Origin of the sequence: Labrenzia sp. C1B70, assembly GCF_000475395.1 — a bacterium.
Taxonomy (GTDB): domain Bacteria; phylum Pseudomonadota; class Alphaproteobacteria; order Rhizobiales; family Stappiaceae; genus Roseibium; species Roseibium algicola.
The window spans coordinates 337,466-450,797 of sequence record NZ_AXCE01000004.1; the positions used below are offsets into that span (position 1 = coordinate 337,466).

Consider the following 113,332-nt stretch of genomic DNA (forward strand, 5'->3'; position numbering starts at 1 on the left):
CTTGTACCAGTCGTCGGAGCTTTCCTCGACGGTTCCGGCAAAGTCGATGCCGGGCACATGCGGATAGTTTCGAACCAGTCCCCCTCCCGGGCCAAGGCACAGGCCGTCCTTGTAGTTGAGTGTGGAATATTCGACGGCAACGGTGACATCGGCTTCCGGCAACCGGCTCACGTCGATGTTCTCAATCGAGGCGTGGGTTTTGCCGTCTTCGTCCTTGTCGACAATCAGTGCCTTGAAGGTCATGAGCTGTTCCCTTTTCTCTTCGGTTTCAGGCGGCGGCTTCCGCCGCCGGGCCGGACCAGTCGATCTGGCAGATTTCAGCACTTCTGCCGTCAAAATCCCAGACCCTGCCGTAAGCGCGCACGCGGCCTTGCGTGGCGGTGGCGACCGTAATGTCCGAACCCATCCAGTATTCGGTGTTCTTGACGACAATATCCTCGTCCGGATTGGCGCCGCGCACAGGCTCCACTTCGCCCTTGATCGCCTTGCCGACGATCAGGCGGCGTTTCTTGCCTTCGTTGGTGTAGGAGACAGGAGCGCGTTCGGCGCCCAGAAACTCGCTGACCAGAACCCGGAACAGGCCGGTGGTGCCCTTGGCCTGTCCGGAGAAGATCTTGATCAATCCGTCATAGGCCGCTTCGCTGGCGCGCTCGTCGATATAGGCAGCGGCCTTCCAGTTGCCGCGGGCCATCAGGCCCGGAATTTCCAGAACGAGGCCGACGTTGAGGCCGGAGAGGTCCTCGCCCTCATAGTGGCCTTCGTCGATGCGCACCCCGGCCCAGGCCTGGCAGTAACCCTCTGTGGGCGGGTGTTTGCCGAGCGACACCACGCAGGGGCAGAAGACGGTGCAATTGCAGTTGAGGATCAGTTCTCCTCTGATGGCCCAGCCGGACATGATTTTCTCCCTATATGGTTATTGGTAATAACGGCAGAACCAGAACGACCAGTCCGGCCAGAATGAGGAAAACGCCGACCGGCGCGGTAAGTTTCGCACCGATGTCGGGAAGTTTTTCCAGTGTCATCAGCACCATGGCGCCTCCCATGAAGGCGAGATTCATGGTGCCGGCGACAAACGCGAGCAGCATCAAGGCCCAGCAGCAGCCAAGGCAGACGGCGCCAAGTCTGAGGCCAAGCATCAGCCCGCCCCGGGCCCCCGGCTGCCAATGGCTGAAGAAAAAGGTCAGCGGGTTCCGGCAGGAGCTGAGGCAGGCCTGCTTGAGGCGGCTGAACTGATAAGCCCCCGCCAGCAGCAACAGGGCTGCGTTCAACGGGTTGGAAATGGATTTGCCGAATGTATCGAGCAGGTTCTGTCCTGCCAGCCAGACCTGAAGAGAGCCGGCCAGAAGCGAAAATCCGAGCCAGACAGCAAGATACCCACCCACAAGCGCGGCCAGCGGCAAGATGCCTGCGGCGGCAGTCTGTGTCAGCTGCGCATAGGTGCGAAAAGCGGGAAAGGCTGTTGGTGCCATCATCGCCAGGGCCATCAGGGCCCACATGAGGACGGCGACCCCGAAGCCGGCATTGGCGGCTGTAGCCGAGCACAGGGACAGGAATGCCTCCAGCGGCTGCCCCATGGGTAGCCCGGTAAGCTGCCAGTCCGAGGTTTCCCTCAGGCCGTCTGCCTGCATGGCGAACAGGACGGCCCAGGCAGCCAGAATGGCGGCATAAAAGGTCAGCCAGAACGCTCTGTGGCCAGGCATGAGCCGCGCAACGGTGTCCACCCGATCCTCCCGATAAATTTTCTCCTAGGCTGCGGGGGCAGTCTCTAAAAGTCAAACATTTAATTGTCAGACATTTAAACAATTTGTTTGACCGTGTCGGGTCGTCTCTTTAGGTTTGCTGGGGTTCAGGCGAAAATTCGGAGGTTCTTTTGGCGATTGAATTCAACACGATTCAAAAAGAGGGCCTTTCGGTCCAGATCGCCAATGCCATCCGCAATGCCATTCTCGAAGGCCGCCTTGCCGGTGAGGAACGCCTGCCGAGCGAAGCCGATCTGGCGGAGCGCTTCGGTGTGTCGCGGTCGACTGTACGCGAGGCCTTGAAACGGCTTGCCGCCCAGAACCTTATCCGCAGCGAGCGGGGTTCTTCCGGTGGGGCTTTCGTCAATCGCATGACCTGGGCCGAAGCTCAGGACAATCTGATGACGACCACGCGGCTCCTGATTGGCATGAACGACATTCCGCTGGAAGACGCCATCGAGGCCCGCTTTGCGCTGGAAGCTGCCGCGCTGCCCCTGGCGGCGGAAAAACGCACCGACGAACAGTTGTCCGAACTTGCACGCGAAATTTCCCGGCAGAGAAACCGTGACACAAGCGACGAGGACTTTTGCGCGTCGGACGTCGCCTTTCATTCGGCCGTGGCGCGGGCAACGGACAACCCGATCCTAGTTTTCCAGTTGTCGGCCGCCTTCGAGGCGATGCAGCCACTCATGAACATGCTGGTCTACCGCCTGCGCGACCGCGAACGGATCGCCGATCTGCATCAGGCCCTGGCCGATGCGCTGGCCGCGCGCGACAGCGTCGCTGCCGCGCAGCATCTGGACGCCCTGTCGGCCTATACGCGGGAACTGGCGGCGCAAAGGCGCAAGCCGCGCAGCGCATAACGCCCCTTTTCAGGGATGGCTGTCCTTATCCATGCGAAGCTGGAAGGCGATTTCCGCCGCGCCCAAGCCTGAAAGCCAAGTCATGTCAGAGACTTGCCACATAAGTAACTCTACGGCATTGTTCAATCTCATCCTAAAGTCTAATATAGACGAAAGTCGAAGTTCGAATCGTGGCGAATTTGCCTCCCACGTCTGCCGAGACGGTCACCGGATGCGCCATCTGTTTGAAAAGGTCGGCTTTTGTACGCCCGGTCACCCCTGGCCGGGCGTACAGGTCTGAACAGAGCTTGCGCCTGCGCGGCAGGAGCGCTCTTCACCATAGGGAGCAGTGCCATGAAATTCTGGAGCATCGCCGTCGTCGCTATGATCCTCGCCGGTGTCGCCGCCACCAAGGCCGCCAACCCCAGCCATGCCCTGACCGATGGCTCCGTCGCCACCGGCATCCCGGTCACGACGCTGCACACGCCAGTCACGCCGTAAGGCAACCAACAAACGTCCGGCGCAGGCGCCCTTTGCCTGCGCGCTCAGACTTGTTTTATGAAACCTGCTTCGGCTGCATACCCTGCGCGTAGCTTTTTATCCGGCCTTGAGCGAGCGTTGTTCGGCCGTGTCACATTTGCCAGCCTGCAATCCCGCCATTGTCATGAAAAAGTCAGGCCATGCCTGCTTTCAGAATGGAACGATTGCCCTCAGGTAACCGCCATTGCTCCGGCTCACGCTTCCGAAACTGCCGGTGTACGCGAGCTTGAAGGAAGTGCCGGAGGCCTTCTGCAGTTCGAGTGCGGCGGAAAGGTTCATGACCGTAGTATCGAGTTTGGTCGTGGTTACGAAACTAGGAACACCCGAAGGGGCTTCAGTGAAGCGTGAATGGATGCGGTAGTCATTGTTGGAAAAGAAGCTGACACCCGTCTTCATGGAGCCATTTATCCTGTAACCGGGGCTTTCATGTAACGTGCCCATGACACCAACAGCAGGTGTTGCTGTCAGAATCCAGTCGTTGCTCCCAGATATGGTGAGGTTGGCGGATCCGGCTCCCGTTTCCCGAACATCGCCGAAGCCTACCCGGGTCGCAGCGACGTCGACCATCGGCACGACGCGGAATGTACCGGTATCGAACGCATAGGACAGCCGGGAGACGATCCCGGCAAACGAGATGGTCTGATCACTGCTGGCGGTACCAAAGCCGAGACCGACCTGGCGATCGGTGTCGTATTGCGCCAGGCCGCCATAGCCACCCAGACTTGCCTCCAGCGCGCCCCAGGTCTTTTCAAACTTCGCGCCGATTGTGTAGCGCATGCCGTCGGATGTGCCTGAATTGTTGGTGGAAAGCTCGCTGGTTTCTACCGTGCCGGCGACACCGACCCGCATGCCGTCGCCGAGTGGCACCTCGAGGCCGCCGGAAAAGCCGTAACTCGTCTCTCCGCCGCCGATCGTTGACGTGGTTTGGCGGATATCGACCCTATGGCCCTGGACCCGGCCCCAAAGACAATAGTCGTCGGCGGCTGCAACCGCGACGCCATCGAGCCGGGAAGGGCATGACAACAGGGATTCACGGAAATTGTGAAGGCTGCCAATCGCCGCCCCGACCTGAACCAGATAATGTTCGCCGTGCAGCCGGTCCAAGGCTTTCTGGTAGGCCTCGATGCTCTCGATCTTCATCAGTTCCAACTGCAGGTCGTGCATGGCGCCGCCGCCGTCAGAGTAGATTGCGTTCATGTTGGCGCCAACATTGCGCTCGTTTTGGGTCCTGAGCTGCGATGTGCCGTCGGGAGCAACGGGTGTGAAGTCGATATACTGGTTGCCGATTGCCACGTCTGTCGCATTGGGAAAAACGAGCGTGTAGTCCACCACAACGGTGTCTCTGGCGGTCAACCCGTTGTTGGTGACACCGCCTGCCGCTGACAGGATAGTCAGGGTCTTGGTGGGATCGACCAGGTTCAGCGGGTTAACCTTCACGTTGCCTGAGAGCGTCGCCGTTCCGGAAATGTTGATCCGGTCGACCGTCGAGGCTTCCGAGTTCATGTCTACGGAAAAAGTCCCGCTGCTGGTCTGGACGAAATTGCCGGTCAGTGCCGTTGTCTGGATCGTTCCGGTGCCGCCGGGTGAGAGGTCGCCTTCGTTGGTCAGCGTGTTGCCGGCGCCAAGATTGACGGTCGAAGCACTCTTGAAGAGGCCACCTGATCTGTTGTCGAAGGAATTGGTGCCACCGCCCAGGTCGACGTCGCCGGTGACCGTTCCATAGTTGACAACAGTGTCGTCGCTGACAGGCGTATTCACCGTCGTGTTGATTGCTTTGTCGCCGCCGCTGAGAGCTCCGGTCCCGGTGATGGTGATCGTGTTGAGGCCGGCCACGCCCAGGCCGACGCCATTCCGTCCGCCATAGACCGAACCGGTAATGGTGATGTCGGCGCTTGTGCTTGCGCCGAGTACATAGATACCGTCGTTATTTGTTCCGAAGACGTCATGTGCAGTGACGGAGGTGGTTCCCGTGCCGTCGTTTTGGGCCCTGATGCCGTTGGTGGCTCCGGAGATTCGGCCGGTCGAGGTTACGGTCAGGTCCGTGCCGGTAAAACTGTTGAGGGCATAGATACCCTCGGTGGTGCCTCCGGTGGCGTTCACCGCGCTGATCGTTGCGGAACCGGTTCCCATGTTCCTGGCGGCAATACCGCTCCTGGTGCCGCTCACGGTACCCGAGCTGGTGATGGTAAGGCCCGTACCATGGGCCTCTGCATTGATGCCGTTGGCCGTGTTTTTTGGGTGATCACCGTCGAAACCTTCAACGTCATAGGTCGTGATCCTGAGCGCGCCGGTGCCGAAGTTTCTGGCATAGAGACCTGATGAGGCACCGGAAACCGCACCTGTTGCAGTGATCGTCAGGTCCCCAGCGGAATTGAAGTTCTTGGCCAGAATGCCGGAATTCTTCACCCCAGCAGCAGTGGTGACCGTGAGAGTTGTATTTCCGGTACCGTCGTTGCGGACGTAGATGCCTCTTTCCTCGCCAGTAACGGGACCATTCGCGGTGATCGTAATATCCGTCCCGCTGGCCGAATTTCGAACGTATATGCCGTCCTTTGCCCCGCCCGTCACCGTTGCGGTGGTCACTGTCACCACGCCGCTGCCTTCGTTCTTGGCGAATACTCCGTATCGCCCGCCCGACACTCCACCGGTGGCGGTGATCCACAGGTTGGTGCCAGTGCTCTCAATCAGGCCATAGATGCCATCGTTTTTGCTGCCCCGGACATCTGCGGCGGTAATGGAGAGGCTGCCGCTCCCTCGGTTCGTCGCAGTAATACCGTTGTTTTCAGCAGTGACGGCTCCCGTGGCGGTGATGGACAGGTCCGTGCCAAACGCGTTGTCAGCGAAGATGCCATCGACTTCGCTGCCGCCGCTTGCCGAGACATCGACAGTTTCGATTGTCAGGGATCCGGAACCGTAATTGCGAGCAACGACTCCTGCTCTTGTGTCGTGCCCTGAGCCGGTACCTGTGACGGTAACTGTGCCTGTCGCACGCACGCTGAGGTCTGTCCCTTCGTTCCATGCCAAAATGCCACTTCCCGACCCGCCGGCAACGTCGGCGGTTGTGACGGTCAGTCGGCCAGTGCCGTCGTTTCGTGCATTAATGCCGTTCTTTTTGCCGGAGACCGTACCGGTCGTCGTGATCGTCAAGTCGCGGCCAGCCGTTGTACGGTTGCGCGCATAAATGCCGTCTTTTGTCGCGCTGGTGACGCCGGCTGCGGTGACGGTGATCGACCCGCTCGACCCTGACTCGTTGAGAGCATTGATGCCGTAACCTTTCACGGCACTGACGTCCCCGGTGACATTGATGGTCACCGCCCCCCTGATTGCGCCATCGTCACCTGTCGACCTGACATCGATGGCGTTTTCTTCGCCCTGGATGAGGCCTCCGGTCGTATTGATGAAGCTGAGGGCGCCGTTTCCGGTCACGGTGATGGCGTTACCGGTGCCGCCGGTTGTGTCGATGGAGGCACCTGATGCCATGGTGACGTCGGCATTGTCTGCGTTGATGGTTTGCGTGGTCCTCAGCGTGCCCGAGCACAGATAGGTGCCACCGCCTAGTGCGCTGCAGGCGGCATAGGCCTGGCGCCCCGCATAGCCGAAGACGACAGGGACGGCGAGCGCCGAGGTCAGCATAAGCTGCCTTTGTACTGCGGACTTGGGGAAGGAACGCATGCAACGGGTCTTTCCGGTGACTGCCGACCTTTGCCGGTCGACAAATCGCGAGTAATCGAAACAGGACAAAACGAATTACTGCTATTCTTGCTCCCGGATTGGTTAATGCTTTGATTCGACATATTCAAAAACAGATGCCTTCAGACAAAAACTGTGCTGCGAAAAGAGCATGATAGATGGTTAATGCTATGCCTGTGGCGAGCTCGGCCCGAATGGAAGCGGGATGCTGATGCCGACTGAAGACAGGAACCTGCCGGTCGGTATTCGCGAGACCCGGGCTGATGAACCAGCAAGCGTCACCTATTCGATGTCAGGCGGCCTCGTTGGCCTTCTCGCCTCGCTCAAGATCTCGGTTGCCTTTTCGTCCTACCAATCCGGCAAGTTCTATCTGCTTGGCCGCAATCCGGAAGGTGGACTGATGGTCAACGAGCAGTTCTTCAGCAAAGCCATGGGAATTCATGTCAGCGGCGGAACCATTCACCTGGCCACGTTGTCGGAAATCGTGCGGCTGGAAAACGTGCTTGAACCGAACCAGCGGATCAACGACACATTCGATGCCTGCTTCGTGCCGCGCGCTGCTCATGTCACCGGTGCCCTCGATGCACATGATCTGGGCATCGACCGTGACGGACGCATCCTGTTCGTAAATACGAGGTTCAACTGTCTGTCGACAATATCCGAGCGACACAGCTTCAGACCGGTCTGGACGCCGCCCTTCGTAAGCCGGATCGTCGACGAAGACCGCTGCCATCTGAACGGTATGGCGATGAGGGACGGGAGGCCGGCCTTTGTCACGGCGGTGAGCCGGTCCGACACGATTGACGGCTGGCGAGACCGGCGCGCCGACGGCGGCGTTGTGGTGGACGTGGAAACCGGCCGGATCGTTTGCCAGGGACTTTCCATGCCGCATTCCCCACGCTGGTACCGCGGCCGGTTGTGGCTCTTGAATTCAGGCACCGGTGAGCTCGGGTCAATAGTCCCCGCTGACGGCGACAGCGAGGGACGGTTCGAACCGCTCACCTTCTGCCCCGGTTTCCTGCGCGGCCTATCCTTCCACGGTCGTTATGCGTTCGTGGGGCTCTCCAAACCACGTTACCAGCGTTTCGAGGGCCTGGCGCTCGATGAACGGCTGAGGGTTGCCGATTCGGAGCCCTGGTGCGGTGTTCAGGTCATCGACCTCGACACCGGCGCCTGTGTGGAATGGTTCCGTATCGACGGTGCCGTCGCCGAGCTTTATGATATCGGCGTCCTCCCCGGTGTCACTTGCCCCATGTCACTTGGGTTCGGAAGCGAGGAATTGATGAACCTTGTTACCGTCGATGTCGAAGACAATGAGAGGCCAGTCAGCCCTTAGCTGAACTTTCGCATCAGAGCGCGATCGGTTGGGGGATGCAGCACGAGCGTATCATGGTGCGGCAACCTCAAAACTTATTCGCTAGATCAGGAAAACTGGTGACCCCGGCGCGATTCGAACGCGCGACCCTCAGATTAGGAATCTGATGCTCTATCCTGCTGAGCTACGGGGCCTTTATGCGGTCGATTAGCATGATTTGACGTCCGTGGCGACCCCTGGCTGCAACAGACTGTAGCTGCCGATGGGGATTGTTTGTCGAGAAAGCCGGTGCGCGGCGAGGGGGATGCTGACGCGCCTTGGGCTGCTCCCGCGTTGTCCTGATTTTTACTGCCGTTTTACTGGCGTGTCTTGGACTTGCCTTATTCGCTGCTTAGCAGTTTGGATCATCGTGACCGCTTTCTCAGCCTTGCCCGATGCCATGCATGTTGTCGGGTGACGTGTGCCTTGCGCTGCCTGCCTGCAGGAAGCGTTCCGGAAAAGGGTCGCGTAACAAGGTGAAGGAAGCGGACGTGCCACAGCGGCGACAGAAAACGGGATGGAGAAAAGCCGGGCGGGTGACAACCCTGCGCACGGCTGCCGCGCCGTTGCTTGCCGGCTGTGCTGCCGTTCTGCTGACCCAGGCCGTTGCCGCTGACGAGCGCGCGCCGGTGGCGCGCCCGGAAACGTCCGTGGCTGCCGATGTTTGCGCCGGGGTGCGGGAACAACCCGTTCAGGTGACCTTCGACAGCACCGAGGCCTTGTTCGTGTCCGCCGCCGGAGACCGCTTCCTTGCGAGCGATATCCAGATGCCGGTGCAGGCGTCAGGACAGGCGGGCGGCGAAGATGCCGGCCGGAACACCTTGCAAGCCTATCTGGAAAGTCGGCCTGATCTGGAGCTGGCCGCAGCCGCGGCTGGACCGGAAAACCGCTGGGGGCTAACGCCCGGCTGGGTGTTCGCGTCGGATGATGGCAATTCCGCGCTTCTGCAGGAACAGCTTTTGAAGGCAGGCATTGCCATTTTTGCTCCGGGTCATGCCGGAGCTGAGTGTGCAGACGCCTTGCGGGCCGCGGAAACGCAGGCAAGCCTGGCACGAGCGGGCCTTTGGGGCGAGACATCGCCGCGTCTTGTCTATTCCGCAGCCGCGCCAAAGTCTTTCAGCGACGCTTCCGGGCACTATGTTATTGCAAGAGGACGTATTGTTTCCCTTGGAAAAACGCGCAGCACCCGTTATCTGAACTTCGGAAAATACTGGAAAACAGATTTCACGGTCACGCTGAAGGCTTCAGCTGAGGACGACGTCAACACGGCCCTCGGGCGGTCCGGCTGGACGCTGGATGCCCTGGAAGGGCAGGTTGTCGAAATACGCGGCTCCGTTCAGGAAAGGGACGGACCGTCTATGGTGCTCCGCCATCCGGAGCAACTGGTGGTACTGAATGACAAAAGGGCAGGACGTGACGGCCAAAGCAGCAACTGATTTCCGTCAGCCGGCATGTTTGCCCGCACGGCGCGGCCTGCGCCGCACCTGGCTGCGCAACCTTGTTGCAGGCGGTTCCGCGCTTCTGGTGGCCTCCTGCCAGTTGCTTGGCGACGGACCGACCGTCGGCACGGTAACGCCCGGTACACTGCGCCCCAACCTTGCGGCCGATATCGGTGAGCGCGAGCACCCGCGCGTGGTGGCCACCTATGGCGGTGTCTACAAGGACGCCGGCGCGGAGCGGGCTGTTGCGAGCGTTGTCGGCCGGCTGGTGGCGGCATCGGAAGACCCGTCGCAGAGCTACAAGATCACCATTTTGAATTCGCCGGCCATCAACGCCTTCGCCTTGCCGGGCGGCTATCTTTATGTCACGCGCGGCCTCTTGGCCCTTGCCAACGACACGTCGGAAGTTGCCGCCGTGCTGGCGCACGAGATGGCGCATGTGACGGCGAACCACGCAATCAAGCGGCAGCAACGCGCTGAAGCCAAGCAGCTTGCCAACAAGATCCTGACCGACGTGGTGCAGGACAGCGAGGAAGCCCGCAAGGCGATCATCTCGTCGCAGCTTTCCTTTGCCCGCTTCAGCCAGGTGCAGGAGCTTGAAGCCGACGATATCGGTGTGAAGACCCTCGCAAGGGCCGGTTTCGACCCCTATGCCGCTGCACGGTTCCTGCGGTCCATGGCAGCCTTCGCCCGCTACCAGTCCGCCGACAAGTCGGGCTCGACCGCGCCAGACTTCCTGTCTTCCCACCCCTCCACGCCGGAGCGCTTGCAGATTGCCATCCGCGCGGCCCGTCAGATCGGTGCACCGGGCATCGGCGAGCGTGACCGCACCCGCTATCTCAGCCAGATCGACGGCATGCTGTTCGGCGACGACCCGCTTGAAGGCTTCGTCCGTGGACGTTCCTTCCTGCACAAGGCGCTCGGCATCAGCTACACCGTGCCTTCCGGCTACATTCTGGAAAACACGCCCGAAGCGGTTCTGGCCAGCAATGGCGACGGCACGGCGATCCGGTTCGACGGCGCAGATGTCAGCAGCTATTCCGGCCTGCGTGATTACATGAACTCCGGCTGGATCAACGGCCTGCTGCCCGAAAGCGTCCGCGAAACGACGATCAACGGTCTGCCGGCGGTCACCGGGGCGGCCATCACCCAGGGCTGGTCCTTCCGCATTGCAGTGATCCGGATCGGCAAGACAGGGTATCGCTTCATCTTTGCCAGCCGCTCGCCCAATGAAACGTTCGACCGGGATTTCCACCAGACGGTGGAAAGCTTCCAGCAGCTGTCGCCGACCGAGCGTGCCCGCCTGCGCTCGCTCCGGATCAAGGTCGTCACCTCCAAGCCTGGCGACACACCGCGGAAACTGGCGATCGGCATGAGCGGTGTCGAGCCTTCACGGCGGCTGGAATTCTTCTCCATCCTGAACGATCTGAACGCCGATCAGGCGATCCCGACAGGCACGGCGATCAAGCTGATCGTCGACTGACGGTTTTTCTCCCGGTTCGGCTCCGGCATTTGTCTGGCTGAAAACTGACGCAGCTCAAAAAAAGGCGGACCGGAAGGTCCGCCCGTCAGAGTTACTTGGAGGAGATAGAGGTCAGGTGCTGTAGGCGGCCCTGTCCGGCTGTGCTGCCAACAGGGCGGATTTCAGTTTTTCCATGGCCCGGCTTTCAATCTGCCGCACGCGTTCCTTGGAAATGCCGAGTTTCACGCCAAGCGATTCCAGCGTGGCGCCCTCTTCCGACAGGCGTCTTTCACGCACGATCTTCAATTCGCGCTCGCTGAGAACCTCCAGGGCGGAGGACAGCCAGCGACGCCGGCGTTCGGCATCGATGTTGACGGTCACGATCTCGTCCGGCAACGGGGCATCGGACACAAGGAAGTCCTGACGGTCCGCGCTGGAGCCTTCGCTGTCGGTCACAGGGGCGTTCAGGGAGGTATCAGGGCCGGACAGCCGCGCATTCATGAGGGCGACATCGGATTGCTTGACGCCGATTGCGTCGGCGATCTTCTGGTGAAGCTCGCTGTCGGTCAGAGGAGTCTGATTGCCGGAGAGCTTGGCACGCAGGCGCCGAAGATTGAAGAACAGGGCTTTCTGGGAGGAAGAGGTGCCACCACGAACGATCGACCAGTTGCGCAGGATATAGTCCTGGATGGAAGCGCGGATCCACCACGTGGCATAGGTGGAAAAGCGCACTTCCCGTTCCGGTTCGAACCGGGCGGCAGCCTCCAGAAGACCGACATGGCCTTCCTGGATCAGATCGCCAAGCGACAGCCCGAAGTTGCGGAAGCGTGAGGCAACGGCAATGACCAGGCGCATGTGCGAGAGCGACAATTTCTCAAGCGCTTTCTCATCCCGGTAATGTCGCCAGCGGATCGCAAGCTCCAGTTCCTCTTCGCGCGTGAGGTAGGGGGCTTTCATCGCGGCCCTTACCAGTTGACGTTTCTCGCTCTGGGACATGATCGACGCTCCGATATGTTATCGGGGGAAATACGTACCGAAGCGTAGGTTAGATCACTTATCGCTACCGTTGGGGCAGTTTTTGTGCACTTTCGCGTGAACAGCGCGCGAGGTGATGGTGCCAAAACGAATAAGGGCCCGGATTTCTCCAGGCCCTCGTCGATTTTCGCGTTCGGAAAATCCGCTTGGATCAAGCGGCTTCTTCCTTGTCCTCGTCGTCTTCCGCTGCAGCTTCCTCAGCGGCTTTGATGCGGCTCGGAGATTTTGCCAGGTTCTGTTCGATCTGCTTGACCGCTTCGGTTTCGGAACATTTGTTCACTGCCGCGATTTCGCGGGCCATACGGTCGAGCGCAGCTTCGTAGAGCTGGCGTTCAGAGTAGGACTGTTCCGGCTGGTTTTCAGAGCGGAAAAGATCGCGAACCACTTCAGAGATCGCGATCAGGTCGCCGGAGTTGATCTTGGCTTCATATTCCTGAGCGCGGCGGCTCCACATCGTCCGCTTAACGCGCGGGCGGCCACGAACGGTCTCGAGAGCCTTCTTGACGGCCGCAGGGTCGCCAAGCTTGCGCATGCCGACGGAGGCAATCTTTGCCACCGGGACACGAAGGGTCATCTTGTCCTGTTCAAAAACGATAACGAGCAACTCCAAAGAGTGACCTGCAACGTTCTGCTCTTCAATGGCGGTAATCTGGCCGACGCCATGCGCCGGATAAACAATGTACTCGCCCGTCTTGAAACCTTGGCGCTGCGCGGTCTTTTTGGTGTTCGTTGCCATACTCGTATTCTCTCCTGCGCAGTTGGCGGTCCGGGTTCGGACCGATGACGGACCGCGGTGCGGTCCCCTGTTCTTGTGCGACACGAACCCCGCAGAGCGATCCGTAATGGAACGCCTGTTGATATGCGGCGTGTCAGGGCTGGTCAGTCGACGTTTTCCACTTTAGAACCTTGATCAGTCATATGAGCTGCCGGGAGCTTGATCTGTCCGGTTGTTGATACCCGGGACAGTTTTCAAAGACTCCGTTTTGGGGGTTGTTCTCGTGGTTGGCGACTATCTTCCATGTGTACCACACTTTTGTGGAAAATTAAAGTACTGAGCTTTAATGGTGCCAAAACACCACAAGGGCCCCGCCCGGTCGCCACGGGCAGGTACCTGAAAAAGATGGAAGAATCGCCGTTTTAAGCAGTTCTTGTTTGTCTTGCGGCAGTCTGCCGCACAAGCAGTTTTCGCGAATCAGGACGCAGGATTCGGCGAAAAATACTTTTCGAACTTGTTTTCCTTGCCGTCAAACTCTTCAGCGTCCGGCAACGGTTCTTTTTTCTCAGTGATGTTCGGCCACTTCTCAGAGTATTCGGCATTGACCTCGATCCATTTCTCGAGGCCGGGCTCCGTGTCAGGCAAAATCGCCTCCGCCGGGCATTCCGGCTCGCAGACGCCGCAGTCGATACATTCGTCCGGATTGATGACGAGGAAATTCTCACCCTCGTAGAAACAGTCCACCGGGCAGACTTCAACACAGTCGGTGTATTTGCATTTGATGCAATTGTCCGTGACGACGTAGGTCATCGCTATCCTCATTCGGCGCCGGGCAGCCTGCAGCCGATTTGCGCAAGGCCCTGGCGGTCAGTTTCGTGCCGCTCTCGCAAAGAAGGCGCACGTATAACGTCTGGTGCAGATGTTGGGTATCGTTTTTGTCAAACGGGCGCAAGCGCTCTGGATGACGCAGTCCGGGCCTGAAAGAGAAAGTTTTTCTGTTTTCCGGGCTTTGGCAGGAAACAGCGTCAATCGCCGCCGCGGAACGCGTCGATTTTCCGCCGCTCGCGCTTGGTCGGGCGACCGGCACCGGCTTCGCGCTGTGCAGGCGCAGGTGGCAGCGGGGCATCCTTCGGCGGGGGCGGGGGCGACAGATCTTCGTAAAGCTTGCGGGCCTCTTCATAGGGACCGCGCCTGGTGCCGAGAGCAAGGATCTTGAGGACGAGGATACGGCGATCCAATCCGATGGTCAGAACGTCGCCGGTTCGGACAGTCTTGCTGGCGGAATCGATCTTGTCCTTGTTCACCCGGACATGACCGGATGTCGCCAGCTTCTGGGCAAGAGAGCGGGATTTGGTGACCCTGGCGTACCAGAGCCACTTGTCGATGCGCAGGCTGCCGGCGGCAGCATTGTTTTCAGGCGCAGGAATTACTTCTTGTCCTTGCTGTCCATATTCGCCTTCAAGGCCATCAGGGCCGCGAAGGGCGAGTTCGGATCGATCGGCTTGTCCCTTGGGGCCTTGTCGCGGCGGTTGCCACCGTCAAAGCCCTTCTGGCCGCCATGACCACCACGGCCGCGGCCTTCGCCTTTCGGTCCGCCCTTGCCGTGACGCTTCTCGCCCTGACCACCTTTGGCGCCCTGACCTTGGCCCTGGCCCCGGCGGTTGTCGCCGCCACGGCGCTGGTCCTGACGGCCGCGTGGACGGCGGTCGTGCCGGCCCGGACGCCAGATCTCGATGGTCACCGTTTCCAGTTCGGTTTCACCCGCAGTGGCCTCAGCAGCAGCGGTTTCGCCTTCCGGCTGTGCATCCGGCGTTGCGTCCACAGCGGCGGTTTCAGCGGCTGCGCCTTCGGCAGATGCTTCAGCTTCGGTGGGGGCTTCCGCCGGTTCGGACACCGCTTCAGCTTCGGCAGTGGCCGGTTCAGAAGCGGCTTCGGCGGACACGGCTTCGGCCGTCTCTTCCGTAGCCGTTTCTTCCGTAGCGGTTGCTTCGGCGGGAGTGTCCGCTTCGGTCGCAGCAGTTTCCGCCACCGGCGTTTCTGCTGGTGCTTCCGTTGCCGGCTTGGCCGCAACAGGGCGCTGCACTTCCTTGGTCTCGGACCGGTAGCCGAGGGATTTCAGCACGGCGGAGAAGTCCTCGCCGGCGCAGCCGAGCAGCGATGTCATGGCAACAGTGACGGTGAAGCCGCCTCCGGTTGCGACCGCGCCTTCCGGCGGGCTGACTTCCGCATCAAGCGGCTTCCAGGCGATCAGCGGACGGATCAGGTCAGCCAGACGTTCCAGAATGTCGACGCGAACGGCACGCGGGCCACAGACGCGGAAACCGACAACCTTGTAAAGTGCCTTGTCGATTGTTTCATCAACCGGGATGGACGTGCGGCCGGATGCGGACAGCTGTGGCAGCTCGGCCATGCCGTTCATGTCCAGCGAACCGTGCTTCAAGGCCCAGAGCTGTGCCAGCAGCTGGCTCGGCGCAGGCTTCAGCAGGGCGGGCACGAACACGGTATAGGCACCAAAGCGGATGCCGTGCTTGCGCAGGCTGGCGCGCATGTCCTGGTCGAGCTGGCGGATCTCGTCGGCCGCTTCCTGGCGTTCCAGAATGCCGAGGCCTTCAACGATGCGGAACGCGATGCCGCGGGCAAGACCTTCCAGGCCTTCGCCGGCCTTCAGGTCGACAAGCGGTTTCAGCAGGGTGTCGATCTGTGCCTTGACCCACAGATCAAGCCGCGCCTGTACATTGTCGCGTGCCGGGCCGGTCAGATGTTCATCGGCCAGCAGCAGCACGACGGGCGTCAGCACCTCTTCTCCGGCGACGAGCTTGGCCACGGGTTCCCCGCGCCAGCGGATCACGGCTTCGGACGTCAGCACGAAATCGGAGTTCTCGGACTTGCCGAGCTTGTCCGCACGGGATTCGATTTCGGTGGTCAGGGCCTTTTGGGCTGCGGCACGCACGGTCTTGCCGTCCGGTCCTTCAGCTGCCGCGTCAGGGGCAAACCGGAAGCCAAGCAGATTCCCGATGTGCTGACCTTCCACGAGCACATCGCCGCTCGATGTAATTTCCGCTTCCAGCATTGCGTTCTCTCTCAAACGTCGCATCAATACACTTGTACGCCGATCCACGAACCGCTGCGTCAGCCGCTCGTGAAGGGCGTCAGATAGTTTGTCTTCTATGTCGCGCGTCTCGCCCTGCCAGTGGGCCGGATCGGCCAGCCAGTCGGGACGGTTGGCGACATAGGTCCAGGTCCGGATATGTGCAATCCGGTTTGCGAGAGTGTCGATATCACCATCTGTCCGGTCTGCGAAGGCCAATTGACGCGAGAACCAGTCATCGGCAATCGCATTGTCCTGCATCAGGTGGGTGTAAATGGTGTTGAGCAACTCTGCGTGGTTCGCCGGGGCGATCTTACGATAGTCGGGGACCTGACACACGTCCCATAACAATTCGACCGCATTTCCGCCCTTTGCCATGCCGGATATTGCGGGATCGCGCAATAAATGTTCAAGGGCGGTGATGTCGTCGCCAATGGGTGCCCTTGCGAGACCCTCTTCACGCGGCACCATGTCGAGGCTTGAGCGCAAGGCGTTTGCCGACGAAAAATCCAGCGCACTGTTGCGCCATTGCAGCACTTTCAGGCTGTCGAAGTGGTGGCTTTCGATCTGTTCGACCAGGTCGTCGTCCAACGGATCGACCCGTCCGGTCACGCCAAAGGTGCCATCCTTGGTGTGGCGGCCAGCCCGTCCGGCGATCTGACCCATCTCCGAGGCGGTCAGCTGGCGGTACTGGTAGCCGTCATATTTGCGGTTACCTGCAAAGGCGATGTGATGGACATCAAGGTTCAGCCCCATGCCGATGGCGTCGGTCGCAACCAGGTGATCGACATCACCGTTCTGGAACAGTTCCACTTGCGCGTTGCGCGTGCGCGGGCTCAGCGAGCCGAGCACCACGGCCGCCCCGCCGCGTTGGCGACGGATGAGTTCTGCAATGGAATAGACTTCGTCTGACGAGAAGGCGACGATGGCCGAACGAGCTGGCAGGCGCGAAACCTTCTTGGAGCCTGCATATTCCAGCACGGACATGCGGGGCCGCGTGACCACATTGATGCCCGGCAGCAGTTTTTCCAGCAGCGGACGTGCGGTCGCCGCACCCAGCAGGAGCGTTTCGGATTGACCGCGAACATTCAGGATGCGGTCGGTGAAGACATGACCGCGATCGAGGTTGCCCGCCAGCTGCACTTCGTCGATGGCGACGAATTCCGTCTTCAGGTCCAGCGGCATGGCCTCAACCGTCGAGACCCAGAACCGCGGGTTCTTCGGGACGATCTTTTCTTCGCCGGTGACCAGCGCCACCGCTTCCGGACCCGCGCGGTCGGCAACGCGGTTATAGACTTCACGCGCGAGCAGGCGCAGCGGCAGCCCTATCAGCCCTGAAGGCTGGGCCAGCATGCGTTCAATGGCGAGATGGGTCTTGCCGGTATTGGTCGGTCCGAGCACGGCCGTCACAGTGCGGGACCGGGCAGACGGCGGCAGCGGCAGGGTCTGGGGACGGGGCATGGGGAGGCTTGTGATCGGCTTTCTTCGGATCGGCGCAAACGGATGGCGCCTATATCTGGTGTCGCGTGTCTAGCACAGCCGGGGCGGGCATGTCCTTATTCTTTTGGCCAGCCGGTCAGGTTTTTGACGGTTGAAATATGTTGTGGAGAACGACTCTGGAACAAACCGAAACCGAATCAGCGACTCCGGACGATTCAGGATTTGTTCCCTACGACATGTGGTTTGCGGGGTGGGTAGAGCCACAAAATCCTGAATCTGGTCAAGAGCTTGAGTCGTTTTGCGCGGTTGTGGCTGATTTGCTCCGAATCTCTGTCAATGATTAATTTTCCATAAACGCGTATCATCGCCGGAGGGAGAATGCCGTTTACCCAGGGACACAGGGTGAACGAATCTTGGACGAATCGCTGATTCCTAAAGGTTGCGGATTTGTTCTCACAAGATCTAGTGGGTTTCCGGCAGAGCGGTGTCTACGCAGTTGGGCCGTCCGGAGGATGATTTTGTCTTGCCGACAGGAATGTGTCCCGAAATGGTCAGCAGCCACGCAAGCCGGTTTTTGCGGTTTCGGTGCCTGTCCAGATCTGAAAATTGCTGCGCTGCACCTTTTTCAAAAAGTCCGGGAGGATCTGGGGTTCAATCGAATTAGTGTTCGTTTTCCTACAGTTACGGGCGCAGACGCAAAATTATTTTCCAAGTTAAAAAAAGGACATAGCTTCTGCCCCTTTTCAAGCGCCTCCGACCAAAGTAGAAATCTTGCCGAAACTGGCTTTTCGTTTTGCGTAAAATTAGGGGGAGAAGGCGTTTGGCGATAACAAAAATTCTCGTTGCTAACCGATCTGAAATCGCGATCCGGGTGTTCCGTGCCGCCAACGAGCTGGGCATGAAGACCGTTGCGATCTATGCCGAGCAGGACAAACTGGCATTGCACCGGTTCAAGTCCGACGAGGCGTATCAGGTCGGCAAGGGGCTCGGGCCGATCGAGGCGTACCTCTCCATCGACGAGATTATCCGCGTTGCCAAACTCTCCGGTGCAGACGCCATTCACCCCGGTTACGGCCTTCTGTCCGAAAGCCCGGAATTCGTGGATGCCTGCGAACAAGCCGGCATCACCTTCATTGGACCGAAGTCCGAAACCATGCGCCGCCTGGGCAACAAGGTGGCCGCGCGCAATCTGGCCATCGAGGCGGGTGTGCCGGTGATGCCGGCAACGGACCCGCTGCCGGACGACATGGACGAAATCAAGCGCCAGGCCGCCGAGATCGGCTACCCGGTCATGCTGAAGGCCTCCTGGGGCGGTGGTGGCCGCGGCATGCGCGTCATTCCGGACGAAGCAACCCTGGCCAAGGAAGTTCTGGCGGCCAAGCGCGAAGCCATGGCGGCATTCGGCAAGGACGAGATCTATCTGGAGAAACTGGTCCAGCGGGCGCGCCACGTCGAAGTTCAGATCCTGGGTGACGGCGAGAACGTGGTTCATCTGTTCGAGCGCGACTGTTCCATCCAGCGCCGCCACCAGAAGGTGGTCGAGCGCGCTCCGGCGCCGTATCTTTCGGCCGAAAAGCGGGCCGAACTCTGTGAATATGGTCTGAAGATCGGCCGGGCGGTGAATTACCGCGGCGCCGGCACGGTCGAGTTCCTGATGGATGCCGACACCGGTGCCATCTACTTCATTGAAGTGAACCCGCGCGTTCAGGTGGAACACACGGTGACGGAAGAGGTCACCGGTATCGACATCGTCCAGGCACAGATCAAGATCTGCGAAGGCGAGAAGATCGGCACGCCGGAAAGCGGCGTTCCCTCCCAGGACAAAATCCGTCTCAACGGCCACGCCCTGCAGTGCCGCATCACGACGGAAGATCCGGAGCAGAACTTCATTCCGGATTACGGGCGCATCACCGCCTATCGCGGAGCGACGGGCTTCGGCATCCGTCTGGACGGCGGCACGGCTTATTCCGGTGCGGTGATCACCCGTTTCTACGATCCGCTTCTTGAAAAGGTCACGGCGTGGGCCCCGACGGCGGAAGACGCCCGCAAGCGCATGGACCGCGCCCTGCGCGAATTCCGTATCCGCGGTGTGGCGACAAACCTGGTGTTCCTGGAGAACATCATCAGCCATGCCGACTTCAAGGCCAACAACTACACGACCCGGTTCATCGACGAGACGCCGGCCCTTTTCGAGCAGACCAAGCGTCAGGACCGCGCAACCAAGCTCCTGACCTATATCGCCGACGTTTCGGTGAACGGTCATCCGGAAACCAAGAGCCGCGCACGTCCGCCGAAGGATGTGGCCGCGCCCGTCATCCCGAACTTCGGCGATGCCAAGCCCTCCGGCACACGCCAGTTGCTGGACGAATTGGGTCCGAAGGGTTTTGCCGACTGGATGAAGGACCAGAAGCGGACGCTCGTGACCGACACGACCATGCGCGATGCGCACCAGTCGCTGCTGGCAACCCGCATGCGGACCCACGATATCGTCAACATCGCGGATGCCTATGCAGCCGGTCTGCCGAGCCTGTTCTCGCTGGAATGCTGGGGTGGCGCGACCTTCGACGTTGCCATGCGCTTCCTGACCGAAAGCCCGTGGGAACGCCTGCACAAGATCCGCGAAAAGGCGCCGAATATCCTGTTGCAGATGCTGCTGCGCGGCTCCAACGGTGTCGGCTACACCAACTATCCGGACAATGTGGTCAAGTATTTCGTGGCGGAAGCCGCTGAAAACGGCATTGACCTCTTCCGCGTGTTCGACTGCCTCAACTGGGTGGAGAACATGCGTGTGTCCATGGACGCGGTCCAGGAAGCAGGCAAGCTGTGCGAAGGCGTGCTCTGCTATACCGGCGACATGCTGGACAGTGCCCGGCCAAAATACGACCTGAAATACTATGTCGGCCTTGCCAAGGAACTGGAAGCAGCCGGCGCACACATCCTGGGTCTCAAGGACATGGCCGGCCTGTTGAAGCCGGAAGCAGCCAAGGTCCTGATCCGGACGCTGAAACAGGAAGTCGGCCTGCCGATCCATTTCCACACGCACGACACGTCCGGCATCGCCGCGGCCACTGTTCTGGCAGCGGTCGAAGCGGGCGCCGACGCGGTGGACGCAGCCATGGACGCGCTGTCCGGCCTGACCTCCCAGCCTTGCCTTGGCTCCATCGTGGAAGCCCTGCGCGGTTCCGACCGTGATACCGGCCTCGACGCCAAGACGATCCGCCAGATCTCGTTCTACTGGGAAGCGGTGCGGACCCAATATCGTGCCTTCGAAAGCGACCTGCGCTTCGGGGCATCGGAAGTCTACCTGCACGAAATGCCGGGCGGGCAGTTCACCAACCTTAAGGAACAGGCCCGTTCGCTTGGCCTGGAAACCCGCTGGCACGAAGTGGCGCAGGCCTACGCCGACGTCAACATGATGTTTGGTGACATCGTCAAGGTGACCCCGTCTTCCAAGGTCGTCGGCGACATGGCGCTGATGATGGTCAGCCAGGGGCTGAGCGTGGCGGAGGTCGAGGATCCGGCGAAGGATGTCGCGTTCCCGGACAGCGTCGTCAAGATGCTGCACGGTGACCTCGGCCAGTCTCCGGGCGGATGGCCGGAAGCGCTTCAGAAGAAGGTTCTGAAGGGCGAAACCCCGATCACCGTGCGGCCGGGGTCGCTCCTGAAGGATGCCGATCTGGATGCGGAGCGAAAGACTGTTTCCGATAAGACCGGCCACGGCATCAGCAACACCGAGCTTGCCTCCTATCTGATGTACCCGAAGGTGTTCACCGACTTCGACAAGGCCCAGCAGCAATATGGTCCGACGTCCGTCCTGCCGACCCCGGTCTATTTCTACGGCCTGGAACCGGGTGACGAGATCTCCGTCGATCTGGAAGCCGGCAAGACGCTGGTGATCCGCTGCCAGGCGATCGGCGAGACCGACGAGAAGGGCGAGAAGAAGGTCTTCTTCGAGCTCAACGGCCAGCCGCGCAACGTCAAGGTTCCGGACCGCGCCCATGGCGCCACCGGAGCTGCCGCAATGCGCAAGGCCGAGGACGGTAATGCAGCACATGTCGGAGCACCGATGCCGGGCGTCATTTCCACGGTGGCGATCACCGCCGGCCAGGATGTCACCGCCGGTGATGTGCTGGTCTCCATCGAAGCCATGAAAATGGAAACCGCGCTCCACGCCGAACGCGACGGCAAGGTCAAGGAAGTCCTGGTCTCACCGGGTTCGCAGATCGACGCCAAGGACCTTCTGGTGGTCTTCGAAAGCTAAGATGCTGGCGACAGCACCAATCAAAGGCCGTCCGGATCCATTCCGGGCGGCCTTTTTGTGTCCGCCTCACCCGTCATTCCGGACCAGCGCGGCGGAGCCGCGTGCAGATCCGGAAGCCGGATATCATTCGCCTTCAAGCGCGTCTTTCTTCCAGCTTGAGGGTTCGCTGTGCTCACGCAGATGCGCTGGATTCCGGATCTGCGTGCAGCTTCGCTGCACTTGTCCGGAATGACGGTGGATGTGCCTCTCGATTGTCATCCCGGGCGAAGCGTAGCGCAGACCCGGGATCCAGTATTCCCGGGCAGATGCAAATTGCGTCGAGCCCTGTCTTTTTCTGGGGCACCGCCCGCGTCTCCTGTGGAAACGTGTGTGGGGTAACAAGAGACGATAGTCGAGTTTCTTCGAATGTAGTCCTAGGAGCTGCTCCGATTTTCGCTTGGCCAAGGGCTAGAGCTGTTTCGATAGTCCAACTTTTTCCATCTCTACCTTCAGGATCGGATCGAAGCTCATCTGCCGCCATTCTTCCCGATATCCTAGATGGCGGTACAGGCTAAAGGCGCGGCTGTTGAGCGCGGCAACCTGGATGTAGGCAACAGGGTGACCACGGTTGAGGATCTCTGTTTCAAGTGATCTGACCAAGGCTGTCCCAACACCGAGCCCCTCGAACGCAGGAGCGACCCAGATGTCGGAGATAGTGTCCTCGGCGTGTTCGCAGGCGCCGATGCCTGCAGGTTCGCCGTTGATTGTTCCGACGATCACCGCAGGCCCGAATGTTTTAAGAAAGGGAATAAATGGATTGTCAGCAAGGATCTCCTGACGGACTTTGTCCGGGACAAGAGGGGCAATGCCCTTCAGCCAGGCCTCCAGGCCAATACGAGCCAGGGTTTCTGTTTCTTCGGGCCTGGCGTTGTGAAGGTGAATTGCTGGACGGTCCAAAGCGTGTGTCACTCCCACTCCTGAATGATTGCCAGAAGCTTGCGGTTTCTGTTTCGCCGCATAGACAGCCTTATTCGCAAGAGTTGCGCAATCGGCGTCATTAAAAGATTGGGTGCTTGCGACACTCATTTCAAAAGCCGTTCGGGATTATTTGGGGCGACTTTTGTTTTTCTTTCGTCTGTCACCGGAGGTGAGACGCGCAAGGGGAGGCCGGTGACAATTGTTGCAGAATTCGAGGCGCCTGAGCCCCCGCCACTGTCGTTCCGGATCTGCGCACGGCTTCGCCTTGCTTGTCCGGAATGACGGTGGAGGCAGTTCAGGGCCACGTTAAAGCAATGGCTTGCCGGGGTATCGGGTCTGATACGCCGGTTATTCCGCTGCCTTCAACATGCCGTGACAAACCGGGGCGGCGGCCGTGCCGATCCAGAGGTCCAGAAAACGGTCGAGCCATTTCCGAACAGCGGGATCGTAAACGAAGCGTCCGGCAAAATGGTCACGGCGTTGCTGGGCGCCGGGCAGCTCCATGCGTGGGGCGCCCTTGGTCGTCCAGCGGACCATCATCTGGTGGGTCAGTTCCGGGTGAAACTGGATGCCGTAGCCGCAAGATCCGACGCGGATCGCCTGGTTCGGATAAGTCGGTCCGGAGGCCAGCAGATCGGCGCCGCGGGGCAGGTCGAACCCTTCCCGATGCCATTGATAGACCTTTTTCGGCCAGTCCATCAGGGATTTGCCTGCCTCGGTCGGCTGCAGCGGATAATAGCCGATCTCAACCAGGCTCTCATGATGGCCCGTAACTGTGCCGCCCATATGCTTGACCATCATCTGCGCACCAAGGCAGATGCCGAGAAAGGGTTTTTCCTCGGCAAGCGGAACACCGATCCAGTCGATTTCCTTTTGAATGAAGGCATCGGGATCGTTGGCGCTCATCGGGCCGCCGAAAATAACGGCGCCGGCATGGTTTTCCATGGTGTCGGGGAGAAGGTCGCCGAACCGAGGCTTGCGGATGTCCAGCGCGAAGCCGCGCTTTACAAGCTCAAGGCCCACTCGTCCGGGCGAGGAATGCTCCTGATGCAGGACAATCAGGACTTTCGGTCGGTTCTTCACGGGATCGGACTGAAAAAGCATGGACTTAATATGAGGGAGGTCGGCACGAAAATCGAGTCCCGTTGCCACTTCATCCTGCATAAATACGCGTCCCGGCTGATTATCGCGTGGGCGATCAGTCCAGTTCGTCGGTCTCCGGGGCAGTTTGGGCAACCTTGTGGCGCAGGGTCATGCGATCACGTGTGGAGACACCGAGAAGCTCGGCAACCCGCCAGATTGTGTTGTCCTCAAACTCGTGCACGTGGCCGTCGGCATAGACGATTTCCCACATCATCTCGACGATCGCGAGGCGCTCTTCCTCGTCGGTTGTGCGCTTCAGCACCGATGTGAAGCCGTACAGATCGACCGCTTCCTCGTCGCGCTGCTTGGCGGCGGCGATCAGTTCGGTCGTTTCCTTGTCCGTCAGGTCATAGTGCTTGCGCAGGATTTCCCGCAGCTTCGAGCTTTCGCTTTCCTCGATCACGCCGTCGATATCGATCAGGTGAAACAAGAGAGCCGCCGCAGCCAGGCGCTTGTCGTCTTCGGCGAAGGTCTTTTCTCCGCTGTCACCAAAGGTCAGCTCCCGAACAAAACTTTTCAGCGCATTGAGCATGTCTGTCGTTCCTGTTGCCTGGCCCCCCAAACAGGCCGGCTTTTATTGCTATACCATTCCCTCTTTACCATCAAAGGGTTGATGTCGGCTTTAAGACTTTGAGATGGGAATCAAATCCGGCATTTATAAGTCAACTTTTTGGAACTGTTCTAAACTATTGATTTTTTTGGAATTATAACTTGACTTCCTGCCTCATGAAATGGTTTCCCTCTCCCTGCGGCGCGTGTTTCCGCGCCACAAAATCATTCAGGTTTCGCCCAGAGACGGTCCACGCGCACTGCGGGCGACACATATTACGGGATGGATCAATGAATACTTTCAAGCTTGGCCTTCTGGCCGCTTCTGCCCTTTTCGTCACACCGACCCTGGCTGCAGCACCTTCCGACGTTCTGTCGACCTACGGCGACATCGCCCAGGCGAAATATGCGGACTCGCTCGCAACGGCCAAGACGCTCAAGACCGCGATCGACAAGCTCGTAGCTGAGCCGACCGAAGCAAACCTGGAAGCCGCGCGCGCCGCCTGGAAGGAAGCACGCGACCCTTACCAGCAGACAGAGGCGTACCGTTTCGGCAACGCCATTGTCGACGATTGGGAAGGCAAGGTGAATGCCTGGCCGCTCGACGAAGGCCTGATCGACTATGTCGACGCGTCCTACGGTGATGAATCGGAAGAAAACGATCTCTACGTCGCCAACGTGATTGCAAATCCGACACTCAAGGTCGGTGGTGAAACCATCGATGCCACCGAAATCACGCCGACCCTGCTTGCAGACTCCCTTCAGGAAGCCGGCGAAGTGGAAACGAACGTTGCGACCGGCTACCACGCCATCGAATTCCTGCTGTGGGGTCAGGACCTCAACGGCACCGAAGCTGGTGCCGGCAACCGCCCAGCCACCGACTTTGATCCGGCCAACTGCACCGGTGGCAATTGCGAGCGCCGCATTCAGTATCTGCAGGCCGCAACCGATCTTCTGATTTCGGATCTTGAAGAAATGGCCAATGCCTGGGCTCCTGACGGGGCTGCGCGCGAAGAGCTGGCCGGCAAGGGCGAGGCCGGTGGTCTTGCTACCATCCTGACCGGCATGGGATCTCTTTCCTATGGCGAACTGGCCGGTGAGCGCATCAAGCTTGGCCTTATGCTGCATGATCCGGAAGAAGAGCATGACTGCTTCTCCGACAACACCCACATGTCGCACTACAACGACGTGGTCGGCATCCGGAACGTCTATTTCGGGTCGTACAAGAGCCCGGTCGGCAACGATGTTTCCGGTGCGTCCCTGGCCGATCTGGTGGCGGAAAAGGATCCGGCGCTGGCGGAAGAAATGAAGACGAAGCTCGACGCCACGCTGGCGGCTTTCGAAGCCATGAAGGCCCGGGCCGAAGGCGGCGAAGCCTATGACCAGATGATCGGCGAAGGCAATGACGAGGGCAACGCCGTCGTGCAGGCCGCTGTCGATGCGCTGGTTGACCAGACGGCCTCCATCGAGCGGGTCGTCAAGGTGCTTGAACTCGACGATATCGCGTTTGAAGGTTCCGACAGCCTGGACAACCCGGGCGCCGTTTTCGAATAATCGAACAGATCGTCAGGCGGCATCGGCCGCCTGACGGCTTGTCCGCGAATTGGGGCTCGCGGATTACAGTCAGGATGCGAATATGAGACTGGTCCCCAGACCGGGCGCCATGACGGGCGTCTTTTTGTGTTTCTGCCTGGCGGCAGGAACCGCTCTTTCAGATGATACGCTGTCTCACCGGGATGATCTTTCGGCCAAGGACAGGATCAAGGCCGCGAAGGTTCTGCAGCCGCCGGCCGATTTCGAAGCCGCTGAAGCCTTTGAAATCATGCAGGGCGGGGCCGGTACGTCCCGAAAGCGGATCAACCGGGATGCCTATTCCCACTCCAATGCCAATCTGACCTTCGAAGAACAGGCCACCTTCAAGGTGGGCAACGGGCTGTTCAAGAAGCTCTGGGCGTCTTCTCCCTCGTCGACACAGGCATCGGATGGCCTGGGACCGCTCTATAACGCGCGCTCCTGCCAGGGGTGTCACTTGAAGGATGGCCGGGGCCGACCGCCGCGGGCGGGTGAAGACGCCGTTTCCATGTTCCTTCGCCTGTCCATCCCGCCTCAGTCCGAGGCGCAGCGCCAGGCACTTGCCGACAAGGATATCCTGCTGGTGCCGGAGCCGACCTACGGCGGTCAGTTCCAGACCTTTGCGGTGCCGGGCCTGCACGGAGAAGGACGCTTCGATATTGACGTGGAGGAGATCGAGGTTCCGCTGGCCGGTGGGGAAAAGGCTGTGTTGCAGAAGCCCGTCTACAAGATCCGGGATCTTGGATATGGCGACATGCACCCCGACACCATGATTTCGGCTCGCGCGGCCCCGCCCATGATCGGCCTCGGTCTGGTGCAGGCCATTCATGCCGGCGACATTGAAGCGCTTGCGGACCCCGACGACATCGACAGTGATGGAATTTCCGGCAAGGTCAGCCGGGTTCGTGACCCCGCGACGGGTGCGTTAACGCTTGGCCGTTTCGGCTGGAAGGCTTCCAAATCCTCGATCCGTGCCCAGTCCGCGGCAGCGTTTGCCGGTGATATCGGCATTTCGACGCCCGAGATGCCGGACAATTACGGCGACTGCACCAAGGCGCAGACAGCTTGCCGCGCCTTGCCTCATGGCGAACAGGCAAACCTCGGTGTCTCGGAAGCTCCGGACCCGGTCATGGATCTCGTCACTTTCTATTCGGAAAACCTGGCGGTGCCGATGCGCCGCGACGTGGATGATCCCGAGGTGCTGAAAGGCAAGCAGGTTTTCTACCAGTCAGGCTGTCCGGCCTGCCACCAACCGAAATTCGTGACCAGTCGAAAGGCGGAAAATCCGGCGCACAGGTTCCAGTTGATCTGGCCTTATTCGGATTTCCTGTTACATGACATGGGCGAAGGCCTCGCCGACAATCGCCCGGTGGGTGACGCCAGTGGACAGGAGTGGCGTACGCCGCCGCTATGGGGCATCGGCCTGACCGAGACTGTCAACAATCACACCCGGTTCCTGCACGACGGCCGCGCACGTAATCTGCTGGAAGCGGTCCTGTGGCACGACGGCGAAGCCCGACAGGCGCGCGACGCTGTGGTTGCGCTTCCGCCCGCCGACCGACAATCGCTTATACGTTTTCTGGAGTCCCTTTGATGCGCTGTTTGCTATTTGCCGCTCTCGTTTCCGGAGCCGTTATCGCCCAGCCCGCGTTCGCCACGGACTACGAGCCGAAACTCGACAATCTGATCGAGGCCTATATCCAACCGGCAACCGGTGCGTTTGCCGAAACCTCTGCAAATCTGCCGGACGCTGTTCGAGCGGTCTGCGCAAATGCGGACGAAGCATCGGTCGAGGGGTTCAGGACGGCCTTTTCAGACACTGTGCGGGATTTCTCCCATGTGCATTTCTTGCGGTTTGGCCCGTTGATCGACAACGATCGCCTCAGTCGGCTGGCTTTCCTGCCCGACCCGCGTGGCATCACGCAACGCCAGATCCGCAAGCTTCTCGCTTCTGAAGACAAGGACGCGGTGTCTGCGGCGACGCTCAAGGACAAGAGCGTCGCGGTTCAGGGACTGACGGCACTGGAATTGCTCGCTTTCGACAAGGACAGTGCGGTTCGGCTGGGGCAGGCAGACGACGGCAAGGACTTCAGCTGCGGTTATGCTCTGGCGATTTCGGAAAACCTTGCGGCCATGGCCAGCGAAATCGCTACCGGCTGGCAGGATCCCGACGGATACAGCGAGGTGCTCTTGACAGCCGAAGGTGGCAACGAGCGGTTCCATACGTCGAAGGAAGCGCTGGAAAGCGTGTTCAACGCGCTGGTCACGGGGCTGATCATCGCGCGGGATCAGGATGTGCTTCCGGCATTGGGAACCGACAAGGACAAGGCCAGGGCGACGCGCTTTCCGTTCTCGCGCTCCGGCAACAGCGTGGTCTATCTCAACGGCGAGCTGCTCGGCATTCAGAAGGCCATTGCTTCCCTGGACCTGAAAGACCTGACGCCGGACGATTTCACCTGGATTTACGACACGCTCGACTTCGAGTTTGGCAATGCTGTCACTCTTCTGGGGACCCTAGATCCGCCCTTGCGCCAGTCCTTTGAAGAAGGCGATGCCTACGACAAGATGGTTGTCCTGGCGATCACGCTGAAATCGCTTCGCGACACGATTGCCCTTGAACTTGCAGGTGCCCTGGAACTTGCTGGAGGTTTCAATGCGCTCGATGGTGACTAAGCCCCTTTCCCGGCGTGGTTTTCTGGCAGCACTCGGCGGCCTTGCCGCCTTGCCGGCATTTTCCGGCTCGACGCTGGCGGCAAGCCTTCTGAACCGGGAAGCATCCGACGGCGTGCCGCTGTTCGTGAGCGCCTACAAGCTTGAAAACGGCGATTATGGGGTTGGTGTTGTCGACGATCTTGGACAGGTTCTGGCCAGGATCGGTCTGCCGGGACGGGGCCACGGCGTCGCGGTTTCTCCTGACAAGTCCAGGTTTGTGGCCTTTGCCCGCCGGCCCGGCACATTCGCGGTCGTGGTTCGGCCATATCAGGATGTGGAGCCGGAGGTTCTCACGGCGGAACCTGGTCGCCATTACTATGGACATGGCTGTTTTTCCGCTGATGGCAGACTGCTCTATGCGGTCGAAAACGACTATGCCGCTGCCCGTGGCGTGATTGGCGTTTACGACATGAGTGGCCGTCAGGTTCAGCGGATCGGCGAGATCGAGACCCATGGCATCGGTCCGCACGACCTCCTGCTCGCGCCGGACGGGCGCACGCTTGTCGTTGCCAATGGCGGCATCATGACCCATCCGGACAAGGGGCGTGAAAAGCTCAATCTCGACACCATGGCGCCGACCGTGGTGTTCCTGGATCGCGAAACCGGTGATCTTCATGCCAGCCACGCACTGGACGCTTCCCTGCACCAGCTGTCGCTCCGGCATATGGCGCTGGACGGACAAGGGCGGGCTTGGGTCGGCGGTCAGTTCGAAGGGCCGGAAACAGACCTGCCGCCTCTGGTTGGCGTGTTTTCGCGGGACGAAGCACCCATCCTGACGGAAATTCCGACAGGTATCGCGTCAGGCCTTCAGAACTACATCGGCTCGGTGACCGCGAACGCAAGCGGTGAGGTCATTGCAACGTCCGCTCCAAGGGGTGGGCAGACGTTGTTCTGGAAGGCCGATAACGGCGCATTCCTGGGTGCCGAGGCCATTGCCGACGGATGCGGCGTTGCGCCGATCGATCAGGGCAGCTTTCTGATATCTGACGGCAACGGGGCATTGTCTCTTGTTGAGGATCCTGCCCAGCCGGCGGAAATTCTGGCTCGCCCACCGGGCATTTCCTGGGACAATCACATGTTTGCCCTGTCCTGAGACAGAGCAGCAGACGGCCGAATCCTGCACCACTCAGGCTGTTTTCAGCCTGAATGGTGCCAACCTGGGGCAAATTCGGCAGACTTCCTGCTTTTGTCAAAATCGACTGGCACAGTGATCGTGATCGTATGCCGGTCCCAGGGGCGGTATGCGGTGTTGTAGACCGATGTGCCGGTATTTGATCGTTCTGTCTCCTTTCCTGCGCAAGCGTTTGCTTCTGCTTGGGGACGTTCCGGCCCGATTGGTCTACATTGGGGACCGATTCGCGACGGGGAGACACTAAATGCGTCGGCTTTTGATCGGACTGGGCAGTCTGCTGTTCATGCTGGTAACCATCATTCTGGTGGTGCCGCTGTTCCTGCCCAAGGACGAAATCAAGCGTCAGGTAGTTGAGCAGGTGGACAAGCGCTTTGGCTGGCGCGTGCGCCTGGACGGACCTGTGTCCTTGTCGCTGTTTCCCGGATTTTCGCTGGTTGCGGAAGATATCGGCCTTGCCGGCGAGGCCGGTGCCGACGGGATCGAGTTTGCCAAGGCCGAGCGTGTCGAATTTGGGCTCGCCTGGGGTGGTCTGGTTTCCGGCAATATCCAGGTGACCGGAATTGCCCTGGACAAGCCGGACATCTATCTGGAAATCGGCCCGAACGGCACCACGAGCTGGGAGCCCCGCCGCGACATCAGCGACATTGGCGACTTGATCGAGGCTGAAACCGGCGACGCTGAAACCGATGCGGTGGCGGAAGCCACGCCAGCGCCTGCGCCTGCGTCTGAAGCAGGACCGGCAGACACAGCCGCAGCTCCCGAGGGCTATCTCAAGAGCATTGGTGTCGACAGCCTGCAGATCACCGGCGGCACGGTGACCTACAAGGCGCCGGATGCTGCCGAGCCGGTTCGTATCTCCAACCTTGATCTCAGCCTGCAGGCGCCCAGCCTGTCGGGTGAGGTGGATCTGACATCCAGCTTCACGTTCCGCGAAATGCCGGTCGCCGTCGCAGGATCCCTGACCAACCCGCTCGCTCTCATGGGCGGGGAGCAGGTTCCGGTAGATCTGAAAATTTCCAGCGGTGAAAACAGCATCTCGGTCACCGGTCAATCCGGCCTGGATCCGATGCGCGCTGAGCTGGCTCTCACAGCCGCCGGGCCATCCCTGAAGGCTCTCGCAGCGTTGGCCGGGCAGGACCTTGCCGCCGATCCGGGTGCTTTTGCCGTGTCGGCCAAGGTTGCAGGCACCGAGGCCATGCTGTCGCTGGCTGATCTCGACATCACGCTTGGCCAACTGTCTCTTGGCGGTGCGGCGGACGCGGATCTGTCTGGGAGCGTTCCTGAAGTCTCCGGCCGGCTGGTGCTGAAAGACGGTTCGATTGCCGATCTCCTGCAGCTGGCGGGCAGGGATTTGCCTGCAAGCGGCAAACTCAGCCTCGACCTTGCCTTTGCAACCGTGGGGCAGACAGGGGAGGAACTGCTTGCCGGTCTTGATATCACGGGGTCCGTACGTATCGCCGAGGGCGAGATTGGCGGACTTGGGCTTGCTTCGGCGGTCGGCGGCGATCCGGAAGCGGACCGGCTGACGAACCTTGCCATGGATATCGATCTGCAGGGACTGGAAAACCCGATATCGCTCAGCGGTGCCTTGTCCTGGCGCGGCGAAGCGTTCAGCCTGACCGGCGAAGGCGACACCGCTCGCCTGCTGGCGGGGGGAGCTGCGCCGGTTTCCGTGAGCGTGAAAGGCAATCGCGTGAGCGCCGGCTTCAATGGTCGGGCTTCGCGCGACGGTGCGCTTGATGGTGCGGTCAGCGTCGATACTGCCGACCTGCGCGGGCTCATGGCGTGGCTCGGTAAACCGCTTGGCAGCGGTGGCGGTCTGAAGCGTTTCAAGGCTTCGGGCATCTTCGGCGTTGCAGGCGAGACGATTTCATTCGAGGAAACACGGTTTACGCTGGACGATACGTCGGGTGAAGCCAACGGACGGATCGTCCTTGGTGGCAAGCCAAGCGTTACCGCGCGGCTGGATCTGCGGGAGCTTGTGCTCGACCCCTATCTCGGCGGCACATCGTCTTCGGGCGCAGGCAGCGGCGGTGGCGGCGGTTCTGGCCAGGCGTCCGGAAAATCCTCGGCTGGCGGCGGCAAACGCGGTGGGGCAGGTGGTTGGAGTACAGAGCCGATAGATTTCTCCGGTCTCAACGCGATCGACGCGGACTTCAAGCTGACCACCAGCGAAATCCGCTGGGACAAGATCAAGATCGACCAGAGCGCCCTGTCGACCACCATCAAGAACGGTGTGCTGACTGCGAACCTGGAAAAGCTGGCACTTTACGGCGGCTCCGGCACCGGTACGGTTACGCTCAACGGGGCGTCCGCAACACCTCAAGTTGCCGCGAAATTTGCTCTCGCCAACCTCAATGCCTATCCGTTGCTGCGCGATGCAGCCGATTTCAGCTGGATCGAAGGCAAGGCCAACATCAACCTGGATGTTACCTCCAAAGGCGGCAGCGAACAGGCATTGGTGCAGGCCCTGAACGGGACAGCCAACTACACATTCGCCGACGGCGCGATCAAGGGCATCAACGTGCCGCAGATGGTGCGTGGCCTGTCGGTGGAGACGTTGCTCGGATGGCAGGCCAATCCGTCGGCCAAGACCGATTTCAGCTCGCTCGGGTCAACGTTCCAGATCCAGAACGGCATTGCCAAGACCGACGATCTGTCGCTGATCGGGCCGCTGGTTCGCATGACCGGCAAGGGCACGACGGACATGCCGGCGCAGCGACTTTCCTGGCGTGTGGAGCCGAAGATCGTGCCGACGCTGGAAGGCCAGGCCCCGCAGCCTCGGCGGAAGGGCGAAGACAAGAAGTTGGCCGGCCTAGGTGTGCCCATCGTGATCGAAGGTCCGTGGAACGATCCGCGGATCTATCCGGATATCAAGGGTATTCTGGAAAACCCGGAGGCAGCCTACAAGCAACTGCAGCAGACCGGCGGTGAGCTGATCTCCATTCTTCAGGGAAAGAAGGAACCGTCCCAGGAGCTGGTTGACCAGGCCAACAAGGTCATCAACCAGGCGACCGGCGGCAAGACCCAGATCGACGTTCAGAAGGTTCTGGACGGCGAGGTCGATGACGAGGAAGTTCTGAAAGCGGTAGAAGAAGGCTTCGGCCTGCCTTCCGGCCTTTTGGGCAACGTTTTCGGGAACAAGAAGAAAAACAAGAACTGACGGCACATTGGCGCAAAGGTGCTGCATTTGGGGGCCGCACCTTTGCTTTTGCCGTGGGACTGACCGGGCGGGTTTCGTTCGGGTGTGCGAGTGGTCTGGCAGCGGACCTGTTGTCCGGTCAGAACTGGCGCGCCCGATGGGCCAGTTCGACACCGGGGCTGACTCGCATCAGCCGCATTTCTCCAAAGCTGCGGATCTCGCGTTTGCCAAGGTCTTCCAGGTGAAACTCGTCCACCAGGAATTCCTTCATGGCATCCGGTGCAACGACGCACATGGGATTGGCGAATTCCTGCAGTCGTGCGGCAAGGTTCACTGCCGAGCCGAAGATGTCATAAACGTACTTCTGGATTCCGACGACGGAACCGACTGCCGATCCTGTACCCAGTCCGACACGCGCCCGCCACTTGTGTTGATGGCTCTGGTTCCGACGCTCCAGGTAACGAATGAAGCGCACGGCGCAGTTGGCAACAGCGCGCATGTGATCCGGCGAGGGCTCGGGCATGCCTGAAACGGCAAGATAGGCATCGCCGATAGTCTTGATGCGCTCACAGCCGAATTGCTCGGCGATACGGTCGAATGCGGTGAAGATGTCGTTCAGTTCTCCAAGCGTCACCGTCGGGTCGTGCTCTGCGGAGAATTTCGTGAAGTCCACGAAGTCGAGCATGACCACGGAAACGCTCTCGTAAAGCTGCGGCGTGACGACACCGAAGGTCTTGAACTCCTCGTAGACCGAACGCGGCATCAGGTTGAGCAGCAGACGCTCGACACGTTCCTTCTCGCGTTCCAGTTCGCGCGTATTCCGCTCTACCATGGAGGAGTAACTGTCGATCATCGACTCCAGTTCGCGGATCCGCGTGATGTTCTGGCACTCAACGACGAGGAACTCCTGCTCTTCAGCTGGCGAAACGGTCAGGGCGATGACCAGGGTCCGGCGCTTGAGCTTGACGGAGACTTCTCCGGAAAAGCGTCCCTGGTCTTTGATTGCTTCACGAAGCTGTTCGATGTCGATATCCGGCAGCAGATCGGCAAGCGTGGTGACGGCTTCCGGCTTGCCGAACCAATCGGAAAACGGAGCGTTCTGGAACAGGAACTGGAGGTCCTTGCTGTTGACGACGGCAATGCCGACCCCGATCGCGCGCAAGAGCTGCTGGTTGATGGCGGTGATGCTCATGTCGCACCGGTCGAAAGAATGGCGGAACGTCGCGCTTCGATTGCCGACATCACGGACTTGATGTCTGCAGGGTCGAACCTGTGTTCCACCAGCGTCTCGCGCAGGAGACGTGCAACTTCGTCAAAGTCCTCGTTTTTCAGGTCAAGGGTGGCATGGGTTCGTCTCAGCCGCTCTTCCGAATAGCTGACCGGCCCGCCCAACAGGTAGGAGATAAACTTGGTCTGATGATCGATCAGGCGGGTCATATCGACGTCGTCGAAAAAGTCACCGATCTCGTCGGAATCGAGAACCTTGTCGTAAAAGGTCATTACGATGCGGCTCACCGACCCGAAGCCGCCGTACTTTTCAAACAATGTCGCAGGCATGCCGCAGAACTCGATTTTCAGAATGAGATCAAGAATAAGAGAGTAGTCGACTATTCTGGCAATGCAAAGATTTTGTGTCGACTATTCCTTTGCGTCATTCTCCTGCTTCCTCTGGGAAGCATGATGTATTTCTGTCGCCTGCTGCCTGTCAGATCGTAAATTCGTGCCTTGGATGTTTGCGAAAACCCGCTGCAGACAGTATCCGGTCGGTCGCCCGACCGGATGTGCCGAGGTTCTCCGGGGGCTCCTGTTCCTTGTGAGCTGCCTATTTGGACAGGTCCTGAGCAAGCATGAGCGCGTTGCCATCGGGATCGTAGAAGGTTGCGGTGCTGACCATGCCTTCGATGGTCTCCGTCGCTCCGTCGAATTTGACACCGGCCCCTTCCAGCGCACTGCGGGCACCTGCGATATCGGCCACGCCGAAGACGGGAACCGTGTTTCCGGGCGTGGGTTCGGATTGTTCGCCCAGTCCCAGGGTCACGCCTTCGGTTCGGGTTGCCAGCTCGCTCCAGCCAGCGTCGTCCATATGATAGAGCAACTCGAATCCGAGTTTTTGCGCGTACCAGTCGGCACTTGCATGCCTGTCGCGAACGGAGAGGGCGAGAGTGATCGTATTATCCAGAGAAACGAGAGGCATGAGACTTTCCTATGTATCAAAAGTATAGTAGCTATAAAATATGAATATGCAGCTTCTTGTCAACCTCACATCCAAAGCCTGGTCGCTGAAAATTCTGGCTCAGTTGCATGCAGGTGTTTCCGGTCGGCAAGCCCCGCTGATCACGGCGACAGGGGCAAGCCGCAGTTCTTTTGCAGCAAGCCTTGAACATCTGTTCCAGCTTGGGCTGCTCGAGCGGAACCCCGGCCATGGCCATCCCCTGCGGCCCGAGTTTCGGCTGACGGACAAAGGCAAGGTTGTTGCTGCCATGGCGAGCCGGATCGAGGAGATCGTTCCGAACGAGGATGCCTTTTCGGTACTGCGACGCAGCTGGACGGTGCCTATCCTGGCAGTAACCGGGGCGCCAAGCCGGTTTTCGGCGATCAAGTCAGACCTCGGACCGGTGACGGACCGGGCCCTGTCGAAGTCCCTCGGTGTTCTGGAAGAGCAGAAGTGGCTGAGGCGGGACATCGACCTGTCACAGCGCACACCTTTCCCGATCTATCACGCCGTGAATGCGGGTTTGAAAATCAATCAGGCGATCGCTGCGGGCGCCCGTTGACCCGGATGTGAACCAAAGTTCTACCCTATGGTTGTATTTTCTGGCCTCAAAATGAAAGTTTTCCGGCCGCAGTCCACCGCACAAGGCTTTGTCCAAAAACAATAATTTCGAAATCAATGAATCTGGGCGTGTAATGACGCATCATGACTCTTCTGGTTCATTGCAGTTTCCGGGTGTAGCGCTACGCTTGAGTGGTCGAGGCGAATCTTGCGAGGCAAGCATGTCCCGGTCAGACGAAGAGAAATGCGGTCGCCTGATGCGCACCGCTTGCAGGAATGTCATCGGATTCTGGCAGCTTTTGCAGGAACCGGATGTTCACAGGCTCGATCATGTCAAACGCCTGCAGTATCGGGCCTACATGATCGGTTCCGCCCTCCATCTGGCAGACCTTGTGGTCAGGCACGAACACGCCCTGATCCATCTCCGCCGGGCGGTCGGGGAGCCCGAACTGGGCGAAGAAGCAAAACAGTTCCGTACCATGGTTCACGCGTTCGACGGTGATCATCAGGACGCACTGGATGCCAGGGCCCTGATTTTCAGTCAGGCCGTTCAGAGCGCGTTTGCGGATTAGAGACGGGTACGGTTGAGGTCAAAGGCCGAGTGCGGCGACCATCCTGTCGACCGCATCCTCCACCGTGCCGGTGTTTTCAATGCGGATCAGATTGGCGACGTTTTCCGGTTCAAGGTCGGCACGGCGCAGCCGTTCCTCTATTTCCTGTCTGCTTTCGCGGCCACGTGCGGCGAGGCGTTCGGCAAGGACTTCGACTGGCGCGGTGATCAGCAGAACGCTGGCGTTTCGGTACTTGTCCTCTGCGTGCTTCAACACCTTGCGCGAGCCATTGGCAATCACGGTTGCGCCCGCTTCGATAGCCCGGTCGTAGCTTTGCGGGATGACGTAGCCGAGCCCGTGGGCCTCCCAGCACAGGGCAACCTTTCCGGCAGCTCTCAGCTGATCGAATTCGGCGCGCGAAAGCGTGTCGTGATCCTCGGCCTCGACATCGGCCTGCCGGGTGATCGCTCTCCGGGCGAAGCTGACGTCCGTCCGGCCCGCCAGACGGGCCTTGAGCGCGGCCATCAATGTGTCCTTGCCGGCTCCGCTCGGGCCGACCACGAGCACCATGCGGCCGGGGCCGAGTTTTTCTGTCATGTCTGACGCAGCCTCAGGCAACCCGTTTGCCCTCGCGCCAGACACCGCGCACGATCGGGATGTCACCAACCATTTTCACCTGGATGAGATCGGCCCTGAGGCCGGGTTCCAGGGTGCCGCGGTCTTGCAGGCCAATGGCCTTCGCGGGCGTCGCCGTGACCATGGCGACTGCCTGTGGCAGGGCAATCGCCTCGACCTCCGCAGCGAGCTGGAACGCAGCCTGCAGCAGCGAAATCGGCACATAGTCCGAGGAGAGCACATCCAGAACGCCCGCTTCGGCAAGCGCCTTCGCCGAGATATTGCCGGAATGGGATCCGCCGCGCACGACGTTCGGCGCCCCCATCAGAACAGCCATACCGGCTTCGTGCGAAGCCTTGGCGGCTTCCAGCGTGGTTGGAAACTCGGCGATTTTCGTCTGCAGTGAAATCGCCTCTTCCACATGGGCGGTGGTGGCGTCGTCGTGGCTGGCGATGGCGATGCCGCGTGATTGGGCGATGGCCGAGAGATACTTGCGGTTTTCAGGAGCAAGACTGCTGGCGCGCGCCTGGCGCTTGCGGATGAAGTCGTCCATCTGGGCGTCGGTGAAGCCCTTCTTGCCCTGATAATAGATCTTGTAGGCATCCATCGACACGAACTGGCGCTGACCGGGGGTGTGGTCCATCAGCGAGATCAGGCGGATGCTGTCGTCGTCCTCGAACACCTTGAAGGCGCTGAGCACGTCGGGTGCAGATACCTCGCAGCGCAGGTGGATGAAATGGTCGGCACGCAGACGGTTTTCCCGCTGGCCGGTTTCAATGGCATCTGCAAGCGCGCGCATATCCGAATAACCAAGGTCCGCGTCTTCATCCATGCCGACGCGCAGCGCGTCGAACACGGTGGTGATGCCGGAACACGCGATCTGGGCGTCGTGAGCCTGCACGGCGGAAACCGGGCTCCAGCGCACCTTGGGACGTGGCGCATAGTGGGTTTCCAGGTGGTCGGTGTGCAGTTCGACCAGGCCTGGCAGCAGGTAGTCGCCTTCGCAATCATGCCCGTCGACCTCGGTCGGTGACCCGATGCCGGAAATCAGACCGGCATCATCGACCGTCAGGGAACCGTCGAACACTTCGCCTGCGAGAACCAGACTGGCATTCTTGAAGACTTTGGGATGCTTGCTCATGCAGATTCCTCTTGGGAAAGACGCTCGGCCTGGCTGAGCGCGTCGGCGGGAGCGACGCTGCCGGTCAGCTGAAAGACGGTATGGACCTGGAAAGGCGCGCCGCGTTCGGCTTCGGTGTAGAGCGCAACGTGGCGGCACAGCCGCTTCTTGCCGATGACATCCGCAAAGTGGTCCTGGGCGGCATTTGCCATCCGCTCCATATCGGTGTCGTCTTCCAGTTTGTTGGAAAGGGTCAGGTGGAAGCGGAATTCATCGAAGATATAGGGATAGCCCCACCTGACGAGATAGGTGTCATGCCTTTCCGACAGTCCGCTCTTGCGGCGGCGCTCAAGATCCGCCTCGGACAGTGGTGCGCGGAACGGCTCGAAGCGACGCACGCACAGGCCGGCGAAGGCGCGCAGAGCCGGCTCTTCTGCCTCAGGGGTCAGTGCCAGAAAACGGCCAAGCCTGTTCACGCCGAGCGCTTCTATCTCGTAAGGGGCGATTTCTGCCGCAAAGGCTGCGCAGGCGTCCAGCAGGTCTGCCTCGGTCTGATCGGCTGCGAGGGAAAACGGGGCTTTCAAAGTCCCGTGAAATCCATAGCGCCGGGGGTCGGTCGTCAACTCCTGGAAGCGTGCCGATGTCATGCCGGGCAACTCCGGTTGCGGAAGGGCCGTGCCGGAAAAGGGATCGCGCCCGAGCCAGGAATTTCCGAGCTGCATCAGGCGGTCGTCGGCATCGGCGGCGAAATAGAGGGCGTAGCGCATGAAGAAAATCGCGATTTTGAAATGTGGTTTGGCCGGATGTGGCAGGGCCACATCCTTCAACTTTCTGAGGGAGTGACCTAAAGGCGGGCGGTGACTTTTCTGTGACAGTTTCCGCCCGTCTTCAAGCCTTTCCTCATCTCGTGGTTCAGGCGGCTGCCTCCGCGCTGAAACCGGTCACGTCGATGATGCGGTCGGCGATCTGCTCCCGGACGTCCTGGTCGTGAAGAATGCCCACCATGGCAACGCCCTGGGTTTTCTTTTCTTCCACCAGACGGACGACCACGGCCCGGTTGGCAGCGTCGAGAGAGGCGGTTGGCTCGTCCAGCAGCAGGATCGGATAATGGGCAATGAACCCCCTGGCGATGTTCACGCGCTGCTGCTCGCCTCCGGAGAACGTGGCGGGCGGCAGGGTCCAGAGGCGCTCGGGCACATTCAGCCGCGACAGCAGGGAGCGGGCCTTGTCGACGCCCTCTGCCTCGCTGGTGCCCTGGGCGATAAGCGGCTCGGCGACGACGTCTTCGGCCGAAACACGCGGGATGGTGCGCAGGAACTGGCTGACATAGCCGATCGTGTCTTCACGCAGTCGCAGGACCTTGCGCGGCTCGGCCCCGGCAATGTTGACGATTTCATCGCCGACGGTCACCAGGATCTGACCCTCGTCACAGCGGTAGTTGCCGTAGATCATCTTGAGGATCGAACTCTTGCCGGCACCGGAGGGGCCGCCAAGGACGACACATTCGCCGGAATTCACTGAGAATTCGACCTTCTCGACCACGGGAATGACGGTTCCGCCCTGCAGGTGCATGGTGAAGGACTTGCCGACGTTGTTGAGATAGAGGCGTACGGGCATTTCGGTCCTCATACCTGGAGAATGGAAGAAACAAGCAGCTGGGTATAGGGCTCGCGCGGATCGTCGAGCACCTGGTCCGTCAGGCCGCTTTCGATGACGTTGCCGTGGCGCATCACCATGATCCGGTGCGACAGCAGCCGGGCGACCGCAAGGTCGTGGGTGACGATGACCACGGAAAGTCCGAGATCGGCCACCAGGCGGCGCAAGAGGTCGAGAAGACGTGCCTGCACGGAAACGTCCAGACCGCCTGTCGGCTCGTCCATGAAGACCAGCCTTGGTCTCGTGACGAGGTTGCGGGCGATCTGCAGGCGCTGGCGCATGCCGCCGGAGAACGAGCGCGGATCGTCATCGATCCGGTCGCTGTCGATTTCCACCCGTCCCAGCCAGTCGTCGGCGGTGGAGCGGATGTTGCCGTAGTGGCGCTCGCCAACTGCCATCAGCCTTTCGCCGACGTTGGCACCTGCGGAAACGTTCATGCGCAGGCCGTCCGCAGCATTCTGGTGCACGAATCCCCAGTCGGTGCGCATCAGCAGGCGGCGCTCGGCCTCGGTCAGCTGATAGAGGTTGCGCATGGTGCCGTCGCGCATGCGGTATTCGATGGCTCCCGCCGTCGGCGCGAGACGTGTCGACAGGCAGTTGAGCAACGTGGTCTTGCCGGAGCCGCTTTCGCCGACGATGGCAAGCACCTCACCGGGCCAGAGATCGAAGGAGACATCGGCGCAGCCGATGCGGTCGCCATAATAGCGGGTGACGTTATGAACCTGCAGCAGCGGGTCCGCGGAGGGAAAGGTGTTCATCGGGCGGTCTCCTCTGCCTGGGTGGCGCCGAACTGGTGTGCCGCCGGATCGGCCGCCATCGGGCCGAGATGGCCGTCCGAGCGCCGTTCCTCGCAATAGTCGCTGTCGGAGCAGACGAACATGCGCCCGCCCTTGTCATCCAGGATCACCTCGTCGAGATAGACATTCTCCGCGCCGCACAGGCCGCAGGGTTTGTCGAACTTCTGCACCTCGAAAGGATAGTCCTCGAAGTCGAGGCTCTTCACCTTGGTGTAGGGCGGAATGGCGTAGATGCGTTTCTCACGTCCGGCACCGTAAAGCTGAAGCGCCGCCATCTGGTCGATCTTCGGGTTGTCGAACTTCGGCGTCGGCGACGGATCCATCACGTAGCGGTCGTTGACCTTCACCGGATAGGCGTAGGTGGTGGCGATATGGCCGTTCTTGGCGATGTCCTCGTAAAGCTTCACATGCATGAGGCCGTAATCCTCGAGCGCATGCATCTTCCGAGTCTCGGTTTCGCGTGGCTCCAGGAAACGCAGGGGCTCGGGAATCGGCACCTGGAAGACAATGATCTGGTCTTCGCGCAGGGCCTTTTCCGGAATCCGGTGGCGGGTCTGGATGACGCTTGCCTCCGACGTCTCGTAGGTGGTGCGCACGCCGGCGGTCTTTTCAAAGAAACCGCGCAGGGAAACCGCATTGGTGGTGTCGTCGGAGCCCTGGTCGATCATCTTCAGGCAATCGTCCTTGCCCAGAATTGCCGCCGTGACCTGCACCCCGCCGGTGCCCCAGCCATAAGGCATCGGCATTTCACGCGAGGCGAAAGGCACCTGGTAACCCGGTATCGCGATGCCCTTCAGGATTGCCCGGCGGATCATGCGCTTGGTCTGCTCGTCCAGATAGGCGAAGTTGTATTCGCCCTGTTCGAAAATCTGAGCTGTGTCGTTCATTGCGCAGCACTCCGTTCCCTGAGTATCCGGCGATAGTGGTCGAGGCGCATGTCCAGCGTTCCGGTGTGCAGCTCGAACAGGTGATTGTCGTTGTCGTAGAAGTAGATGGACCTGCCTTCACCTTCGACGCGGGCGCGCGGTGGTTTGACTTCCAGGCCAAGGCGCTCGACGGCTGCCAGCTTCGTGTCGAAGTCTTCCTCTTCGATCTTGAAAGCCACGTGATTGTAGGTGCGTTCGTTCAGGGCATCGCCCTGCATGATCGCGATCCAGACGTCGCCGACCAGAAAGAACTTTTCCTGGGAGAGGGAAAAGGTAGCCTCTTCACTGGAGTAGACTTCCCGAGCTTCGAGCACCGTCGTCAGCAGGTTCGTCATCCTGTCGAGATCACTGACGATGAACGTCATATGACTGAGTCCGCTGCTCATTCCGCCGCCTCCTGGGCGGTGTTGCCCTCTTCTTCTTCCTGGCGTCGTTTCTCGAACCATTCGCCGCGCATCCGGCGCACCAGATCGAGTTCGGCCTGGAAATCGACGTAATGCGGCAGCTTCAGGTGTTCGACGAAACCGGTCGCCTGGATGTTGTCTGAATGGGACAGGACGAATTCGACATCCTGAGCCGGGGCGGACTGTTCCTCGCCCAGTTCCTGCCACCGCATGGAACGGTCGACCATGGCCATGGACATGGCCTTTCTCTCCACTTGCCCGAACACGAGGCCGTACCCCCGGGTGAAGGTCGGGGCGGTCTTTGCCGAACCCTTGAACTGGTTGACCATCTGGCACTCGGTTACCTTGATGGCGCCGAGCGTCACGGCAAAGCCGAGTTCCTCGGCGAAGAATTCCACCTCGACCTCGCCGTAGCGGATTTCGCCGGCGAAAGGGTGTGTGCGGCCATAGCCGCGCTGGGTGGAATAGGCCAATGCCAGCAGGAAGCCTTCGTCGCCACGGGCAAGGTTCTGCAGGCGCAAGTCCCGGTCGGCCGGGAAGGACAGGGGCTCGCGGGTCAGGTCGCCGACGGGCGCGTCCTCGTCGGTTACCGGGTCCGGCTCCATCAGGCCTTCGTCGCCAAGCAGGTCGGTGACGCGCGGCATGCTGCCTTCTTCAGCGGTAGCTGTTTCGACAGGCTTTTCGAGACCGTCCTCTTCGGCGGCCAACGCGAAATCCAGAAGGCGGTGGCTGTAGTCGAAGGTCGGGCCCAGCACCTGGCCGCCCGGCAGGTCCTTGTAAGTGGCTGAAACGCGCCGTTCCACCAGCATCTTCGCGGTGTCAATCGGCTGGCTGTAGCCGAACCGTGGCAGGGTCGTGCGGTAGGCACGCATCAGAAACGCGGCTTCGATCAGGTCTCCGCGCGCCTGCTTGATGGCAAGTGCGGCCAGCATCTCGTCGTAGAGCGAGCCTTCGCCCATGACACGGGCGACAGCATGGGACAGCTGCTGGGCGATCTGCTCCAGCGTCAGCGAGGGAATGGAGGTGTCGCCCCGGCGGCGCTTGGCCATGAGCTTGTGGGCGTTGCGGATGGCCTTTTCACCACCCTTTACGGCTACATACATGGATCAGACCTCCGCTTTGAGGATGCGGGTGGAACGGGGCAGGGCAGACAGTGCTTCCTGTCCGGCAAAAACCAGATCGATACCCCGTGGAAACTGGCGGTTGTTGGCAATCACCTGGTCCCAGAACACTGGTGGAACCGGACCGGTGCCAAAGGAAACGGTGTCCTTGATGCCCGGACCGCTAAAGGAGACGGCTGAATGGGACCCGAAGTCCTGACCGGTCAGGATCACCGTTGTCGACCGGTCCGGATATTCGGCCGATCCCTGGTTGAAACTTGCCAGGGGGATCATGCTCACCGGTGCGCTGACCAGCGCAAAGGCCGCTTCCACCGGTTCGGTGACGATCGGGCAGCCGGTGTGGAAGCGCAGAAAGGTCTTCACGGCGTCCGACGTCATCAGAGGCTTGTCGAGCCAGATCGGCGTGTCGTAGTCGAACAGGGTCAGGGCAATGGCGGCGGCCACCTGCGTCAGCGGTGCGGGCGGCTTCAGATTGCCGGCGGAAATCGCCTGCCGCGTACCCGGCCGGGCCATGGCATTCATGATCGCGCGAAAGCAGCCCTGCGCATCGTGAACCGGGTCCTGAAATCCTGCGGCCAGCGGGGCAGCGGCGGTCTGTTGTGCTGCGTTCATCAGTTGTCTCCCCGCACCATGGTGAAGAAGTTGACCTTGGTGGCCTCGGTTTCCTCGCGAACGGTTTCCTGCGTTCCTGCCTGGGCTTCGGCCAGCGGCGCGATGATGTCCGTCTCGATGCGCTCCTGCATTGCAGGGCGTTGCCACAGGGCGTCGATCACGGCGGACTGCAGCGCTTTCTGCTTATTGCGGCCAAGGCTGTAGGCATTGCCGGTTTCACCGGTTTCCAGGCGAACCACGCAGCGGGTGACGGTGACCTCGCCCAGGTTGAACGGACTGCCGGTGCCGCCCATGCGGCCGCGCACCATCACCAGTCCGGTTTCGGGCTGGCGCACCAGCTCGTAGCTTTGCGGCGGAAGTGCGCTGAATTTTTCCGCGACGGCCTCGGCGGAGGCTGCGGCCAGTGTCGCGATGACCTTCTGGCGGGCGCCGACTGCCGCGCCGGCTTCGGTGTCCGGGGAGGATGTGGAGGGTATGTCTGTCATGAAGCGCGCCTTTTGGGTTGGGCGGTTCTTCGGAAAGCGTTTGAAAACGCCCTTGTCCTAGACTTGATTTGTCTATTTGTCTAGACAAATAATCCGGTTGACTCTTTGGTACCGAAATTTGATGACGGGCTCATGACGACGAACAGCACTCTCGACCGCAGCGCCGGAATTGCGGTGTGGCGCCAGATCATGGAAACGCTGAAGGCGGAAATCGTGAGCGGAGCCTTTGAAAAAGGCAGCCGCCTGCCTCCGGAATCCGAGCTTGCAAGCCGGTTCGGCGTCAACCGCCACACGGTCCGCCGGGCGATCGCCGCGCTGACGTCGGATGGTATTCTGCGGGCCGACCAGGGCCGTGGCACCTTTGTTGCCTCAGCCCCACTCAGCTATCCCATCGGGCCACGCACGCGCTTTTCGGAAATCGTTTCCGGCCAACTTCGGGCACCGTCCGGACGGTTGATCGGCTCGGCTGTCGAGGAAGCCGACGCCCTTCTGGCGCATCAGCTTGGCGTGCCGCTCGGAACGCTGCTCATTCGCGTGGAAACCCTGCGCGTTGCCGATGGTGTGCCGATGATCGCGGCCACAAGCTGGTTCGAACAGTCCCGCGTGCCCAATTTCGTCGCTGATTATGCCGACACCGGATCAATCACGGCGGCTTTGCAACGCGCCGGAATTTCCGATTACCGCCGCAAGGAAACGCGCATCACGGCCGAGCTGGTCGAAAACCGCGATGCCCAGCAGCTTGGTCTGGCACTGGGCCAGCCGGTGATGGTGATGGAAAGCGTCAACCTGGACATGACCGGCAAGCCCCTGCAATACACCCGCGCCCGCGTGGCGGCCGACCGCATGCAGCTGGTGGTCAGCGGCGAGGTTTAGACGCTCGCTTTGATGCGAGGTTGGTTCGCCTTATTCGCCCGGTGAGCCATGTCCGCAGGATCAGCCAATCCGCCGCCAGGCGCCGGGTGACATGCCCGCCATCTTCTTGAATGCGCGGGAAAACGCCGCTTCCGACCGGTAGCCCACGCTCCAGGCGATTTCCGCAATTGAAGACCTGCTGTCCCGCAATTGGCGCGCCGCGAGCTGCAGGCGCCACGACGTCACATATTGCATCGGTCCCTGACCCATTTTTCCGGCAAACCGTTCGGTCAGCACCGTACGGGAGGTGTTGATCTGCCGGGCAAGGCGTTCAAGCGTCCAGTCCGTTGCCGGGTCGGCGTGTATGGCGGTGATCGCGGCACCGGCGACTGGGTCGGTGAGGGCGCCGAGCCAACCTTCGCTCGCCGGGGCCTGCGACAGCACATGGCGACGAAGCGTTTCGATGAAGATCAGTTCGCACAGGTGCAGGCGTACGCTGCGGCTGCCGGGCTGGTCTGACTGTATTTCTGTCCGGGTTATGTCGATCAGCCTTTGCAGGCTGTCATCAGTCCTTTCGGATGGCGAGACAAGAAGCCGGCGTTCGAGCCTTGCAAGCAGCGGGTTGAAGGGTCTTGCGTCGCAGGCGAGGAACCCGCACAGGAACAAGGCCCGCGGGTCTCCGCCACCGCCTTCCGGAACGATGCTCGGCAAGCGTCCGGCGGCAAGGTTTTCGAAAAAGTCGACGACCTCGTCCGCACTGAACTCGGGAGGCGTTCCAGCTGCGCTTTCCATCCGGTACCCATCGCCCTGCGGGAAGACGAGAACGTCACCCCGGTTGAACCGGATGGGCGCCTCGCCCGGTATGGAGGCCAGGCCTGAGCCTTCCAGGACGACATGATAGGACAGCACGTGCTGCCCGGGATCTGCGAGGATCGCGCGGTAGGTATTCGTGTGGGGAATATCGACGCACCAGGGGTCGCTGGCATCCACAAGGAACATCAGCGCACCGGTCAGGCGCACGAGGTTCAGAACGTCGGCGAGTGGATCCTGTGCCGGTCCAGACCCGGCAGGGGTTGCCGTTCCCCGCGCGGATGCGGGGGCAGAACTTGCGGACGGTGGAGCATGGAGCCGGGACATGTCCGAGTTTAGCATTTCCAGCCGCAGGTAAGAAATCAACGGAAGGACACTTCGCCATGGCTGCATTCGTGTTTTTCGACGTCAGGGAAATCCACGATCCGGAACGGCTTGGTGCCTATCGCGCCAAGGTCTTTGAAACCGTGGAACACTTTGGCGGGCGCTACCGTGTTCTCGGCGACATGGATAGCGTTCTGGAAGGTGACTGGACGCCCAATATCCCGGTGCTGATCGAGTTTCCCGACAGCCAGACTGCCCGAGCCTGGTATGAGTCCGATCTTTATGCCCCGCTGAAGAAAGACAGGATTGCCGCAGCCCGGTGTGACGGCGTTCTGTTGGGCGGGTTCGAGCATGGTCCGGGCACTTGAGGAAACAAGCGCCCGTGACGGGTGCGTGGCCGACGCTTGATCAGGATTCCGGCAAATTGGCCGGGTCGAAGTCGCACATCTCGGCAGCCTTGGCGAGGCTCTCGCTGAAGCCGGCCGGCGAGAAGCGGCCGTAGAGCCATGTTTCGCCCAGGCTTTCGCGCTCGACTGAAATGTCGATCGTTGTCTGCGCATCTGCCACCGCGGCGGCCATGTCCTTCACGAAGCCGGACGTCATCGAGATCTGGTAAGGGTCCTGCATGCCGACGGGAAACATTTCTCCTCCCAGCCAGGAATCTTCTCCGTCGATGGTGATTTCAACCAGGTCGGTTTCGGCCCAGGGGTCTTCTTCGTTTTCGGTGTAGGGCGCATATTCGTATGTGAAATCCGCATTATAGCCTTTGACGTCGAAGCTGAACTGCAACGAGCCGGAGGTGTCGCGCGCCGGGGCGTTGTTATAGACAAGGCAGGTGCTGCCGATCCTGGCGGCTTCCCAATCGCCGCTGCTGAACGGCGCGGCAGCCGCACCTGTTGCCGGCAGCAAGGCCAGTACCGAGACAAAAGCTCTGAAATTCATTCCAAAATACCTCAAATGCATATTGATATGCGGACACCGGCCCCTCGCGCGGCGGTAAGCTCTGCGCACGCTCGAACCTTTGCCGTTTCCGGCAACGCGGCGCATGCGCATTGCTGACTAGACGCGAATTTGCTTAAGGACAGGTTCAGTAAACTGCATGTCCGGCTTCTGAGCACGCGGGAGGCGGTAATCGGCTTGCTGTCTCTTGCGGGCGTGGGGAAAGGCTCCTCCGGTATTGCCTGCCTGTCGTTTCGAGGCGATGTGTCGGAACGCCTGTTGACCCGCAAATCCAGGCGGCCCAAGCTTGCGGTTGCAAACATTTCTCCCGGGCGAGGTACCTTTGTGACAGCCCCACACCGCCTTGCGTGCGACACGATCGTATTTGCGTCCACCCAGAGAACGGGCAGCACGGCGCTGGCAACGACGCTGAGTGCGTCGAAGGTGACCCGGCAAAGCTACGAGTGGTTCGGGCAGGGGCATTTCGACAAGAAGATCCGGCACTTCCTGCCGGAGTTTCACGATTTGCCCGCAACGGCAGAAGAGCTGAAGCGCTATGTGCGGGCGATCCGGGATTTTGACGCCGGTTCAGGTCTGCCGGTCTCGCTGATGCTGCACAATTATCAGTTCGACCTGTTGCGGGAGCTCGGCGTGAGGAGGCTGGAGGAGCTCTTCGGCGACTGCCTCTACGTCTACAATCTCCGGGGCGACATCTACTATCAGGCCGTATCGCTTCACATTGCCATCCAGACCCAGCAATGGGTTTCCGCGCAGGAGCGCATCGCCGAGCCCAGCTACGATTTTGAAAGCATCGACAGGCTTGTGAACTGGATTTCGCAGGACTGCGAAAGCTGGCTGGCCTATTTCAGACAGAACGGCATCGTGCCGTTCCATGCCGCCTATGAGCGCTTCGCCCAGGATCCCCGCGCGGCAACACAGCTCCTGCTGGACTGGCTGGGCATGCCCGGCCAGGCTGTCGAAACGACTACACTGCAACGCCAGGCGAGCGGCCTGAACACGGATTTCTATCATCGATATCTTGCCGAATGCGGCACCCGCAGAGCTTTGCAGGATCCTTGAGCGAACTTGCGTTGGCGTGGTTCCGGCGGTCGATTTGCCCCTCGCACCGCCTCGTAGGCGGGTTGGCTGGCAATGCTTCAGTCAACAGCCACTTGCTTGAAGTGCGGTGCCCCTCAGGCGCTTGCACTGTGTTTCGGGCGGATGCTCCAGGAGATCCCAAGCACACTCAGGAGCAGGAAGACCGGGAGGATCGCCAGCGGGCTTGCCGCCGCGACGAGGGCCGTCCCGGCCGCGCAGGCAATGGATGCGGCGGCCTCCGCAAGCGTGGAGGCCTTGGAAGCGACCTGACGGCGCCGGAAGGTTGTGCGCTTGGCCTGTGCCCGGAACCAGAGTTGAACAAGCACTGCGCTTGCTGCCGCGGTCATGGCGCCGGCGGCGGTGATGGCAGCGCCCCAGAGCGATATGAGCGCCAGACCCAGGGAGATCGGCAGCACGATTGCTGCGATAATCGTCAGCACCGACAGCACTTTCGCCCACAGGCGTGTGAATGCAGAGATGGGGGCTGTCGCAATCAGGTCGGGTGCGTCCTCACCGGAGATGGTCAGCCAGGCGAGGCCGCCGGCAAGCTGTCCAACCGCCATGACGACAACCGGCGCGACGATCACGGAAATCTCGGTTTTCTCGCCAAAGCTGACCCAGAGCATGACCGCAGGCGGAATGAGATAGAGAACCTGCATCAGCGTCTGGGATATCAGCCAGGGATCCCGGGCGATGAGCTTGAGTTCCTTCAAGACGAGCGCGCCGAGCGGCGAATAACTGCGAAAGGTCCGCTCGGAAGCGCGGCTGCGCGGGGTCTTTTCCGTAACGCCAAGTGCGAGCACGATAATGCTGCGGAACTGGACCGCGCCGCGCCAGGCCCCGACCGCAAAAAACGCGACGGAAACCGCCAGGAACAGGAACACGGCATTGGTCTGTCCGGCCACCGTGTGGGCGAGGAACCACCACGGCGAGCCCTCACCCGGCGCATGGCTTGCCAGGAAGGCAGGATCGAACAGCGTGAACCGCGACATCGACCCGAAGGACAGGATCGCCACCACCTGCATCCCGATGAGGAAGGCCGCGCCAACGACCGCTGCGAGAATTTGCGCGTAAAAGCGCGTGCGCTGCGCGCCAACCGTTCGGAACAGCGCGAGCGTGATCAAAACGCCTGCCCCGGTCGCGTTCAGCGATACCGCCAGAAGAACCACATATCCCGCCAGCCAGTGCTCCCCGCCAAGCACCACCGCAACGTTGAGGAACGGTGAGATGACCAGCGCCGACATGGCCCAGCTCGTCAAGGCCATCATGACGATGCGCACGAGAAACAGGTCACGCGAGGGGGCGGGGGAAGACAGGATCAGGTCCAGGTCATCCCTTGCGTAGAACGCACGGGTTACCGACTCCATCGCCTGTGACAGCATCATGGTGAAGCTGAGCAGCACCGTGACCGAAAGCGCTGCCTGTGCTGTCTGGTCAAGAACAAACCCTGTGGCAAAGCGGGGCGAAAGCACCGCGTAGGCGATCAGGTGCATGACCGCGTAGAAGAGGATCATGCCGATCAGGGCGCGCCGCAGGCTCGTGCTGCGCCAGCCTGAAAACATCCAGGCCCAGTCGCGCCATGCCAGCCGCAATTCATGGCGGGAAAAACGTATCAGGGCGGAAGGGGCCGCCAACGCTCTCATGCCACCTTCTCATCAAGGAGTTCGGCCGTGTTCGCATGTGCGCCGGCATCGCCGCCCACGATTTCCAGGAAAATATCCTCCAGGGAATGGCCGCCGGCGCTTGCCCGTTGGCGCAGCTCTTCCAGCGTTCCTTCGGCAACAAGCTGTCCACGGGCGATAATGCCGATTCGGTCGGCCATGCGCTCCGCCACCTCCAGGATATGGGTCGTCATGATGATCGACACGCCCTGCGCGACAAGCCCGGTCAGCACCTTCTTCACCTGGCGGGCAGAGCCTGCATCAAGGCCGGTGAGCGGTTCGTCGAGAATGATCAGGCGCGGTTCGTGGATCAGGGCACCGGCAAGCGCCACCTTCTGGCGCATGCCTTTCGAGAACCCGCCGCAGCGCTCATTGGCATGGGGGGCAAGCCCGAAGGCGTCCAGAAGGCTGTCGGCCTTGAACCTTGCAAGGTCCGGCTGCATGCTCCAGAGGCCTGCCACGAACTCGAGATATTCAAGCGGCGTCAGCTTGTCGTAGACCATGGGTTCGTCCGGAACCCAGGCCAGAACCTGCTTGGCGGCAATCGGATCCGCAAACGCATCGATGCCGCAGACCCTGACCGCCCCCGCATCGGCCTGAAGCAGGCCGGCGACCATGCGCAGCGTGGTGGTTTTGCCCGCACCGTTGGGGCCCAGCAAGGCGTAGAATTCGCCTTCCCGCACCTTCAACGAGAGATCGTTGACTGCGGGTTCGCTGAAACGCTTGTGAAGATTGAGAATTTCGAGAGCGGCGTTACTGGAAGACGGCATCACTTTCTCGTCTCTGGAAGGTTTTCTCCAGTTTACCGATGGGACCTTTCGTTAATGTAAAATCCGGCCAATTGTCCTGGGCTGAAGTATCAGGGGCGAAAAAGAGAGTTGGAAGACGGGTTCGCCTAGTTCGGGATGGAGCCCGTGATGAGCCTTTCAACTTCGGCCCGTTGGTCTGCCGTGTAAATAGCGCCCGGCGTCATCTTGAAGCCGGGGCTGAGGCTCAGGCGCGTGACAAACGACTCGACCGCGACGTCGGCCACCTCCCGGGCGGGTTCCGCTCCGCTTGGCAGACCGTCCGCGACGGGGGCTTTGGAGGAAAGGGTGGTTGCGGCCAGGGCATGCAGAACCTCGGGCGCATCAATCAGGGGCAAGGCTTTCAGCATGAAGACGAGACTGTCCGGCTCGGCCTCGGGGATTTGCCTCAGGAGGCTGGTTCGCGCTTCATCGTCCCCCAAGGCCGAAAGCGCCAGCCGGGCTGCCAGGGCTGCGGAGACCGTGGGCTCCTGTGGTTGTGCCTTGACCAGCCGCGTGCCGGAAAGGTGAGCTTCAAGCGCGTCTTCCGCTCCGGGTGCCAGTGCCCCCAGCAGCAACACGCCGCCTTCCGCGTCCGGCGCTTCCAGCGCGGCTGTTACTTCGGTCTGAAGCTGCTCGGCGACGGGGCCTGACGGTGGGCCATTGGCCAGCACGACTTTCAGCGCTGCGGCGCTGGCGCGCGCGCGCAGGTCCGGGTCGGCATCACCGATGTAGGGCAAGACGGGCGCCAGGGCGTCGGCACCACCAACTGCTGACAGCAGATCCACCAGGGCCGATTTTTCACCGGTGGTCTTCGCCGCGGCCAGGCGCGCGGCCAGGGGAGCGACGGCAGCCGGGCCTGCCTCCACCACAGCCTCCGGCGAGCCTCCGGCCAGCGCGGTATCGATCTCTGCCTCAAGGTTCATGTCGTCTGCCATAGTGCTTCCTGCAAGCCAGGTGAACAGAAACGCCCCTGCGATGCATCCGGCCAGGTTGCGGTGTCGAACCATCATGTGCCCGACGGATTGATGATGTTGGCCTGGGCGCGCGAAATCAGCTGCCCCGTCCGCACCGCGCCACTGGCGATCAGGTGTGTTGCGGTTCCGCTGTGCGGGCCGATGCCGCGCAGGTGAATGGTCTCGTGTGCCAGGGTTTCGGCATGGGTCGAGCCGGTGATCGTATCTTGCATCAGGCAGTTCTTCTCGGCGGCCAGAGTTCCGGCCCGGGTGTTGTTGACCGCAGGCGTCGCATCCTGCTCATACTGCCACACGAAGAAGACATTGAAATCCGCGGCAGCATCGGCAAAGGCCGTGACATCGTCCCATTCATGTTCGGCGGCCGCAACGCCCGCCAGGTGGCTGGAAAACCGTACCGTGGCGCCCAGGTTCTGTGGAACCGTTATCGTGCGTGCGCTCTTTCTGTACATCCGCACGTTGGCCTGGGTGTCCAGCAGCCGGTTGACGCCCCGTATCAGGGCGTTGAGGTCGCCCATGTTGCGGTTGGTCTTGTGGCCGGCGTTGTCCTTCACATAGTGAAACGCCGTGTTGATCTTGACCTCGGTCTTGACCGAGATTTCCAGAATGTCGCTGTTGGGAACAGGCCCCGCAAACCCGGCGTTCGGCACAAAGCGGACAAACCCCTTGCCGGCCTTGAGGCCCTTGAGCGTCAGATGATGTTCGGCGCCGACACGGCGATAGGTGACCCTGGCAATGTCGTTGGGGGTCAGTTCGGGAATAAGGGCACCTGCCCCCCGCACCACAATCGTGCGCTCCCACCCCCTCGGTACCATTTGCCACTTGGGCGAGGCCGTGGCGTCAAAGCCGAACATGGCGATACGAGGTGCGAAGGTAATTGGCATACGTCAGGTTCCAGATCGACTGTCGCGCCATGAATGCCTTCCGCAGGCACATCTTTCTTTTGCTTTGAAACGCACAAGAAATGGCGCGTCACAGGGCTTTGTATGACAAGTAACTGCTCTGGATAGTGAGCCGATGTGTGCGGCAATGCAAGAATTAACGTAAGGGAAGATGGGGAAATTTTATTGTTTGGTTCCAGTGAAACGGTAAGCCGAGGGGCCTTTGCCGACTGGCAGATTTTGGGGGAGGGAGCGGACGGTCGGCTCTTGGAAAATCGATTACCTAAGCCGACATCCGTTAGGTCAATTTCTGCGGTAGCTATCGGCCCAAAGCGGTCATTCACGTGCCCGCCAGCCAATGGTCGCTATGCGTCCCCATTTCGGTCGTTCAGCAGTTTGAACTCGGCTCCCGAAAGCCGACACTCGTTCATGGCGTCGTGAAGTGAAAATAGTCGCGTGCTGCTATTTCAGTTTTATGCAGCGCTGGGATGCGAAACACGGTTTAGTTTCAAACAGTGTCCATGATGACAAAGTCCGTGCCGGACCGACGATCAGGATGCAAAGACACGTCTGTGATGATCAGAACCATTCCCGGATGAAGACGTTTCTTCATCTCGAGCAGGAAGGCGTCGTCGGCACTGACGCGGTTAATAATGTTCTCTTCCTTGTTGTGCGGATAGGCTGGATCCTCGTGATGGCTGACGCCTTGCCACATCATGCCACGTGTCCCTTCGTGGGCCTGGTTTAGCACAAGCACATGCTCACCCAGGGTTTCTGGGCCATCGATGATCAGTTGCCCTTTCGCGAGTTCGTCGCCGTTTTCAAGCAGCAGGATCTGACGGTCTTGGGAAGAGGCAATTAACGTAGTGATCGGCTGCCCTCCTGCGTCCGGCCAATCAGAGGGGTGAGATTTTCCATTTAGGCTCGCCACGACTTCTTCAAATTCGTTTTCAGCATACCCGCTCAAGACCATGCCGGGATGTGTCAGCTCCCAGGGATCGGAATGAGAACCAGCAATAATCACCGGGGTACCGATGTGCGTGATCCCAAAAAGCCGGCGTGAAAACTCCAAGGGTAACCGTACACAGCCATGCGATGCCGGATAGCCGGGCAAGTTTCCGGCGTGAAGAGCAATACCGCTCCAGGTCAGCCGGTTCATGTTCGGCATGGGAGCATTGTTGTAGGTCGAGGACCTGTGATCCGCGTCCTTCTGAAGAATGCTGAACACACCGGTCGGTGTGCCGTGGCCGGGCTTTCCGGTCGAGCAAGTCGATACTGCTATCCTGATCCCGTTCCGATAGACATGTACGAGTTGCTGGGGCAAGGACACCACAATGGCAACAGGGCCTTCCGGCTCGCGCTCCGGTGTCCAGGTGAATTGTCCCGGGAGGAGTTCGGAAACCTCCTTGTAAACCAGCTGAGCGTTGCTTGAGAACGAAAACGCTGCAAGCCCCACACCTGTGCCGCACAGCAACAGTGTACGTCTCGAAATCTTCATGCGTCCCTCCCGTACTTCACGCCGCCCCGCGTCACTCATTGATATCAGGCTTCCGGTCTCCCGGGGCTGTTTCCTTATGAATATTCCGCAATAGCCAGAGACCGTAGAAGAAACCCGGCAGGACCATACCCAAGGGGAGCAGCACTTGGGCAAGCATGCCCGGAGGTGTTGCGACAGCTGCTTCGGCAAAGTCGGGAGACGGATGGACTTTCGCTCCAACAACAACCAAGAACGTCGCCCAGTCCCATAATGCGTGGAAGATGATGGCGGCCCAGAGCGAACCGGTCCGCAGCAGGATCGCGATCAGCAGCAGCCCGGAAGCGCCGGCGGTGATGGCCTGGAGAAACGCCGCACCAAAATCACCAGTACCAAATCCGTTGAGGATGTGGACGGAGCCGAAAGCGACAGTGGTCACAAGGATCGCCGACCAGATGCCAAGACGGCCGTGCAGGGCCCGGAACAAGATGCCGCGAAACATCGTTTCTTCTGAAAAGCCGACCAGAAGCGTGTTGATGCCAAGAAGGACCATGACGCTCGAGGATGGCAATCCTGACAATACGGCCAAGGCCAAAAGCAACAGAAGCAGGAAACCGGGAAACAAAAGCAGTTTAAGGGTGCCTGGATCCGGCGCACGGAAGCGGAGATCTGTCCAGTGTTGCCAAAGAACAACGGCGACCAACAAGAGACAGGCGAACAGGATCGGCCAGCTGATACCGGTCGTCACGAGCTCGTCGAGAGCGGTTTCAGGCGGATAGAACACCTTCGTGCCGAAAACGTTTATGATCGTCCAGGCAACCAGTGTCGCCAAAGAGACTGCTAAGCGGCTGCTTGACCCGGCCATGTGCTAGTCCAATTGCTTAAGCAAGGTTTTGACCGAGGCTTCCAGCTGAGGGTCTCGTCCCTCTGCGATCAGGTTCGGATCGTTGTGAACGAGAACGTCGGGAACGATCTCCGTGTTTTCGAACCATGTGCCGTCAAGCAACTGGAACCCCATTTCGGGAACCCTGTAGCGCATGCCGGTTTGCAGTTGGGGTACATCGCTCACCGCGGTTCCGGTTCCCGGTGTGCGGTCGCCGACAATCCGGCCGATACTCTTCTTCTGGTAGAGCATGGGGAAGACGGAGGCATCGGAATAGCTTCCTGCATTTTGTAGAAGAATGCTTGGCTTGGTCCAGCGGCCCACTGGCAGACGCGTCACGATGTGGCCGTCCCGGGCGCGATTAAAGGCATCTGTGGAGCCCGTAAGCATGATGACCAGCTCATCATGCAGGTTGCCGCCGCCATTGTTGCGGATATCCACGACCACGGCCTCTGCATCTTGATGCAGGCCAAACAGGTCTCCGTAGGCGGTACGGTATGGATCGGTCTTCATCGCCGAAAGGTGAATATAACCCAGGCGTCCCTCGGAGAGCTCTGTGACGATGGCCCTGCGCTTTTCCACCCACCGTTGGTAGGCGAGAGTGATTTCCTGCGCGGTGCTGATAGGCGTAATGATTGTGTCAACCGGATCGCCACCGCCGGAAGGAATGACGCTCAGGCGAACTTCCTGTCCCGCCATGCGGTTGAGCAGTCGGTCAATCCCGATATCCGGCCCGATCTGTGTGTCGTTGACGGCAAGGATGACCGCACCGGGCAGCAAGGGGCTATCCTTGCGGTCCGCGGGACCGCCGGCAATGACGTCCGTGATCTTCATCCCCTTACCCGTGTGATCTGGGTCGTAATAGAGGCCAAGAACGCCTGTGGCATCGGCGAGAGGATCCGCTTCATGGTAGCTCGGGTTCTGGTGAGACGCATTCAGCTCTCCGTCCATCTCTCCGAGGAGCTCTGCCAGATCTTCCCAGTAGAAGATGTGAGGCGCGAAGCGCAGGTAATGATCGCGAACGCCGGCCCAATCGACCCCTTGCATGTCTTCGCGATAGAAGGTTTCGGCCGTTGCACGCCAGTTGGATCGGATAATGTAATCGACCTCGTCACGAACGCTGCGATTGATCTCGGCCTGATAGGCGATGGCCTGTGCCTGACCCGTGGCAACTTCATAGCGTGTGATTTTTCCGGGCGAGAGGACAAAGAGTGCCTTGCCCTCCGGATCACTCTCGGCGCCCAGCAACGAGGCTCCGGGAAGATTAAAGATTTGTCGCTCCGCTCCGCTTGTCAGGTCTATAGCGCTGGCTTGAACCATGCCGGTGTTTGTGACCGACACAGAGAGGAAGGACGTGTTCCCGGCGAGAAGCCGATACAGGATATAACTTCCGGAGCGCGGTGTCAGGCGGGTGACCCGCCTGCGGAAACCCTCTGGTTCAACAACGAGCTCGGCGTTTTCCGCTTCTGTTTGCTCTGCGGTTTCTTGGGTCAATGCTCGCGCCCGCTCGGCAGCGGTCGTCTGTGCCTTTTCCCAGGCATCGCGGTTCAGATACGCCGCGATAACGTCTACTTGCTCGGGCTTGCCTTCAGTCGAGCGAAGGCCATAGCGGTCAGATTGCCAGAGAACTGCCGTGCCGTCCTGACTGAAAGTTGGTTTTAGGTCGACGAAGCCATTCCGGCTGACATTGTGGCGAACAGAACCATCAGTCGAGACCAGTGCGATCTCGGAGGAGCTGAAGTAACCTGTCCGGATGAGCAGCCATTCACCGTCCGGGCTCCATTCGTAATTGAGATCGCCATCGGTATAGGAGTAGGTCTGGTCTCCAGGGAGGGCCTGAACGGATGTGCCGGCTTCAAGGTCATGAACTCTTAGCTCAGCGCGGTTTCGAAGATAGGCCAAGTGTGTTCCGTCAGGTGCGTATCGCGGTCTGAAGAGATCAGCATCCTCATCAATAAGGAGTTTTTCCTCCAGAGCGACCGGGGCGGAAAAGTCATCGCCACTGCCGTCAGGAATGACGGTCTCGTAGATATCCCAATCACCGCTGCGTTCGCTTGCGTATGCCAGGCGCCGTCCGTCCGAGGAGAAGGCCAGATCCCGCTCTTGCGCGGTCGTGTCGGTGAGGCGCCGCGTCACCTTGCTATTCCATCCGGTCACGAAGACCTCGCCGCGGGCAATAAAGGCGATATGCTTGCCCCCTGGCGCGACCGCAACCTCGGAGACTTCGGCAGTGACCTGTCGGGTCGCGTTTGTGTTGATCAGGCTGCCCTGACCAAGCGTTACACCCAGCCGGACTGGCTCCGAGGCGTCAGGATCGAGGCGCCATAATCCACCATCCCAAGCATAGGCGAGCGTGCCGTCATTGGCGGAGGACAGAAAGCGGACAGGCCAACGAGCATGATGGGTCACCTGAACAGGGGCACCCGATGCCAGCTCCTGCTTCCAGACGTTGAAATTTCCACCCCTTTCGCTGAGCCAGTAAGCGGTTTTACCGTCGTTGCTCCAGCTTGGGTTTCGGTCCTCGCCTCTGTAATCGGTCAGTTGTTCATGAAGACCGCTGTCCGGATCATAGCGCCAGATGTCCCGTGTGGCGTCGGAGACGTGGTGCTTGCGCCACTGGTTCTCGACGATTGTAGGACTGTCCTCATAGAGCATCTGGCCGTGTGGACCATAGTCGATGTTGAAGGCAGTCGTCGGCAGCAGTGGTCTGGTTCGGCCGCCTGTCGCGGAGACGCGGTAGGGCCTCTCGTAGAGTCCCGCCAGACCATAGACCGCATTCGTGGCGTCAGCCTTCGGATCGCCCAGACGGGCGGACGTGAAGACCACATCCGTGCCGTCTGGTGTGAAGCTCATCGGAAGGTCGTTTGCCGAATGATAGGTCAGACGGGTAATCGCTCCGCCCGATGCGGGCATCACGAACACATCATTCTGACCATGCCGGTCCGCCGCGAAGGCGATCGATTGACCATCCGGGGACCACACCGGATGGGTTGCGTGCCACGGCCCACCGGTCAACGATCGGGCTGCGCCGCCGTCGCTGCTTACGGTCCAGATCTGACCCGCATAGGAAAACGCAATCTGCTGTCCATCCGGTGAAATCGCAGGATAGCGCAGCCATTCGACCTCTGGAGGCGCCGCATCGGCAGCGAAGGACGGAGCAAGGAAAAGCAAAAACGCAACAGTGAGCGGAACGGGCGATCCAGCGGGCATATTCAGTTTCTCCTGCTGCGGATTTCTTGTCTGGTGTCTGGCGACTAGCCAGCGACGTCGTTTCAGGCCCTGCACCGCCGATGCGACGGCGGTGCAGGCAGACTTGACAGTGTCTCGCAGCCCAGTGCGTACAGTTTCAGCACAAACAGGCTTTAGAACAGGACGTACCCACCTTCGCCGTCATTGAGCGTGAAGGACATGGTCAGACCGTTGCCAGACCGGTTTCTCGCCAGAACGGCGGTGCCGGCGGCACCGTTCGTGCAATGAACCGCCGCCGCTTCGCTCTTCACGGTTCCGGGAACATGCTTGATCAGGGCAGTACACAAGAGCGAGCCCTGCGTCGACTGGAAGGCAAGAGCGTAAGCTCCTTCCCTGTGCCCCGTGATCGTACCGCGCAGGGCGTCGCCGCCATAAAAGGTTCCGGTTCCGGACAGGTTCACGTTCTGCGAGGTCCGGTCCGGTCCGTGAGTCGCCGCCGGGGAGTTTTCCCGCATGTAGCTTTCAACAGCGCTGTGGGCGCGGTTGAGCTGCCCGCGTGCGCAGGAGGCCCCGGCGGTGATCCGCCGCCCGACAGGATTGAAAAGCACCGTGCATCCGCTTCGGAAGCGCACCTCAATCTCCCCGCTCCCGCGGACATGCAGTTCCGGAATGTCGTCCTGCGGCTGGGGGGCAGCGACCGGCGTTCCTGCCTCCCGGAGAAAGCGGCCGGATACCCAACCCGAGGTTCTTCCGTCGGGCGTTTCCACGTGACACCAGCGGCTGTTGCCGCTGCCCTGGCAACCGAGATTTCTAAACTTGAAACCGTTCGGAGCGGTGGCAACGATCGGGTTCCGGGCACCCGGGCCACTTCGCACATTCAGATGGTCGTTGGCCGCAACGCCCGTGACCTGCCAATAGTCAGGCCCCATTTGGGCGAGGGCATGAGGTGCATTTATGATTGCCAGAACTGGCAATAGGCAGACCAGGGCTAACGTCATTTTCAAACGTTTGGAAAAAAAAGAAAAAGGCTCTCCGGCGGTTTGCTTACTCAATATCAGGCCCTCCGTAACGAACAAATGCAATGTGGTGCGGTATCAGGAATATTAGATCATATGTATATTCACTTATAAATGTCACGGGGATGAATTTGTCTACTCTTGCGTGTTTCAGGATCGCATAGGCTGCGCGTTTTCCGGCCATGAGGATGTTACGAAGCCCGATCTATTCACCCAGCAGGCTAGTGGTTTGATGTCCACCGAGGAGTATTCCAGTTGAGGCAGGTATTTTGCGTTTCTGCTTTGTTTTTCGTCGTGTTTCCGTTGAGTGCCCTGGCTCAAGGAACAGCCACATATGACTGCACAAAGGCAGAGAACTCTGCGGAAAAACTCATTTGCAACGATCTGGAACTCGGCCTGCTTAATCAACGCCTAGCGAAGAGGTTCAGCGCGGCACTTGCAGTCGCCCGGTCGCAGGATGAGGAAGGCACAGAAGCTGAAAACTTTCTGCGCGCCACGCAAAGAGGCTGGATTTCGGGTCGCGATGAATGTTGGAAAGAGCCGGATCTCGAAGCCTGCGTGCACCAGTCCTATTTGCACCGGGAAGCGGAGCTGGTTGCAAGATATCTGCTTCAAGAGCCTGTCAGTGTGCAAACCTATTTCTGCGAAGGATCTCGTGCAGATGAGTTCGTCGCCTATCTGTTCGACACGGAACTGACCGCAATCCGCCTTGAACGAGGGGATACGGTTGCCTCCGGTGCGTTACTGTCACACGACAAGCCCCAGGAATTCTATTTGGCGAATGCGGGGAACGTCTCTTTCACGGGGGGCCAGGCTATCTTTCCGGACCCTTATGGCGCCGAAAAATCCTGTCAGCTAGCAAAGTGAAGAGCCAAGCCCGTGGAGATGACGATCTTTCGTATCTTGTCACTGATCTGTTGCCTTGCCTGCCTCGGGCTGGCTGGTTTGATTTCTGGAAGCCTGTATCTTGCCCCCGCGTCCAACACGATGACCATAGCCGTCTCGCTGACGGTCAGCTTGATCTTCGCGCTCGGGGCGGCGTGGTTGTTTGGGATCTACCGACATGTGGAACGGGCCGGGGCACTTCTTGACCTCTCAGTCGATTCGACAAGTGATCCCTTCCGACCATGGTTGACTTCGTTGCGCGCCTACCTGAGTTGGGCCTTCCTGGGTTTGAGCCTTTTTCTGGCGGCGCTTCTGGTAGGCGTCCTTGGCAGGATTGCAGGCGGGGATGCCGTTTTCGGTTAGGGCCGGATCCGGGTTCCGGAACCTGTTCAAGTCCAACAGCGGACGCAGGAATAGCAACAGACCGCCGCTCACTGAGAATTTTATCTTTTTGAAGAATTTGGCCTTGAGTCGGTGGGATCTTTTCTCACTGTGGCCCAGAACCGTCCATCAGCCTCTTGAGGCTTGAAGGCCAGAATGTCCGCTTCGTTCGGGCGGTAAGCCGAAACCCGCCAGTCCGCTCCCGGCCTCGGTCCGGTTGTTCCGACCGCAGCGAACGTCCGCTCCCCGCCCTCTATGAACCTTCTTGCGTAGCGCAACGAACGCCGGCTTTGCAGATCGGACCGAAAAACCCGTTATAGTCCGCCTTGGCGACGCAAAGCAGCCCTTCCCGCCTCCTACCGCCCCAGAAACCGGAACGGTTCTGCTTCCTGGAAGTGCGCGTTGGCCATGCCGGAGTAGATGTTGGTCTGGTTGGGGCCGAGGTCGAGTTTCATGACCTTGCCGGTTTCCAGCGAAAAGTCGGCCTGGCTGAAATCGATCCAGAAGATGTTCGGGGTCACCACGGATTCGAAGAAATAGAGCTTGCGCTTCTGGTCGGCGACGGTGCGCCAGCGGGTGGAGGAGATGTTCGGCTGGTCGGGCGTGGTGATGCCGAGCGGCACGGAGACATTGCGGATGACGCCGAAGACGCTGGCAATCGTCTCGACCGGGCTTTCGGTTCTCGGGATGGCGTCGACATAGAACGATGCGCGGGCAAAGCGGTCCGCCGCACGGTTGGTGCCCGGCAGCATGACGGTGCCGCCGATTTCCTTCCAGTACTGGTTCAGGGCCAGCTGCTCTTCGAAGGTCGGCGAGTTGGTCATCACCTGGTAGGCGCAGCTGTGGTGGATCACCTGCTTGCCGCCGATATATTCCACGATGGCGCTGTCGCCACTTGCATCCGACAGGGACAGGTGCAGGGTGGCGAGGCGTTCTTCGCCTGGAACATTGTCGCTGAAGAGCGTGAAGGGTTCGGCCTCCAGCGCGCGGACGGCCTCTTCAACGGTCGCGAAATTGTCGAGCACATATTGCGCCCAGGCGGCGATCGTCAGGCCGGGTTTGGAGCTGTCGTAGTCTGGATACTCGGATTCCACCAGCCACAGCACATTGGCGACAAGCCCGGCTTCGTTCATGCCGTCGGTCGTTGAAATGTCGTAACCGGAGGCAATCACGCTGCCGTATTTCGAGGTCCATTCCAGGGAGTTTTCACCGGCCTCGCCATTGCGCTTCATGCCGCGCGGGAACAGCCAGAGGTTCGTGCCGACATCGGTTTTCCAGTCCATCGAGCGGGCGGTGATCACCTGCTCGCTGGCACCGAGATAGACCACCCGGGTGCAGGCATCAGCAAGGCGTGGCGCCAGCAGGCCAAACGAGGCGATGGCCAATGCGCAGGCTGCCGTTACCGTGGTCTTGCCGATCTTCATGCGCCGTCTCCTTGCGTTTGCCGATGGGGTGCCGAGTCGCCCCCGGCACAACTGGTGATATAGGGACGGCCAGGTGTGACGCTGTCAAGACAGGCCGGCGATTGTGTGCCGGTTCGAGCGGCAAACGGAAATGGGCCCGCAGTGTTGCCACTGCGGGCCCCGGACACGGAGCATGGGCGAGTTGGGTGAAACCCGTCCGGTCAAAGTGTCCGGAACAGGTTGACCGTGAAAAAGGCAAGCCCGGCGGTGACCGCGATCGCACCAACCGCGATGACGGGTTCCATCGCCGTATGGCCAAGCGCATAGGCGGCCAGCGCCGCCATCATCACCGGCAGACCAAGCGCATGAAGCCAGAAGTGCAGGCGGGCAAACCTGTTGTCCGCCATGGCCGGGATTACCGTGTAGAGGAGCCCGGTCAGGGCCAGGGTTGCCCAGCCGAGAAGGTTGGCGTGCACATGAACCGGCGAGAGCGCGTGGTCATGGCTTGCCGCCATGACGATGCCGAGCACCAGTCCGATCAGCATCCAGAGAGCGGCAAGCCGGAACAGCCAGGCGGCCAGGGATGGGATGCGGGTGGTCAAGTCTTTCGTCCTTTCGAGGAAGGCTGTGCCTTTGGGCACAAGCGGGGTGATGAAACCGGTGCGGACCGGCGGTAGAACGTGAGGGAGGAAGAAAGCCCGGGCAGGGCTTTCCTGAGGTGTCGAGGCTGGGGAGGTGCCGTCAGACCTGCCAGGCGAGGCGCAACCGCTCGCGGATATCGCCGAGCCTTTCTGCCGGCTCGTTGGCAAAGACGAAACGCAGGTAGCGTCCGGCGACGTCCTCGCTGCCCCAGCCGGTCATCGGTGTTGCCGCGATCCGCCCCTTTTCGAACAGCAACCGGGAGGCTTCCACCGGGGAGTAGCCGAGCTCGGCGGTGTCGATCAGCAGAGACCAGCCGCCATCCGGGCGCACGACGGGCAGGTCCGACAGTGCCTGCAGGATGATGTCCCGGCGGGCTTTCCAGGTTGCCGTTGCAGCGGCGATGCCGTCGTCTTTCGCGGTGATGGCGGCCGCGGCGCCCGGCATTGCGATGCCGACCTGGCAGACGACGTTGGTGAGGCTGACAAGGCCGATGTCCGCCATGATCGGGGCTGGGCCGACCGTCCAGCCGACACGCCAGCCGATCATCCGGTATTCCTTGGAAACGCAGCCCACCGTTATCGTACGCTCCGCCATGCCATCCCGGCTGGCCGGGTGGAGCACTGCGCTGCCGGTGTAGAGAATCCGCTCCATGGCGGCGTCGTGCAGCAGGAAGGCGCCGGTGTGCATCACGACTTCCGCAATGGCGTTCCATTCCTCGGCCGTGTGGAGGATGCCAGTCGGCATGGACGGGCTCATGGTCAAAACGGCCCGGGTTCTGGCGCTGGCTGCGCGGCGCAGTTCTTCCAGATCAAGACGCCAGCCGCCGTCGACCACCCTTAGCGGAACCAGCTTCGGAACGCCGCCGGCCAGGCGGATGCGGTTGAGCAGGCCCGCGTAGGCGGGATCGGTGATGATGACCTCGTCGCCCGGCTCCAGAATTGCCAGCAGGGCATTGAGGATGCCGGACAGGCCGCCCGCCGAAATGACGCATTGGGTATTCCAGTCGTAAGGCTGGCCGGTGGTGGCCGATATCCGGCTGGTTGCGGCCCTGCGGATGTCATTCGTGCCCAGGAACGGCAGATAGCTGTTGGCGTCATCCCGGCCGATGGCAGCCAGCGTTGCTTCCAGCGCCTCCTCTGGCGGGCGAAGGTCCGTATCCAGGTTCTCCAGCCGAAGCATGTCGGAATTTCCGACGTCATCGGCGGCCTGTCCCATCTTGTCCACGCCAATTCCCGGAATGTCCTTCAATCGCGAGACGGTCATCTGCAATATCCTTTTTTGTATCCAAATTTAAAAACTGGATACATATTTGCCGGATTGCAGTCAAGTCGCTGATTGTCTACGAAGGCGGAAGGACCCAGCCGGACGGACAGATGACAGAGCGGACAAGCGCAAAAAGAACCGGAGATCAGGCCATTCGGGTGGCTGATGCCCTGCGGGAAAAGATCGTCTCGGGCGAGCTGAAACCGGGCGAGGCGCTGCGTCAGGAACGGCTGGCGGTATTGTTCGAGACCAGCCGGATGCCTGTTCGCGATGCGCTGCGCCTGCTGGAGGCCGAAGGACTGGTGCAGATGCCGCCGAACAAGGGCGCCATCGTTGCCCCGCTTGATCCGGAGGAATTCAGGGAAGTTTTTGAAATGCGGGCGGCGCTGGAGACACTGGCCTTGCGCCTTGCCATTCCGGAGCTGACCAACAGCCAGATCGACCGGGCCGCAGCCATTCAGGACAAGGCCGAGGCGTCGGACCTGGAAAACTTCGGAGCCTTGAACAAGGCGTTTCATTTCGCGCTGTATGAACCCTGCGCAAGGCCGCGGCTGCTGGCACAGATAGCCGCGCTCAATGAGGCCGGCGACCGGTACTTGAGGCTTGCGGCGGCGCAGCTCGACTACACCCGGCGCTCTCATCAGGAACACCGGGACCTGCTTGAAGCCTGCAGCCGCAGGGACGGCGCGGAAGCCTGCGACATCCTGAGGCGACATATCGAGGCTGCCGGAGAGGCGCTGGTCGAGCGCCTGTCTGCAAGATTGCCCGCGCCGTGAAGGTGATCAGATACGGCAGGTGTCGTCTGTCTCCCGCTGGCGAGGAAACGAATGTCTCGAAAAATCTACCGGATTGAAGCGGCAGCCGAGGCCGATGCGGAAAGGCTTGCCGACATTCGCGTCGAGGCAATGCGGCCGAGCCTCGAAGCCGTCGGGCGGTTTGACCCTCTCCGGGCCAGGGACCGATTCCTGGGCAGCTTTGTTGCCACAGACACAAGGATCATCCTGGTGGAAGAAGACATTGCCGGCTTTTTTGTCGTGCGCAGGCGCGTCGACCATTTCTATCTCGACCATCTCTATGTCAGCCCGGCCTATCAGGGGCTTGGGCTTGGCCGAGATAGCGTCGAGGGCCTGAAGGCTGAGGCAGAAGCGGCGGGACTGCCGATCCGGCTGATGGCCCTCAACGGTAGTCCCGCCAATGATTTTTACCTCGCTTGCGGGTTCCGGTTCGTCTCGCAGGACGCATTGGACACCGTCTACGTCTGGATGCCCGGCACTTGATCCCCGCCGGCCTGGCATCCGGACGTTGATGACAATCGGTCGGAGCTGCCGAAACGCTATTTTTTCAGGTCCACGACAACCTCTTCAAGCTCTCCCCGAAAATCGAATGGCGCCTGATAGTCGGTCGTGACCGCCGTTCCGGTGTCTGTTCCCACATCCTGGTTTTCCGACAGCGAGTATTTGAACGGAGTGGTCTGTGCGATCTGACCCGTGCCGACAGGGCTACCGTCGACGGAAAGGGTCAAGGTGCCGCTCTTGCCCATTTCTTCGCCGCCCTCATAGGTGAAGTCCATCTTCAGCTCGCGCTCGCCGGCCGGAACCGTGCCATCGCTTTCAACGGAATAGACGGCAACATCGATATAGTTGTGGGCCGCCTTCAGTTTGCCGTCCTTGAGATAAAACGCCCAGCCTCCGGTGTTCCCGCCCTGGGTGAAGATCATGCCGTTGGCGTTGTCCTCGATGTTGACGCGGGCGGTTACAGAAAAGGATTTGTTCTTCAGGTCTGGCGCCGAGGATTCCGGCAGTCCTGCAAGAACGCCCGCGTAGGTGAAGCTCGTACGATCGCCGGCAAGGTTCGGCTTGCCGGTTTCCTCCGCGCTGAAACGTTCAGCCCCGCGCCAGTCCAGCGGCAGAGCCTTGTTGGCGGAAGCTTCCGCCCACCAGAGGGCTTTCAGCTCTTCAAGCTTGTCCGGGTTGTCCGCAGCAATGTCTCGTGCCTGGCTGAAATCTTCATCGAGATTGTAAAGCTCCCATTTGGCCTTGAAGGGATCGAACGCGCCGCGCACAGGATCCCAGGGTTCAAACGCCAGGGAAGCGGCCCACCAGCCATCCTTGTAGATGCCCCGGTTCACGAACATCTCGAAATACTGGCTGGTTCGGACTTCTTCGGCCCCGGCATCGTCCAGCGTGCTCAGGAAGCTCTTGCCCTGGATCGGCGTCTGGGTTGTTCCGTTGACGCTGCGCGGCTCTGGAATGCCGGCCGCTTCGAGGATGGTCGGGGCAATGTCGATGACATGCAGGAACTGCGTCCGCGTTTCGCCTTGTCTGGAGAAGCGGGCAGGCCATTTCACGATCATCGGGTTACGTACGCCGCCCAGGTGGCTTGCTACCTGCTTCGTCCACTGGAAGGGCGCATCCACCGCCCAGGCCCAGCCGGCCGGGAAGTGGTTGAAATGAAGTTGCGTGCCGATCTCGTCCATCCGGCTCAGCATGTCGTCGGTGGTCATCAGATAGGCGTTGAAGAAGGCATTCTCGTTCAAGGTGCCGTCAAAGCCGCCTTCCGCGGACGCCCCGTTGTCGCCGACGATGTAGATGATCATCGTGTTTTCGGCATCCGGCAAAGTGGCCACATAGTCGAGTACGCGTCCGACTTCCTGGTCGACTTGCTGGCCGTAGGCGGCAAAGACCTCCATCATCCGCGTATAGAGCTTCTTCTGGTCGTCGTTCAGGCTGTCCCAGGCGGGCAGGCTGCCCGGGCGGGAGGTCAGCTCGGTGTTTTCGGGAATGATCCCCATGTCCTTCTGGCGCTGAAAGGTCTGCTCGCGATAGGCGTCCCAACCCATGTCGAACTTGCCCTTGAAGGTGTCGATCAGCTCCTTGGGGGCCTGGTGCGGGGCATGGGTTGCAGCCGGTGCCAGATAGGCGAACCAGGGTTTGCCTGGTTGAATGGCTTCCAGCGTCTTCAGCCAGTTGATCGTCTGGTCGGCGAGATCGGTGCTGAGGTAATAGTCGTCCCCTTCCGGCGTTCCGATCGGCGTCTGGTTCTCGAAAAGATAAGGACGGACCTGATTGGTGTCGCCAGCCATGAACCCGTAGAAATAGTCGAAGCCAAGGCCGTTCGGCCAACGGTCGAACGGGCCTGCCGCGCTTGTCTCGTAGATCGGCGTGTTGTGGTTCTTGCCGATCCAGGCTGTCGCATAGCCGTTCTGGCGCAGGATCTCGGCAACCGAGGCGGTGTCTTTCGGAATGATGCCGGTATAGCCATCATAGCCTGTGGCAAGCTCGGTGATGACACCGGTGCCGGCAACGTTGTGGTTTCGCCCGGTCAAAAGTGCTGCCCGGGTGGGGGAGCAGAGCGCCGTTGTGTGAAAGCGGGTGAAGGTCAGGCCTTCCTCGGCGAGCTTGTCCATCGCCGGTGACGGCACACCGCCGCCGGTGACAGTGAACTGCCCGAAACCGACATCATCCAGCAGGATCAGGAGCACATTGGGAGCGCCTTCGGGAGCTGAAACGGCTGCAGGAAACTCGGCCGGTGCTGCGTTCAGATAGGTCGTGCCCACATCACCGCGAAACTTCTGCTCCGCATAGGGAAGGGTAACCTGTCCATCCTCTGTTCCAATGGGGCCGTCGGCTGCCAGGGCGTTGCCGATTGCAAGACAACCTGCGGCCATCGCGGGAAGCATCAAGAAAGTTGAAAAAATGCCGGGTTTCTTCATCAGACCACTCCATGGGTTCAAGGCCGGTCAATGCAGTGAAATGGCGGGGTACGGACCGCTGCGTAGAGGTTTCGCGACAACGGGCGACCGCAAGGCAATAAGGAACGAAACGGAATGCAATTCCACTCTAGGAAGTATATCTGAAAACCGCACGCCTTTCAGGTGGAATTGGTAAATGCGGGCGACCCGGGCCAAGAGGCCGGCCGAATGGGCCGGCTATTGCCCGGTCCGGTGTTGTGATGTCAGCTCGTCGCCGGGCTGCGCAGCTTGTCCGCCACGAATTCTCCGAATGCCTGCGTTGCAGCCGAGGGATTTGGCGACGCATAAGCCAGCGTGACGCCGATGCCGGGAAGTGGCGGCAGGCCGGCCTCCACGATGTGGAGATCATGCGGCACCGCGGAGCGGGTCACCACACTGATGGCCTGGCCGGACCGGGCAATCGCCAACAGGCCCGCGAGGCCATTGCTGGCAAACGCGATGCGATAGGGCTTGCCTGCCTGATCCATGGCGGTGCGGGCGGCGCGATGGTCCAATGTGTCCGGCGCCGAAAGTGCAAGCGGCACAACATCCTTTTGCAGGACCTCCGGATCGGGACGATTGGCCACCCAGACAAAGCTTTCCGGCCTCAGGATGCGGGCGGAGGCGTCTTCGCCGGGAACGGAAATCAGGGCAAGATCGATCCGCCTGCGCTGCAGCTGAAGGTGCAATTCCGTTGTCGGAGCACAGACCACCTCGATCTCGACATCGCCATGCCGCGCGCCAAACCCTTTCAGAAGATCGGGAAAGAAGGCGGTCAGATAGTCTTCCGGGCAGCCGAAACTGATGAGGCCATGCAGGCCTGCCCCCGGCAGGGTGGTAAGTGCTTCGTCGTGGACGGCAAGAATGCGTTCCGCCTGGACCAGAAACCTGTCCCCTGCTGCCGTCAGTTCCACACCCCCGCGTGTGCGGCGCAGGATCTGCTGGCCGACAATCGCCTCCAGCCGGTTCATCTGCATGCTGACGGCGGATTGTGTCCGCCCCACTTGCCGCGCTGCGGTGCTGATCGAGCCGCTGCGGGCGACTTCCATGAAACTGCGCAGCAAGGCGATTTCCAGAACAGGCATGAGATATCAATCCAATTGAATATCATAATCTAAATTATGAATTTTATTGAATGCAAGGCTTCTCCTAAACTTGCTGCAGTCAATTCAGCCGGCCGGATCAGGAGACGCATCATGGCATTGGAAAGCGCCAGCAACAGCACGGATACCGGGTTCTGGTCCGACGTGTCGGATCACGTCCTGCGGTATGGCCCTGTGTTCGAACAACGTGTCATCGAACGTGCCGAAGGCAGTTATGTCTATGACAGCTCAGGCGCGCCAATCCTCGATTTCACGTCCGGTCAGATGAGTTCCATCCTGGGGCATTCCCATCCGGATATCGTGCGCACCGTGCGCGAGCAGATCGGCCAGCTCGACCACCTGTTCAGCGGAATGCTGTCCCGCCCGGTCGTCGACCTGTCGAAGCGCCTCGGATCTCTCGTGCCCGGTCTGGAAAAGGTGCTGCTCCTGTCCACCGGGGCGGAATCCAACGAGGCCGCCATCCGTCTGGCAAAGCTGGTTACCGGCAAGCACGAGATCGTGGCCTTTACCAAGAGCTGGCACGGCATGACCGGGGCAGCCGCTTCCGCCACCTACAGTCACAACCGGCGGGGCTACGGGCCGGTCAATCCGGGGTCGTTTGCAATTCCCGCCCCCAATGCCTACCGGCCGCGGTTTACGGATTCGAACGGCAATCTGGACTGGAAGACCGAGCTGGACGATGCCTTCGCGCTGGTCGACAGCCAGTCCACCGGCAATCTTGCTGCCTTCATTGCCGAGCCGATCCTGTCGTCAGGCGGCATCATCGAATTGCCGGTGGGTTATCTCGCGGCACTGCGCCAGAAGTGCGACGAGCGCGGGATGCTGCTGATCCTGGACGAGGCCCAGACCGGTATCGGCCGGACGGGGCATATGTTCGCCTTTCAGCGCGACGGGGTGACACCGGACATCCTGACCTTGTCCAAGACCCTGGGTGCCGGATTGCCGCTTTCCGCCGTGCTGACGAGCCGTGCCATCGAGGAAGAAGCGCACCGGAAAGGGTTCGTGTTCCTGACCACCCACGTGTCCGATCCTCTGCCCGCTGCTGTCGGACTGGCGGTGATGGATGTGGTGGAACGGGATGGACTGATCGGCCGTGCTGTTTCGGCGGGTCAGCGCCTGCAAGCCGGACTGGAAGGCTTGAAGCAGCGTTTTGAGAGTGTTGGCGATGTGCGCGGCCGTGGGCTGCTGCTCGGGCTGGAGATCGTGACCGATCGGGCCAGCCGCCAGCCGGATCTCGCGATGGCAGACCGGATCGGCGCCGAGGCAATGGCACGCGGGCTCAGCATGAACATCGTCAAACTGCCGGCCATGGGCGCGGTCTTCCGCATCGCCCCGCCATTGACGATCTCCGATGACGAGATCGATCAGGGGCTGGACATCATGGCGTCGGCGATTGAAGCGGCACGGGTCTGAAACGGCCGCTTAGGGTATGAGGCGATGCAGGGGAGCGTCAGCGCTCCTCTGCGGTCTGTCTCCTGCCGGTGAAATCGCTGCGCGGGATCCGCTCAATAAAGCGTTTTCCGGTAGGTCTCCTCCAGCGCAGCATCCAGCTTCTGCATTTCCGCGTCATCCGGCGCGCCGGTCGTCTGGTCCAGAATGATCTTGGAAAGCGACGGCATTTCGCTGCGGTCCTGCTGGTGTTCGGGATCCCAGAGGTGTGAGCGCCGGAACGCCTTGGCGCAGTGCAGGAAGACCTCGCTCACCTTCACGACAATGGCGAGCTTGGGCGCTCGGTCCTTCACGCTCATGGTTTGAAGAAGATCCGGATCGGTTACAAGCGTTGCCCTGCCGTTGACGCGCAAGGTTTCGTCATATCCGGGAACCAGGAACAGGAGCCCGACATTCGGGTTGGCGACAATATTGGCCAGACTGTCGAGGCGGTTATTTCCCGGACGGTCCGGAATGGCAAGCGTTTGCGGATCGAGAACCTTGACGAAGCCGACCGGATCGCCACGCGGGCTGACATCCGCCTTGCCGTCCTTGTTCTGCGTGCCGAGGCACAGAAATGGCGAGCGGGCAATGAAGTCCCGAGCATGTTTGTCCAGCGCGCTCAGGCACTTTTTTGCTGCCAGCGGCGATAGCTCGGAATAGTGGCTCCGGAGCGTTTCCTCATCCGAAATGACGAACTCCGGGTTGATCTTGTAGGCTTCCATCACGCTATCCCTCGACCTTGATCCCTGTATGACCCAGCTTTGGCGGTCTTCGCCCGGCGGCTGATCCAGCGTTCGACCTGCCGAACACTGGGTCAATCTGCGTGGAAGGTAGCATAAATTGAGGTGCGTACATCAGGAATTGATGGGCCGCTCGTCGTAAGGTAGCAAGGGGCGGGTGGGGCACGTGATGCCCAACCCGTTTTTGCCGTCTGACCCGTGCGATGAAGCGTTTGCAGGGTCTGGTGCTAGTCCAGTCTGACTGCCTCGATCCTGCCTTCCAGCATATGCGGCAGGTAAAGGACGTCATCGTGGGTGGAAATATCGGCAAGGCCGGCGGGTTCGCTCATGATCTCGTTCGGTGTACCGTCAGAACCAATCTCGAAGACCTTGCCGTTGATCCAGTCGTTGAGGACAAGCTTGCCGTTCAGCCGTGCGATGCCGTCGATGTTGCCGATGTCCCGTGCGACGACGCTGATAGCCTTGGTGGCAGGATCAATGGCAAGCAGGCTGCCGGGAGCTTCAGTGGTGAAATCGGTCTTCAGGCCCTTGCCCCAGGCCCCGACAAGCAGGCGGCCGTTGTCCCAGTAAAGGCCGTTGGGGTGATTGAGCTCAGGGCTTTCCAGCCATTTTTCAAAAGTGCCATCTGCGTAACGCCAGATGGTGTTCGTCATCATGTCGGAAACGAAGATCTCGTTGCCGCTGGTGGTCACATCGTTCAGGAAAACCGAGCCTTCTGCAGGCAATGACTGCAGCAATTTGCCAGTCTGGGCGTCGACAACGCGCAAACTGGTGAGATCGGCCGCGAAGACCTTGCCGTTCATCAGCGCCAGTCCCTTGGGAGCGTCCATTCCGGTTGCCCATTTGGCATCTATGATTTTCCCGTCCGTGGACAGAAGCGCCAGATGGCCGTTGCCGTCGACCGTATTCGGCGCGCCTTCCATGACACTGACGATGAGCCGGTTGCCGGCAGCGTCAAAGGCTACGGATTCAGGCATGTCGAAGCCGTCCGTTGACCAGAGTGAACCGGCTGATGAGGGGAGCGTTGAAAGGCCGAGCAGCAGCGCTGCGGCCAGGGGTTTGATGGTCTGCATGGGAAGTCCTTTCGCAAAGTTGAACTGGACCTCTCCTGCAGAAGACGAACTTTTCTTGCAATTGATGATGATTTGGTATCAAAAAACGATACTCAAACTGTCGAATTCGGGATCAGGAATATGCGCGGTGATACCTTCAAGATCTTGCAGGGTGTGCTGAAGGCACGTGGCATGACCTATGCGGATCTCGCAAGCCGGATGGAAATATCGGAGCCGACGGTCAAGCGGATCTTCGCCGGGCACGATTGCAAGCTAAGCCGGTTGCTGGAGATCTGCGAAATTCTGGAGGTGCCGCTGGCGGACGTATTGCACCGGGCAGAGCGGAATTCAGAAGAGGCAAGCGTCCTGCCGGTGGCAACGGAAGCACGGCTCGCTGCGGATCCGTCGCTGTTCTATCTCTTCATCCTGCTGCGTGAGCCGATCCCGCAACAGGAAATCGAGCGCCGTTTTGATCTCTCGGGAGAGGACATGTTCCGACTGGGCCGGGTGCTGGAGGCGCTGGGGCTGGCCGAAGTGCATCCAGGCAACCGCATCAAGATCACACGCAAGGAGCCCTTCAGGTTCCGTCCGGACGGGCCGTTGATCCCGCTGCTGAAAGAAATCAACATGCGCTTTCTGGGGCAGGTGATTGCCAATCCGGGTGGAAATCAGTCCCTGTTCTTCACGCTCTCCCGCCGCATGCTGCCGGACACGGGGGCGTTCATCCTGCGTGAGATCGAAACCCTGAAGGAGACCATCGCCGAGTTGGCCCGTCAGGACCAGCTGGTCTCGCGCGAGGAAGACCTGACCACCTTCAAGCTGACCGGAGCCTTCGCCCCCGTTTCCTTTCCGGACATTCTGACGATCGAACCGGGCCGGTGATAAGCGTCAGGTCCAGAATTTCGGTGTTTCCCGGGTTGCTTCCCAATATCCCTTGGCGTGCTGCCACATGGCCTGGCATTGGGCCTCGTGCCAGCCGATGACAAAACCGATGGCCTGGTTGGTTGCCAGGGTATTTGCCCCGCTGACCTTGCATTTCACCGGCAGTTGTTCGGCCATGGCGACATCATTGAGATAGCCGAAGATATCCTGCAGCTTCTTCATCCGCTTCAGGAAGGGCTTCACGGTGTCTTTCGGATAGAGGCAGCCGAAAAATTCGATGCCGTAGCGCATCTTCTTCATCGCCTTGCGCATTTCGTGGCGTTCGGGAACGGTAAGTTCTTCCAGTCGCTTGCCGTATTTCAGAACCTTCTTCCACTGCTTGGCAAGAGCTTCGCCGGCGTGAGTCTCGACAGGTTGGGCCAGAAGCTGCGTCTGGCCGAAGTTTTCCGGGTCCAGCCAGCCGCGCCCTTCCGTGTAGGCTGCAAGGTCGAGCAGGAAACCGTTGACCTCTTCCGATTTCAGGTGATCCGTCAGCGTGGTGCGGGTGCTTTCGTCCCGGAGGGCGTTGAGATTTTCCAGAAGAGCGTCAAAGGACAGGGTTCCGGGCGCCCTGTCGACCAGGGGCATAACGATCTCGTCGACCAGGACGTCGAGGTCCCGCAGGGAACCGGCTTCGGTGGCAATGACCTTCGCCGTCCTGTCGAGCGGTGCCATGGTCGCCGGGTTCAGGATTGGCCGGAACAGGCGAAATGCACTGCGCAGGCGGCGCAGGCCCACCCGTAGCTGATGCGGGCCTTCCGGATCGTCCGACGACAGAACTGCAAGCCGGTTTTCGGAAATCTGGGTCAGGCAAGAACGCAGCACTTCGCGAAAGGCGTGCTCGGTGGTGATGCCGCTGTCGAAGGAAACATTCTCGGCAAAATAGGGTGCCCGTTCCGCAGGCGCGGTACCCTCGGCAAAACGGTACCCGCGCTCGGCCTTGCTATAGGGCGAAAAGCGGAAGGGGATGTCTTTCAAAAGAGCCTTGGCGGCCTCGAAAAGGGCAAGGCTGGGACCGGACTTCAGTTCCATTTCGAGTTCTGTCAGCGGCTGGCTGCCGCTGCCGGCCAGAATATTGCCGCTGTCGAAGGCAAGTTCGATGAAGGTGCCGTCACTGTCCCGGGTCAGATTGCGCACGGTGCGTTTCATCACCGTTTCAAAGCACTCCGACAGGGGGGCATCGCCGATGATTTCCAGAAGACGGTCGTGGACGGCGGGGTCTTCGATGACGGAAAAGTCGAGCGCACGGCCCTTGACCGGATGTTCGGCTTCCACCGGCGAGGACAGGCCGCCCATGACGCCCGTGCCGAGCTTGACGGTCTGAACCCAGCTGTTTCCGGACTTGCGTACGCGAAGGGAAATCCTGGCCTTGCGAAGCGCCTGGTCCGGCGTGTCGAAATAGATCGACTGCAACGTCTTGTTCACGGCGCGGCTGGCAGTGAATCCGTCTATGGAACCGGCGCGTTTCAAAGCGTCCTGTGCCGTCGTTTCCAGCTCGAGCTTAAGCTCAATTTCGCGTCCTGATTTGCTCATGCTGAATTTCTAGCCAAGCCATTTCTGCTTGTCCAGAAAAAGCGCACAATTTGCGCTTTTGTTTGCAGGCTAACAAATTCGCCCGCCAAAAGGCGCAGGGCGCCTTTCTTTCAAGACCTCATTCGGGAACGCGAGCCCGATATTTTAGCCGAAAAGTTTCTTCCCGACGCCTTTCAATCTCTCAAGGATGCGGGACTGATAATGCAGATACCAGGGAACCGGCTTCTGATTGAACGCGAGCTTGCGGATGTAGGTCGGCACTTCCCAAACGGCGGAGGTGCCTGCCGGGAAGAACAGGGTCACGCCGGGCTTGCCTTCATAGACATGGCCGGCCTCGTCGGTGATCCGGACTCCGCCTTCCAGGAACATGACCGACTCATCCCAGCCGTAGTGCCAGCGGAACTTGCCGGCAGTGCACGACCAGTGGCAGGCATCGCCCCAGCCGAACTTGTGCCTGGCCAGCACGGCGCACATGGCTTTCGGGTCGCCTTCAAGCACCCATTCGGGTCGGATCGGCGCTGGCATCAACTGTGATTTGTCAACGAAGGACTGTGTGAAAGCCTGCCCGTGCCGAGCGGCTTCATTTACAGCAGAAGTTTTTGTGCGTTTCGCCTCTTGAAGGCCGCCAGCCAGTGTCATCCGTTTCTCCCAAACTTGTCTGACTGTCCACTTGCGCGAGCAGCAGTTGCAAACAGCTTAAATATGCGCCGGATTTCACCCTCTGAGGCTGTGTGGCAGGCGAATTTGCAGCTCAGGGTTAAGGGAGCGTGAAGGGAGAAGCTCAAATTCGATCAAATACGGCGCCCGCTGCACTTGCTGGCGGAAAGCCGCGGCGCGCTGGAACCGCTTGCATCGGACAAGGCCCCATGATAGGCACCCAATCCGATACCGGATTGCCCCCCTGGCGGAACTGGTAGACGCGCCGGATTCAAAATCCGGTTCCTTCGGGAGTGCCGGTTCGATTCCGGCGGGGGGCACCATCTTCAGCGGTTTGAATTGCCGCAGGAATGCGCCGGAGTGGTTCGAGGCTTGCCTCCCACCCGCACAGGTAACCAGCTACTTCAGCGTCACCGTGTCGAAGGCCAGGGAAGCGCTGGTCTGGTAGATGTCTTCCACTTTCTTGATGCGGCCCTGACGCGGGTGGCCGATTGCAATGCCGACGATGCCTCTCTGGCTGTCGGGCTTTGCCAGCGCGACCAGCCGCACGAGGAGCTGGTCGCCTTCCTTGTTGATGAAGTTGCCGACGATTTCGGATGCAGGCAGATCGCCCAGTGTAATCTGGCGGCGGATATTCAGGCGTGTATCGTCTGTGGTGCCGAGCTGTTTCAAGAGCTCGATGGCAACATAGTCGCCCACCTCGAGGCGCTTTTGCGGATCATCGGTCTTCATGGTGTAGGTGACGATCTGAAGGGACGAATAGATGCGCTTGGTTTCGTCGTCGGTGGTGAAGAAGATCTTGATCGGACCGCCGCCGGCCGGTTTCGCCTGGGCCAGAATTTGCTGTGCCTCGCGCCGGGGTGCGGCAAGGCTGAACGGGACGGGAACCTCCACATCGTGTTTTGCGCCGAACGCCGCATCCACCGTGTAGATCGTCGACAGGGTTACGCCCTGTGCTTCAAAAGGCGTCAGCTTGACCGATCCTTCCAGCTCGACCTGCTGGGCAACTGCCGCAGCTGGCGCGCCCATCGCGAGAACCAATGCCAGTCTGGCGATGCGTGAGGCCGTTCCGTTCATGTCCCCCTCCCAACGTCGTGTGAAACCTGGCGAGGTTTCAATGCTACCAGATACGGGCGAAAAGTCTGCCTAGTGTCTTGATGCGCGTTTTTGAGGTGGCTTCACATCAGGCTGGGATCGTTTGTGCCGGTGGCTACGCGACAACGTGCTGCTGGCGGTGCGCATTTCCCTAGGTGACTTTTTGCAGCGCAGCGGCTAAGGGAAGCGCCATGATCAGACGCCTCTACGACTGGACCTTGTCCCTTGCCGCCGGACCGCGTGCGCCTGCCGCACTCGGCACCGTATCCTTTGTCGAAAGCTCGGTGTTTCCGATCCCGCCGGATATCCTGCTGATCCCCATGGTGATTGCCCGGCGCGAGAAAGCCTGGTGGTACGCGCTGCTGTGCACGCTGACGTCGGTCGCCGGCGGTATCCTGGGATATCTGATCGGTCTCTTCCTGTTCGAACAGGTGGCGGTGCCGATCCTGACTTTCTACGGCAAGATGGGGTTCGTCGACGAGTTCAAGGACATTTATCATCAGTACGGCTGGTGGTTCGTCTTTATCGCCGGGCTGACGCCGTTTCCCTACAAGGTGATCACCATTGCCTCCGGTGCGCTGGGGCTCAGCCTGCCGGTGTTCATTGCCGCGAGTATCGTTTCTCGGGGGATCCGGTTCTTTGTCGTCGCCGGATTGCTCTATCTGTTCGGCCCGCCGATCCGCGATTTCATCGAAAAGCGGCTTGGTCTCATGTTCACCATATTTGTGGTGCTGCTGGTCGGCGGATTTGTTGTGCTTAGGTATATCTGACAATAAGAGGGTGAGATGACAGCCGACCGGATTTCGCGCAATCTGACGGGGCTCTTGCTGGTGGGCGGTCTGGCGGCAATTGCGACCGCCTGGGGCTTTCAGCTGATTGGCGGCTATGTGCCCTGCAAGCTGTGCCTCGAGCAACGCATTCCCTATTACGTCGGCCTTCCCCTGGCGTTGCTAGCGCTTTTCCTGATGCAGGCCAGGCGGACCGGGTTGGCGTTGGCTCTGCTTCTGGTCGTTGCGGCCGTGTTTGCCTATGGTTCTGGCCTCGGTATCTATCAGTCCGGCGCCGAGTGGCAGTTCTGGGACGGCCCGAGCGATTGCGGTGGCGGCACCTCGACACCAACGTCTGCGGCCAACATGCTGCAGGCGTTGAAATCGACGCGCGTCGTCAGCTGCACCGAGGCTAGCTGGCGCATGTTCGGCCTGTCCTTTGCCGGCTGGAACGCGGTTGCATCCGGCGGGCTTGCCCTTCTGGCGCTTTTGGCCGCTTTCGGGTTGAAACGCCGTGGCAACACGGCCAGTGTAGGTGCATGAGCGAGAACAAGCACCCGAAGGAAAAACTGCGCGATGAAGCGCTCCGCACACTCGACCGGGTGAATGCGGAGAGCGAGACCGTTGCCGGGTCAACCTTCGTCCGCATGGCCGACCGGGCAAAGGATCACCTGAGCGCCGCCGACAAGGACGAAGACGACCGGATCGAGGTTTGGGGCAGCCGGATCGGCCGAGGTCTCGGGCTTGTGTTCGCAATCGGACTGGCGATTTATCTACTGGTCACCTACGTACTGCCCAACACCTGAATGAACCGATCCGTCAAAGGAACCGATATGGCATCCGTCCGGCCGGTCAGCCACAGCAGCTGGACCGAACGCAAAGCACCTGACCTGGAAGACTTCGAGGCGATGGCGAGCGAGATCCTCTCCGGGCTTCCGGATGATCTTCTGCTGCGCTGTGGTCATCTGCAGATCAGCCTTGCGGACTATGCGCCCGACGACGTTCTGGATGAACTTCGCATCGAGGATCCGCACGACCTTCTGGGCCTGTTCGAAGGCCAGGGGCTGAGCGAAGGCGAAGAGACCGTGATGACCGGCCAGATGCCCAACCGCATCTGGCTCTTCCGCCGGCCGATCCTCGACTACTGGGCCGCGATGGACGAGACTCTGGGCGATGTGGTTGCCCATGTGCTGATCCACGAGATCGGGCATCATTTCGGCCTGTCCGACCAGGATATGGAGCGCATCGAGGCGGCAGCGGAACGCTAATTCTGACCCTTGCAATGAAAAAGGCCTCCCGCGTCTTGCGACACTCGGGAGGCCTTTTTGATTTCGTCCGTTCGGAAGCGCTTATTCAGCGGCTTCCTTCTGGGCGCGTGCGATCGATTCGACGATCAGCCGCTTTGCGGATTCGACACCTTCAACACCGGTGATCTTCACCCACTTGCCCGGCTCCAGATCCTTGTAGTGTTCAAAGAAATGCTTCACCTGGGCAACGGTGATTTCAGGAAGGTCGGTCACGTCGTTGATGTTGTCGTAGCGCTTGCTGAGCTTGTGGGACGGAACCGCGAGGATCTTTTCATCCTGGCCGGATTCGTCTTCCATCAGCAGAACACCGATCGGACGGCAGCTCATGATGGCGCCCGGAACGATCGGGCGCTGGTTGACCACGATCACGTCGATCGGGTCGCCATCGCCACACAGGGTGTGGGGAACGAAGCCGTAGTTGCCCGGGTACCGCATCGGAGTGTACAGGAAGCGGTCGACGTACATCGCACCGGCTTCTTTATCCATCTCGTATTTGATCGGCTCGCCGCCAACGGAGACCTCGATAATGACGTTGATGTCTTCCGGCGGATTCTTGCCAATCGGCACAGCGTCGATACGCATTTAGGAAACTCCTGTTATTCGTTGCTGCGTCTATCGCAATCCCGCCGAAGAAGTTCAAGTCCTTTATTTTTGCATTGCACCTAATTGATTAACATGCGTCTATTCGCGCGGCAGGCTCTGGAGGAGATAGATTTATGAAACGGCTTACTGTTTCCCTTTTGATGCTCGGCGGATTGCTTGTGTCTCTGCAGGCTGCAGGGGCAGCGTCGGTCGACAGTGCCTATACCAAGATCCTGCTGGACAGCTGCCGGCTGATCGAGGCCGGGGACGAGGAAGAAGGCACCTTCGGCGGTGCCTGGCAGTGCCCCGGCTACAAGGGAGAGGGTGTCTATGTTGCCGAGGGCGACCTGCGCATGTTCGTCTCCTTCGGTCCCGACGCCGCCAACGAGCCCGCGGCAGGCCAGACCCTGCCCAATTTCAACACGGTCAACGAAACGCTGGAATGGCGCCTCAGGGGCGGTGTTCCGTTTGCGACCATCCTGCGCTGGTTTCCGAGCCTCGATGAGGGGTCCAAGACCGGCAGCGTGCTGATCGTGACCCAATTGCAGCCCGGTGGCGGCACCTGTCAGATTGCCCGGATCGATGCCCAGGCCAACAAGAACGCCAACGATTTGGCGCGCCAGGCCGCTGATACCATGGCCGGTTCTTTCGACTGCACGCAGCCCCCGCAGATCATCGGCAATCCCGGAATTCTCTATTAGGCAAGTGCCCTGTGGCTCAGGTGCTGATTTGCGGCCAGGCGTAGATGCTGAGCTCCAGCCTGCGGCCGCCGATCCTGTACCAGGACTTTGCCGCAAGTTTGCCACCGACGGCCTTGTAGAATGAGCGCGCGGGCTCGTTGGCGCTCAATACCTGCACGGCGACACCGGGCATGCTCTTCGCCGACAGCGTTTCCCGCACATTTTGGAAAAGGGCCCGGCCGAAACCGAGGCCCTGATATTCCGGCTTCAGGTAAAGCTCGTAGATTTCGCCATCCATGCCGGTATCCCGCAGTCGGCACGGCCCATAGGTCGCGTAACCGGCGGGAATTTCGGCGATGCTGAGGATCTTGATGTCGACACCCCTGGCAAGGGCACCGCGCCACCAGCTGCTGCCTCGGCGCGAAATCATCTTCTGAAGATCGACACCGTGCAAGACGCCGCGATAGGCGCCCAGCCAGGCTTCGCTATGGATGCCGGCGAGTGCCTCACAATCGGCGGTCCGGGCCGCGCGCAGATCTATCAGGTCGGTTGTCATGCTTTTAGAAAGATACAACAAGCAATCCGACGGAAAAGAGGCAATCGCGTCGTAGAAACGCCAATTATGCCGATTTCATTGCGTTCGGCATCCGGGAGTTGATCGGCCGGAGGGGCAACACGGTAATAGTGCTGAGCCCCCTCCGGTCGAACCTTGTCAAAAGGCCTCAGGCGTTGGCGCCCTGCCGCAGCCGGGCGAGAATTTCCTCGGCCAGATCCTGCCGAACCTTGCCAAGCGATTTCAGCTCGTTGGCCACCAGGTCGATTTCCTCGCCGGTCGCGCCCACCATCAGGGCAACGTTCTGGGCGTGCAGGGCCATGTGGCCTTTCTGGATGCCGGTGGTGGCAAGCGCGCGCAATGCACCGAAATTCTGCGCCAGGCCGACGGCAACGATGATCCGGGCCAGTTCGTCTGCCGTGGTCACGCCGAGAATTTTCAGGTTGGCCTGCGCGGTGGGGTGGATCTTGGTTGCGCCACCGACCAGTCCGACAGCCATCGGCAGTTCCAGGATGCCCACAAGATTGCCGTCGCCGTCCTTTTCCCAGCGGGACATCGAGCGGTAGCGGCCGTCTTTCGACGCGAAGGCATGAGCACCTGCCTCCACGGCTCTGGTATCGTTGCCGGTTGCCAGAACCACCGCGCTGATGCCGTTCATGATGCCCTTGTTATGGGTGGCTGCCCGATAAGGGTCGGCATCGGCAAAGTGATAGGCCGACAGCATGTCGTCCCGAACCTTTTCGCCTCCGATTTCCTCCAGCGGCCAGACAGCCCGCACGCGTGCGACGCGGCGGTCGGCGAGGTTGGTCAGGATCCGCAGGAGACTGCGGGCGCCGGTCCATTCCTCCAGCTTGGGTGCAAGGGCCTCGGCCATACTGTTGACGGCGTTGGCGCCCATCGCGTCGCGCGTGTCGACGATGATGTGAACGATGGTCATCGGTCCTTCGGCAGTGTCGATGACCCTTATGTCGAGGTCACGGAAGCCGCCGCCAAGCTTCACCAGAAGCGGATCGATCTCTTCGCAGATGGTGCGGATGTCGTCGATGCGTTCAAAAACCTGCAGGCGGACGTTTTCAGGGTCGCTGGCGCCCAGAAGCTGGATCTGGGCTGCCATCAGCGGGCCGCTTGTGGAGGTCTTGAAGCCACCGGTCGGCCGGCAGCGCTTGGCCGAGTTGCACACGGCGGCGATGACGGAGGATTCCTCGCTGGCCATCGGCACCAGAACGTCCCGTCCGTCCACGGTCATGTTGGTCGCGATACCGACAGGAATGGACATGGAAGAAATGGCGTTTTCGACAAGGCGGTCGGCCAGTTCGATGTTTCCGGATGCCGCTTCCACAAGGTCGGAGACGGACTTGTTGTCGAGATTCGCCTGGCGCTGGACTGCCTGGAGCCGGCCGGCCGGGTCCAGCTTGTGAAAACCTTCAATACGGGACGAAGTGACGTCACTCATCGGGGGAAACCTGTCTGTCAATTGATCATGGATTGCGGCAGCCACAACACCAGCTCCGGAAACAGGGCGCAGATGAAGATACCGATGGCTTGCAGCAGGATGAAGGGAACGATGGCACGGTAGACCGTGCCCATGCCGATGCCGGCGGGCAGGACGCCCTTCATGTAGAAGAGCGTGTAGCCGAAGGGCGGGGAGATGTAGGCCATCTGCGCCGAAACGAGGAACAGGATGCCGAACCAGAGCCGGTCGAACTCGAGGAAGTCGATCACCGGCAGGAAGACGGGCACGCACAAGAGGATGATGCCCATTTCGTCCAGGAACATGCCGAGGAAGAATAGAATGCCCAGCATGATGGCGAGAACGATCCAGCGGTTGGCATCGAGATCCTGAATGAAGGACAGGAGGAAGTCCGCGCCGCCGGTGCCGGTGAAGATCGCGACGAAGGCCCGCGCACCGATGGTGATCCAGAGGATCATGGCCGTCACCTTAACCACGTCGAGGGCAACACCGGATATGAGCTCCCAGCCGAACCGGCGCTCGATGAGCGAAGACAGGAACGCCAGGAAGACGCCGACGGCGGCTGCTTCCGTGGGTGTTGCGATACCCATGTAGATCGTGCCCAGGACGCCGACGATGATCAGCAGCGGCAGGATGAGGGATTTCAGCGAGGCAATGCGCTCTTCCCAGGTGGCCGGGGCGTCGTTGTCCGGACGCGGGGCGATGGACGGGTTGAGCGCGGACCGCAGAACGATATAGCCGATATAGAGCGAGGCGAGCAGCAGGCCCGGCACCACGCCGGCGATGAACATCTGGCCGATAGAGGCCTGTGCGGTCACGGCATAGACGATGGTGATCACCGAGGGCGGGATCAGGATGCCGAGCGTTCCGCCGGCGCAGATCGTCCCGATCGCGAGCTCCGGACTATATTTGCGCTTCAGCATGGAGGGCAGGGCCAGCATGCCCATGGCGGCAACCGCGGCACCGACGATGCCCGTCATGGCGGCGATGATCGTGCAGATGGCGATGGTGCCCACCGCAAGGCCACCCGGTAACCGCCGCGACCAGAGCTCCATGGCCCGGTAAAGGCTTTCGATGACGCCGGAACGCTGAAGGATACTGGCCATCATCACATAAAGCGGGATCGCGAGGAGCGATTCCGACGTCATGGTGGAGTAGAGGTTGAGGACGGTAACGGAGAGGGCGGCGGGGCCCCACAGCGTTAGCGTGAAAACGAGTGCAAGTGCGCCGAGCGTGAAAGCAAGCGGCAGGCCGGTGAGCAGCAGACCCACCAGGCTGGCGAACATGATGGCAAGAACGAATTCGGAGCTCATGCGCTTGCTCCCGTCTGTTCCTGCGCCGGGCGCGTTGCGCTGTAGGCTTCAACAAGGGCTTGCAAAAACAGGAGCGCAAAGGACAGCGGCACGACGAATTTCAGCCACCAGACGGGTGGGTTCCAGGCGGAAAAGCTGGTTTCGCCGAGGGAGTAGGCGTTGATTGCAAGCGGCCAGCTGACCCAGGCAAAAACGCCTGCAAACACAGCAATGACGGCATAGGAGAACACGTCGAGAACCACTTTTGGCAATCCCGTCAGTTTTTCGCTGAAGATGTCGACGGCGACGTGGCCCTTCAGGTGCAGAAGGTAAGGTCCGGCCAGCATGAAATGCGGGCCGAAGATCAACGTGCTGGCTTCCATGGCCCACACCGTCGGCGCATCGAACAGGTATCTTGCGACCACTTCGAAAAGCAGGATCGGCACCACCGCGAAGATGAGCGCCGCCGCAAGGAGGAAGAACAACCGGTTGACGCCGGTGACGATGTAACTGACGGATTTCATGAAGCTGAGCATTTGCCGATCGAAAGGACGACCGGACGGCAGACGGCAGGGAGGTGCCGTCTGCCGTCCGGTGGGAGGAAGGGTCAGATCAGCCCGAGGGCTGTCATGAACTCAATCTGGCTCGCGAGCACGCGATTCGCCAGATCGTCTTCCTTGGTAGCCTTTTTCCAGGACTCGACGGCTTTGGACCGGTTGGCCGCGACATCGGCCGGGTCGAGCTGGATGATCTCGACGCCTTGTTCGCCGTATTTCTTCAGGACATCGACATTCTGCACCATGATGTGCTGGCGCAGCGATCCGGAGATCTCCCGAGCCGCAACAGCAAGCGCTGCCTTGTAGTCGTCCGGCAGCGCGTCATAGGCGCCCTGGTTGGCGACATAGCTGGTGGCGGTGGTCGGCTGGTGCACGCCCGGCAGGATGATGAACTTGGCGACTTCGCCAAGGCCTGCTTCGTAGTTGGCGGTGAGATCGCCGCGGTCAGCAAAATCGATCAGGCCTTTTTCTAGCGCCGTATAGACTTCCGCCGTCGGCAGCGGGGTCACGGAAACGCCCTGGTCGGCCATGACCGCGGAAGCGAGCCCGACAAAGCGGCCCTTCTTGCCGGCCATGTCGGCGATGGTTTCCATCTTGACGGTCGAGTGGATCGGCTCTTCGCCATAGACGGTGGGGGCAATGTAGAAGAGACCGGCCCTTGCATAGGCTTCGCGGGCGAGATCCAGACCACCCTTTTCGTAGAACCAGGCTTCATACTGGTCGGACTCGGGGAAGCCGAACGGGATGGTGGACGTGAAGGCAAATGCCGGGATCTTGCCGGCTTCGTAGCCGTCGAAGGTCTTCATCAGCTGGAAGGCGCCGGCGCGAACGGCATCGAATGCCTGGTTGGCAGGCACGAGCTGGCCGGCGGAAAACAGCGTGATCTTGAAGTTGCCGTCGGTCAGTTCGCTGACGCGCTCGACAAATTTCTTCTCGAATTCGAAAGGTGTGGTGCCGGCGTCCCAGAGAGCCTGCATGCGCCACTCAACCGCATCCTGTGCCTTGGCCGCAATCGGTGCTGCGAGGGCGGTGCCGCCAACGGCTGCACCTGCAAGAAGGCTGCGTCTACTTACTTTGGTCATTTTTCCCTCCCAAGGAAATTGCCATTTGCTGGCGTAATGGGGCAAACTGTCATAAAAATGATTGGGACAATCAAGGGACAGTTGTTGGATTTATGGGTAGCACTGTCCCAGTAAATTTTGAGGGACAATGAGGGTTACGGGTAGCGGTCGGAAACTGTCTCGCGTCGATCAGATCGTCGAGAAAGTCGCGCTGATGCTGGAGGCAGGGGCGTACAAGACGTTTGAGCGGTTGCCTTCCATTCGTCAGGCCGCGCGGGAGAACGGCGTTTCGAAAAACACGATGGCGGAAGCTTACGACCGGCTGGTCGCCCGAGGGCTACTGGAAGCGCGGGCCGGCTCCGGATACTACATGTCACAGGTCGGACCGGCTTCCAAGACCCCGCCAGCGCCACATGTCACGGCTGCGGTTGACGGCATGTCGTTGCTGCGGGAGCAGCTGGAACAGCATTATGAAGTGCGTCCGGGAGATGGGCGCCCGCCGCCGTCGTGGATGGAAGGAGCGGAGCTGCGCCGCCATTTCGCCAACGCCAAGACGCCCTTTCCCGAAGCGATCGAATTCGGCTACGGCAGTTCGTGGGGATATGGTCCGTTGAGGGACCGGCTGCGGATGCAGTTGCTGGAGCGGTCGATCCCGGCCGATCCGCAAGGGCTTCTTTTGACCCATGGCGTCAACCATGGCCTGGATCTGATCATCCGGCATCTGACGGAGCCTGGCGATACGGTTTTTGTCGATGAGCCGGGCTATTATCCGCTCTTTTCCAAGCTGACCTTCGCCAAGGTGCAGATTGTCGGTATCCGGCGTGACAGGGACGGTCCGGACCTGGAAGACCTGACCGCCAAACTCGCTCTTTACCGGCCGAAGATGTTTGTCACCCAGTCCCATGGCCACAATCCGACCGGCGGTTCCCTGTCACCTTCGCGGTCATTCGGGTTGATGCAGCTTGCCGAGCGCTGGGGGTTTCTCCTGGTTGAAAACGATGCGCTTGCCGATATTCTTCCGGCCACGCTGCCAAGGCTGGCGGCGCTGGACCAGCTGGAGCGGGTGCTTTATCTCGGTACTTTTTCCAAGACACTGTCGGCCAGTCTCAGATGCGGTTACGTGGCTGGAAATCCGGACATCATCCGCCAGCTTGCCGATATCAAGATGCTGACGGTGGTCAATTCATCCGACCACGTCGAACGCTTCGTGTTCAATCTGATGCAGGCCGGCCATTATCTGAGACATCTGCGACGTCTCAGGAGCCGGGTGGAAGATGCCTACAAGGCATCCTTCGGGACACTGGAGGCGATCGGGTTGTCCGTGCGGGAGTGCTCCATACCCGGGTTCTATCTCTGGGTGGAGTTTCCCGATGATGTGGATGAAAGGGAACTGTGCGCCGCAGCCAGCAAGCAAAGCATTTTCATTGCACCGGGCGCCGTCTTCTATCCGAACCGGGAGACCCGGCAGAAGCCGGCAATGCGGGTCAACGTCGCCTATGGAACCGATGCGCGGTTCCTGTCGTTCCTCAGGGATTTTCTGAAGTAGTTTGAAAGCAGAAAAACAGGCAGGGCCACAAATGAAAAGGGCCGGCATAATGCCGGCCCTTCAGTTGCCCTGATGTTTGACTCACTAAATCTGGTTGGCCAGTAAAAACCCCGGGGGGCTGGGGGGCTAATGCATTCCGCGGCTTCTACGGGCCATACCCATCAGGGTATGATCCTAATATGGGTGTCTAAAATGGCTGGCCAAGGGCTGGAATGCGGCAAAATCATGGAAATTTATGCATTCTTTCTTGGCAAAGTGCCGTTGCGTTCGTTTTTGCACTTCTTCCCGTAAAACTTATTGGCAAAATTACTCTGGTTTCGGACCTCTGTCTGTCAATATGACGTTGCGGGCTTGCCAGAATGGCTAAAGAAGACGCATCATGACAGCCAGGTGACAGGCGTCTCCCGACGATTCTCTTGTCGGTTACCTGTCAGCAGCGAAACCGCGAACGGAATGGAGGCGGAATGAGCGAAGCCGACGACAGCGCGTTTCAGCGTGGTGCGGGTGCAAGCCCGTCGCCACAACATCAACCGGCTCCCCCTCCCAAACCCATTGTTGCATTCAACAGGCGCGAACTCGATGTCATTCTGAGGCTCTACGGGCGCATGGTCGCCGACGGCGAGTGGCGGGACTATGCCATCGACCTCCTGAAGGACCGGGCAATCTTCTCCGTGTTTCGCAGATCTTCCGAAATGCCGCTTTACAGGATCGAGAAGGACCCGAAGCTGGCCCGCCGCCAGGGCGCTTATTCGGTCGTGGCGACCGGGGGCATGATCCTGAAGCGTGGCCACGATCTGGCGCAGGTGCTGAGGGTTCTGGAGAAGAAAAAACATCTTCGGGTGGTCGACGCCTGACCAGGCATCCGGTCAATCAGCTGATGCCCGGGTGAGGTTCATTCCCCCTGCGTTTATCCGGTCACAGGTATTTCCTTGATGGTGGCGTCAATGACCGGCCAATGCTGGTCGGTTACCGGCTGGCCGCGGACCAGACGGTTGGTTCGGCCAAACCTGGCAGCGCAGTGTTCTGCCGCTTCATTCCATTGATTTGCGCAAGGCTGGCGTTGACGCCCATTGACGCAAGTGTAAGCAAGCGATGTGTCGGATAGTCGTGCGGCCACAAAAAAGCCCGGCACAAGGCCGGGCTTTTCCGTTTGTTCAGTTTGGCTGCGCTTAGTCGCGGTTGCCGAACAGCTGCAGCAGCATGATGAACAGGTTGATGAAGTCGAGGTACAGACGCAGCGCGCCCATGACGGACTTCTTCGTAGCGACTTCACCGCTGTCGCCTTCGTAGTACATTTCCTTGATCTGCTGGGTGTCGTAGGCGGTCAGGCCGGCGAACACCAGAACACCGATCACGGAGATGGCGAACTGCAGGGCGGAAGATGCCATGAAGATGTTGACCAGCGACGCGATCACGATACCGATCAGGCCGATGAACAGGAACGAGCCCCAGCCGGACAGGTCCTTCTTCGTGGTGTAGCCGAACAGGCTCAGCGCGCCGAAGGTACCGGCGGTGATGAAGAAGACCTGAGCGATCGAACCCGGGGTGTAAACCAGGAAGATCGAGGACAGGGAGATACCCATTACGGATGCGTAGACCAGGAAAAGGGTCCGCGCTGCGCCGGCACTCATGGACTGAATGCGGAAGGACAGCCAGAACACCATTCCGAGCGGTGCGAGCATGACAACCCATTTCAGCGGGCTGCCGTAGATGGCAACACCCAGCTGGGTGAGCATGCGGCCGTTGCCAAGGCTGGCGACAGCAGAGTTCGGATCGGTGGTCGTTGCAAGCATGACCGTTGCCAGCGCAAGAAAGCCGGTCAGCGCAAGGCCGATGGTCATGTAATTATAGACGCCCAGCATGTAGGAGCGCAGGCCCTGATCGATGCCGGCCTCGGCGCGTGCGCCGGCGACGGTATACGCGCCTTGAGATTGACGGTCATAGGTCGACATGGTCGTAAAAATCCCCTTCTAGATAGACGTGCGCATGCAATCGCGCATGCAACACAACTCCCTCAACATATGGGAAAAGCCTATCCCGAGCACAAGTCGAATTCGATGAAAAATTCGTAATCTTTGCGCTCAGGACGTATTATTTGAACCTATCCTTAAAAACAGGCTCAGATTCAGTCGTATTATTTCATGGCTTTCAGTCGGGATTCGATCTGCCGGTCGCAGGTGCCGCCGGGGTTGCGAACGATTTCTTCCGACGCGAAATCGAGGATTTCCTTTTCCGGATCCTGCATCTGCTCGACAGTCACACCGGGTTTGAACCACTGCAGAACCGCATAGTCGCCGCCGGCATCGGTGAGGAAAGCGATCGGCTTGCCATTTTCGGTAATGCCCATGCGGCCGACGCGGACTTCCGCAATCGATACCTTGCGCGCTTCGCCGTCGATGGTCAGCCGGTTTTTCGACACGTTCAGTTTCTTCAGCTTGGAGCCTTCAGTGCCGACCCAGTTACCGTAGAAGCGCTTGCCTTTTTTCTCGACGGAAAGGCAGGAGTTCTCGAAATTCGGGATGGAAAGACGGACGGCGGAAACCTCGATCGGATCCTCGCCCTTGGGCGCCAGCGTGTATTTCATCGCATTGTCGCCGGTCCGGTACACCCGGATGCCGACCGGCGTATAGCCGGAATCATTCATCGAACGGGTGAAGAAATCGAACTGGTTGGCGTCGTTGGTGCCGGCCCGGCGATAGAGCCAGCGCTTCGGCAAACCGTTTTCGAAGACCAGCCAGTCACTGACGACGAGACCGCGCGGGCCTTCCGGCGTGTTCAACTGCCAGACCCCGGTATGAAACGGGCTTTCCGCCGACGCGGCAGGGGCGAAAGCCATAGCGGCAACTGCGGACAGGGCTGCAGCCCCGGCAATGGTCTTCAAACGAATTTTCGGGAGAAACTTGAACATGGAATGGCCCCTTCTTAACAAACTGCCCGGAGCTGAACCGGATAGCCAAGATCAATTCAGTATGCAAGTTGTGTGGAGCTGAAGTTTGTCGCGATTTGGTTGTATTTCAGGATTTTTTCCTGAACGAAGTTTGCCAAGAGCTGTGGGCGCCGGATCGAAATAGATCAGCGCCTGCCAAGAATTCGTTCGATCTTGTTTTCGGAAGTCTACCGGTTCACCGGAAATAGCCTTGCTGATCAAAGGAGGCACGACCGAAGCCGGCAAACGTCCTTTGATCAGCTTTTTTCCTGTGCGCACGTTGGCCGCTACAGCAGCTGACCGCATTTTGCGCTAGAGATTTCGCAGGACAGGTGCGGGCTTTTCACCCAGCACTCGCCATGTGCCGATGAGGCCGAAACCCACCGTCAGCACCAGCGCGATCAGCGCGGCACCTGCTGCGGTCACCGGCATCATCACGAACGACCCGTCCATGATCTGCGTTATCACGTACCAGGCGGCGACCCCTCCGGCCAGCAGGGCGAACACCGCCGTTGCAAGGCCCAGAATGGCGTATTCGAGTGCATAGGCGAAGATCAGGCGAGCCCGTGTCGCACCAATGGTTTTCAGAATGACTGCATCGTAGATCCGGCTGCGATGACCGGCGGCAAGTGCACCTGCCAGAACCAGAACGCTGGCGATCAGCGTGATCGAGCTTGCGCCGCGGATAGCCCAGGCAAGCTGTGCCACCAGATCGTTGACCTGAGAGATCGCGTCCTTCACCCGGATTGCCGTCACTGTCGGAAAGGCGTTCGAGACAGTCTTCAACAAGGCAAGTTCCGTCTCTTCCGGCACATCATCGTCCCAGCCAAGGGTCATCAGATGGGCATGCGGGGCACCGGCAAAAGTGTTCGGAGAAAACACCATTACGAAATTGATCGCGAGGGACTGCCATTCCACCGTACGTGTGTTGGCAATTTCCGCCGTGATTTCCCTGCCGAGCACATTGACCGTGATCCGGTCTCCGATCTTGAGGCCGAGATCGGTGGCGGCCTCTTCATCGAAGGACACCAGCGGAATGCCTGTGTAGTCCTCCGGCCACCAGGAGCCTTCTTCCAGCTTCGAGTTCTTGGGCAGACTTGCGTCATAGGTAATGCCGCGGTCACCCCGCAGCACCCAGCCGGAGCCTTCCTGGGCGGGGACGAACTTGTCGGCTGCAATACCGTTCAGCGAGACAATGCGTCCGCGCAGCATCGGGACGCTTTGCAGGTTGGCGTCGGATGCTTCAGCATTCAGCAAGGCCTCGAAGGCATCGCGTTCATGGCTCTGGATATCGATGAAGAAGAAGCTCGGAGCCTTGTCGGCAATGGTTGCGGTCAGCTCGCGCCGCAGGTTTCCGTCGATGAGGGCAAGCGCGACCAGCAGCGACAGGCCAAGTCCCAGCGACAATACGACTGACGGGGTCAGCGCTCCGGGGCGGTGAATGTTTGCAATCGCCAGCCTGAGCTCGGTCGAGCGGACACTGGGCAGGCGCCTGGCTATGGCCATGATCGCGCGTGCGACCAGCACCAGCAATACGAACGCACCGGCGGATGCGGCGATGTAGGTGCCGGCCATGCGCTGGTCGTGGGCAAGCAGAATGGCGATGGCGGCAAGGGCAAGCACTGTTGCCGCGGTGGCAAACAGATAGCGTTTGCGCGGCAGCTTGGCGCCACCGGTCACGATATCCCGGAAAAGGGCCGTCGGCGGTATGTCATGAGCCCGCCCCAACGGCCAGATTGCAAAGGCGAGAGCGGTCAGGAGGCCGTAGACGAGGCCAAGGGCAAGCTCGGTCGGATAGATGCTGGCCGCGAGTTTGACCGGCAGAACCGGCGCCAGTGCGGCAGCTGCGGCAAAGGGGATCAGGGCACCCAGCACAAGGCCGACGACGATGCCGAGCAGCGCAAGCACCAGCATCTGAACCAGATAGATCTTGAAGACGAACCCGCCCGTCGAGCCCAGGCACTTGAAGCTGGCGATAACCTCACGCTTGGTTTCCAGATAGGCGCGGATGGCATTGGCCACGCCAACACCCCCAACCACCAGCGCGGTGAGACCGACCAGTGTCAGGAATTGCGCGAAGCGATCAATGCTGCGTTGAAGGCCCGGGGACGCATTGGCGCGGGAGCGGATACGCCATCCCGCGTCCGGCTGGGCGGATTTGGCCTCTTCGACGATCCCTTCCATTGCTTCCAGGTTGGGAGCCGGGGCCATTCGAACGCGGTAATGCCAGCGGACCAGGCTGCCGGGCTGGATCAGGCCGGTTTCAGGCAGGGCGGCATCTGAAATCAGGAGGCGTGGACCGAATTCCATGCCCCCGGCCAGTTTGTCAGGTTCGTTGGCAATGGTGTCGGCAATTCGGATGGTGGCTCGCCCGAGGGACAGCGTGTCGCCAACATTCGCGCCAAGCCGCGCCAGAAGAGAAGGGTCCACAACGGCGCCCCAGGTCCCGTCTTTCCGGGCCAGGGCCGTTTCCAGGGCCTCTCCGGAGGCAAGTTCAAATGTGCCGTAAAGGGGATAGGGACCGTCGACGGCTTTCAGCTCTACCAATGCCTGATCGCCGGTCTCCGGTCTTCTTGCCATGGCCCGCGTGGTCGCAACGCGGGACAGGTCACCAAGGCCGTTCAGATAGGCAAGTTGATCGGCGTCGGCCTGCCGGTGGATCAGGGAAAAATCGAGATCACCGCCCAGGATGGACTGACCTTCGCGCGAAATTCCTTCTGTAAGAGCCCGTGAGACAGACGTGACGCCTGCGATTGCCGCTACGCCGAGCGCGATACAGGCAATGAAAATGTAAAAGCCCTTGAGGCCGCCGCGCAGTTCACGAAAGGCGAACCGGGCAGCAAGGCGCATCGTCTGGTGGTTTGCCGGTGTGCTGCCCGGGACAAACGCGCTCATGCAGACACCTCGCGGCGGGCGCGGTCAGACGTTTCTTCTTCGATTTCTCCGGAGCGAACGCGGATCATGCGGTCGCAGCGGGCGGCAAGGCTCGGGTCGTGGGTGACCAGAACCAGCGTCGTGCCCCGGTTCTTCTGGGCGGTGAACATCAGGTCGACAATCTGTGCGCCGGTGCTTTCATCGAGGTTGCCAGTCGGTTCGTCTGCGATCAGGATCGCGGGTTCGACGACCAGCGCCCTTGCCACGGCGACACGCTGCTGTTCGCCGCCGGACAGTTGCGCCGGGTAGTGGTGCATGCGGTGACCGAGCCCGACCGCATCCAGTTCCGCCTTGGCCTTGTCGAATGCGGCGGTATCCCCAGCAAGTTCCAGCGGCACGGCCACGTTTTCCAAAGCGGTCATGTTGGGAACAAGGTGAAACGACTGGAAAATGATGCCGACATTGCGGCCGCGAAACCGGGCCAGCTGGTCTTCGGACAGCGGGCCGAGTTCGGATCCGGCCACGTTGACCGAGCCTTCATCGGCGCGTTCCAGCCCCGCCATGACCATCAGCAATGTCGATTTTCCGGACCCTGACGGGCCGACAAGGCCGACGGAGGCCCCCTTCTCGATCTGAAGGTCGATCCCCTTCAGGATATGCACCCGCCCGGCGCCTTCGCCGAGGGTCAGGTGGACGTCTTTCAGGGCGATCGCGGGCGAATTTGTCATTCTCTGGCCTTTACAATGGACGTGTGATCGTCTTCCTGACAGTCACAAGCCCTCGACAATTGGACGCTCTGCGACCATATGGGCCTGTTGAAGAGCGTCTTCCAGTCCCAAAAGAGTGTTCACGTGAACCGGTTTATTGCCTGCCTGACGATAATCATCCTGTCTTTCCTGCCAATGGCCGCCCAGTCGGCCGATCTGAAACTGGTGGTGCTGGGGGACAGTCTGTCCGCCGGCTATCAGCTGTCGGCAGGAGAGGGCTTCACGGATCAGCTCCAGAAAGCGCTTGATGCGAAGGGGCAATCGGTCGAGGTCGTCAATGCCGGCGTGTCTGGCGACACGTCAAGCGGCGGGCTGTCGCGGCTGGACTGGTCGGTGGGACCGGACACCAGTGCCGTCATCGTGGAGCTTGGGGCAAACGACGCGTTGCGGGGGATCTCTCCTGAGCTGACGCGCAAGAATATCGACGAAATCGTCCGGCGCCTGACGGAACGCGGCGTTGCCGTGCTTGTCGCGGGCATGCTGGCTCCGCGCAATCTTGGGCCGGAATATGCCGAGGCATTCGATCCGATCTACTCCGATGTTGCCAAGGCGCACGATGCGTTGTTTTATCCCTTCTTCCTCGAGGGTGCCGCCCTCAATCCCGATCTCAACCTTTCCGACGGTATGCATCCCAACGCCAAAGGGGTGGAAGTCATCGTCGAAAACATTTTGCCGAAAGTGGAAGAGCTTTTGGCCAAAGCCCGATCCTAGGGGCTTTGCTCTGGACCTGGGGTGGAAGCCGATCCGGCTTCCGGGACGCCCCGTTTTCAAAATTTGAAGGATAGTCTTATGGAAAAGCGCCGTCTTGGCCGCACGGATATACAGGTCAGCGCCCTTTGCCTCGGTACCATGACCTTCGGGGAGCAGAACTCCGAGGCCGAAGGTCACGCCCAGATGGACCACGCCGTGGAAAAAGGCATCAATTTCTTTGACGCGGCAGAACTCTATCCGATCCCGCCGAAGAAAGAGACCCAGGGCCGGACCGAGCGCATCGTCGGCACGTGGTTCAAGAAAACCGGCATGCGGGACAAGATCGTCATGGCCACCAAGGTGGTCGGGCGGACCGACATGGACTGGTTCCGTGAAAACGGTGCGAAGGCGAAACTGGTTCGCGAAGAGATCGAATTTGCGGTCGACCGCAGCCTGAAGAACCTGGAAACAGACTATATCGACCTCTACCAGATCCACTGGCCGGACCGGAACGTCGGCGGCTTCGGTTCAAACCCGACGCGCTGGGCGGATGTCGAACCGGCTCCGGACGAAAACAGCATCCAGTCGACGCTGGAAATCCTTGGGGATCTGGTCAAGGCCGGCAAAATCCGTCACGTCGGTGTCTCCAACGAAAGTGCCTGGGGCACGATGCGCTACGTCGCCGCGTCCGAGATGTATGACGTGCCGCGGGTCGTCTCGATCCAGAACGCCTATTCCCTGGTCAACCGGACCTTCGAAACCGGCATTGCGGAAGTTGCCCGCCGGGAAGATGTCGGTCTTCTGGGATATTCGGCACTGGCCCAGGGATATCTGACGGGCAAATACCGCAATGGCGCCCTTCCGGCAGGTGCCCGCAAGACGCTGTTCAACCGCCTGCAGCGCTATGAGCACCCGCGCGCCATCGAGGCGGTCGATGCCTATCTGGACCTGGCGCAGGAGGCGGGACTTGATCCGTCGCAGATGGCACTTGCCTTTGCCATGTCGCGGTCTTTCATGACATCGGTCATCCTGGGTGCGACGACCATTGAGCAGCTGGATACCGACATCGGAGCTGCGGACGTTACGCTGAGTGCCGATGTTCTGGAGAAAATCGATGCGCTGCATCAGGAATTCGGCAATCCGGCGCCGTAACGGGTGTAACTTCCTGATCGATAAATCTTTTTAGAGAATCATCTGCAGATCGGAGGCCGGGCTGGTTATGAACCAGCCCGGTTTTCATTTGAGTGCGGCGCTGAATTTTTGAACGCGCTCAAAAACTTAGCTTTTTGTCTTGCGATTTTCATGAAGTTGATTCCTCATGGGATTCATCAGCGACAGCGGAGGGAACACCCATGCCGCGCCTATTTACAGGCCTTGAGATTCCGTCCCAGACGGCACTCATGCTTTCGATGCTCCGGGGAGGCCTTCGGGGCGCCCGCTGGATTGATCCGGAGAACTACCACATCACCTTGCGCTTCATTGGCGACATCGACGACCGTACGGCCGACGAGATCGCCGCCGCGCTTGATCGTGTCCGCAGGGATCCGGTGGAAATCCGCCTCAACGGACTTGGTTCTTTCGGCAACGGCAAGCCGCATGCGGTCTGGGCCCGGGTTGAGCCGACCGCTCAACTTGCCGAATTGCAGGCCGAGCAGGAGCGCATCATCCAGCGTCTGCATCTGCCGGCCGAGCGGCGCAAGTATGTTCCGCATGTCACCCTTGCCCGTTGCAGGACCTCGACCAACGAGGACGTGGCCAAGTGGCTGAGCGAGCGCGGCAACTTCCAGGCGCAGCCCTTCATTGCCGGACGTTTTGTGCTGTTCTCGGCGAAATCGAGTGTCGGTGGCGGCCCCTATCTGGTGGAAGAGGCCTATCCGCTGGCCGCGTGACGCCCGCATTCTGATGGCGTGCAGCGAGACCACAGGATTTGCGTATCGGCAGAATGAACCCAAGCCTTTGCCGGTTTGGGGTCATTTTTGGCTGAAACCCTGAAAAAGATTGCACCGACCCGACGCGAAAAAATGACGCACACTGGCGTCCGCGCTCCTTTCGTGATGGTCAAAAGTGACAGGAGGGGGCCGAGAAACTGTGCGGTTTTTGGGCAGGCCGGAATTCCAGGGCAGTGAAAAAGGCTGCTTTGCCTAAATAATAAGTTGATTGAATTCTCTGAATGATTGAGTGCGTAGAAGTATAAACCTCTGGTTTAGAAGATTAGTCGGCTCAGTATTCAAGTTGCGTAAAGGAAAATTAATGGCTTGAGCGTTTTCTGGGCACACTGTGCAAGGCTCGACAAGAGCTGCCCCAAAAAAACGAGACCATTATGAAGTTCTTTGCAGATCTGCCCATCGCGGTGCGTGTCGGAGCGCTGTCCGCAATCGCCGTGGTTGCCATTGGCGTATTGCTTGGCACGGCGCTTTACAGCCAGCAAATCGTGTCGCACGAAATCGACAATCTGGCTGAATATTCGCAAATGGACTTCAAGGTGTCGCAGGTTCAGGCTCATGCCCAGAACATGCAGCGCAGCCAGAAGGACTTTCTTTTGAACAAGGACCTGGCCTTTGTCGAGGAATACAAGGCCGAGTTCGAGAAAGCCCAGAGCAACCTGAACGATGTCGATACGAAGCCGCAATCGGCTTCCATCAAGGATAACATCGCCAAGCTTCGCGATGTTCTTGACCAGCACAAGGCAAAGTTCGACGCTCTGACCAGTGAGCTTACCCGAATGGGGCTTGATGAAAGCACCGGGCTGCAGGGGTCTCTGCGCACTGCCGTGCATGACGTGGAAAGCAAGCTGGATGCCGCCAATCTGGATGCCTTGACCGTCAAGATGCTGATGATGCGCCGTCATGAAAAAGATTTCATGCTGCGCGGTGACGAGAAATATATCGGCAGGATCAGCGAACGGCGGGCTGAATTCGCAGATCTGCTGCCGAAAAGCGGGTTGCCCGACGCCGAACAGGCGGAAATCGGCAAGCTGCTGGATACCTACCAGGCCTCCTTCCAGGCTTATGCCGAATTGTCCCTGAAGATTGCTGCCGACCTGGCCGAGATCGAGGCAATCTACGCCCAGGTTGCTCCGGAATGGGCGGTGATGTCAGAAGCGGCCTATGCGGGCAAGCTGGCCGCCGGGGAAACGCTGGACACTGCCCAGGCCTTCTCCAAAACAACATTCCTGACCGTCTCCGCCATCGCGCTGGTGCTATCCATCGGGCTTGGCTGGCTGATCGGCCGCAGCATTACCAGGCCGGTGAAAACGCTTACCGGAACCATGGGAACGCTCGCTGGCGGATCCATCGACATCGACGTCCAGTACACCGACCGCAAGAGCGAGATCGGCAGCATGGCCCGCGCCGTGGAAGTTTTCCGCGCCAATGCCGTCCGGACCCGCGAACTGGAAGCGGAGCAGAAGGAACAGGCAGCAAGAACCGCCGCCGAGCAGAAGCGGATGATGATGGAGCTTGCCGATAGTTTCGAAAGCTCCGTTGGTGAAATCGTCCAGGCGGTATCGTCCTCGTCGTCCCAGCTGGAATCGAGCGCAAGTTCCATGAGCGCCACCGCCGAGCAGACCCAGCAACAATCCTCGAACGTTGCCGCGGCAGCCGAGCAGGCATCTGCCAACGTTCAGACCGTTGCCTCCGCAGCCGAAGAGCTGTCGTCGACGGTTTCGGAAATTTCCCGACAGGTCGCCCAGTCTTCAAATGTTGCTGCCACGGCAACGGCGGAAGCCAAGAAGACCAACGACCAGGTTCAGGGGCTCGCCGAAGCCGCTTCGCGCATCGGTGAAGTGGTGAAGCTTATTTCCGATATCGCCGAGCAGACCAATCTTCTGGCGCTCAATGCCACCATTGAAGCGGCCCGTGCGGGCGAGGCCGGCAAGGGATTTGCCGTCGTTGCGTCGGAAGTGAAGGAACTGGCCAGCCAGACGACCAAGGCGACCGAGGAAATCTCCCAGCAGATTTCCGGTGTCCAGTCGGCGACCCGTGACGCGGTCTCTGCTATCGACGGCATCACCAAGACGATCTTCGAGATCAACGAGATTGCCGGCGGGATCGCGGCGGCTGTCGAAGAGCAAGGCGCGGCAACCACCGAGATCGCACGCAATGTGCACGAAGCTTCCACCGGTACACGCGATGTGACCCGCAACATCAGCAGCGTCAGCGAAGCAGCCACCCAGTCGGGGCATGCGGCGGAAGAGCTGCAGGCGGCGTCCGGCACGCTTGCGAGCAATGCCCGGGCGCTTCAGGCGGAGGTCGACGGCTTCCTGGCACGCGTACGCGCCGGCTGAGATCAGGTGCCCAGCAGGCCGGCATAAACACCCAGCGTGCGGGCGCACATGGTTTCGACCGAGAAATTCTGGCGGACATGGGCGAGAGCCCGGTCCGCCATTTTGTTTTTCTCGTCCACGTCCTGGCCCAACACACGGACAATGGCGTCCGCCAGAGCCTGAGGGTCGCCCGGTGCCACCCGCCAGCCGGTACGTTCGCTTTCGGCCGCATCGGGCGGGGAAAGGACGGTTTCAGGTACCGCCCCGAGGTTGGAGACGATCACAGGCACCCTTGCGGCCTGTGCTTCGACTGCCGCCCGGCCGAAGGCTTCCGGTTCGACAGAAGCAACAATCGCAATGTCGGCCAATGCCATGGCGGCGGGAACGTCGGCGCAGTGACCGACGATCCGGACCTTGTCCTGCAGGCCGTTGTCGGCAATCAGCTTCTTCAACTCCGCCAGATATCCGTCACGACCCTGGGCGTCGCCCGCCAGAATGGCGATCGGGTCGGACGGCAGCCTGTCTTGCAGAAGCGCCATCGCCTCGATCACGACGCGCTGTCCCTTCCAGGCGGTCAGCCGGGCCATGTTGAGGAGTATTGGCCGTCCCATCGGGATGCCCCACTGGTCCTTCAATGCCTGCAGCCGCAGGGCGCTGACATTGTCGGGTAGCAGGCCTTTCAGATCGGATCCGCGCTGGATGACGGTGATCTTGCCTTTTGCGAACGGGTGCCGGTCTTCGATCAGCCCGCATATGAAATGCGAATTGGCAATCACCGCATCCCCCCGCGCCATGACCGAATTGTACCAGCTCTTCAGTGCATTCGACTGGTTATAGGTGCCGTGGTAGGTGGTCACGAAAGGGGTTCTGGTGCGCCGTGCGGCCCAAAGGCACGACCATGCCGGGGCCCGGCTGCGAGCGTGAAGCAGGCTGACCTTGCGTGTGGTCACGATGTCCGCCAGCCTGGCTGCATTCTTCCAGAGGGTTGCCGGGTTCTTCGACTTGACGGGCAGGACAATGTGTTCCGCGCCAAGGGCTTCCAGTTCCGGCACCATCTGGCCGCCCTGGCTTGCAACGAGAGCCTTTCCACCGGCTTCCACCACAGCTTTGGCAACGTCCAGCGTCGTGCGCTCGGCGCCACCGGAGTTGAGATCCGGGATCACTTGCAAAATCGTGGTCTCAGAAGGCAGATGAACCAAATCGGATCTCCGGTGAACTGGTCAAGGCGGGGCGTCTGTGCCAAATGGCATGAACAGAAAACATCTATCAGAACGAGAGCCTTAATATGGGTGATTCCGAACCGCAATTCATCCAGATTGGAAAAAACGACGCGAAACGCCGGATTGCCGTGCGGAACGCGCCGGGTTCCGGGGCAAGTTCGTTAGCCGGCATCTTGTGGTTGTCCGGGTTCAAGTCGGACATGTCCGGGACAAAAGCCGAGGCATTGGCCGAGGAGGGGGCACGAAACGGGCAGGGTGTGGTGCGGTTCGACTATTCCGGCCATGGCCTGTCGGAGGGTGATTTTGAGAATGCCTGTGTTTCCGACTGGCTGGAGGAAGCGCTTGCCGTTTTCGATGCTTGTTGCCCGGGCGAAACCGTGTTGGTCGGCTCCTCCATGGGCGGGTGGCTCGCCTTGTTGCTGGCGCTCGCCCGCAAGGACACTGGCCGTATCAAGGGGCTGGTTCTGATTGCTCCCGCGGTTGATTTTACCGAAGAGCTGATGTGGAAGCAGCGCTTCAGCGATGAGATCCGTGCCGCTATTCTTGCCGATGGCCGCTGGGAGCAGCCTTCAGCCTATAGCGACGCGCCCTATGTGATCACGCGCAAGCTGATCGAAGATGGCCGCAATCACCTTCTTTTAGGGGCGCCGCTTCATCTCGGCGCTCCCGTTACGATCCTGCAGGGCGCGCAGGACCCGGATGTGCCGGAAAGTCATGCACGCCGCCTGGTTGAGGCCTTGCCGCTGGACGATGTCACCTTTTCGCTGGTGCCGGATGGCGATCATCGTCTGTCCCGGCCGGAGGACATCGATCTTCTGTTGCGGGCCGTTGCGGACATGTCGGCCCGATAGGGGCCACACCCTAGACCGGCAGGGTTTCCCGGCCCTGTTTTTTCACCTTGTACCAAGCCCAGAAGAGACGGGCGGCGACAGCACGGTGCGGTGCCCAGGCCTCGGCGATGACGTCGAGCTCTTTTGGTGCCGGACGTTCTGCCAAGCCGAGGGACTCCTGAACCGCGACTTGCAAGGCCAGGTCACCACTCGGGAAGACATCAGGATGTCCCGCGCAGAACAGCAGGAAGATATCCGCGGTCCAGCGGCCGATGCCCTTTATCTCGCATAATGCGCGGTGGGCTTCATCCGCCGGCGCCTGTGCCAGATGAGCAAGGTCGAGACCATTGCCGCAAGCTTCCGTCAGCGCGCGCAAGGTCCGGATTTTCGGTCGGGACAGGCCGGCGTCTGCCAGTTCCTCGTCGGTGAAGGTTGCCAGGTTTTCTGCCGTCAGCGGCGCAATCAGCACCTGAAGGCGCGCGAAGATGGCAGCCGCGCTGGCAACCGACACCTGCTGTCCGGTGACAATCTGTGCAAGACCTTCAAAATCGGCCGCGCGACGGCGCAAGGGGATCGGGCCTGCTGTTCCAGCAATTTCCTGCAGGCGCGGGTCGAGACGGATCAGCGCCTTGAGACCGGCTTCGATGTCTTCTTCGGTGGCAATCGGGGTCATGTCGGCGGGGCTTGTCCGGATATGTCTTGAACTGCCGGGCGATACTGTCTCTTGCGCGGCGGCTGGGGAATGATAGGTAGGACTTCACTCATCAGCCCGCTCCGCGTCAACAGCCTTTGCCGATCTCATGACCCAGCCCGTATTCCGCTTTGCTCCTTCACCCAATGGGCACTTGCATCTGGGGCATGCGCTTTCGGCTCTCCTGAATGCGCGTGCAGCTGTTGCGCTCAGTGGCCGGTTTCTCGTGCGGGTGGAAGACATCGACCAGACCCGGTGCACACCGGACCTGGAACGGGAGATGTTCGAGGATCTCGCCTGGTTGGGCGTGCCGCTCGATGAGCCCGTGTTGCGCCAATCGGAAAATTTTCCGCAATACCGGGCAGCCCTGGAAAAGTTGCAGGACATGGGCCTGGTATATCCCGCCTATCTGACCCGTGCTGAAATCAAGGCGTTCGTTTCAGCCAAGGAAGCCAATGGAGAAAGCTGGCCGCGGGATCCTGACGGTGCGCCGCTTTATCCTGGCGATGCCGCGGTTCTTTCGCCGGAAGAGCTCAGGAGCCGGGCGGCCAGCGATGCGCCGTTCTCACTGCGTCTCGACATGCAGCGCGCCCTCGCGCAGATCGGAAGGGCGCTGTCGTGGCAGGAAACGGGGGCGGAAGGCGAAAGCCTGTTTGCCGAACCTGTCGCGGTGCCTGTCGAGGCGGCAGCGTGGGGTGATGTTATCCTTGCCCGCAAGGACACGCCGACGAGCTATCATCTGTCGGTGGTGGTCGATGATGCCAGGCAGGGCATCACCGATGTGCTGCGCGGACAGGACCTTTATCACGCAACCAGCGTGCACAGGGTCCTGCAGGAACTGCTCGGCCTGCCGTCACCGGTCTACCGGCATCACAGGCTCGTCCTGGGGGCGGACGGACGCAAGCTCTCGAAGTCCAGCAAGGACACCAGTCTCCGGTCGTTGCGTGAGGCCGGCATGACCCATGCCGAATTGCGCAAGAGGATCGGGCTCTAGCGCGTTCAGGGATTAGCGCAGGCTCATGCCGAACCAATGGTCCAGGAACCAGATCCACAAGCTGGCTGTAACGATGGCGCAGAGCGTGGTCATGGTAATCGCATTTGCGGACATGGAATGGCCAGTGCCGTAGCGGTTGGCGAAAATATAGGCGTTCACACCTGTCGGGCAGCTGGCCGTCAAGGTCGCAACGGCTGTCCACAGAGGCGGCAGGTGGAACACGAAAGCCCCGAAACTAAAAACGACGATCGGCATGAGCAGCATCTTGATGATGCTGAGGATCAGTCCTGGCACGATATTGCCGCGCATGCCGTATTGCACGAGGCTCATGCCCAGTGACAGCAGTGACAGAGGCAGTGCCGTGGCGGCGATGCGGCTGATAACGTCGAGACCGATCTCCGGCAGCTCCAGGCCTGTCTGCCGCCAGATAAAGGCGGCGACGATGGTGACGACGAGGGGGTTCTTCACCAGGCTTTTTCCGGCTCCCATCAACAGTTGGGAAATGGGAGGGGAGGCCGTGCCGTTGTCGATCGCAGCTGCCCGCTCCATCATCACCGCCATCAGCACTGTCATCGTGGCCAGGTGGATCGAGATGATCAGCAGCAGCGGGGCCAGGCCTTCGTCGCCGTATACCGAGGCGACCAGCGGCAGTCCGACCAGAATCGTGTTGGCGAAGGCGGCGGATATCCCGCCGATCGCGCTTGCCCGGGCATCGCGGCCGAAACCCTTGCGAATGATCAGCGATCCGAGCAGCCAGGCAAAGCCGACGCCGATGAAGTAGGTTGCCCAGAGCGCCAGCGGAACACCCGCGCTGAGGTCAGCGCCGATCAGCGATCGGAAGATCAGCACCGGGATCGCCACGATATAGACGAACTGCCCGAGTGCTTCGCTGATGCTCTGGTTCAGAATGCGGGTTTTGGCGAGACAGTAGCCAATGCCGATCAGCAGGAAAACCGGGGCGACGATCGTAAGTGTTTGAGCAAGCATCTATGCGGCAACCCGAAGGCTGTTTCCGGTTGATTTGGGACTGGGTGCAGGTGGATGCCGGTCTGGATGGACAGCGGCCACACGGCAAGGTAAGCAGAATTTCGACCAACTTGGCTTTTTGGCGCGTGTCTGGCAAGCCCGGTTGAGACCCATTCAGGCGAAGGATCTCCGGCCGCATGGCAAATCATGACGAGGACAGCGTCAAACTTGCGCTTCTGGCCCACGATCTCAGAACGCCGCTTGCAGCCATGCGCCTGACGGCGGAACTGATCGGCACCGGTCCGCTGAACGGGACACAAAAAGATCAACTGTCGATCCTCATTCGCTCCATCGATGCACTTACGCAAATGACGGGCGAGCTTGTCACGGCTGCCGAACCGGGATCGCAAGCGGAAACAAGACCCAGTCGGATCGCAGATATCGTTTCGGAAATCGCCGACCTTTTCCAGGTCGCGGCCGAAGCAAAAAACCTGACCTTGACGCTGAAAATAGACGACGAGGCCCGCGAGGCGGTTACATCAAGTGGTGGGACACTGCGCCGGGTGATCACGACATTGCTGGACAATGCTGTCAAATACACTGCTGAGGGCGGGGTCACGGTCGAGGTTCGCGCAGCCGGCCACAAATCGGAGGATGCATCCGGTCAGGGCGATCCGTCCTCCATTCTGATTTCCGTTGCAGACAGCGGCCCCGGCATCGAGCCTGAAGAAGGTGCACGGCTGTTCCGGCCCTTCGTCCGGGGCCGGCACGGCCGGGAAACCGCGCCTGGAACGGGTCTTGGTCTTTGGGGGACGGCACAGTTCGTCCGGGACATGAATGGCCGGTTGACACTGGCGCGTTCCGAGACCGGCGGCAGCCGGTTCAACGTGGAAATTCCGCTCGGCGAGGGCGATGACGGCCTGTTGCAGGCCGAGGCAGACCAGCATGGAACGTCGGAAACATCCGAAGATGCGTCTGTCACCGGGCCCTTGTCGGCGCATGTGCTTATTGTCGATGACAACGAGACCAATTGCCGTCTGCTGGCAGCGCTGCTGGAATCCTTCGGCATTTCGTCGGAGGCCGCCAGATCGGGCGAGCAGGCTGTCGGTCTCGTTCAAAAGAGCGACTTCGATGCCGCGTTGCTCGATCTGCACATGCCCGGCATGAGTGGTGTCGAAACGGCCGAGGCGCTCGGATCTCTGCGCCCGGACCTGCCGCTGATCGCCGTGACGGCGGCTCTGGAGTCTGTTGGCGACACGCGTTTGCGGGATGCAGGGTTCCGGGAAATCCTGACAAAACCCCTGTCACCTGCCGCCCTTTTCGAGGCGATGAAACTGGCGAGCGGACGCAGAGCGGGCTGAGGGCCACACCTTACGGCCTCTATGCTGTCAGGGCAGTTTCATCTCGGCGCAGGGTCAGAACCTCGACACCATCGGCGGTAACGGCGACCGTGTGTTCGAACTGCGCCGACAGCTTACCGTCTTTGGTCACAACCTTCCAGCCGTCCTCTTCGGTTGAAACCCGGCTGGTGCCCTGGTTGATCATCGGCTCGACGGTGAAGACCATGCCTTCGCGCAATCTCATGCCCGTTCCGCGCCGTCCGAAATTCAGCACATTGGGCTCCTCGTGCATTTCACGGCCGATGCCGTGCCCGCAATAGTCGCGCACCACCGAGTAACCGTTCTTCTTGGCGTGTTTTTCGATTGCATGGCCGATATCGCCCAGATAGGCGCCGGGCCTTACCTGCTCGATCCCTTTCCACATCGCTTTCTGGGCAACACGCACCAGCCGCCTTGCGGCCGCACTGGCGTTTCCGACGACATAGGTCTTGCTGGAATCGGCAATGAAGCCGTCCTTTTCGAGCGTGATATCCAGATTGATGATGTCGCCGTCGCGGATGATCTCGTTCCGGTCCGGAATGCCGTGGCAGACGACCTGGTTGATTGAGCAATTCAGCACAAATTCAAAGCCGTATTGCCCCTTGCTGGCCGGACGGGCGGCAAGGTCCTCGGTTATGAAACGCTCCACCATGTCGTTGACGGCGAGTGTCGACATTCCGGCAAGGTCAACACCATCGAGCATCTCGAAGACGGAGGCGAGCAACCTGCCCGAGTTGCGCATGAGTTCCAGTTCTTCCGGGGTCTTGACCATGTCAGGCAACCGCCGCATCTGCCGAGGGAGCCTGCGCTGCTTCGAGCTGCATCTTGATGATGTCGCTGAAGGACAGGGTCGGGTTTGCCTCGGCGAGCATGCCGATCTTCATCCAGAATTCGGCCTGCGCATTGATGGAGCGGCACATGACGGTGCTGGCTCGGCGGATTTCCTCGTGCAGACCCTCGTCGATCTTGACGATGCCCATGACTGTCTCCCGAAATGGCTGGTTATATGAAACGTATATGTTTCGTATATAGCCTTCGATCTCGGGTCCCGCAAGCCGGGTTTTGAGTTGGGATGTCGGATGAATGCGAGGCGGTCTTCAGGCGTCTGTTTCAACCAGGTTTCCGGCTGCCTCGAGGGCCTGTTCCAGCCGATCGTCGCCCCAGTAGAGGTCTCCGCCTGGAATGACGAAACTCGGTGCGCCGAAGATGCCGAGTTTCTCGGCTTCGGTAACGGCTGCGCGCAGACTTATCTTGTTTTCCCGGCTGTGGGCGGTCGACAGGGCCGTCCGGGCCGGAGCGCCGATTTCCAGCAGCAGTTCGGCCATCAGGCTTTCGTCGGCGATGTTCAGTCCCTGTCCGAATTCAGCGATGAAGACCGCACGGGTAAAGGCCCCTATCCAGGGCTGGTTCTGTGCTGCGTGTGCGATCCTGGCGGCCAGCAGTGCGTCCTGGGGAAAGGGAGACGGCAAGGTGAACGGCAGGCCGTATTGTCTGCAAAGCCTTTCCATGTCGCGCCACATGTAGTGGCCCTTGGCGGGATAAAGGTTGAAGGGAGAGGTTGGCCAGCCCTGCTTCTTGAAGATCGGACCGAGCAAAAATGGCCGCCAAGCGATCTCAACGCCATAGTCGCTTGCAAGCGTTTCGATCCGCATGGCCGAGAGATAGCTGTAGGTGGATGCAAACTCGTACCAGAATTCCACCACCGGTTTCCGGTCCTGCCGCAATGACACTATATTCGTGCCGGTAGGGGCCGCAGGCGGCTGACTGTTTTTCACATTCCGCATCTCCGCAAAATCTGAACCGGCCGGTTTCAGGAAGGGATTGGATCGGGCAATTGGATGCGTTAAAGAGCAGCCATGACGCAAACCCAGCCCCAGCAGCATAATCCCAAGACCGGACTGAGCAAACTATCCATCTGGTGCATTAACCATTCGATGGTGTGCGTTGGGCTCTATATCTGCCTTTTGTCCCTGTTCTTTCTGGCCTTTCCCGGCGTCGATCTCTGGGCGAGCGGGCTTTTCCATTTTGGCGATGAGGGCTTCAAGGCCGAGAACGTCGCGTTCTTGCGCGATGTCCGGCACCTTGGACCGTTTCTTGTCCGGGTGATCGCCATCGTCTGCGTGGCGGTTCTGCTCATCAAGCTGCTGGTGCCGGGCCGTCAGCCGCTGATGCCACTGCGTCAGCCGGTGTTCCTGCTGTCGACGCTGATCCTTGGACCGGGGGTTCTGGTCAACCTGATCCTGAAAGACAACTGGGGCCGCCCGCGGCCCCGCAATGTCGAGATCTTCGGTGGGGATCTGCCGTACCAGCCGGTCTGGAAAATCTCGAACTATTGCGACAGCAACTGTTCGTTCGTGTCCGGGGAAGGGTCGGCTGCCATGTGGCTGGTGGCGGCAATTACCATGCTTGTGCCAGCAACCTGGCGCAAGGGCGCTCTCGTCTTTCTGATCCCGCTCGGCCTGATCCTGTCAGCCAACCGGGTGGCTTTCGGCGGGCACTTCCTGTCCGATACGCTGTTGTCCTGGGGCGTGACGCTGCTCCTGATTCTGGCGATCCACCATCTGCTTTATCGCAAGACCCCTCCGCTGGTGAGCGATCGCCAGCTTGACGAGTGGTTCACCGTGAAGGGGCGGCGCTTGCAGCGGGTGTTGCAACGGCTGGCGGTTCGGGTCCGACGGGCACTTCGCGGCATCGGTCGCGTTTTTGCCGAACGCTGACAAACACCCTACTTCTTGCGTGGTCTCGTGCGTTTCAGGATGCGGGCAAAGCGCAAGGGCGAGCGGTCTTCCACCCAGGTAATGGCATCGTTGAGCGGCGGCGTCTTGCGTCTGCGGCTGCGCAGCATGCGTGCCGCACTCCGGTTCGTGCCGACAATGACAATCATGCCGAGCGCAAGCAGGGGGACGCCGGTCGGGATCGGCAGCCAGACCGTTACCAGCCCGGCCAGGATCAGCGCGGCCGCAAGAGACCACCACAGAATTTTCATTTTGGTGCCAAGGAAGTCGTGCAGGTCAGACACCCATACACCGGTGTCTGAGACGGATTTATGAACCCGTGCCCGGCAATCCCCGGCTTGTCGTGTGGTCAAGCAGCGTGCCTGGCATTGTCAGGCGCTCGTCATCAGGTCCTGAAAGAGACTTTGACCACCAGTGCGCACGAGCTGGTACACCTGTTCAAAGCCGTCCGGGCCGCCGTAATAGGGATCGGGAACATCCTGCGGCGGTCTGTTCAAAAGCAATCGTAGCCGGGGGCTGCTCGCTCCGCCCATGCGCTTGAGGGCCGCGAGATTGTCCCTGTCCATGGCGACGATGGTGTCGAAGCGGCGGAAATCATCTGCCCGCACCTGCCGTGCCCTTTGGGCGGAGATATCGACCTCATGCCGCGCGGCTATGTCGATGGAGCGTGGGTCCGGTGGATTGCCGATGTGCCAGGCACCGGTTCCCGCGCTATCGACCACGAAACTGTCTGCCAGCCCTGCCTCCTGCACGATGTCGCGGAAAACGCCTTCCGCAAGTGGCGACCGGCAGATGTTGCCAAGGCAAACGAAGAGGACGGCGTGGGGCAAGCGGGTTATCCTTGAAACAGGCGCCAAGCGGATGCTGGCAGCCCGCCATTGGGCTGACACAGAACTGGATTAGGTGCACGACAGGCAGGCGGCTCGTTTTCGAGCCGGGCCGTTACACAAAACAGGAGGACCAGATGGTTGAACGACTGAAGCCGGAAGACCGCGCCGCCGGATTGAACGATCTGCCGGGCTGGCACATGTGCGAAGACCGGGAGGCGATATCGAAATCCTTCAAGTTTCACAATTTCCGCGAAGCCTTTGCCTTCATGACCCAGATCGCGCTGGTGGCGGAAAAGATGAACCACCATCCCGAATGGTTCAATGTCTATCGCAGTGTCGATATCACCCTGTCGACCCATGACGTTGGCGGGCTCAGCAAACTGGACCTCCAGCTCGCGGCGGATATCGACAAGATTGCCGGCAAGATGCAGTGACGCTTAAAGCCGGGTGCTGATCGTTTGTTGATCTAGCCGCCCTTGGTCAGCACGAACCGGTGGCCGCCCTCCATGCGCTCTGCTTCCAGCAGGGTATGGCCCTGCTCGTTGCAGAAATGGGGAATGTCGATTTCCGCCATCGGGTCCGTGGTCAAAACCGTCAGTTGCTCGCCGCTGGATAACCGGGTGAGGGCCTTGCGGGTCTTGAGCACGGGCAGCGGGCATTTCAGGCCCTTCAGATCGAGTGTCGTTCCGGTCGTCAACAAAGTCTCCGTTTCAGGGGCGCCGGTGGCGGGTCGAAATTTCTTCCCTTTGTTGGCCATTCATACAAGATTAGGAAGTCAAAACTAGCCTGATTTGCCGGTGTCATCGGGGTACAGGGATGAAAACCGTCCCAGGCGGCAGGCCAGGTGGGTCCGGTTCCGGAATGACGGCTGTCGCAAAGGCGCACCCGCAATCCGCCGGCAGGGTTTAACTGCGAGAAACAGCTTTTTCAAAGGCGCGGGACGATTGCATGGTGCAGGAATGAAAGCAGGACTCCGGAGCGCAATCATGCTTGCGGCCGCGGCCCTTTCGCTTGTTGCCGGCCCGGCAAAGGCAGACCCAGCCGAAATCCAGATCGTCACCCAGAGTTTTGCACCGCTGCAATGGGACAACGCGGGCAAGCCGGACGGTTATGTCACGGCCTATATGCTCGAAGTTGCCAGGCGGGTCGGGGAAACAATCCCGCTGAAGATCGGCGCTTACGAATTCCTGCCTTGGAAGCGGGCAATGCTCCTGGCCGAAACCATGCCGAATGTGCTTTTTTTCTCGCTGTCGCGAACGCCGGAGCGAGAAGATAAATTCATCTGGCTGGGCGAAGTCTCGCCCTATGGGCAGAATTTCTACCAGCTCTCGACCAGACCGAAGATCAAAGCCGACACGGTCGAGGACCTGCGTGATCAGAAGGTGCGGATCGGTGTTCAGGACGGCTCCAATCTTCTGTCCCACCTCAAACAGCTCGGGTTCGAGAAAACCGGGAACCTGGTGCCGATCACCGATTTTCACCAAGGTATCGAGATGCTTTACCTGGAGCGGATCGATGTGCTGCCGCTGACTGGGTTCCTGGCAGAGGCGAGCGCCTGCAAGCAGGGATATGACGGCGGCCTCCTGCAGCCGGTGGTCTTTGTCGAAGCACTTGCCAACCCGCTGTGGGCCGTGTTCAGCCAGGGAACGGATCCCGCGCTGGTCGAGGCGTTCAGGCAGGAAATGACCGCCCTGAAGGACAGTGGCTTTCTGGATGCCCAGACACGGCAACACCAGGTCAACTGGCAGACATTGGCCTGCGGCGCGTTGACAGCGGGCAAGTGAAGCTGGCAGGAACGGATCGCACCCCTTCCACTCCTTCATCTCCGGAAATTGCCGCCATGACAGACCAGCCGATCACCTCCCTCGACGTTCTCGATTTCTGGTGGAACGCCGGGCCGGCGAAATGGTTCGCAAAGGACGACAAGTTCGACAAGTTGTGCCGGGACAGGTTCCTGGCCGCTATCGAGGATGCGGCTGAGGGCAAGCTCGATGGCTGGGCGGATACGGCCGATGGTGCGCTCGCGCTCCTGATCCTGCTTGACCAGTTCCCGCGCAATGTCTTCCGCGGCAGTCCCAAGGCTTTCCGGGCGGACCCGAAGGCCGTAGAGGTCGCCGAACAAGCGCTTGATCGTGGTTTTGACAGGGCGTTTCCCAAGGAGGCGCGCGGCTTTTTCTACCTGCCGTTCGAGCACGCAGAAGACATGGCGCATCAGGAAAGGTCTGTTGACCTGTGCCGCGTCCTTGGCGACACGGAACTCTATCACTACGCGCTGATCCACCTCGACGTCATCCGCCGCTTCGGCCGCTTTCCGCATCGCAATGCCGTTCTCGGCCGGCAATCGACACCGGAAGAGATCGCCTACCTGGAAAGTGGCGGCTTCTCAGCCTGAGGATCTGCCCGGGAGCTGCTTCTGCGGTTGAGGCATTGACCGAGTTGCCCTGTCTTCAGGACGGCCTTCGGAGGCCGTCCCGACGCAGCATGCGGTCTGCTTACTGATTGGAAACGCCGCTCAAGCCGTCATACATTGCATGCATCAGATGATGCGCTGCTTCCGGATTGCCGAAGACCGGAAATTGCGGGGAGAGGTCGCCCCGACGGCTGTCTTTCTGTGCGTCATAGACCAGATTGCCGCCTTTCACTGTCCCTTCGATCTTTATCCCGGCCAGCTTCTCCGGATCGATCGCCGTCGGGTCTTCGGACAGCAGAACGAAATCGGCCAGCTTGCCGACTTCGATCGACCCCTTGTCGTTTTCCTCGAATTGTTGCCATGCGGGCCAGATGGTCATGGCTTTCAAGGCGGTCATGACGTCTACCCGCTGGCTCGGGCCAAGGATGTCGCCCGACCGGGTGCGCCGTGTGACCGTCGCTGAGAGAATACGCATGCTGTCCGGGAAGGCGACGGGCGCATCGTGATGGGAGCCGAACTTCATGCCGCGTTCGCGTACCCACCCTGTTGGTGAAATATTGTCCGCGTTCACCGGGCCGACCGTGTGGTCTCTGTGCCAATCGCCCCAATAGAAGGTGTGCATGGGGAACAGGGACATGAAGACGCCAAGCCGCTTGTAGCTGTCCACCTGGTCTTCACGCAGGAACTGGCCGTGGATGAGCACCGGCCGGTTGCCGGGGTCTCCATATTTTTTCTGGGCCGCGCCAATGGCGGCAATCAGCATGTCGGAGGCGCCTTCGCCATTGGCGTGCGTGATGATCTGGATGCCGTTTTCGTAGCACCAGTTCACGGCGTCCTGAACCTTTTCCATCGTCACCGAAGCATAACCGGCATAACCGGGAGGATAATCGCCGACGGGATCGTAGTAGGGCCGGTCTCGCAAGGCGGTAAAGCCTTGCGGTGAGCCGTCGATTGTCAGCTTGCATCCGCCCACGCGCACTTTGCCTTCATATTCCCGCGAAACATGCTGGGCGATGTAATCCTTCGCTTCGAGCACGTCGGGATAGGCGATAACGTCCACCGGAAGACCCTTGTCCGCGTCGACCGCCTTCAAGGCTTCGACCACCGCCCCGGAAGAGCGGCCATCCTGCGCGGTCGTATATCCGTAGCGCATCCAGAGGTCTGCTCCGGCTTCTGCGAAAGCAGACAGTCCTTCCGGCCCCAGAGTTCCGAGCAGCGGGATGAGCACATTGAAAAAGGCATATTCTTCAAGAACGCCATTGGGAGTTCCATCCGATGTGCGCTGAATGACACCGCCTTCCGGATTTTCGGTCGAAGCGGTGATCCCTGCGAGTTCGAGCGCCTTGGAATTGGCAACACCGAGGTGGCCTGACTGATGCACGATCACGATCGGGACTTCCGTCGAGACCGCGTCGAGATCCTCACGTGTCGGATGGCGGAGTTCGGCCAGTTGTGCGTTGTCGTAGCCGAAGCCGATGATCATCTTCACCTTGTCGACTGTCGCAGCGTTCTTCTCCGCCCAGGCTTTCAGCGTTGCCTGCAAGCTGGCGATATCCGTGACGTTGCCATCCGGCGGCGCAAGCAAGTTCGCCGAAAGGGCCTGAATTCCGCCCATGACCACGTGTCCGTGGCTATCCACGAACCCCGGTAGCATCGTCCGGCCGTTCAAATCGAACGCCTCCGTCGTTTCGCCTTTAAAGGCCGAAATATCGGCCAACGTTCCTGCCGCCAGTATTCGCCCGTCTTTCACCGCGACGGCTTCAACCTTCGGCTGACTGTCATTGATGGTCAGGATGGGGCCGCCGGAATAGATGGTGTCGGCCACGTCCTGCGCGCTCGCAAGACCCGGCAAGAAGGAAAGGGCGATGGCCGCTAGCTTGGCACTGTGTCTCATTTCTACCTCTGCCGGTTGGTCCGTTGGGGTGGGGTCATTGAAAAGACAGAGCAACTAATGGCTGCATCTGCCGGGGTTACTTCTGAAAAGTATACTCCAGGATCCCGAACAAGCTCGAACTTATTCGATGTGGCGGCTCTTACTCTGGAGGGGTGGGACACAGGCGTGCAGCGCCAGTCTTCCACCTGGAACCTGAGATACGGATTGTGCCTCCGCACCGAGACGGTAGCTGCTTTCGCGGCGGGCTGCCGCCGCGATGGCGAGGCACGGCCGTTTGCACTGCCGTAACTTTGTTGACCGGTTCAGGTGCCGCATTTTTATGCGAGGAGCGAATGCCGGTCTTTTGTGCACAATTTTTAACCTCGAAAGTGTGCTGTGTGTAAAAAATAGGCAGAAAAACTGCCTGAAAAGCCGTCATCCCATTTATGCCACAAAGTTGGCTCCGGCGTTTTTTGCACTGCAAAACCGCGGGATTCCGCGAAAGACTCTCCGAAAAAGCCAAGTTGGCACGGTCCTTGATTAGTAAGAGCTGACACCGGCCCGGGGCCACGACACGTGGTGAAGCCGAAGACCTGAGAAGATCCTTCCAGAGGGGGACAGAACCAGGCGCAGTTTCCGGGGTGGTAGGCCGAGCTTCTTCGACGGGAAGGGGCGCTAAGAAGGGGAATGGAACGAGCAATGAAAATAGTGATGGCCATCATCAAGCCGTTCAAGCTCGACGAAGTGCGCGATGCCTTGACCAGCATCGGCATCCAGGGGCTGACGGTGACTGAAGTGAAGGGCTATGGCCGCCAGAAGGGGCACACCGAAATCTATCGCGGCACCGAGTATGCCGTCAGCTTCCTGCCGAAGCTGAAGATTGAAGTCGCTGTGGATGCCGCCTCCGTCGACAAGGTCGTCGAAGTGATTTCCGGCGCTGCCAAGACCGGCCAGATCGGGGATGGGAAAATCTTCGTCCATTCGATCGATCAGGTCGTGCGCATCCGTACCGGCGAAACCGACGCCGAAGCTCTGTGATTTAGGTAAGGAAACGTATCATGAAAAAACTTGTCGCTAAGGGCGCGACGTCGCTGGCTCTGCTGAGCCTTACGGCTCTGCCGGTGCTTGCGCAGGATACCGAGGCTGCCGCTGCAGCTCCAGCCGCAGTCTCTCCCGAGGTTGCCTATATCTTCAATACACTGCTGTTCCTCATCGGTGGTTTCCTGGTCATGTGGATGGCCGCCGGCTTTGCAATGCTTGAAGCCGGTCTCGTCCGCTCCAAGAACGTTTCTATGCAGTGCCTGAAGAACATCACGCTCTACGCCATCGCAGGCCTGATGTTCTGGATCACCGGCTACAACCTGATGTACACCGGCGTTGACGGCGGTTTCATGGGTTCCTTCGGTCCTTACGCGTTTGACGCCGTCGGCGGCGACGCACTCGACACCGGTTACTCCACGGCGTCCGACTGGTTCTTCCAGATGGTCTTCTGTGCGACCACCGCGTCGATCGTGTCCGGCACGCTCGCCGAGCGCATCAAGCTGTGGCCTTTCCTGGCTTTCACTGTAGTCCTGACGGGCATCATCTACCCGATCACCGGTTCCTGGGAATGGGGCGGCGGCTGGCTCAACGGCGAAGCCGTGAAGGCTATCGGCGGCGCTGAGTTCTCCGACTTTGCCGGTTCCACTCTCGTTCACTCCGTCGGTGGCTGGGCTGCTCTGGCCGGTGCGGTTATCCTTGGTGCCCGTAAAGGCAAGTATGGTGCGGATGGCTCCGTGCACCCGTTCCCGGGTTCCTCCATGCCGCTCGCAACCCTCGGCACGTTCATCCTGTGGCTGGGTTGGTTCGGCTTCAACGGTGCGTCCCAGCTCGCCATGGGTTCCATCGGTGACGTCTCCGACATCTCCCGCATCTTCGCCAACACCAACATGGCTGCTGCTGCCGGTGTCGTCGTCGCGGTTGTTCTCACCCAGATCCTCTACAAGAAGGTCGACGTGACCATGGCTCTGAACGGCGCTCTGGCAGGTCTGGTTGCCATCACCGCAGAACCGCTTGCACCGAGCGTGTGGGTTTCCGTCTTCGTCGGCGGTGTCGGTGGCGTGATCGTGGTCTTCGCGGTTCCGATGCTCGACAAGCTGAAAATCGACGACGTCGTTGGCGCCATCCCGGTTCACCTGCTGGCAGGTATCTGGGGCACGCTCATCGTACCGCTGTCCAACTCCGACGCTTCCTACGTCACCCAGCTGATCGGTATCGTTTCCATCGGTGCGTTCACCCTGGTCGTAAGCTCGGTGATCTGGTTCGTCCTCAAGGCCACCATGGGTATCCGGGTGTCCGAGGAAGAAGAGGCCCTTGGTCTCGACAAGGTCGAAATCGGTGTGGAAGCCTATCCGGAATTCGGAACCGGCTCCGGCCGCCTCTAAGGCAGCGCCGACAAAAATCTCCCAGGCGGTCTATTGGCTCAGACCGCAAA

The 113,332-nt window shown here is 60.3% G+C and carries 107 protein-coding genes and 2 tRNA genes (1 of these 109 only partly in view); 43 read left to right on the top strand and 66 right to left on the bottom strand.

The genetic code is table 11. From position 1 onward, the window contains the following. The 3 genes in view from acuI to Q666_RS39880 are tightly spaced (at most 25 nt apart) and all read right to left on the bottom strand, a layout consistent with a single transcriptional unit that may run on beyond the window. Window positions 1–243 carry the start of an acryloyl-CoA reductase gene (acuI, locus tag Q666_RS39870; RefSeq protein ID WP_031270065.1) on the bottom strand. It extends 750 nt beyond the left edge of the window, so the window shows 243 of its 993 coding nt (coding positions 1–243); the start codon lies at window positions 241–243; its stop codon lies beyond the left edge, outside the window. A 25-nt stretch (window positions 244–268) separates the two neighbouring features. Further along, on the bottom strand, window positions 269–895 hold the full coding sequence (locus Q666_RS39875) for a DUF1326 domain-containing protein (protein WP_023002616.1): 627 nt from the start codon (window positions 893–895) through the stop codon (window positions 269–271). A gap of 10 nt (window positions 896–905) precedes the next feature. Then, window positions 906–1,721: a DUF2182 domain-containing protein gene (locus Q666_RS39880; protein ID WP_023002617.1), complete on the bottom strand. Its 816-nt coding sequence runs from the start codon at window positions 1,719–1,721 to the stop codon at window positions 906–908. Between the two features lie 149 nt (window positions 1,722–1,870). Between Q666_RS39880 and Q666_RS39885 the strand changes: the two genes are divergently transcribed. After that, window positions 1,871–2,602 carry an FCD domain-containing protein gene (locus tag Q666_RS39885; protein WP_023002618.1) on the top strand — a complete coding sequence of 244 codons (732 nt, stop codon included), beginning with the start codon at window positions 1,871–1,873 and terminating at the stop codon, window positions 2,600–2,602. 333 nt (window positions 2,603–2,935) lie between these two features. After that, the gene (locus Q666_RS66175) at window positions 2,936–3,082 is read left to right on the top strand and encodes a hypothetical protein (protein ID WP_023002620.1); all 147 of its coding nucleotides are present in this window, start codon (window positions 2,936–2,938) and stop codon (window positions 3,080–3,082) included. Between the two features lie 189 nt (window positions 3,083–3,271). Here Q666_RS66175 and Q666_RS39890 read toward each other — a convergent pair whose 3' ends face one another. After that, window positions 3,272–6,793: an autotransporter domain-containing protein gene (locus Q666_RS39890; protein WP_152533281.1), complete on the bottom strand. Its 3,522-nt coding sequence runs from the start codon at window positions 6,791–6,793 to the stop codon at window positions 3,272–3,274. Window positions 6,794–7,016: 223 nt separating this feature from the next. On the opposite strand from Q666_RS39890, the gene Q666_RS39895 reads away from it, so the two are divergent. Continuing rightward, window positions 7,017–8,147 carry a TIGR03032 family protein gene (locus Q666_RS39895; RefSeq protein ID WP_023002622.1) on the top strand — a complete coding sequence of 377 codons (1,131 nt, stop codon included), beginning with the start codon at window positions 7,017–7,019 and terminating at the stop codon, window positions 8,145–8,147. Window positions 8,148–8,243: 96 nt separating this feature from the next. Here the strand turns inward: Q666_RS39895 and Q666_RS39900 are convergent. Continuing rightward, a tRNA-Arg gene (locus Q666_RS39900) sits at window positions 8,244–8,320 on the bottom strand. 381 nt (window positions 8,321–8,701) lie between these two features. Here Q666_RS39900 and Q666_RS39905 point away from each other — a divergent pair. Beyond that, a complete protein-coding gene (locus Q666_RS39905) occupies window positions 8,702–9,601 on the top strand; it encodes a hypothetical protein (RefSeq protein ID WP_152533282.1) in 900 nt (299 codons plus the stop codon). Next, window positions 9,561–11,087, top strand: a complete 1,527-nt coding sequence (locus tag Q666_RS39910; RefSeq protein WP_208992226.1) for a M48 family metalloprotease — start codon at window positions 9,561–9,563, stop codon at window positions 11,085–11,087. The genes Q666_RS39905 and Q666_RS39910 overlap by 41 nt, the downstream gene beginning before the upstream one ends. A gap of 111 nt (window positions 11,088–11,198) precedes the next feature. Here Q666_RS39910 and Q666_RS39915 read toward each other — a convergent pair whose 3' ends face one another. The 5 genes from Q666_RS39915 to Q666_RS39930 form a co-directional block, all read right to left on the bottom strand. Further along, window positions 11,199–12,062, bottom strand: coding sequence for an RNA polymerase factor sigma-32 (locus Q666_RS39915; protein WP_023002625.1), 864 nt, complete (start codon window positions 12,060–12,062; stop codon window positions 11,199–11,201). A gap of 190 nt (window positions 12,063–12,252) precedes the next feature. Beyond that, on the bottom strand, window positions 12,253–12,837 hold the full coding sequence (locus Q666_RS39920; RefSeq protein ID WP_023002626.1) for a CarD family transcriptional regulator: 585 nt from the start codon (window positions 12,835–12,837) through the stop codon (window positions 12,253–12,255). A gap of 456 nt (window positions 12,838–13,293) precedes the next feature. Then, window positions 13,294–13,626 (bottom strand): ferredoxin FdxA, encoded by a 333-nt coding sequence (fdxA, locus tag Q666_RS39925; protein WP_031270075.1) that lies wholly within the window; start codon window positions 13,624–13,626, stop codon window positions 13,294–13,296. Window positions 13,627–13,841: 215 nt separating this feature from the next. Next, window positions 13,842–14,207, bottom strand: coding sequence for an RNA-binding S4 domain-containing protein (locus tag Q666_RS0132890; RefSeq protein WP_031270077.1), 366 nt, complete (start codon window positions 14,205–14,207; stop codon window positions 13,842–13,844). Between the two features lie 35 nt (window positions 14,208–14,242). Continuing rightward, window positions 14,243–17,365 (bottom strand): DEAD/DEAH box helicase, encoded by a 3,123-nt coding sequence (locus Q666_RS39930; RefSeq protein ID WP_023002629.1) that lies wholly within the window; start codon window positions 17,363–17,365, stop codon window positions 14,243–14,245. 799 nt (window positions 17,366–18,164) lie between these two features. On the opposite strand from Q666_RS39930, the gene pyc reads away from it, so the two are divergent. Then, window positions 18,165–21,605 (top strand): pyruvate carboxylase, encoded by a 3,441-nt coding sequence (pyc, locus tag Q666_RS39935; protein WP_031270079.1) that lies wholly within the window; start codon window positions 18,165–18,167, stop codon window positions 21,603–21,605. Window positions 21,606–22,052: 447 nt separating this feature from the next. Here the strand turns inward: pyc and Q666_RS39940 are convergent, their stop codons facing one another. The 3 genes from Q666_RS39940 to Q666_RS39950 form a co-directional block, all read right to left on the bottom strand. Then, on the bottom strand, window positions 22,053–22,670 hold the full coding sequence (locus tag Q666_RS39940; RefSeq protein WP_208993979.1) for a GNAT family N-acetyltransferase: 618 nt from the start codon (window positions 22,668–22,670) through the stop codon (window positions 22,053–22,055). A 240-nt stretch (window positions 22,671–22,910) separates the two neighbouring features. Next, window positions 22,911–23,666: a glutamine amidotransferase gene (locus Q666_RS39945; protein WP_023002632.1), complete on the bottom strand. Its 756-nt coding sequence runs from the start codon at window positions 23,664–23,666 to the stop codon at window positions 22,911–22,913. A 94-nt stretch (window positions 23,667–23,760) separates the two neighbouring features. Then, on the bottom strand, window positions 23,761–24,237 hold the full coding sequence (locus Q666_RS39950) for a TerB family tellurite resistance protein (protein ID WP_023002633.1): 477 nt from the start codon (window positions 24,235–24,237) through the stop codon (window positions 23,761–23,763). 308 nt (window positions 24,238–24,545) lie between these two features. Here Q666_RS39950 and Q666_RS39955 point away from each other — a divergent pair, with 308 nt between their 5' ends. The 5 genes from Q666_RS39955 to Q666_RS39975 all read left to right on the top strand — a co-directional run bounded on the left by Q666_RS39955 (window position 24,546) and on the right by Q666_RS39975 (window position 32,833). Further along, window positions 24,546–25,808: an imelysin family protein gene (locus tag Q666_RS39955; protein ID WP_023002634.1), complete on the top strand. Its 1,263-nt coding sequence runs from the start codon at window positions 24,546–24,548 to the stop codon at window positions 25,806–25,808. Between the two features lie 82 nt (window positions 25,809–25,890). Then, complete coding sequence (locus tag Q666_RS39960) at window positions 25,891–27,420, top strand: di-heme oxidoredictase family protein (protein ID WP_081713194.1); 1,530 nt, start codon at window positions 25,891–25,893, stop codon at window positions 27,418–27,420. After that, the gene (locus tag Q666_RS39965) at window positions 27,420–28,499 is read left to right on the top strand and encodes an imelysin family protein (protein ID WP_023002636.1); all 1,080 of its coding nucleotides are present in this window, start codon (window positions 27,420–27,422) and stop codon (window positions 28,497–28,499) included. Before Q666_RS39960 ends, Q666_RS39965 begins: the two co-directional genes overlap by 1 nt. Next, window positions 28,489–29,631 carry a DUF1513 domain-containing protein gene (locus Q666_RS39970; RefSeq protein ID WP_023002637.1) on the top strand — a complete coding sequence of 381 codons (1,143 nt, stop codon included), beginning with the start codon at window positions 28,489–28,491 and terminating at the stop codon, window positions 29,629–29,631. Before Q666_RS39965 ends, Q666_RS39970 begins: the two co-directional genes overlap by 11 nt. Window positions 29,632–29,914: 283 nt before the next feature. Beyond that, window positions 29,915–32,833, top strand: a complete 2,919-nt coding sequence (locus tag Q666_RS39975) for an AsmA family protein (RefSeq protein ID WP_023002638.1) — start codon at window positions 29,915–29,917, stop codon at window positions 32,831–32,833. A gap of 118 nt (window positions 32,834–32,951) precedes the next feature. Here the strand turns inward: Q666_RS39975 and Q666_RS39980 are convergent, their stop codons facing one another. The 3 genes from Q666_RS39980 to Q666_RS39990 form a co-directional block, all read right to left on the bottom strand. Continuing rightward, window positions 32,952–34,004, bottom strand: a complete 1,053-nt coding sequence (locus tag Q666_RS39980; protein ID WP_023002639.1) for an adenylate/guanylate cyclase domain-containing protein — start codon at window positions 34,002–34,004, stop codon at window positions 32,952–32,954. Next, window positions 34,001–34,369 carry a group 1 truncated hemoglobin gene (locus tag Q666_RS39985; RefSeq protein WP_023002640.1) on the bottom strand — a complete coding sequence of 123 codons (369 nt, stop codon included), beginning with the start codon at window positions 34,367–34,369 and terminating at the stop codon, window positions 34,001–34,003. The genes Q666_RS39980 and Q666_RS39985 overlap by 4 nt, the downstream gene beginning before the upstream one ends. 265 nt (window positions 34,370–34,634) lie before the next feature. Further along, window positions 34,635–35,006: a VOC family protein gene (locus Q666_RS39990; protein WP_023002641.1), complete on the bottom strand. Its 372-nt coding sequence runs from the start codon at window positions 35,004–35,006 to the stop codon at window positions 34,635–34,637. A 46-nt stretch (window positions 35,007–35,052) separates the two neighbouring features. Here Q666_RS39990 and Q666_RS39995 point away from each other — a divergent pair, with 46 nt between their 5' ends. Continuing rightward, the gene (locus Q666_RS39995; protein WP_208993980.1) at window positions 35,053–35,586 is read left to right on the top strand and encodes a winged helix-turn-helix transcriptional regulator; all 534 of its coding nucleotides are present in this window, start codon (window positions 35,053–35,055) and stop codon (window positions 35,584–35,586) included. 220 nt (window positions 35,587–35,806) lie between these two features. Next, window positions 35,807–36,157 (top strand): hypothetical protein, encoded by a 351-nt coding sequence (locus Q666_RS40000; protein ID WP_023002643.1) that lies wholly within the window; start codon window positions 35,807–35,809, stop codon window positions 36,155–36,157. An 18-nt stretch (window positions 36,158–36,175) separates the two neighbouring features. On the opposite strand, the gene phnN is transcribed toward Q666_RS40000, so the two are convergent. From phnN to phnG, 10 genes are all read right to left on the bottom strand, one after another. Further along, the gene (phnN, locus tag Q666_RS40005; RefSeq protein WP_023002644.1) at window positions 36,176–36,733 is read right to left on the bottom strand and encodes a phosphonate metabolism protein/1,5-bisphosphokinase (PRPP-forming) PhnN; all 558 of its coding nucleotides are present in this window, start codon (window positions 36,731–36,733) and stop codon (window positions 36,176–36,178) included. Window positions 36,734–36,746: 13 nt separating this feature from the next. Continuing rightward, on the bottom strand, window positions 36,747–37,892 hold the full coding sequence (locus tag Q666_RS40010; RefSeq protein ID WP_023002645.1) for an alpha-D-ribose 1-methylphosphonate 5-triphosphate diphosphatase: 1,146 nt from the start codon (window positions 37,890–37,892) through the stop codon (window positions 36,747–36,749). Continuing rightward, window positions 37,889–38,638 (bottom strand): DUF1045 domain-containing protein, encoded by a 750-nt coding sequence (locus Q666_RS40015; protein ID WP_031270085.1) that lies wholly within the window; start codon window positions 38,636–38,638, stop codon window positions 37,889–37,891. The genes Q666_RS40010 and Q666_RS40015 overlap by 4 nt, the downstream gene beginning before the upstream one ends. A gap of 145 nt (window positions 38,639–38,783) precedes the next feature. Further along, complete coding sequence (gene phnL / locus Q666_RS40020; protein ID WP_035907933.1) at window positions 38,784–39,488, bottom strand: phosphonate C-P lyase system protein PhnL; 705 nt, start codon at window positions 39,486–39,488, stop codon at window positions 38,784–38,786. Window positions 39,489–39,496: 8 nt separating this feature from the next. Further along, on the bottom strand, window positions 39,497–40,285 hold the full coding sequence (phnK, locus tag Q666_RS40025) for a phosphonate C-P lyase system protein PhnK (protein ID WP_023002648.1): 789 nt from the start codon (window positions 40,283–40,285) through the stop codon (window positions 39,497–39,499). Then, the gene (locus tag Q666_RS40030) at window positions 40,282–41,211 is read right to left on the bottom strand and encodes an alpha-D-ribose 1-methylphosphonate 5-phosphate C-P-lyase PhnJ (protein ID WP_023002649.1); all 930 of its coding nucleotides are present in this window, start codon (window positions 41,209–41,211) and stop codon (window positions 40,282–40,284) included. Before Q666_RS40030 ends, phnK begins: the two co-directional genes overlap by 4 nt. Beyond that, window positions 41,208–41,636 carry a FosX/FosE/FosI family fosfomycin resistance hydrolase gene (gene fosX / locus Q666_RS40035; protein ID WP_031270086.1) on the bottom strand — a complete coding sequence of 143 codons (429 nt, stop codon included), beginning with the start codon at window positions 41,634–41,636 and terminating at the stop codon, window positions 41,208–41,210. The genes Q666_RS40030 and fosX overlap by 4 nt, the downstream gene beginning before the upstream one ends. Then, entirely contained in the window at window positions 41,633–42,757 is a 1,125-nt protein-coding gene (locus Q666_RS40040; protein WP_023002651.1) for a carbon-phosphorus lyase complex subunit PhnI, read from the bottom strand. Before Q666_RS40040 ends, fosX begins: the two co-directional genes overlap by 4 nt. Window positions 42,758–42,760: 3 nt before the next feature. After that, window positions 42,761–43,387, bottom strand: a complete 627-nt coding sequence (phnH, locus tag Q666_RS40045) for a phosphonate C-P lyase system protein PhnH (RefSeq protein WP_023002652.1) — start codon at window positions 43,385–43,387, stop codon at window positions 42,761–42,763. Continuing rightward, entirely contained in the window at window positions 43,387–43,872 is a 486-nt protein-coding gene (gene phnG / locus Q666_RS40050; RefSeq protein WP_023002653.1) for a phosphonate C-P lyase system protein PhnG, read from the bottom strand. Before phnG ends, phnH begins: the two co-directional genes overlap by 1 nt. 132 nt (window positions 43,873–44,004) lie before the next feature. On the opposite strand from phnG, the gene phnF reads away from it, so the two are divergent. Continuing rightward, a complete protein-coding gene (phnF, locus tag Q666_RS40055) occupies window positions 44,005–44,745 on the top strand; it encodes a phosphonate metabolism transcriptional regulator PhnF (RefSeq protein ID WP_023002654.1) in 741 nt (246 codons plus the stop codon). 60 nt (window positions 44,746–44,805) lie between these two features. Here the strand turns inward: phnF and Q666_RS0132895 are convergent, their stop codons facing one another. Further along, window positions 44,806–45,861 (bottom strand): AraC family transcriptional regulator, encoded by a 1,056-nt coding sequence (locus Q666_RS0132895; RefSeq protein WP_161633275.1) that lies wholly within the window; start codon window positions 45,859–45,861, stop codon window positions 44,806–44,808. 56 nt (window positions 45,862–45,917) lie between these two features. On the opposite strand from Q666_RS0132895, the gene Q666_RS40060 reads away from it, so the two are divergent. Next, window positions 45,918–46,226 carry a DUF1330 domain-containing protein gene (locus tag Q666_RS40060; RefSeq protein WP_023002656.1) on the top strand — a complete coding sequence of 103 codons (309 nt, stop codon included), beginning with the start codon at window positions 45,918–45,920 and terminating at the stop codon, window positions 46,224–46,226. Window positions 46,227–46,266: 40 nt separating this feature from the next. On the opposite strand, the gene Q666_RS40065 is transcribed toward Q666_RS40060, so the two are convergent. Next, window positions 46,267–46,800, bottom strand: coding sequence for a hypothetical protein (locus Q666_RS40065; protein WP_023002657.1), 534 nt, complete (start codon window positions 46,798–46,800; stop codon window positions 46,267–46,269). Between the two features lie 342 nt (window positions 46,801–47,142). On the opposite strand from Q666_RS40065, the gene Q666_RS40070 reads away from it, so the two are divergent. Continuing rightward, on the top strand, window positions 47,143–47,877 hold the full coding sequence (locus Q666_RS40070) for a Stf0 family sulfotransferase (RefSeq protein ID WP_161633276.1): 735 nt from the start codon (window positions 47,143–47,145) through the stop codon (window positions 47,875–47,877). A 113-nt stretch (window positions 47,878–47,990) separates the two neighbouring features. On the opposite strand, the gene Q666_RS40075 is transcribed toward Q666_RS40070, so the two are convergent. The 8 genes from Q666_RS40075 to Q666_RS40105 all read right to left on the bottom strand — a co-directional run bounded on the left by Q666_RS40075 (window position 47,991) and on the right by Q666_RS40105 (window position 58,740). Next, entirely contained in the window at window positions 47,991–49,538 is a 1,548-nt protein-coding gene (locus Q666_RS40075) for a hypothetical protein (RefSeq protein ID WP_023002659.1), read from the bottom strand. Then, window positions 49,535–50,326 carry an ABC transporter ATP-binding protein gene (locus Q666_RS40080; RefSeq protein ID WP_023002660.1) on the bottom strand — a complete coding sequence of 264 codons (792 nt, stop codon included), beginning with the start codon at window positions 50,324–50,326 and terminating at the stop codon, window positions 49,535–49,537. The genes Q666_RS40075 and Q666_RS40080 overlap by 4 nt, the downstream gene beginning before the upstream one ends. Window positions 50,327–50,451: 125 nt before the next feature. Next, the gene (locus Q666_RS40085) at window positions 50,452–51,279 is read right to left on the bottom strand and encodes a hypothetical protein (protein ID WP_152533283.1); all 828 of its coding nucleotides are present in this window, start codon (window positions 51,277–51,279) and stop codon (window positions 50,452–50,454) included. 71 nt (window positions 51,280–51,350) lie between these two features. Continuing rightward, window positions 51,351–52,199, bottom strand: a complete 849-nt coding sequence (locus Q666_RS40090; RefSeq protein WP_139314088.1) for a hypothetical protein — start codon at window positions 52,197–52,199, stop codon at window positions 51,351–51,353. A gap of 505 nt (window positions 52,200–52,704) precedes the next feature. Next, window positions 52,705–53,694, bottom strand: coding sequence for a L,D-transpeptidase (locus Q666_RS40095; protein ID WP_031270092.1), 990 nt, complete (start codon window positions 53,692–53,694; stop codon window positions 52,705–52,707). 31 nt (window positions 53,695–53,725) lie between these two features. Further along, window positions 53,726–54,535, bottom strand: coding sequence for a CPBP family intramembrane glutamic endopeptidase (locus Q666_RS0132900; protein WP_081713195.1), 810 nt, complete (start codon window positions 54,533–54,535; stop codon window positions 53,726–53,728). 3 nt (window positions 54,536–54,538) lie between these two features. After that, window positions 54,539–57,763, bottom strand: coding sequence for a S41 family peptidase (locus Q666_RS40100; RefSeq protein WP_023002665.1), 3,225 nt, complete (start codon window positions 57,761–57,763; stop codon window positions 54,539–54,541). Window positions 57,764–57,915: 152 nt separating this feature from the next. Next, a complete protein-coding gene (locus tag Q666_RS40105) occupies window positions 57,916–58,740 on the bottom strand; it encodes an SH3 domain-containing protein (protein WP_081713196.1) in 825 nt (274 codons plus the stop codon). A 576-nt stretch (window positions 58,741–59,316) separates the two neighbouring features. Between Q666_RS40105 and Q666_RS66675 the strand changes: the two genes are divergently transcribed. Next, on the top strand, window positions 59,317–59,625 hold the full coding sequence (locus tag Q666_RS66675) for a hypothetical protein (protein WP_286133924.1): 309 nt from the start codon (window positions 59,317–59,319) through the stop codon (window positions 59,623–59,625). Window positions 59,626–59,637: 12 nt separating this feature from the next. Further along, on the top strand, window positions 59,638–60,006 hold the full coding sequence (locus Q666_RS0132905) for a hypothetical protein (protein WP_023002668.1): 369 nt from the start codon (window positions 59,638–59,640) through the stop codon (window positions 60,004–60,006). A gap of 374 nt (window positions 60,007–60,380) precedes the next feature. Here the strand turns inward: Q666_RS0132905 and Q666_RS40115 are convergent, their stop codons facing one another. From Q666_RS40115 to Q666_RS40125, 3 genes are all read right to left on the bottom strand, one after another. Next, window positions 60,381–61,448, bottom strand: coding sequence for a linear amide C-N hydrolase (locus Q666_RS40115; RefSeq protein ID WP_023002669.1), 1,068 nt, complete (start codon window positions 61,446–61,448; stop codon window positions 60,381–60,383). A 200-nt stretch (window positions 61,449–61,648) separates the two neighbouring features. After that, complete coding sequence (locus tag Q666_RS40120) at window positions 61,649–62,029, bottom strand: hypothetical protein (protein WP_200863801.1); 381 nt, start codon at window positions 62,027–62,029, stop codon at window positions 61,649–61,651. A gap of 139 nt (window positions 62,030–62,168) precedes the next feature. Further along, entirely contained in the window at window positions 62,169–63,332 is a 1,164-nt protein-coding gene (locus tag Q666_RS40125; protein ID WP_023002671.1) for a pyridoxal phosphate-dependent aminotransferase, read from the bottom strand. A 110-nt stretch (window positions 63,333–63,442) separates the two neighbouring features. On the opposite strand from Q666_RS40125, the gene Q666_RS40130 reads away from it, so the two are divergent. Next, window positions 63,443–64,108: a GntR family transcriptional regulator gene (locus Q666_RS40130; RefSeq protein ID WP_023014467.1), complete on the top strand. Its 666-nt coding sequence runs from the start codon at window positions 63,443–63,445 to the stop codon at window positions 64,106–64,108. Between the two features lie 51 nt (window positions 64,109–64,159). Next, a complete protein-coding gene (locus Q666_RS40135; RefSeq protein WP_023002673.1) occupies window positions 64,160–64,609 on the top strand; it encodes a GNAT family N-acetyltransferase in 450 nt (149 codons plus the stop codon). Between the two features lie 56 nt (window positions 64,610–64,665). Here Q666_RS40135 and Q666_RS40140 read toward each other — a convergent pair whose 3' ends face one another. Beyond that, window positions 64,666–67,044: an arylsulfatase gene (locus tag Q666_RS40140; protein WP_023002674.1), complete on the bottom strand. Its 2,379-nt coding sequence runs from the start codon at window positions 67,042–67,044 to the stop codon at window positions 64,666–64,668. A 242-nt stretch (window positions 67,045–67,286) separates the two neighbouring features. After that, entirely contained in the window at window positions 67,287–68,147 is an 861-nt protein-coding gene (locus Q666_RS40145) for a LysR family transcriptional regulator (protein WP_023002675.1), read from the bottom strand. Between the two features lie 111 nt (window positions 68,148–68,258). On the opposite strand from Q666_RS40145, the gene Q666_RS40150 reads away from it, so the two are divergent. Further along, window positions 68,259–69,578 (top strand): aspartate aminotransferase family protein, encoded by a 1,320-nt coding sequence (locus Q666_RS40150; protein ID WP_023002676.1) that lies wholly within the window; start codon window positions 68,259–68,261, stop codon window positions 69,576–69,578. Window positions 69,579–69,670: 92 nt separating this feature from the next. Here the strand turns inward: Q666_RS40150 and Q666_RS40155 are convergent, their stop codons facing one another. Both Q666_RS40155 and Q666_RS40160 read right to left on the bottom strand, forming a co-directional pair. Next, window positions 69,671–70,318: a pyridoxamine 5'-phosphate oxidase family protein gene (locus tag Q666_RS40155; RefSeq protein WP_023002677.1), complete on the bottom strand. Its 648-nt coding sequence runs from the start codon at window positions 70,316–70,318 to the stop codon at window positions 69,671–69,673. Window positions 70,319–70,563: 245 nt separating this feature from the next. Continuing rightward, window positions 70,564–71,409, bottom strand: a complete 846-nt coding sequence (locus Q666_RS40160; RefSeq protein ID WP_023002678.1) for a hypothetical protein — start codon at window positions 71,407–71,409, stop codon at window positions 70,564–70,566. A gap of 120 nt (window positions 71,410–71,529) precedes the next feature. Between Q666_RS40160 and Q666_RS40165 the strand changes: the two genes are divergently transcribed. Continuing rightward, entirely contained in the window at window positions 71,530–72,270 is a 741-nt protein-coding gene (locus tag Q666_RS40165; protein ID WP_023002679.1) for a helix-turn-helix transcriptional regulator, read from the top strand. Window positions 72,271–72,276: 6 nt separating this feature from the next. Here the strand turns inward: Q666_RS40165 and Q666_RS40170 are convergent, their stop codons facing one another. Both Q666_RS40170 and Q666_RS40175 read right to left on the bottom strand, forming a co-directional pair. Further along, window positions 72,277–73,842, bottom strand: a complete 1,566-nt coding sequence (locus tag Q666_RS40170) for a CYTH and CHAD domain-containing protein (RefSeq protein WP_023002680.1) — start codon at window positions 73,840–73,842, stop codon at window positions 72,277–72,279. A 144-nt stretch (window positions 73,843–73,986) separates the two neighbouring features. After that, a complete protein-coding gene (locus tag Q666_RS40175) occupies window positions 73,987–74,367 on the bottom strand; it encodes a cupin domain-containing protein (protein WP_208993981.1) in 381 nt (126 codons plus the stop codon). Window positions 74,368–74,737: 370 nt separating this feature from the next. On the opposite strand from Q666_RS40175, the gene Q666_RS40180 reads away from it, so the two are divergent. Continuing rightward, window positions 74,738–74,822, top strand: a tRNA-Leu gene (locus Q666_RS40180). A gap of 76 nt (window positions 74,823–74,898) precedes the next feature. Here Q666_RS40180 and Q666_RS40185 read toward each other — a convergent pair. Further along, window positions 74,899–75,576, bottom strand: coding sequence for a hypothetical protein (locus Q666_RS40185; RefSeq protein WP_023002682.1), 678 nt, complete (start codon window positions 75,574–75,576; stop codon window positions 74,899–74,901). A 209-nt stretch (window positions 75,577–75,785) separates the two neighbouring features. On the opposite strand from Q666_RS40185, the gene Q666_RS40190 reads away from it, so the two are divergent. Genes Q666_RS40190 through Q666_RS40205 form a run of 4 tightly spaced genes read left to right on the top strand, consistent with a single transcriptional unit; the run spans window position 75,786 to window position 77,629 of the window. After that, a complete protein-coding gene (locus Q666_RS40190) occupies window positions 75,786–76,364 on the top strand; it encodes a YqaA family protein (RefSeq protein WP_023002683.1) in 579 nt (192 codons plus the stop codon). A 15-nt stretch (window positions 76,365–76,379) separates the two neighbouring features. Beyond that, window positions 76,380–76,904 carry a disulfide bond formation protein B gene (locus tag Q666_RS40195; protein ID WP_023002684.1) on the top strand — a complete coding sequence of 175 codons (525 nt, stop codon included), beginning with the start codon at window positions 76,380–76,382 and terminating at the stop codon, window positions 76,902–76,904. After that, a complete protein-coding gene (locus Q666_RS40200) occupies window positions 76,901–77,167 on the top strand; it encodes a hypothetical protein (RefSeq protein ID WP_023002685.1) in 267 nt (88 codons plus the stop codon). Before Q666_RS40195 ends, Q666_RS40200 begins: the two co-directional genes overlap by 4 nt. Before the next feature lie 27 nt (window positions 77,168–77,194). Beyond that, entirely contained in the window at window positions 77,195–77,629 is a 435-nt protein-coding gene (locus Q666_RS40205; protein ID WP_031270101.1) for a metallopeptidase family protein, read from the top strand. Between the two features lie 81 nt (window positions 77,630–77,710). Here Q666_RS40205 and ppa read toward each other — a convergent pair whose 3' ends face one another. Further along, window positions 77,711–78,250, bottom strand: a complete 540-nt coding sequence (gene ppa / locus Q666_RS40210; RefSeq protein ID WP_023002687.1) for an inorganic diphosphatase — start codon at window positions 78,248–78,250, stop codon at window positions 77,711–77,713. Window positions 78,251–78,384: 134 nt separating this feature from the next. Here ppa and Q666_RS40215 point away from each other — a divergent pair, with 134 nt between their 5' ends. Beyond that, window positions 78,385–78,951 (top strand): hypothetical protein, encoded by a 567-nt coding sequence (locus Q666_RS40215; protein WP_023002688.1) that lies wholly within the window; start codon window positions 78,385–78,387, stop codon window positions 78,949–78,951. Between the two features lie 16 nt (window positions 78,952–78,967). Here the strand turns inward: Q666_RS40215 and Q666_RS40220 are convergent, their stop codons facing one another. From Q666_RS40220 to dctP, 5 genes are all read right to left on the bottom strand, one after another. Continuing rightward, complete coding sequence (locus tag Q666_RS40220) at window positions 78,968–79,504, bottom strand: GNAT family N-acetyltransferase (protein ID WP_208992223.1); 537 nt, start codon at window positions 79,502–79,504, stop codon at window positions 78,968–78,970. 148 nt (window positions 79,505–79,652) lie between these two features. Beyond that, window positions 79,653–80,936, bottom strand: a complete 1,284-nt coding sequence (locus Q666_RS40225) for a hydroxymethylglutaryl-CoA reductase, degradative (protein ID WP_023002690.1) — start codon at window positions 80,934–80,936, stop codon at window positions 79,653–79,655. Between the two features lie 17 nt (window positions 80,937–80,953). Further along, a complete protein-coding gene (locus Q666_RS40230; protein WP_031270102.1) occupies window positions 80,954–82,267 on the bottom strand; it encodes a TRAP transporter large permease subunit in 1,314 nt (437 codons plus the stop codon). Continuing rightward, on the bottom strand, window positions 82,264–82,770 hold the full coding sequence (locus Q666_RS40235) for a TRAP transporter small permease subunit (protein WP_208993982.1): 507 nt from the start codon (window positions 82,768–82,770) through the stop codon (window positions 82,264–82,266). The genes Q666_RS40230 and Q666_RS40235 overlap by 4 nt, the downstream gene beginning before the upstream one ends. A gap of 83 nt (window positions 82,771–82,853) precedes the next feature. Further along, entirely contained in the window at window positions 82,854–83,885 is a 1,032-nt protein-coding gene (gene dctP / locus Q666_RS40240) for a TRAP transporter substrate-binding protein DctP (RefSeq protein ID WP_023002693.1), read from the bottom strand. A 127-nt stretch (window positions 83,886–84,012) separates the two neighbouring features. Between dctP and Q666_RS40245 the strand changes: the two genes are divergently transcribed. Next, complete coding sequence (locus Q666_RS40245; protein WP_023002694.1) at window positions 84,013–85,410, top strand: PLP-dependent aminotransferase family protein; 1,398 nt, start codon at window positions 84,013–84,015, stop codon at window positions 85,408–85,410. Between the two features lie 464 nt (window positions 85,411–85,874). Then, window positions 85,875–86,264, top strand: a complete 390-nt coding sequence (locus Q666_RS40250) for a DUF2794 domain-containing protein (RefSeq protein WP_023002696.1) — start codon at window positions 85,875–85,877, stop codon at window positions 86,262–86,264. Window positions 86,265–86,579: 315 nt separating this feature from the next. Here Q666_RS40250 and Q666_RS40255 read toward each other — a convergent pair whose 3' ends face one another. From Q666_RS40255 to Q666_RS40270, 4 genes are all read right to left on the bottom strand, one after another. After that, window positions 86,580–87,362 (bottom strand): Bax inhibitor-1/YccA family protein, encoded by a 783-nt coding sequence (locus Q666_RS40255; protein ID WP_023002698.1) that lies wholly within the window; start codon window positions 87,360–87,362, stop codon window positions 86,580–86,582. 182 nt (window positions 87,363–87,544) lie between these two features. Then, window positions 87,545–88,318, bottom strand: a complete 774-nt coding sequence (locus Q666_RS40260; protein WP_023002699.1) for a hypothetical protein — start codon at window positions 88,316–88,318, stop codon at window positions 87,545–87,547. 330 nt (window positions 88,319–88,648) lie between these two features. Next, on the bottom strand, window positions 88,649–91,231 hold the full coding sequence (locus Q666_RS40265; RefSeq protein WP_023014468.1) for an ABC transporter permease: 2,583 nt from the start codon (window positions 91,229–91,231) through the stop codon (window positions 88,649–88,651). Next, a complete protein-coding gene (locus tag Q666_RS40270) occupies window positions 91,228–91,938 on the bottom strand; it encodes an ABC transporter ATP-binding protein (RefSeq protein WP_023002702.1) in 711 nt (236 codons plus the stop codon). The genes Q666_RS40265 and Q666_RS40270 overlap by 4 nt, the downstream gene beginning before the upstream one ends. A 123-nt stretch (window positions 91,939–92,061) precedes the next feature. Here Q666_RS40270 and Q666_RS40275 point away from each other — a divergent pair, with 123 nt between their 5' ends. From Q666_RS40275 to Q666_RS40290, 4 genes are all read left to right on the top strand, one after another. Further along, window positions 92,062–92,688 carry an arylesterase gene (locus tag Q666_RS40275; protein ID WP_031270103.1) on the top strand — a complete coding sequence of 209 codons (627 nt, stop codon included), beginning with the start codon at window positions 92,062–92,064 and terminating at the stop codon, window positions 92,686–92,688. A gap of 78 nt (window positions 92,689–92,766) precedes the next feature. Next, window positions 92,767–93,819 (top strand): NADP(H)-dependent aldo-keto reductase, encoded by a 1,053-nt coding sequence (locus tag Q666_RS40280; RefSeq protein ID WP_023002704.1) that lies wholly within the window; start codon window positions 92,767–92,769, stop codon window positions 93,817–93,819. A gap of 200 nt (window positions 93,820–94,019) precedes the next feature. After that, on the top strand, window positions 94,020–94,556 hold the full coding sequence (thpR, locus tag Q666_RS40285; RefSeq protein ID WP_023002705.1) for an RNA 2',3'-cyclic phosphodiesterase: 537 nt from the start codon (window positions 94,020–94,022) through the stop codon (window positions 94,554–94,556). Between the two features lie 431 nt (window positions 94,557–94,987). Next, a complete protein-coding gene (locus Q666_RS40290; RefSeq protein WP_023002706.1) occupies window positions 94,988–96,952 on the top strand; it encodes a methyl-accepting chemotaxis protein in 1,965 nt (654 codons plus the stop codon). Window positions 96,953–96,954: 2 nt separating this feature from the next. On the opposite strand, the gene Q666_RS40295 is transcribed toward Q666_RS40290, so the two are convergent. After that, entirely contained in the window at window positions 96,955–98,130 is a 1,176-nt protein-coding gene (locus Q666_RS40295; protein WP_353607844.1) for a glycosyltransferase family 4 protein, read from the bottom strand. An 86-nt stretch (window positions 98,131–98,216) separates the two neighbouring features. On the opposite strand from Q666_RS40295, the gene Q666_RS40300 reads away from it, so the two are divergent. Further along, a complete protein-coding gene (locus Q666_RS40300; RefSeq protein WP_023002708.1) occupies window positions 98,217–99,002 on the top strand; it encodes an alpha/beta hydrolase in 786 nt (261 codons plus the stop codon). 10 nt (window positions 99,003–99,012) lie between these two features. On the opposite strand, the gene Q666_RS40305 is transcribed toward Q666_RS40300, so the two are convergent. Next, a complete protein-coding gene (locus Q666_RS40305) occupies window positions 99,013–99,654 on the bottom strand; it encodes a DNA-3-methyladenine glycosylase (protein ID WP_023002709.1) in 642 nt (213 codons plus the stop codon). A gap of 127 nt (window positions 99,655–99,781) precedes the next feature. Here Q666_RS40305 and gluQRS point away from each other — a divergent pair, with 127 nt between their 5' ends. After that, window positions 99,782–100,666, top strand: coding sequence for a tRNA glutamyl-Q(34) synthetase GluQRS (gene gluQRS, locus Q666_RS40310; protein ID WP_031270105.1), 885 nt, complete (start codon window positions 99,782–99,784; stop codon window positions 100,664–100,666). Window positions 100,667–100,678: 12 nt separating this feature from the next. Here the strand turns inward: gluQRS and Q666_RS40315 are convergent, their stop codons facing one another. After that, the gene (locus Q666_RS40315) at window positions 100,679–101,653 is read right to left on the bottom strand and encodes an AEC family transporter (protein WP_023002711.1); all 975 of its coding nucleotides are present in this window, start codon (window positions 101,651–101,653) and stop codon (window positions 100,679–100,681) included. 176 nt (window positions 101,654–101,829) lie between these two features. Between Q666_RS40315 and Q666_RS40320 the strand changes: the two genes are divergently transcribed. After that, window positions 101,830–102,993 (top strand): hybrid sensor histidine kinase/response regulator, encoded by a 1,164-nt coding sequence (locus tag Q666_RS40320; protein WP_023002712.1) that lies wholly within the window; start codon window positions 101,830–101,832, stop codon window positions 102,991–102,993. Between the two features lie 19 nt (window positions 102,994–103,012). Here the strand turns inward: Q666_RS40320 and map are convergent, their stop codons facing one another. The 3 genes from map to Q666_RS40335 form a co-directional block, all read right to left on the bottom strand. After that, a complete protein-coding gene (gene map / locus Q666_RS40325) occupies window positions 103,013–103,783 on the bottom strand; it encodes a type I methionyl aminopeptidase (RefSeq protein ID WP_031270106.1) in 771 nt (256 codons plus the stop codon). A gap of 1 nt (window position 103,784) precedes the next feature. Continuing rightward, window positions 103,785–103,991, bottom strand: a complete 207-nt coding sequence (locus tag Q666_RS40330) for a ParD-like family protein (protein WP_023002714.1) — start codon at window positions 103,989–103,991, stop codon at window positions 103,785–103,787. Window positions 103,992–104,108: 117 nt separating this feature from the next. Beyond that, a complete protein-coding gene (locus Q666_RS40335; RefSeq protein ID WP_228932301.1) occupies window positions 104,109–104,786 on the bottom strand; it encodes a 2-hydroxychromene-2-carboxylate isomerase in 678 nt (225 codons plus the stop codon). An 81-nt stretch (window positions 104,787–104,867) separates the two neighbouring features. On the opposite strand from Q666_RS40335, the gene Q666_RS40340 reads away from it, so the two are divergent. Further along, a complete protein-coding gene (locus tag Q666_RS40340; protein ID WP_031270108.1) occupies window positions 104,868–105,728 on the top strand; it encodes a phosphatase PAP2 family protein in 861 nt (286 codons plus the stop codon). 8 nt (window positions 105,729–105,736) lie between these two features. Here the strand turns inward: Q666_RS40340 and Q666_RS40345 are convergent, their stop codons facing one another. Together Q666_RS40345 and Q666_RS40350 are read right to left on the bottom strand one after the other, a co-directional pair. After that, the gene (locus Q666_RS40345; protein ID WP_023002717.1) at window positions 105,737–105,997 is read right to left on the bottom strand and encodes a hypothetical protein; all 261 of its coding nucleotides are present in this window, start codon (window positions 105,995–105,997) and stop codon (window positions 105,737–105,739) included. 120 nt (window positions 105,998–106,117) lie between these two features. Then, entirely contained in the window at window positions 106,118–106,576 is a 459-nt protein-coding gene (locus Q666_RS40350) for a low molecular weight protein-tyrosine-phosphatase (RefSeq protein WP_023002718.1), read from the bottom strand. A 134-nt stretch (window positions 106,577–106,710) separates the two neighbouring features. Here Q666_RS40350 and Q666_RS40355 point away from each other — a divergent pair, with 134 nt between their 5' ends. Then, window positions 106,711–107,010, top strand: a complete 300-nt coding sequence (locus tag Q666_RS40355; protein WP_023002719.1) for a 4a-hydroxytetrahydrobiopterin dehydratase — start codon at window positions 106,711–106,713, stop codon at window positions 107,008–107,010. 32 nt (window positions 107,011–107,042) lie between these two features. Here Q666_RS40355 and Q666_RS40360 read toward each other — a convergent pair whose 3' ends face one another. Then, window positions 107,043–107,276 carry a sulfurtransferase TusA family protein gene (locus tag Q666_RS40360; RefSeq protein WP_031270111.1) on the bottom strand — a complete coding sequence of 78 codons (234 nt, stop codon included), beginning with the start codon at window positions 107,274–107,276 and terminating at the stop codon, window positions 107,043–107,045. 286 nt (window positions 107,277–107,562) lie between these two features. On the opposite strand from Q666_RS40360, the gene Q666_RS40365 reads away from it, so the two are divergent. Together Q666_RS40365 and Q666_RS40370 are read left to right on the top strand one after the other, a co-directional pair. Beyond that, on the top strand, window positions 107,563–108,360 hold the full coding sequence (locus Q666_RS40365) for an ABC transporter substrate-binding protein (protein ID WP_161633277.1): 798 nt from the start codon (window positions 107,563–107,565) through the stop codon (window positions 108,358–108,360). 56 nt (window positions 108,361–108,416) lie between these two features. Next, window positions 108,417–108,968: a DUF924 family protein gene (locus tag Q666_RS40370; RefSeq protein WP_031270113.1), complete on the top strand. Its 552-nt coding sequence runs from the start codon at window positions 108,417–108,419 to the stop codon at window positions 108,966–108,968. 100 nt (window positions 108,969–109,068) lie between these two features. Here Q666_RS40370 and Q666_RS40375 read toward each other — a convergent pair whose 3' ends face one another. Next, on the bottom strand, window positions 109,069–110,880 hold the full coding sequence (locus tag Q666_RS40375; protein WP_031270115.1) for an amidohydrolase family protein: 1,812 nt from the start codon (window positions 110,878–110,880) through the stop codon (window positions 109,069–109,071). 678 nt (window positions 110,881–111,558) lie between these two features. On the opposite strand from Q666_RS40375, the gene Q666_RS40380 reads away from it, so the two are divergent. Then, window positions 111,559–111,897 (top strand): P-II family nitrogen regulator, encoded by a 339-nt coding sequence (locus Q666_RS40380; RefSeq protein WP_006938248.1) that lies wholly within the window; start codon window positions 111,559–111,561, stop codon window positions 111,895–111,897. Between the two features lie 20 nt (window positions 111,898–111,917). Continuing rightward, window positions 111,918–113,282 carry an ammonium transporter gene (locus Q666_RS40385; protein WP_023002725.1) on the top strand — a complete coding sequence of 455 codons (1,365 nt, stop codon included), beginning with the start codon at window positions 111,918–111,920 and terminating at the stop codon, window positions 113,280–113,282. Window positions 113,283–113,332: the final 50 nt, after the last annotated feature.

Bases quoted from the DNA above. Each gene is read 5' to 3' on its own strand.
- Q666_RS39960 (WP_081713194.1), top strand. From the start codon at position 25,891: ATGAGACTGGTCCCCAGACCGGGCGCCATGACGGGCGTCTTTTTGTGT.
- Q666_RS39980 (WP_023002639.1), bottom strand. From the start codon at position 34,004: ATGAGCATCACCGCCATCAACCAGCAGCTCTTGCGCGCGATCGGGGTC.
- Q666_RS40140 (WP_023002674.1), bottom strand. From the start codon at position 67,044: ATGAAGAAACCCGGCATTTTTTCAACTTTCTTGATGCTTCCCGCGATG.
- Q666_RS39995 (WP_208993980.1), top strand. From the start codon at position 35,053: ATGCAGCTTCTTGTCAACCTCACATCCAAAGCCTGGTCGCTGAAAATT.
- Q666_RS39955 (WP_023002634.1), top strand. From the start codon at position 24,546: ATGAATACTTTCAAGCTTGGCCTTCTGGCCGCTTCTGCCCTTTTCGTC.
- phnN (WP_023002644.1), bottom strand. From the start codon at position 36,733: ATGACAGAAAAACTCGGCCCCGGCCGCATGGTGCTCGTGGTCGGCCCG.
- Q666_RS39950 (WP_023002633.1), bottom strand. From the start codon at position 24,237: ATGCTCAATGCGCTGAAAAGTTTTGTTCGGGAGCTGACCTTTGGTGAC.
- Q666_RS40195 (WP_023002684.1), top strand. From the start codon at position 76,380: ATGACAGCCGACCGGATTTCGCGCAATCTGACGGGGCTCTTGCTGGTG.
- Q666_RS39875 (WP_023002616.1), bottom strand. From the start codon at position 895: ATGTCCGGCTGGGCCATCAGAGGAGAACTGATCCTCAACTGCAATTGC.
- Q666_RS40080 (WP_023002660.1), bottom strand. From the start codon at position 50,326: ATGCCGTCTTCCAGTAACGCCGCTCTCGAAATTCTCAATCTTCACAAG.
- Q666_RS40355 (WP_023002719.1), top strand. From the start codon at position 106,711: ATGGTTGAACGACTGAAGCCGGAAGACCGCGCCGCCGGATTGAACGAT.
- phnF (WP_023002654.1), top strand. From the start codon at position 44,005: ATGACGACGAACAGCACTCTCGACCGCAGCGCCGGAATTGCGGTGTGG.
- Q666_RS39970 (WP_023002637.1), top strand. From the start codon at position 28,489: ATGGTGACTAAGCCCCTTTCCCGGCGTGGTTTTCTGGCAGCACTCGGC.
- Q666_RS40345 (WP_023002717.1), bottom strand. From the start codon at position 105,997: ATGAAAATTCTGTGGTGGTCTCTTGCGGCCGCGCTGATCCTGGCCGGG.
- Q666_RS40235 (WP_208993982.1), bottom strand. From the start codon at position 82,770: ATGAAATCCGTCAGTTACATCGTCACCGGCGTCAACCGGTTGTTCTTC.
- Q666_RS40375 (WP_031270115.1), bottom strand. From the start codon at position 110,880: ATGAGACACAGTGCCAAGCTAGCGGCCATCGCCCTTTCCTTCTTGCCG.
- Q666_RS40165 (WP_023002679.1), top strand. From the start codon at position 71,530: ATGCGCGGTGATACCTTCAAGATCTTGCAGGGTGTGCTGAAGGCACGT.
- Q666_RS39985 (WP_023002640.1), bottom strand. From the start codon at position 34,369: ATGCCTGCGACATTGTTTGAAAAGTACGGCGGCTTCGGGTCGGTGAGC.
- Q666_RS40380 (WP_006938248.1), top strand. From the start codon at position 111,559: ATGAAAATAGTGATGGCCATCATCAAGCCGTTCAAGCTCGACGAAGTG.
- Q666_RS39990 (WP_023002641.1), bottom strand. From the start codon at position 35,006: ATGCCTCTCGTTTCTCTGGATAATACGATCACTCTCGCCCTCTCCGTT.
- gluQRS (WP_031270105.1), top strand. From the start codon at position 99,782: ATGACCCAGCCCGTATTCCGCTTTGCTCCTTCACCCAATGGGCACTTG.
- Q666_RS39965 (WP_023002636.1), top strand. From the start codon at position 27,420: ATGCGCTGTTTGCTATTTGCCGCTCTCGTTTCCGGAGCCGTTATCGCC.
- Q666_RS40160 (WP_023002678.1), bottom strand. From the start codon at position 71,409: ATGCAGACCATCAAACCCCTGGCCGCAGCGCTGCTGCTCGGCCTTTCA.
- phnL (WP_035907933.1), bottom strand. From the start codon at position 39,488: ATGCCCGTACGCCTCTATCTCAACAACGTCGGCAAGTCCTTCACCATG.
- Q666_RS40075 (WP_023002659.1), bottom strand. From the start codon at position 49,538: ATGAGAGCGTTGGCGGCCCCTTCCGCCCTGATACGTTTTTCCCGCCAT.
- Q666_RS40245 (WP_023002694.1), top strand. From the start codon at position 84,013: ATGAGGGTTACGGGTAGCGGTCGGAAACTGTCTCGCGTCGATCAGATC.
- Q666_RS40030 (WP_023002649.1), bottom strand. From the start codon at position 41,211: ATGAACGACACAGCTCAGATTTTCGAACAGGGCGAATACAACTTCGCC.
- fosX (WP_031270086.1), bottom strand. From the start codon at position 41,636: ATGAGCAGCGGACTCAGTCATATGACGTTCATCGTCAGTGATCTCGAC.
- ppa (WP_023002687.1), bottom strand. From the start codon at position 78,250: ATGCGTATCGACGCTGTGCCGATTGGCAAGAATCCGCCGGAAGACATC.
- Q666_RS40265 (WP_023014468.1), bottom strand. From the start codon at position 91,231: ATGAGCGCGTTTGTCCCGGGCAGCACACCGGCAAACCACCAGACGATG.
- Q666_RS40190 (WP_023002683.1), top strand. From the start codon at position 75,786: ATGATCAGACGCCTCTACGACTGGACCTTGTCCCTTGCCGCCGGACCG.
- Q666_RS40000 (WP_023002643.1), top strand. From the start codon at position 35,807: ATGTCCCGGTCAGACGAAGAGAAATGCGGTCGCCTGATGCGCACCGCT.
- map (WP_031270106.1), bottom strand. From the start codon at position 103,783: ATGGTCAAGACCCCGGAAGAACTGGAACTCATGCGCAACTCGGGCAGG.
- Q666_RS39930 (WP_023002629.1), bottom strand. From the start codon at position 17,365: ATGCCCCGTCCCCAGACCCTGCCGCTGCCGCCGTCTGCCCGGTCCCGC.
- dctP (WP_023002693.1), bottom strand. From the start codon at position 83,885: ATGACCAAAGTAAGTAGACGCAGCCTTCTTGCAGGTGCAGCCGTTGGC.
- Q666_RS40205 (WP_031270101.1), top strand. From the start codon at position 77,195: ATGGCATCCGTCCGGCCGGTCAGCCACAGCAGCTGGACCGAACGCAAA.
- Q666_RS40215 (WP_023002688.1), top strand. From the start codon at position 78,385: ATGAAACGGCTTACTGTTTCCCTTTTGATGCTCGGCGGATTGCTTGTG.
- Q666_RS40015 (WP_031270085.1), bottom strand. From the start codon at position 38,638: ATGCGCTACGCCCTCTATTTCGCCGCCGATGCCGACGACCGCCTGATG.
- Q666_RS40115 (WP_023002669.1), bottom strand. From the start codon at position 61,448: ATGAAGATCGGCAAGACCACGGTAACGGCAGCCTGCGCATTGGCCATC.
- Q666_RS0132900 (WP_081713195.1), bottom strand. From the start codon at position 54,535: ATGGCCGGGTCAAGCAGCCGCTTAGCAGTCTCTTTGGCGACACTGGTT.
- Q666_RS40145 (WP_023002675.1), bottom strand. From the start codon at position 68,147: ATGCCTGTTCTGGAAATCGCCTTGCTGCGCAGTTTCATGGAAGTCGCC.
- Q666_RS40260 (WP_023002699.1), bottom strand. From the start codon at position 88,318: ATGTTCAAGTTTCTCCCGAAAATTCGTTTGAAGACCATTGCCGGGGCT.
- Q666_RS39945 (WP_023002632.1), bottom strand. From the start codon at position 23,666: ATGCTTTTTCAGTCCGATCCCGTGAAGAACCGACCGAAAGTCCTGATT.
- Q666_RS40305 (WP_023002709.1), bottom strand. From the start codon at position 99,654: ATGACCCCGATTGCCACCGAAGAAGACATCGAAGCCGGTCTCAAGGCG.
- Q666_RS39920 (WP_023002626.1), bottom strand. From the start codon at position 12,837: ATGGCAACGAACACCAAAAAGACCGCGCAGCGCCAAGGTTTCAAGACG.
- Q666_RS40010 (WP_023002645.1), bottom strand. From the start codon at position 37,892: ATGAGCAAGCATCCCAAAGTCTTCAAGAATGCCAGTCTGGTTCTCGCA.
- Q666_RS40060 (WP_023002656.1), top strand. From the start codon at position 45,918: ATGGCTGCATTCGTGTTTTTCGACGTCAGGGAAATCCACGATCCGGAA.
- Q666_RS40200 (WP_023002685.1), top strand. From the start codon at position 76,901: ATGAGCGAGAACAAGCACCCGAAGGAAAAACTGCGCGATGAAGCGCTC.
- fdxA (WP_031270075.1), bottom strand. From the start codon at position 13,626: ATGACCTACGTCGTCACGGACAATTGCATCAAATGCAAATACACCGAC.
- Q666_RS40365 (WP_161633277.1), top strand. From the start codon at position 107,563: ATGCTTGCGGCCGCGGCCCTTTCGCTTGTTGCCGGCCCGGCAAAGGCA.
- Q666_RS39975 (WP_023002638.1), top strand. From the start codon at position 29,915: ATGCGTCGGCTTTTGATCGGACTGGGCAGTCTGCTGTTCATGCTGGTA.
- Q666_RS0132895 (WP_161633275.1), bottom strand. From the start codon at position 45,861: ATGTCCCGGCTCCATGCTCCACCGTCCGCAAGTTCTGCCCCCGCATCC.
- phnH (WP_023002652.1), bottom strand. From the start codon at position 43,387: ATGAACGCAGCACAACAGACCGCCGCTGCCCCGCTGGCCGCAGGATTT.
- Q666_RS40230 (WP_031270102.1), bottom strand. From the start codon at position 82,267: ATGAGCTCCGAATTCGTTCTTGCCATCATGTTCGCCAGCCTGGTGGGT.
- Q666_RS40155 (WP_023002677.1), bottom strand. From the start codon at position 70,318: ATGGAAGCCTACAAGATCAACCCGGAGTTCGTCATTTCGGATGAGGAA.
- Q666_RS40170 (WP_023002680.1), bottom strand. From the start codon at position 73,842: ATGAGCAAATCAGGACGCGAAATTGAGCTTAAGCTCGAGCTGGAAACG.
- Q666_RS40315 (WP_023002711.1), bottom strand. From the start codon at position 101,653: ATGCTTGCTCAAACACTTACGATCGTCGCCCCGGTTTTCCTGCTGATC.
- Q666_RS40320 (WP_023002712.1), top strand. From the start codon at position 101,830: ATGGCAAATCATGACGAGGACAGCGTCAAACTTGCGCTTCTGGCCCAC.
- Q666_RS40270 (WP_023002702.1), bottom strand. From the start codon at position 91,938: ATGACAAATTCGCCCGCGATCGCCCTGAAAGACGTCCACCTGACCCTC.
- Q666_RS40250 (WP_023002696.1), top strand. From the start codon at position 85,875: ATGAGCGAAGCCGACGACAGCGCGTTTCAGCGTGGTGCGGGTGCAAGC.
- Q666_RS39915 (WP_023002625.1), bottom strand. From the start codon at position 12,062: ATGTCCCAGAGCGAGAAACGTCAACTGGTAAGGGCCGCGATGAAAGCC.
- Q666_RS39895 (WP_023002622.1), top strand. From the start codon at position 7,017: ATGCTGATGCCGACTGAAGACAGGAACCTGCCGGTCGGTATTCGCGAG.
- Q666_RS40090 (WP_139314088.1), bottom strand. From the start codon at position 52,199: ATGCCAATTACCTTCGCACCTCGTATCGCCATGTTCGGCTTTGACGCC.
- Q666_RS39940 (WP_208993979.1), bottom strand. From the start codon at position 22,670: ATGAGTGTCGCAAGCACCCAATCTTTTAATGACGCCGATTGCGCAACT.
- Q666_RS40340 (WP_031270108.1), top strand. From the start codon at position 104,868: ATGACGCAAACCCAGCCCCAGCAGCATAATCCCAAGACCGGACTGAGC.
- Q666_RS40130 (WP_023014467.1), top strand. From the start codon at position 63,443: ATGACAGAGCGGACAAGCGCAAAAAGAACCGGAGATCAGGCCATTCGG.
- Q666_RS40125 (WP_023002671.1), bottom strand. From the start codon at position 63,332: ATGACCGTCTCGCGATTGAAGGACATTCCGGGAATTGGCGTGGACAAG.
- Q666_RS40065 (WP_023002657.1), bottom strand. From the start codon at position 46,800: ATGAATTTCAGAGCTTTTGTCTCGGTACTGGCCTTGCTGCCGGCAACA.
- Q666_RS40280 (WP_023002704.1), top strand. From the start codon at position 92,767: ATGGAAAAGCGCCGTCTTGGCCGCACGGATATACAGGTCAGCGCCCTT.
- Q666_RS66175 (WP_023002620.1), top strand. From the start codon at position 2,936: ATGAAATTCTGGAGCATCGCCGTCGTCGCTATGATCCTCGCCGGTGTC.
- Q666_RS40330 (WP_023002714.1), bottom strand. From the start codon at position 103,991: ATGGGCATCGTCAAGATCGACGAGGGTCTGCACGAGGAAATCCGCCGA.
- Q666_RS40040 (WP_023002651.1), bottom strand. From the start codon at position 42,757: ATGTATGTAGCCGTAAAGGGTGGTGAAAAGGCCATCCGCAACGCCCAC.
- Q666_RS40105 (WP_081713196.1), bottom strand. From the start codon at position 58,740: ATGACGTTAGCCCTGGTCTGCCTATTGCCAGTTCTGGCAATCATAAAT.
- Q666_RS40185 (WP_023002682.1), bottom strand. From the start codon at position 75,576: ATGAACGGAACGGCCTCACGCATCGCCAGACTGGCATTGGTTCTCGCG.
- Q666_RS40290 (WP_023002706.1), top strand. From the start codon at position 94,988: ATGAAGTTCTTTGCAGATCTGCCCATCGCGGTGCGTGTCGGAGCGCTG.
- phnK (WP_023002648.1), bottom strand. From the start codon at position 40,285: ATGAACACCTTTCCCTCCGCGGACCCGCTGCTGCAGGTTCATAACGTC.
- Q666_RS39890 (WP_152533281.1), bottom strand. From the start codon at position 6,793: ATGCGTTCCTTCCCCAAGTCCGCAGTACAAAGGCAGCTTATGCTGACC.
- Q666_RS40095 (WP_031270092.1), bottom strand. From the start codon at position 53,694: ATGAAGATTTCGAGACGTACACTGTTGCTGTGCGGCACAGGTGTGGGG.
- Q666_RS40135 (WP_023002673.1), top strand. From the start codon at position 64,160: ATGTCTCGAAAAATCTACCGGATTGAAGCGGCAGCCGAGGCCGATGCG.
- thpR (WP_023002705.1), top strand. From the start codon at position 94,020: ATGCCGCGCCTATTTACAGGCCTTGAGATTCCGTCCCAGACGGCACTC.
- Q666_RS40085 (WP_152533283.1), bottom strand. From the start codon at position 51,279: ATGGCAGACGACATGAACCTTGAGGCAGAGATCGATACCGCGCTGGCC.
- Q666_RS40255 (WP_023002698.1), bottom strand. From the start codon at position 87,362: ATGTCGACCTATGACCGTCAATCTCAAGGCGCGTATACCGTCGCCGGC.
- Q666_RS40175 (WP_208993981.1), bottom strand. From the start codon at position 74,367: ATGCCAGCGCCGATCCGACCCGAATGGGTGCTTGAAGGCGACCCGAAA.
- Q666_RS40100 (WP_023002665.1), bottom strand. From the start codon at position 57,763: ATGCCCGCTGGATCGCCCGTTCCGCTCACTGTTGCGTTTTTGCTTTTC.
- Q666_RS40385 (WP_023002725.1), top strand. From the start codon at position 111,918: ATGAAAAAACTTGTCGCTAAGGGCGCGACGTCGCTGGCTCTGCTGAGC.
- Q666_RS40370 (WP_031270113.1), top strand. From the start codon at position 108,417: ATGACAGACCAGCCGATCACCTCCCTCGACGTTCTCGATTTCTGGTGG.
- Q666_RS39910 (WP_208992226.1), top strand. From the start codon at position 9,561: ATGACAAAAGGGCAGGACGTGACGGCCAAAGCAGCAACTGATTTCCGT.
- Q666_RS40225 (WP_023002690.1), bottom strand. From the start codon at position 80,936: ATGAGTGACGTCACTTCGTCCCGTATTGAAGGTTTTCACAAGCTGGAC.
- phnG (WP_023002653.1), bottom strand. From the start codon at position 43,872: ATGACAGACATACCCTCCACATCCTCCCCGGACACCGAAGCCGGCGCG.
- Q666_RS40300 (WP_023002708.1), top strand. From the start codon at position 98,217: ATGGGTGATTCCGAACCGCAATTCATCCAGATTGGAAAAAACGACGCG.
- Q666_RS40150 (WP_023002676.1), top strand. From the start codon at position 68,259: ATGGCATTGGAAAGCGCCAGCAACAGCACGGATACCGGGTTCTGGTCC.